Source organism: Pseudaminobacter sp. Soil_N_29 (genome assembly GCF_057656055.1).
Genome location: NZ_JBDGLC010000008.1, coordinates 1 through 111,340 on the forward strand (window position 1 = coordinate 1; position 111,340 = coordinate 111,340).

Sequence of the window (111,340 nt, forward strand, 5' to 3'; positions counted from 1 at the left end):
GCCCGAAACCGCGCCGCTGGTCACGGCCGCCGGCGCCAATGTGCTGGTGGCAGGCTCGGCCGTGTTCAAGGGCGGCAGCTCGGACGCCTATGCCCAAAACATAGCCGCGATAAGGGCGGCTGGTGACGGCGCGTTGAAGTAGCGCCTGTCAGATGAAAATTCGATAGCGGCTCTGGCTGCATCACTGTCGAGGCATGGATTTCCGACCGCTCGCTTCACTCGCTCACGAGGTCGGGAATGACGGACCAGAGGTTGCGGTCTACATCCTTCTGAAGCGCCGGACACAGCGTGGCTTCACACCTCGCCGTCGTCCTCGGGCCGGAGCATGAGCGCAGCGAAATGCGGAGGTTCCGGGGACCCATGCCTCGGACTCTCCGTCGGCAGTCCGGTGCCACAGGCAAGGCGGCGGTTGTGATCGGATAAAAGGCGCGCAGGCCAGCCGCCGTCAGGCGGCCGCCGAAAACACCTTCGCACCCTCGATCCACACGCTCCGCACGTCGAGATCATCGGACAGATGCACGATATTGGCCGCAGATCCCATTATCAGCCGGCCGAGCCTGCCGTCCTGGCCGACGGCCTCGGCCGGATAGAGCGAGGCCATGCGCAGCGCCTCGTCGAGTTCAAGCCCGATGGTCTCATGCATGAAGCGCACGGCCGAGATCATGTCGAGATCGGCGCCGGCCAGCGTTCCGTCTTCCAACGTCAGGCGGCCGTTTTCGCGCCTGATGATACGGCCGTTCAGCGTGAACGACTTCATGTCGGTGCCGATGGTGGCCATGGCGTCGGTGACGAGGAAGATCTTCGCCGGCCCGGTCTTGGCGCGCAGCGCGATCCCCATCGCTGCCGGATGGACATGGATGCCGTCGGCGATCAGGCCTGCATAGAGCGTCTGGCTGTCAATTGCCGCCCCGACCACCCCCGGCTCGCGATTGCCGATCTGGCTCATGGCGTTGAAGAGATGGGTGACCATCGTTGCGCCGGCTTCGGCGAATGACTGCGAGGTGCTGTAATCGGTGTCGGTGTGGCCGAGGCTGACCACCACGTCCGCCTGCTTGAGGCGGCCGACGCGGGTCTGGTCGACGGACTCCGGCGCAATGGTGGTGAGCAGCACCGGCATTTTTTGCCGCGCGGCGGTCAATGCTGTCTCGTCGGCGTCGTTCATCGGCCTGATCAGCGCCGGATCATGCGCGCCCTTGCGAGCGAGCGACAGGTGCGGGCCTTCCAGGTGCAGGCCGAGGAACCCGGGCACCTTTTCCCGCGCGGCATCGGCGCCGGCCGCGACTGCTGCGGCGGTGATCTCGGGCGTGTCGGTGATCAGCGTCGGCAGCAGCGCCGTGGTGCCGAAGCGCGCATGGGCGGCGCAGATGGTGCGGATCGTCTCCACCGACGGCGCGTCGTTGAGCATCACGCCGCCGCCGCCATTGACCTGGAGGTCAACGAAGCCGGGCGCGATCATGCCGCCATCGAGTTCGACCACCTTCATCCCGGCCGGCACGGCGCCGCCGGCCTCGATGCGTTCGACGACGCCGTCGCGCACGACTAGGGCCGAGCGGTTATGCCAGGCCTGGCCGTCGAAGATGCGCGCGCCGGCGATGGCGAAGCTGTCGTTCATAGCGTCTCGGTCACCTTTCGCAGATTTGCCGGCTCGTCGGGGTTGAGGCCGCGATGGCGCGCAAAGGCCTCGACGAAGCCATAGAAGGACACGATCAGCGCCAGCGGATCGGTCAGCGGGTGGCCGGTCGCGACGAAAGGCAGGCGCGTGGCCTTGCCGGCATTGTCCGACGTGATGAATGCCGTCGCGCCCTTGTTGGCGAGGCGGCCGGCGGTATCGACCACGGAGGCCTCGGAAGCGTCGCGCGCCGCCAGCGCCAGCACCGGAAAGCCGGGCCGCACCAGCGCCATCGGCCCGTGCATGACTTCGGCCGCGCTGTAGGCCTCGGCGTGCATGGCGCAGGTTTCCTTGAATTTCAGCGCTGCCTCGCTGGCGAGGGCGACGGATGGGCCGCGCCCGAGAATGAACAGCGAACTGGCGCTGTCCAGAGCGGCTGCCATCTGCATCCAGTCGCAGTCCACCGCCTTGCGGAAATGGCCGGGCAGTTCGGCAAGTGCTGCAAGCAGCGCCTGGTCCTTGGTGCTGTGCGCCATCAGCGCCACCGCCGCCACGGCCGAATTCACGAAGGTCTTGGTCGCCGCCACGCTCTTCTCGACGCCGGCAAGAATGTCGATCGTGTGCTCGCAGGCCCTGGCCAGCGGCGAGTCGGCGGTGTTGGTCAGCGCGATGGTGAGCGAGCCCGCCCTGCGCGCCGCTTCCGCCATCGCCACGATGTCGGGGCTCTTGCCGGATTGCGAGATTGCCACGCAGGCTGAGCCGGAGAGCTTTAGCGGCGCATTGTAGATCGAGGCGACCGACGGGCCGACAGAGGCGACGGCCAGGCCGGCGGTCAGTTCGACGGCGTATTTCAGGAAGGTTGCGGCATGGTCGGAGGAACCGCGCGCAACCGTGACCACGAAGCGCGGGTCGCGCCTGGCAATGTCGCGGCCGGCCTCGGCAAGCGCTGCCCGGGAACCTTCGAGCAGCCGCGCCACCGCATCGGGGATCTCCTCGATCTCGCGGCGCATATGGGTCGTTGCAGTCAAGTCTTGCCTCCGAAGTCTTCGCTAGGGCCCGCCAGCCTGAGTTCGGCGACGAAGTCGTAGGCGTCGCCGCGATAGACGGAGCGGGTGAATTCTATCACCTTGCCGCTGGCAAGGTAGGAAATCCGCTCGATGTGCAGGCAGGCCGAGCCGACGGGCACGTCGAGCAGTTTGGCGTCTGCTGCGCCGACATTGATCGCCGAGATTCGCTGCACGGCTCGCAGCGGGCGATTGCCGGTCTTTTCAAGCGTATTGTAGAGCGAGGAGCCGACGGCGGCAGGGTCGGGCAGGACGGTTAGCGACAGCGAGGCGCGCTCGATCGCCATCGGCGTGTCGTTGGCGATCCGCAGCCGGCTGACGCGCGCCACCATCTCCTTGGCCGAGAGGCCGAGTATCATTATTTCGTCGGGCGAGGGCGGGTAGACGCCCTTGTCGAGCCAGGCGGAACTTGCCGTCATGCCACGCCGGGCCATGTCGTCGGTGAACGAGGTGAGCCGCGACAGCGACTGTTCCACGCGCTCCATGCGCGGCGCCACGAAGGTGCCGGACCCGTGGCGCTGCACGAGGATGCCGCTCTTGACCAGGTCCTGCACGGCCTTGCGCACGGTGACGCGCGAGACGTCGGCCTTGAGCGCGATGTCGCGTTCGGAAGGCAGCGCGTCGCCCGGCCCGATGATGCCGCGCTCGACGGCGTCCTCGATATTCTTCTTCAACTGCAGGTAGAGCGGCGCGCCGCTGCCCCCGGACGCCTTGACGAGCGAGAAGATGCTCTCGGCCGCGTCAGACATGGGCCGGCGCTCCGGCGGTGCCGAACAGTCTTGCAGCCATCGCCACCGCGCCACCCAGCGCGTCCTGCTCCGGCGCGTGCAGCATTTTCTGGTAGCGGGCCGACAGATGCGGCGCGACGAGGGCCGCCAACCCGCCTAGCAGGCACAGTCGCTGGTCGGGCGAGAGCTTCAGCGCGTCCAGCGCCTCCTCGATGTCGCTGACGGCGCGGGAAAGCACCAGCCTGGCCACGGCATCGCCGCGCGCGGCATGGTCAAAGACCATCGGCGCGAAGGTGCCGAAATCGGCAGGCTTGGAAGAGGCTGCGAACTTGACGATCTCGCGCGGGTCGCCGCCGAAGCGCTCCAGAACGGCCTGTGTGAGCGGCGAGGCGGGGTGGATGTCGTCATGGGCAAGCAGCGTTTCCTGCAACAGGTCGCGGCCGATGCGCGCGCCGCCTCCGAGGTCGCCGAGCATGAAGCCCCAGCCGCCGATCGTCTGCATCGCCGCGCCCTTGCGCGACATGAAGATCGAACCGGTGCCGATGATGGCGATGGCGCCGTCATGGTGGCCTAGCGCGCCGTTGAGCGCGATCACCGCATCGCTTTCCACAAGGCTGCGGCGGAAGGGCAGGATATCCAGAATCTGCTGCTTGTAGCCGCCGACATTGGTGCCAGCGAGGCCAAGAACGGCGTCGGTCTGGGCAATGAGTTCGGCGTCGCGCCCGGCATCGACGAAGGCCAGCCGAGCTGCCTCGACGATGTTCTGGCGGGCGCCGTGAAGATCGGTCATGATATTGGCCGGACCGCTCTTGCCGCGGCCGAGGACAGTGCCGGAAGCGGTTGCCAATGCAGCCCTGCAGCTTGTGCCGCCGCCATCTATGCCAAGCACCAGATCCACGTAAGCGCCTCCTTTTGGCGATGATACCAATAAAATACCAATAGCCAAGGGGCTAATTTCCAAAACCGAGCTCGTTGCCGGGAAACCCTTGAATAAGGGGCAATTTAACCGGTTTCGCTCCGGTGACCCGCAAATTCGTTAACGCGGGTGGACAAGTGGTATTTTTTTGGTATGGTTTTTGGACGGGAGGGATTTCAATGGCCGAAGCAGCGCGCAAAAGTGCCGGCAGGCTCGGTATGCAGCCGCCAGCGGCCATGCTTCCTTCCTTTCATGACATCGATAAGCCAGCCCCCCGCATGGGGGCGGCCGGGACCATATCGCTCGAAGTCGCGGGGCCTTCAAGGCATCGCACTACGCTTTCGCACATAGGAGGGGGCTGCAGGCAGATGCCTCACTCCCGTCAATACCGAACCTGAACGGGTCAATAGGGAGAGAAACGACATGAAAACCCAGGCACTGACAGCGCTCTTGATGGCGTCCAGCATTCTCGGCTCGGCGGGCATGGCTTTGGCCGACGACGCCACGCTGACCATCGAAAGCTGGCGCAATGACGACCTGCCGATCTGGCAGGAAAAGCTCATCCCGGCCTTCGAGGCCAAGAACCCCGGCATCAAGGTGGTGTTCTCGCCCTCCGCGCCGACCGAATACAATGCCGCCCTCAACGCCAAGCTGGATGCGGGCTCGGCCGGCGACCTGATCACCTGCCGTCCGTTCGACGCCTCGCTGGAACTCTACAACAAGGGTCACCTTGCCGACCTGACCAGCCTGTCGGGCATGGAGAACTTCTCCGACGTCGCCAGGTCCGCCTGGACCACGGACGATGGCAAGGCCACATTCTGCGTGCCGATGGCGTCGGTCATCCACGGATTCATCTACAACAAGGATGCCTTCGACCAGCTCGGCATCACGCCGCCGGCCACCGAGGCAGAATTCTTCGCAGCCCTCGACAAGATCAAGGAAGACGGCAACTACGTGCCCATGGCCATGGGCACCAAGGACCTCTGGGAAGCCGCCACCATGGGCTACCAGAACATCGGCCCGACCTACTGGAAGGGTGAGGAAGGCCGCCTGGCGCTCATCAAGGGCGAGCAGAAGCTGACCGACCCGCAGTGGGTGGAGCCCTTCGCCACGCTCGCCAAGTGGAAGGACTATCTCGGCGACGGCTTCGAGGCGCAGAGCTATCCGGACAGCCAGAACCTGTTCACGCTCGGCCGCGCTGCCATCTATCCGGCCGGCTCGTGGGAAATCTCGGTGTTCAACACCCAGGCGCAGTTCAAAATGGGTGCCTTCCCGCCGCCGGTGCGCAATGCCGGCGACACCTGCTACATCTCCGACCACAACGACATCGGCATCGGCCTCAATGCCAAGAGCAAGAACGCCGAGGCCGCCAAGACCTTCCTGTCCTGGGTCGCCTCGCCGGAATTCGCCACCATCTACGCCAACGCCCTGCCGGGCTTCTTCAGCCTGAACTCGGCCGCCGTGAAGATGGAAGACCCGCTGGCGCAGGAGTTCGTCTCCTGGCGCGAGAAGTGCAAGCCGACCATCCGCTCGACCTACCAGATTCTGTCGCGCGGCACGCCGAACCTGGAAAACGAGACCTGGGTGGAATCGGCCAACGTCATCAACGGCACGACGACGCCGGAAGACGCGGGCAAGAAGCTGCAGGCAGGCCTCGACAGCTGGTACAAGCCGGCTAACTAAGGCTGCGGCAAGCACCAACCGGGCCGCCACCGGCGGCCCGGCTTTCATTCGGGGGACCCATGGCAGACGACACCGAACGCAGACGGCCGCGACGCTGGCACATCGCCGTTTTCCTGGCGCCGGCGCTGCTCGTCTACACGGCGGTGATGATCCTCCCGCTGTTCGGCACGTTGCAGCTTTCGCTGTTCACGCTCGACGGCCAGTCGCGCGTCTTTGCCGGTCTCGATAATTTCCGCACCCTGTTCCTCGATCCGCGCTGGGCCGCCACCTTCTGGAACGCGCTCTGGAACAATGTCTGGTTCTTCATCATCCATATGCTGGTGCAGAACCCGATCGGCATCGTTCTGGCGGGGCTGCTGTCGAGCCCCAGGCTGCGCTTTTCCGCCTTCTACCGCACCACGATCTTCATCCCGACCATCCTGTCCTTCGTCATCGTCGGTTTCGCGTGGAAACTGATCCTCAGCCCGCTGTGGGGCGTGGCACCCAACCTGCTCGACCTCGTCGGGCTGAAGAGCCTGTTCGTGCCGTGGCTGGGCAAGGAGCAATATGCGCTGACAACGCTCGGCCTGATCTCGGTCTGGCAGTTCGTCGGCATACCGATGATGCTGATCTATGCGGCATTGCTGTCCATTCCCGACGAGGTGATCGAGGCGGCCGAGTGCGACGGCATCACCGGCATGGCGCAGTTCTGGAAGATCAAGCTGCCGCTGATCCTGCCGTCCATCGGTATCATTTCGGTGCTGACCTTCGTCGGCAATTTCAACGCCTTCGACCTGATCTATTCGGCGCAAGGGGCGCTTGCCGGGCCGAACTATTCGACCGACATTCTCGGCACCTTCCTCTACCGCACCTTCTTCGGCTTCCAGCTGCAGATCGGCGATCCCCATATGGGCTCCACCATCGCCTCGATGATGTTCTTCATCATCCTCGCCGGCGTGTGCCTCTATCTCTTCGCTATCCAGACGCGCCTGCGTCGCTACCAGTTCTGAGGAGGTGGAGATGATCGTCATGCGTCCTACCCCCACCCCTAACCCCTCCCCACAAGGGGGAGGGGAATTCTGCTGCACGGCCGTTCGCCACCAGCCGTCACCGGCTTGGGCGGCCATGGCGACGAAATCGTCTCCCTCCCCCCTGTGGGGAGGGGTTAGGGGTGGGGGTATAAGGTCGGCCAAGCGTGTGCCGGAGGGGGGCGCGAATAAGCTTCGCGCGGAGACCGGATTTTCCGGAGGCCACGCATGAGCCGCGCCACCTCGTCTCGTCCCCGCACCATCGCGGCCCATGCCATCCTGCTGGCCTACACGGTCATCGCGCTGTTTCCGGTGGTGGTGATTGTCATCAACTCGTTCAAGTCGCGCAACGCCATCTTCCGGACGCCTCTGGCCGCGCCGACCGCCGAGACATTCGACCTGATCGGCTACAAGACCGTGCTCGCGCAGGGCGACTTCCTGCTCTATTTCCAGAACAGCTTTATCGTCACCGTCGCCTCGCTCTTCCTCGTGCTGCTGTTCGGCGCCATGGCCGCCTTCGCGCTGGCCGAATACCGCTTCAAGGGCAACACGCTGATGGGGCTCTATCTGGCGCTGGGCATCATGATCCCGATCCGGCTTGGCACAGTCGCCATCCTGCAGCTGATGGTGGCAAGCGGTTTGGTCAATACGCTGACGGCACTGATCCTGGTCTACACCGCGCAGGGCCTGCCGCTCTGCGTCTTCATCCTGTCGGAATTCATGAAGCAGGTGTCCGACGACCTGAAGAATGCCGGCCGCATTGACGGGCTTTCCGAATACCGCATCTTCTTCCGCCTAGTGCTGCCGCTGATGCGCCCGGCCATGGCGACGGTGGCGGTGTTCACCATGATCCCGATCTGGAACGACCTGTGGTTCCCGCTGATCCTGGCGCCTTCCGAGCCGACCAAGACCGTCACGCTCGGCGCGCAGCTTTTCATCGGCCAGTATGTCACCAACTGGAACGCGGTGCTGGCAGCGCTCTCGCTGGCGATCCTGCCGGTCCTCGTCCTCTACCTGATCTTCTCGCGGCAGTTGATCCGCGGCATTACCTCCGGAGCCGTCAAATGAGTTCTCCAAATCTGCTGCGCGTCCTTGTCGCCGGTCTCGGCAATATGGGCCGCAGCCACGCGCTGGCCTATCACCGCAATCCGGGCTTCGAGATCGCCTCGCTGGTCAACCGCTCGCAGGTGCAGCTGCCAGAGGAGCTTTCGGGCTATGAAATCCGGCCGTCCTTCATGGAGGCGCTGGCCGAGCTGAAGCCGGACGTCGCCTCGATCAACACCTATTCCGACAGCCATGCCGACTATGCAGTCGCAGCACTTGAGGCCGGCTGCCATGTGTTCGTCGAAAAGCCGCTCGCAACCACCGTTGCCGATGCCGAGCGCGTCGTCGCCGCCGCCAAGGCCAATGGCCGCAAGCTGGTCATCGGCTACATCCTGCGCCACCACCCCTCCTGGGTGCGCCTGATCGCGGAAGCCCGTGATCTCGGCGGGCCCTACGTGTTCCGCATGAACCTGAACCAGCAGTCGAGCGGTCACACCTGGGAGACGCACAAGCAGCTGATGCAGACGACCTCGCCGATCGTCGACTGCGGCGTGCATTATCTCGACGTCATGTGCCAGATCACCGACGCCAGGCCGGTCGAGGTGCGCGGCATGGGCCTCCGCCTGTCCGACGAGGTCGCGCCCGACATGTACAATTACGGCCATCTGCAGGTGCTGTTCGAGGACGGCTCAGTCGGCTGGTATGAGTCCGGCTGGGGGCCGATGATGTCGGAAACCGCCTTCTTCGTGAAGGACGTGATCTCGCCCAATGGCTGCGTCTCCATCGTCATGGACGAGAAGGCGAAGTCGGACGACGTGGATTCCCACACCAAGACCAACATGATCCGCCTGCACCGCGCCGCGACCGGGCCGGACGGCCGCTTCGCCGCGCCGGACGAACACCTGTCCATGACCGGCGAGCCGGGCCATCAGGAGCTGTGCGAGCTGGAGCAGGCCTTCCTGCTGAAAGCCATCCGCGAGGACATCGACCTAACCCGCCACATGAGCGACGCGGTCAAATCGCTCGCCGTCTGCCTCGCCGCGGACGAGAGCGTGCGCACCGGCAAGGCGGTGCGGCTGTGACGCGCGAAAGAGCCGTCTTTTCTATCGGGAGTAGCGCATGGGCTCGCTGAAGATCCAGAACGTCAAGAAATCCTTCGGCAATGTCGATGTGCTGAAGGGCATCGACCTCGAGGTCGAGGACGGCGAATTCGTCGTCTTCGTCGGCCCTTCGGGCTGCGGGAAGTCCACGCTGCTGCGCGTCATTGCCGGACTTGAGGACGCGACCTCGGGCAATGTGCTGATCGACGGCCGCAAGGTCGACGCCGTGCCGCCGGCCGACCGCGGCATCGCCATGGTGTTCCAGACCTATGCGCTCTACCCGCATCTCACCGTGCGCAACAATATGAGCCTGGGCCTCAAGCAGGCGAAGACCCCGTCCGACGAGATCGCGCGGCGCGTGACGACCGCGTCCACCATGCTGTCGCTCGATCCCTATCTGGAGCGCCGGCCGGCGGAACTGTCGGGAGGCCAGCGCCAGCGCGTCGCCATCGGTCGCGCCGTGGTGCGTGAGCCAAAGCTCTTCCTGTTCGACGAGCCACTTTCCAACCTCGACGCCGCGCTGCGCGTCAATACGCGGCTGGAGATCGCCCAGCTGCACCGGCGCCTGTCGGCCACGATGATCTATGTCACGCACGACCAGGTCGAGGCGATGACGCTGGCCGACAAGATCGTGGTGCTGAACGGCGGCCGCATCGAGCAGATCGGCAAGCCGATGGAGCTCTACAATTCGCCGGCAAATGAATTCGTCGCCGGCTTCATCGGCTCGCCCAAGATGAACTTTATCGATGGCGCGCGGCTGAATGAAGCCAGGGCAAAGACGATCGGCGTGCGGCCGGAGCATCTCACCGTGGATGCCAAATCCGGCACCTGGAAGGGCACTGTCGTCCATGCCGAGCATCTCGGCGCCGACACCAATCTCTATCTCGACACCGAGCAGGCTGGCTTGCTCACCGTCCGCATATTCGGCGTCTACGATGCCGAGCCGGGCGCAACGCTCTATGCCACGCCGCACCCGGAAAAGACTTATCGTTTTGGGGCTGACGGCCGGACGCTGGCCGCGTAGCTGCCATCTTCGTCGGATGCTTCAGGAGTGACGCGCAACATCGTCAAGCGTCGCCCCCGGCTATGGCAGGGCTGTCGCGTCTAGAAGTCGACCCCCCACTCCGCCTCGCTTCGCTCGGCACCTCTCCCCCGCTCGACGGGGGGAGAGGAAACGCCGTCCGCAAAGCTGGCTCCCTTCCTCTCCCCTTTTGAGGGGGAGAGGTGCCGAGCGAAGCGAGGCGGAGTGGGGGTATGCGATTGCCCTGCTGTCTACGGGATGCTCGGTATAGGCAATCAGGCGTCGGCCTTCACGTTCTGGCGCTGCGTGCCGAGGCCTTCGATGCCGAGCTCGACGACGTCGCCGGGCTTCAGATAGCGCGGCGGCTTCATGCCCATGCCCACGCCCGGCGGGGTGCCGGTCGAGATGATGTCGCCCGGGTGCAGGCTCATGAACTGGCTGAGGTAGGAGACGAGATATTTCACGCCGTAGACCATGGTGCGCGTCGAGCCGTCCTGCACCTTCTCGCCGTTCACGGTCAGCCACATGGACAGGTTCTGCGGGTCGGCAACCTCGTCCTTGGTCACCAGCCACGGGCCGGTCGGGCCGAAAGTGTCGCAGCTCTTGCCCTTGGTCCACTGGCCGGAGCGTTCGGTCTGGAACGCGCGCTCGGACACGTCGTTGATGACGCAGTAGCCGGCCACGTAGTCGAGCGCCTCGTCTTCGGAGACGTATTTTGCGGTGCGGCCGATGACGACGCCGAGCTCGACCTCCCAGTCGGTCTTCTGCGAACCGCGCGGGATCAGCAGGTCGTCGTCGGGGCCGACGATGGCCGAGGTCGCCTTCATGAAGATGATCGGCTCGGGCGGCACGGTGGCGCCGGTCTCGGCCGCATGGTCGGAATAATTGAGGCCGATGCAGATGAATTTTCCCGTGCCTGACACGCAGGGGCCGATGCGCGGATTGCCATGCACAAGCGGCAGCGTGGCCGGATCGACATGCGACAGCCGCTCGAGTGCGGCCGGGTCGAGCGTCTCGCCGCTCAGATCGGCAATGTTCTGCGACAGGTCGCGGAGCTTGCCCTCCGCATCGATCAGGCCCGGCCGCTCGCGGCCCAGTTCGCCATAGCGCAACAGTTTCACGTCAAGTCTCCCCTCTTATGAAATCGCCTGCGATAGGATTGTTACTTCGGCATGTCCGGCTCTATCGCCCTGTTCTACAAGGCCTGCCGTTGCGATAGCAAGGCGAGATGCCATCCGGGAAAGGTGCAGGCGCTAGCCGTGCGCATTGCCGAGCGAAGCGGCCACCGCCGCCAGCAGCCAGTCGCGGAAGGCGCGGATCTTGGGCACGTTGCGGCGTGCCTCGGGATAGACCAGCCAATAGGCCTTGCCGTCATTGGCGACGAGGTCGAAGGGCTGCACCAGCCGCCCGTCGGCGACCTCGTCGGCAAACAGCGCGCGCGCCAGGATCGCCACGCCGTGGCCGGCCATGGCGGCGCTCGCCTCATAGGCCTGCGCGCCCATGCTGCTGCTTGTGCGCGTGGCCAGCGTGTCGGTCGGCAGGCCGGCAGCGGTGAACCACTCCCGCCACCAATGGTCCTGCGGGTCGAGGATCGGCAGGCGCAGCAGGTCGGCCGGTTCCTTCACGCCTCCTATGCTTGCCGCCAGCCTGGGGCTGAGCATGGGCGTGAAGTCGGGCATGAACAGCCTGTGCGCGGCCAGCCCCGGCCACTCGCCGCTGCCGGAACGGATGGCGACGTCGACATCCTCGCGAGCGAAGTCGATCAGCCGCATCGAGGTGTCGAGACGGACGGCCAGCGATGGATGCTGCATCTGGAAGGCGCCGAGATTGCGGGCCAGCCAGCTGGATCCGAAGGTCAGGATGGTGCTGATGCACAGCACGCCCTCGGCGCCGGAGCGCGCCGCGGCATAGGCGTCGCCGATCAGCGCAAAGGCCTCGGTAAAGGCTGGCGCCAGTCGCTGGCCAAGCTCGGTCAGCGACACCTGGCGCGGCTTGCGCAGGAACAGCGGCGCGCCGACGCGCTCCTCCAGCAGCTTGATCTGGTAGCTCACCGCCGCCTGGGTCATGCCCAGCTCTTCCGCAGCCTTGGTGAAGCTGCCGTGGCGCGCGGCCGCCTCGAAGGCCCGGACTGCGGGAAGGGGAGGAAGCGCGTGCGCCATGATGGATCAATACACCTTATGCATGCCGATCGACGTTCGATTGGAAAGTAACGCCTTTCCGGCGCAGATAGAAGGCCGATACATCAATCGGGAGCGGCCTTTGTGCGAGGCCGAAGGGTGCCGCCATGGTCTGCGCGGATGTGCAATGCATTGGAAGGCCAGCGCCGCGCACGAGCGGCTGGGACAGGTTTTGGTCGGGCTGGCGCCTGGGCAGATGCAGGGGCGTGATCGATGTGAGGAGGCTTCCCGAACATCTGCAGCGCGATATAGGCTATCTCGACGGCAACGACCCCGCCCGGCAACGCGAATAAGGCGCGTGCCTGGCGCCTGACCGGAAATGGCATTCGATTGCGGAACGGCTTCGCAATCGCAAACCCTTTGGCTGCAGCCGCGGCCGGTGTAGCTTACGGCAGCCTGGATCGTCGCGGCCATTGACATCGGCGGCTTCGTCCTCCACCTCAGGCGCAAATGTCTATCGCGAAGAGGCCGCCGGCAATGACCGGATATTTTTCCTCACCCTTTCCCCGTCGCCATTCGGTCGGCGTCGATGTCGGCGGCGTGGTCGTCGGCGGCGGCGCGCCGGTCGTCGTCCAGTCGATGACCAACACCGACACGGCCGACATCGACCAGACGGTGGCGCAGGTGGCAGCCCTTCATCGCGCCGGCTCGGAAATCGTGCGCATCACCGTCGACCGCGACGAGAGCGCGGCCGCCGTGCCGCACATCCGCGAGCGGCTGGAAAGGCTTGGGCTCGACGTGCCGCTGGTGGGCGACTTCCATTATATCGGCCACAAGCTGCTGGCCGATCATCCGGCCTGTGCCGAGGCGCTGGCGAAATATCGCATCAACCCCGGCAATGTCGGCTTCAAGGACAAGAAGGACAAGCAGTTCGCCGACATCGTCGAGATGGCGATCAGGCACGACAAGCCGGTGCGCATCGGCGTCAACTGGGGCTCGCTCGACCAGGAGCTGCTGACCAGGCTGATGGACGACAACCAGGCCAACGGCTCGCCGTTGACCGCGCAGGAGGTCACGCGCGAGGCCATCGTCCAGTCGGCGCTGATCTCGGCCGACCTTGCCGAGGAGATCGGCCTGCCGCGCGACAAGATCATCTTGTCGGCCAAGGTCAGCCAGGTGCAGGACCTGATCGCCGTCTACACCATGCTGGCGTCACGCTCCGACCATGCGCTGCATCTCGGCCTCACCGAGGCCGGCATGGGTAGCAAGGGCATCGTCGCCTCTTCGGCCGCCATGGGCATCCTGCTGCAGCAGGGCATTGGCGACACCATCCGCATCTCGCTGACGCCGGAACCGGGCGGCGACCGCACCCGCGAGGTGCAGGTGGCGCAGGAACTGCTGCAGACCATGGGTTTTCGGCAGTTCATCCCGATCGTGGCGGCGTGCCCCGGCTGTGGCCGCACCACCTCGACCGTGTTCCAGGAACTGGCGCAGAACATCCAGGCCGACATCCGCAAGAACATGCCGGTGTGGCGCGAGAAATACCCGGGCGTCGAGGAACTCAAGATCGCGGTCATGGGCTGCATCGTCAACGGGCCTGGCGAATCCAAGCATGCCGACATCGGCATCTCGCTGCCGGGCACGGGCGAGACGCCAGCCGCCCCGGTCTTCATTGACGGGCGCAAGGCCACCACCCTGCGCGGCCCCGGCATCGCCGAGGAATTCGAGAAGATGGTTGCCGACTATGTCGAACAGCGCTTCGGCAGCGGCGGCAAGCAGGCGGCCGAATAGGCCATGAAGGCCCTCGCCAAAGCGGCAGTGCTGCTTTGTGCGATGCTCTGGAGCAACGCGGCCTGCGCCGACCCGCCGGGCCGCTCGCGGCCCGTCACCATCGGCCGCATCTGCGACCTGATCGAGGCCGAGGCAGATCGCAACGGCGTGCCGCGAGACTTCTTCGCCCGGTTGATCTGGAAGGAAAGCCGCTTCGACGCCAATGCCGTGAGCCCGATGGGGGCCCAAGGCATAGCCCAGTTCATGCCGGGTACGGCCAGGCTGCGTGGCCTGGCAGATCCGTTCGACATCGATCAGGCCGTTCCGGCTTCGGCCAGATATCTGGGTGAACTGAAGCAGAGCTTTGGCAATTTAGGGCTTGCCGCGGCGGCCTACAATGCCGGCGAGAACCGGGTGACGCGCTGGCTCGCCACCGGCGGCTTCCTGCCGCTCGAGACCGAAGGCTATGTGCTCGACATCATGGGCGAGCCGGCCGACACTTTCACCAAGCGCGATTACGCCGGCAGGTTTCCGCCGCTGGACAAGGGCAAGCCTTTTGCGCAGGCGTGTCGTCTGCTGCCAATCATCCGGTCGGCAACCATTCCCATGGCCGCTATCCACATAAAGCCCTGGGGCGTGCAGATAGCCGGCAATTTCCGCCGCGCTGCTGCGGTCAGCCAGTGGCAACGGGTGAAGGGACGGTTTCCGGCACTGCTGAATGCCTATGAACCGGTGGTGAGCCGCGTGCGCACGCCGATAGGGCGAGCGGGCATCTATGCCGTGCGCATCGGCGCCGATAGTCGCGCAGACGCCGACAACATCTGCGGCAAGTTGCACACGGCAGGCGGCTTTTGCGTGGTAATGCGCAACAAATAGCGGGCGCAGCCTAGTCTAGGCCCGGCGCGCCATCTCCGTCGTCTCGCTCAGCCAGGCACCGATCTTGCGCCCGAGCCTGTCCGGGGAAACGGGCTTGGGCAGGTAGTCGTCCATGCCGGCTTCCATGCATTTCTCGCGGTCGCCCTTCAGCGCATGCGCGGTCACCCCGATGATCGGCGTGCGCGTGCCCGTGACAGCCTCGATGTCGCGAATGGCGCGGGTTGCTTCAAATCCGTTCATTTCCGGCATCGACACGTCCATCAGCATCAGGCGCGGCTTGAAGCTGCGATACATCTCCACCGCGGTGCGGCCGTTGGCGGCGATCTTGTAGGACAGGCCGAGCCCGGACAATATCTGGCCGAACACCAGCTGGTTCACTTCATTGTCCTCGGCAACGAGAATGTCGAGCGGCGCGCTGGCGGCCGGGCCGGCGTCGAGTTCGGGCGCGCGCAGCACCGTGAAGGCGGCCGCGGCCGGTTCCTGGCGCGGCAATGCGGACGGAACGGAGAGCACCGGCTCGCGCACGAATTCGGCCTTTCCAGCTTGCACGCGCGCCTTCTGAATGGCGCCGATGACCGTGCCGAGCAGCACCGCCGAGCGCGCTGGCTTGGTCAGATGGGCGGCTATGCCATAGTCGATCACGAGCCGGCCGAAATCGATCTGGTCGACCGAAGTCAGGAGCACGATGGGGATCGCCGCAAGGCGGCTGTCGGCCGACATCGCCTTGGCCACGTCGGCGCCGTTCATGCCGGGCATCTGATAGTCGAGGATGACGCAGTCCACCCGCGCGCCGAGTTGGTAGGCGCGGTCGAGGAACGCCAGACCCACCGCGCCGCTCTCGGCCGCGGCGCAGTCGAAGCCCCAGCTGCGCAGCTGTTCCAGCAGGATCTCGCGATTGACCGGATTGTCGTCGATGACCAGCACCCGTGCGCCGGAGACGTCGGTGGGCACGTTTTCGGAGCTTTCTTCCATGGCGTGTACCGGCAGCGGCACGGTGAACCAGAACACTGACCCGCGGCCGACCTCGCTTTCGATGCCGATCTTGCCGCCCATCAGGTCGACCAGCCGCGCTGCGATGGCGAGCCCCAGCCCGGTGCCCTCGTGGCGGCGCGTCGAGGAGCCGTCGACCTGCGCGAACTTCTCGAACACGGTCTGCAATTTGTCGGCAGGAATGCCGATGCCGGTGTCTTCCACCCGCACCGAGAGCTGAACCGTGTAGTCCCTGGTCTCGCCGGTCACGTCGACAAGCACGTGGCCTTTTTCGGTGAACTTCACCGCATTGCCGAGCATGTTGGTGATGATCTGGCGGAAGCGGCCGACATCGCCGACCACGCAGGCCGGCAGGCGCGGATCGACGCGCACGATCAGCTCCAGGTTCTTTTCGGCCACGCGGGCCGACACCAGCGTCGCGACATCCTCCACCGCCTCGGCGATCTTGAACGGGGCCGGATCGAGGGTGAGCTGGCCGGCATTGATCTTGGAGAAGTCGAGAATGTCGTTGATGATGGTGAGCAGCGCGTTGCCCGACTTAACGATGACGTCGGTAAAGGTCTTCTGCCGCGGCGTCAGTTCGGTGCGCGCGAGCAGTTCGGCCATGCCGAGCACGCCGTTCATCGGCGTGCGGATCTCGTGGCTCATATTGGCCAGGAACTCGGATTTCGCTCGGTCGGCGGCTTCTGCCCGCAGCAACGACTCCTGCGTTTCGGCGAAGGCGCGGCGGATGGCCTTTTCCATGGGGCGGAAGATCCACAGGCCGACGAGCGACAGCACCGCAATCATCAGCACGCTGGAATAGGACAGCAGCCGATTGCCGCGCTGCTCGGCCAGTGCGCGCTCCCGGTCGAGGGCTATGCGAGCGCGCGTCAGCATCGGCTGCACGAACAGGTCGTTCTGGTTGCGGATCTCGCGGTTGCTCCAATCGTCGATCTTGCGCAGGCCAGCGAGCAGGCTGAGGTTGCGCACCATGTCGCGAGACGACCAGAAGAGATCGCCGTTCACCGAAGCGGAGGACAACTCGTCAACGGTCCTGCCCGAAAGCTCGGGGCGTATCGAAGAGAGTGCGGCGGTCAGCCCGTCGATTTGCGCGGCAAGCCGTGCGGCATGTCCATTTGCGGCGTTTGAAAGCTCCTCGCGCGTATCCTCGCGCCAGGCGGCCGAGATGGTGTCGGAGAAGGCGGTGGCATTGTGCAGGTCGCTTGCCAGCGTCACGAGACCGGTGCCGATGCGGTCGATCTCGTTGCGGAAGGCGTTCATGCTGGTCAGCGCATAAAGTATAGCTCCGACGGCCAGCGCGAATATAAGCAAGCCCGACAGATAGCGAATCCGGATCGAACGGATGAACTGCGAATAATCGGGCACGCGCGGCACTCCGAACACGGGTACAAGTTTACCGCGCCGGATTACGCTCGATTTACATTAAAAATTCGTTCAGGCGAGTACTTCACTTCTCGCGTTCGGCGATGAAGCTTGCCGCTTGCTTCAGGAGTGCGGCCCGCTCGCCATAGGGTTCGAGCAGGGCGTGCGCCTGGGCCACGAGGCCGGCAAGCTGCGTGCGTGTCCAGTCGACGCCGTGCAGGGCCGCGAGCGTCGCCTTGCCCGCGGCGGCGTCCTTGCCGGTGGCCTTGCCCATGGTTTCCGCATTGGCGGTCAGGTCGAGCAGGTCGTCGGCAAGCTGGAAGGCAAGGCCGATGGCCGAGCCGAACTCCGCCAGCCGCTCGCGGTCTTCCTCTGCCGCGCCGGCAATGATGGCGCCGGCCTCGCAGGCATAGCGGATCAGCGCCCCGGTCTTCATCGCCTGCAGCCGGATGATGCCCGCCTCGTCGGGGGCACGCCGCTCCGCCTCCAGGTCGAGCGCCTGGCCGCCGGCCATGCCGCCCGGGCCCGCAGCGCGCGCAAGCCCCAGCACCAGGGCCAGCTTGCGCTCGGCCGGCAGCGCAGTTGCCGCGTCGGCGAGTATGTCGAAGGCGTAGGTCAACAGGCTGTCGCCGGCCAGGATGGCGCTGGCCTCGTCGAAGGCGCGATGCACTGTCGGCTGGCCGCGGCGCAGGTCGTCATCGTCCATCGCCGGCAGGTCGTCGTGGATCAGCGAATAGCAGTGCGTGCACTCCAGCGCCGCCGCCACTCGCAGTGCTGCCTCCCCATCGGCCTCGAACAGGGCGGCGCTTTCCAGCACAAGGAAGGGGCGCAGCCGCTTGCCGCCATTCAGCACGCCATGCCGCATCGCCGCCATCAGTGTCGACGGTCTCGCGATCTCGCCCGGCAGCAAGCGCTCGTCCAGCATTTGGCGCAACAGCGCCTCGACAGCCTGGGCCCGGATTGCAAGCTGCGCTTCGAAGGGGAGGTCGTGGGCATCCATCATGGCGGGCAGGGTTTACGACAATCGCCGGCGGGGTCAAGCGGTGTCGCGGCGAATCGCATTCCACGGCATTGGCGCCGTTCAGGCGTTGCGCGGCGCGGCAACCGCCATTATGCCGGGGGCAGGAGTTTTGAGGGGCAGACCTCTTGGATGAACCGGTAACCGATCCCGATGTGCACGAGTTCGCCATTGCAGCGAAGCCAAGAGCGCGCCGCGGCGCCCGGACCTGGATGCGTCGCGTCGTGCGCTTCCTGACCTGCCTTGCGCTGCTGCCCCTGGCGCTGACCCTTTTCTATCTGCTGCCTTTCGTGCACCCGGTCTCGACGCTGATGCTGAAGGACCTGGCGACCCTGTCCGGTTACGAGCGGCAATGGGTGGATATCGAAGACGTCGCGCCGGTGCTCGCCCATTCGGTGATCATGTCGGAAGACGGACAGTTCTGCTCTCATCGCGGCATCGATTGGAGCGAGTTGCGCGCCGTGGTCAACGATGCGCTGGCCGGCGAGGCGACGCGCGGCGCCTCGACCATTCCCATGCAGACGGTCAAGAACCTGTTCCTGTGGAACGACCGGTCGGTCATTCGCAAGGGCCTGGAAGTGCCGCTGGCGGTCTATTTCGACGCGGTGACGCCGAAGCGGCGAATCCTGGAAATCTATCTCAACATCGCCGAGTGGGGCCCCGGCATCTATGGCATCGAGGCAGCCAGCCAATACCATTTCAAGGTTCCGGCAAAGCAGCTCAACGCCCGTCAGGCGGCGCTGCTGGCGGTGACGTTGCCCAACCCGATCGACCGCAACCCGGCAAAGGCGGGCCCCGGCCTGAAGCGGCTTGCCAATGTCATCCAGCGCCGCGCGGCACGTTCCGGCGCCTATGTGCAGTGCCTGGACTAGGGCGCGGAAGCTTCAGGAGCGGCGACTTGAGGCCATAAAAAAAAGATCGTGGCGGGTGCTGGCCTTTTGCGGCACAGCCGTGTATAGCCACGCCCACTAATCTCAGATTTCGGCCCGCGACGTGCGGCCCTTTCGCGAGGGCAATCGGGGTCTTTACGATGGATGGAGCAATTCCATGGCTGTGCCAAAACGAAAAACCTCGCCGTCCAAGCGCGGCATGCGCCGTTCGGCCGATGCGCTGAAGGCCCCGACCTATGTCGAGGACAAGAACTCGGGCGAAATGCGCCGCCCGCACCACATCGACCTGAAGACCGGCATGTATCGCGGCCGCCAGGTCCTGACGCCGAAGGAAGGCTGAGCAGCCTTTCCGACGCTTCGGTTAGAGAAAAGAAAAGGACCGGCCTCGCGCCGGTCCTTTTCTTTTTGGCCATGTTCCAGGCCGCATGGATGTTCCGGCGCGGTTGACGCGCCGGAATTGCTCTTGCCGTGTCAGCCAGCGTCGGCTTCGAAGCCGGCCGCCTCGATGCCGGCGACTGCGGCAAGCTCGTCATTGTCGGAGGTGTCGCCGGTGATGCCTATGGCACCGACCAGCTGACCGGCGGAGCGCACCAGCACGCCGCCCGGCACCGGAACGATCCTGCCGCCGCTGACTCCCGACAGGCCTTCCATGAAGTGCGGGCGCTCCTTGGCCATCGCCTCGATCTTGCGCGAGCCCATGCCGACAGCCAGCGCGCCGTAGGCCTTGCCCGAGGCGATCTCGAAGCGCAGCATGGACGAGCCGTCCTGCTTCTGGAACGCGATCACATGGCCGCCGGCGTCGAGCACAACGACGGAGAGGGGCTTGAGGCCCGCTTCCTTGGCCTTGGCGAAGGCGGCTTCGATGATGTGATTGGCTTTGGCGAGCGAAATCGAGGTCATTGGTCTCTCCGGAATAATCTGGTCACTCGGCCGGCTTCACAGCAGGCGCCCGGACCGGGTTGAAAATTGATTGGCGAAGTCGATATGCGGGCTCGGCAGGATCGGCGTTGCGGCAACGCGCCTGCCGGCAGGCAAAATATGTCCAGAGCTGCTTTGAAGTGCTTCCGGGGCCGGCGCGCGCGGAGCCCAGCGGGGGTCGTTGGTCATCTGAACGGTGAAGACGCCGACGTCCGTCCACTATGCGCGTATTACCCCATCGAATCGATCTTGCGCTGCATGGCGGCTACTTGTTCCTTCAACTCCTGAAGGTCGTCGGCCTTGTCGGAAACATCCTTCTTTTCCTTGTCGGGCGCGGCCGGAGCTGCGGGGGTGCCCTGCGGGAAGGCCGTGAACATGCGCATGGCGTTCTGGAACATTTCCATGTTGCGCCGGGTCTGCTCTTCCAGCGCCTTCATGGGCATCAGCTTCATCACGTCCATGGGGCTGGCGCCCATAGCCGTCTTCATCTGTTCCCTGAACCGCTCCTGCTCCTTGGCGAAAGCAGTCATCGACTGCTCGAGGAAACTCGGCACGATCATCTGCATCTGGTCGCCATAGAAGGCGATCAGCTGGCGCAGGAACGGGATCGGCAGCATGTTCTGCCCGTCCTTGTTCTCCAGCTCGAAAATGATCTGGGTCAGCACCGAATGGGTGATGTCCTCGCCGGTCTTGGCGTCCTGCACGCTGAATTCCTCGCCCTTCTTGACCATCTCGGCGAGGTCCTCGAGGGTCACGTAGGTGCTGGTCCCCGTGTTGTAGAGGCGGCGGTTGGCATATTTCTTGATCACTACCGGATCGTCTTTAGCGGCCATCAACTTCCTCCCCGGGCACCGGCATGCCCTCAAGGCGGCCGGCAACAATTGCGCCGAAAATAAGGATATGCGCAAAGCCGCCGCAATTCAAAGGAGTTTGTGCACTGCGGCATGATTCAGCCGGGAAATGCCGCTATTCTGCGGAATTACGGTTCCCCCGCAGTCTGCCATCTCATTGTGCAGTTGCGATTTCCAGTTTGACTCGGCCTTGGGAACGGGCAAGAAACATCGAGGGAGAGAACCTTGCGGCATGCCAGCCGCGAATCCACTCAGGAGACCAAAATGTCCGGCTCGAATGCAATCGTGATCGCCAGCGCCGCCCGCACGCCCGTTGGCTCCTTCAATGGCGCTTTCGCCAGCATTCCGGCCCACGAGCTTGGCGCCGTGGCCATTCGCGAAGCGCTGGCACGCGCCTCCGTCGAGGGGCAGGAAGTGGACGAGGTCATCCTCGGCCAGGTGCTGCAGGCCGGCCAGGGCCAGAACCCGGCGCGGCAGGCCTCCATCGGAGCCGGCCTGCCCAAGGAAACCACGGCCTGGAGCCTCAACCAGGTTTGCGGATCGGGCCTGCGCTCAATCGCGCTCGGCATGCAGCAGATCGCCACCGGCGACGCCCGGATCATCGTCGCGGGCGGCCAGGAATCCATGTCCATGTCACCGCACTGCCAGCATCTGCGCGCCGGCGTGAAGATGGGCGACTATTCGATGATCGACACCATGATCAGGGACGGGCTTTGGGACGCCTTCAACGGCTACCACATGGGCGTCACCGCCGAGAACGTGGCGCGCCAGTTCCAGATCACCCGCGACGAGCAGGACCAGTTCGCACTGGCGTCGCAGAACAAGGCCGAGGCCGCGCAGAAGGCCGGCAGGTTCAAGGACGAGATCGTCGCCGTGACGGTGAAGGGCCGCAAGGGCGACACCGTCGTCGACCAGGACGAATATATCCGCCACGGCGCGACGCTGGAGGCCATGCAGAAGCTGCGCCCTGCCTTCGACAAGGAAGGCACGGTGACGGCGGGCAACGCCTCCGGCATCAATGACGGTGCTGCCGCCGCGGTGCTGATGTCCGAGGCCGAGGCCGCCCGGCGCGGCATCGCTCCTCTGGCCCGCATCGTCTCCTGGGCCACGGCCGGCGTCGATCCGCAGGTCATGGGAACCGGGCCGATTCCGGCTTCGCGCAGGGCGCTGGAAAAGGCCGGATGGAAGGCCGAGGACCTCGACCTGGTGGAGGCCAACGAGGCCTTCGCGGCGCAGGCCTGCGCGGTCAACAAGGGCATGGGGTGGAACCCGGAAATCGTCAACGTCAATGGCGGCGCCATCGCCATCGGCCACCCCATCGGCGCCTCGGGCGCGCGCATCTTCAACACGCTGGTCTACGAGATGCGCCGGCGCGGCGCCAAGAAGGGGCTCGCCACCCTGTGCATCGGTGGCGGCATGGGCGTCGCCATGTGCGTCGAGGCGCTGTGATGTTGGCGCGGGGCATGGAACGGCGAGGTCGCATGTCCCGTGTTTTCGTGCTTCTCGGCACACTGATGGGGTTTGGCGTGGGCGCGGCTTGTTCTGAGCCGCTCGACACCGAGGCCTTGGCGACGTGCATGTTCGACAACGCCAGTCAAGCCGACAAGGATGTGATAAGGAAGCTGGTGGTTGCGGCTTTGACCGACGATCTGGGGTCTATCAAAGGCCTGATGCTTTTGGTCGCTTCGGGGATCACCCGCATAGCCATGGACCCGTGCAAACTGACCGTAGAGCAATTGGGGCAGCCTGAGATGGTAACCGCGGTCAAGCTCTACAGCGAGAAAGTAGGCCAACAAATGATGGACGAGGCTTTCGCCAAACTGAAATAGAGTCTCACACATAGCGAGGGGAGCATGACCAGAACTGCAATCGTCACTGGTGGGTCGCGCGGCATCGGCGCGGCAATCTCGATCGCGCTGAAGAACGCCGGCTATCACGTGGCCGCCAACTATGCCGGCAATGACGAGGCTGCCGAGAAGTTCCGGGCGGAAACCGGCATCCCGGTCTACAAATGGTCGGTTGCCGACTACGAGGCTTGCGTGGCCGGCATCGGCAAGGTCGAGGCGGACCTCGGCCCCGTGGACATCCTCGTCAACAATGCCGGCATCACCCGCGACGCCATGTTCCACAGGATGACGCGCGAACAGTGGGACGAGGTGCTCGGCACCAATCTCAACGGCGTCTTCAACATGACGCATCCGCTTTGGAGCGGCATGCGCGACCGAAAATTCGGCCGCGTCATCACGATTTCCTCCATCAACGGCCAGAAGGGCCAGGTCGGCCAGGTCAACTATTCCGCCTCCAAGGCCGGCGACATCGGCTTCACCAAGGCGCTGGCGCAGGAGGGCGCGCGGGCCGGCATCACCGTCAATGTCATCTGCCCGGGCTATATCGGGACCGACATGGTGATGGCGGTGCCGGAGAAGGTGCGCGAATCCATCATCGCGCAGATTCCGGTCGGCCGGCTGGGCGAGCCGGAGGAAATCGCGCGCTGCGTGCTGTTCCTTGCCTCGGACGAGGCGGGCTTCATCACCGGATCCACACTGACCGTCAATGGCGGCCAGTACCTGTCCTGAGTTGCCGGGAAGGAGCAAACGGCCTGTCTAGGCCCGCCGCCGCACGGTGGCGGGGTTTTGCGTCGTCGATGGAGAAGCGCGGTTGTGCCAAACTGGGGCGTTCTCGTTAACGGCAGCGCCGAATGGGCGCCTTTGCCTTCACGGAACCTGGGCGGATTAGTCGTACGTCGGCTAGGCCGGCCCAACATGTTGCGGTGAACAAACCGGGAAGCCCGCCGTAGCAGCGATTCGTCGCTGGTTCGTTCTCGTTTCAGGCGCAATGTTAACGGGCCATCCTGCCGGCAAGCTCGCGCCCGTCACAGATTCTTAATCTTGGTTGGCGATTGCTTAAGTGGCGGCTCAGCCTCAGCGGCGATCTCGCCTCCCGGCAGCAAAAGGTTAACGCTGGCGGCAAAAAGGTGAGGATTTCCGCCCCTCGCCCCGCCGCCATTTGGGTCGTCATCCCTGTCAAGGCACAGCATGTGGTGGTGAACAAAGAGGGAAAGCTGGCCGAACAGCGATTCGTCGCCGATTCGTTCCTCCTTTGGACGGAAGGTTAACGTGCGTATCGGTCGGGTCACCCTTCCGGGCAGGAAATGCGACTTTATTCAATGGCTTATCCCTTTCGGTCGCCTCGGGTGGCGAAGCGACAGACCTGTCGGGGGGAATCCGGAGTGCGCAGGATTATAAGAGATTCAGCATATGGGGCTGTCGATTGCCGGCCGGGCTATATCTAGCCGTGAACAAAAGCTGAATCAGTTGGAGTCAGCGATTCGTCGCCGATTCGTTCCAGAGTCGTTCCCGGCCGTTATTCCGCCGAATATTAGGGCTTTCGTTTCTCCTGCCGAACCCCTATCTGTCGGGAAGAGCGACCCGATCATGAGTCCACGCCTGCATAGAGCCGACTGGCCCGCCGCGCCGGGTCTCCGCGAACTGCCGAGCCAGAAAAGGCCGCCTAATTCCTGATGAACGTCCACCCTAAACAGTCTGACCCGCTCGTCCTGACCGGGCGCGACGTGACCGCCGTTCTCGGGCCGACCAACACCGGCAAGACCCATCTGGCGATCGAGCGCATGGTGGCGCATGAGAGCGGCGTCATCGGCCTGCCGCTCAGGCTTCTGGCCCGTGAGGTCTACACCCGCGTCTGCGAAAAGGTTGGCGCGCACAATGTGGCGCTGGTTACCGGCGAAGAAAAGATCATGCCGCCGAGCGCCCGCTATTCGGTCTGCACGGTGGAGGCCATGCCGCGCGAGACCAATGCCGCCTTCGTCGCCATCGACGAGGTGCAGCTTGCCGGCGATCTCGAGCGCGGCCACATCTTCACCGACCGCATCCTGCATCTGCGCGGCCGGCAGGAGACGCTGCTTTTGGGTGCCGCCACCATGCGCGGCATTCTGGAAAGGCTGCTGCGGGGCATTTCGGTGGTCACGCGGCCGCGGCTTTCCCATCTGGCCTATGCCGGCTCCAAGAAGCTCACGCGGCTGCCGCGCCGTTCGGCCATCGTCGCCTTCTCGGCCGACGAGGTCTATGCCATCGCCGAGCTCATCCGCCGCCAGCGGGGCGGAGCCGCCGTGGTGCTGGGCGCGCTTTCGCCCCGCACGCGCAACGCGCAGGTGGCGCTCTACCAGTCGGGCGACGTCGACTATCTGGTGGCAACCGACGCCATCGGCATGGGCCTCAACCTCGACGTCGACCATGTCGCCTTCGCCCAGAACCGCAAGTTCGACGGCTTCCAGTTCCGCGACCTCAATCCCGCGGAATTGGGCCAGATCGCCGGGCGTGCCGGCCGGCACATGCGCGACGGCACCTTCGGCGTCACCGGCCAGGTCGATCCCTTCCCGGAGGAGCTGATCGAGAAGATCGAGGCGCATGATTTCGATCCGGTGAAGGTGCTGCAATGGCGCACCGCCCGGTTCGATTTCGCCAGCATCGATGCCCTGAAGCGCTCCATCGACACCGTTGCCCCCGTAGAAGGGCTGACACGCGCCTTGCCGGCGGTCGATGCGCAGGCGCTGGAACAGCTGTCGCGCGATCCCGACATCACCCGGCGCGCTGGCAGCCGCGATCGCGTCGCGCTGTTGTGGGATGTCTGTGCGCTGCCCGACTACCGCCGCATCGCGCCGGCCCAGCATGCCGATCTTGTCGCCTCCATCTTTTTCGACCTCGCCGACCGCGGCCATGTCGACGAGAATTACATGGCCGAACAGGTGCGCCGTGCCGACAGCACCGACGGCGACATCGACACGCTTTCGCACCGTATTGCCCAGATCCGCACTTGGACCTATGTGTCAAACCGGCCTGGCTGGTTGGCTGATCCGCTACATTGGCAGGAAAAGACGCGGGAAATCGAAGACAGATTGTCGGATGCACTGCATGAACGGTTGACGAAACGCTTTGTAGACCGCAGGACTTCGGTCCTTATGCGCCGCCTTAGAGAAAACACCATGCTAGAAGCCGAAATCAGCTCAACCGGAACCGTCCTCGTCGAAGGCCATCACGTCGGGGAACTGCAAGGGTTCCGCTTCACCGCCGACCAGAGCGCTGGCGGCGAAGACGGCAAGGCCATCAGGGCGGCCGCGCAGAAGGCGCTGGGCGTCGAGTTCGAGGCGCGCGCGGAACGCTTCGCGGCCTGCGCCAATGGCGACCTCGCGCTCGGCTCGGACGGCACGCTGCGCTGGATCGGCGCGCCCATCGGCACGCTGGTGGCGACCGAGGATGCGCTGCGCCCGCGCGTCATCCTGCTGGCCGACGAGCAGCTCACAGGCCCCGCACGCGACAAGGTGGCAGCGCGCGCCGAGCGCTTCGTGAATTTCCAGATCGACACCGCGCTGAAGCCGCTCCTCGACCTGCGCGGCGCCGATCAGCTCACCGGCATCGCGCGTGGCATCGCCTTCCAGCTGGTCGAGAATTTCGGCCTGCTCAACCGGCGCGACATTGCCGAGGAAATGAAGTCGCTCGACCAGGAAGGCCGCGCCAGCCTGCGCCGCCTGGGCGTGCGCTTCGGCGCCTATCATGTCTTCGTCCCGACGCTGCTGAAGCCCGGCCCGGCCGGACTGATCACGCTTCTGTGGGCGCTGAAGAACGACGGCAAGGACACGCCCGGCTTTGGCGACGTGGTGCACGCGCTGGCGGCCGGCCGCACCTCCGTGGTGGTCGACCCGGCGTTCGACAAGACCTTCTACAAGCTCGCCGGCTTCCGCATGCTGGGCCGCCGCGCCGTGCGCGTCGACATCCTTGAGAGGCTGGCGGACCTCATTCGCCCGGCACTGGCCTGGAAGGCGGGCACCGGCGCGCGCCCCGAAGGCGCTTATGATGGCAGCACCTTCCTGGTCACGCCGGCTATGATGTCCATTCTCGGCGCCACCGCCGACGATATGGAAGAAATCCTGAAGGGGCTCGGCTACCGCGCCGATGCCAAGCCGGCTGTCGAAGTCAAGGCGCGGCTGGAAGCGCTGGACGAAGCGGCGCGCCAGGCCGCCGCCGAAGCCGCGGCAAAGGCTGCAGCCGAGCAGGCGCCGGCAGCCATCGAGGGCGAGCCCGTCGAGGCCGAAGCGGCTGTTGCGGAAGCCGCCGTGGAAGCTACGGCAGAGACCGCTGTGGAAGCTCCGGCAGAAGCTCAGGAGCCTGCTGCTGCCGAGGAAGCGCCGGCTGCTGTAGAAGCCGCCGTGGAAGTTTCGACAGAAGCCGAGAAAGCGGCTGCTGCCGAGGAGACCACTTCCGAGGAGGCAACTCCTGCCGCTGCCGCTGCGACGGCTACCGAAGCCGCGGAAGAGCCCAAGCCGGTTCTTCTGTGGCGTCCGGCCCGTTTCGAGCAGCGCCCGCGCCACCGCCAGGACAATCGCCGGCGCGGCGGCCACGCCGATGCACAGGGCGCGCCGGGACAGCGCCAGCAGCAGCGCGGCGACGGCCAGGGCCGCGAGCAGGGCGGCAAGGAGCGGTTCGAGCGCAAGTTCAAGGGCAAGCCAGGCGGCAAGCCCAACGGCGATGGCGGACGTCCCGACCGGCGCGAGGAGCGCGGCGGCAAGGGCGGCTCGCAGGGCAAGCCCGCGTTCCAGGCCAGGGCTCGCGACGAGCGCCCCGCCCGCATCGACCCGGACTCGCCCTTCGCCAAGCTCGCCGCCTTGCGCGACCAACTCAAGAAGTAGGCGCCGGGGCCGATGCCTGCCGAAGGTCGTCAGCGCATCGACAAATGGCTGTTCTTCTCGCGTGCGATAAAGTCGCGCTCGCTGGCGGCCAAGCTCGCCCAGATGGGGCGCGTGCGCATCAATGGCGAGAAGACCAGCCAGGCTGCCGATTCCGTCAAGCCAGGCGACGTGCTGACGATCACGCTCGACCGGCGCATCCTAGTCTACAAGGTCTTGCTGCCCGGCAGCCGGCGCGGCCCGGCCGAGGAGGCGCGGCTGCTTTACGAGGATCTTTCGCCCGCGCCGGCACCGAAGGACCCCGCGCTTCCGGATGCGTTGGTGCCGGTGCGCGACGCTGGCAGCGGGCGCCCGACCAAGCGCGAGCGGCGCCAGATCGACAAGCTGCACGAGCGCTGAGGCCTGACGATTTCGCCGATCGCAGGCGCGTGGAACGTCATTCCAAAACCACCGCGTTCTGCGACATGGCCGCCCTTGCAAGACCTTCGCAAAGCGGTTACCTGACCCCATATAACAGGAGTGGGCCAGAGTCCCGGAGCAGCAGCATGACCTATGTCGTGACCGACAATTGCATCAAGTGCAAATACATGGACTGCGTTGAAGTCTGTCCGGTCGACTGCTTCTATGAAGGCGATAACATGCTCGTCATTCACCCCGACGAGTGCATCGACTGCGGCGTGTGCGAGCCCGAATGCCCGGCCGAAGCGATCAAGCCGGACACCGAGCCCGGACTCGAAAAGTGGCTCGAGATCAACACCGAATACGCCTCGAAGTGGCCGAACATCACCTCCAAGAAGGAGGCTCCGGCAGACGCCAAGGAGTTCGACGGCATGCCGGGCAAGTTCGAGAAGTTTTTCTCGCCGGAGCCCGGCCAGGGCGACTGATTGCCCTTGAGGGCGCTTGCCGCCTGGCGGGCGCGCCCTAGTTTCGAATGCAGTCTGATTGCCCCGCTCCGGCGGGGCCGCGCTGGCACGCGCGGCAAAACCTTGATTCTTTCAACTATTTGTAGTAAGAAGGGGTTGATCATGCCGCTGACACGCTGTCGATTTATGGCGCAACGCCCTAATCACTGAAAGGTGAACACAACTTCGGACCAAGGCGACTTGGGCTGGGACAAACGCATTGCCCGTTTGCCGGCCTCTGGCTTTACCGGAGGGGTGTTTGTCGTCTTGCGGTATCCGCTTTTCGGCCAATTCGGCCGTCCAACAGGTATGTCGGCGTTCCAGCCGGCGTCATAAAAGGAGTTCAGGGCGTATGGGAACCGCAACCGCGCAGAAGAAATCCGCAGGCCGTCATGGCTTCAAGACGGGCGAGTACATCGTCTACCCGGCGCATGGCGTCGGCCAGATCATGGCGATCGACGAGCAGGAAGTCGCGGGCCACAAGCTGGAGCTCTTCGTCATCGACTTCCAGAAGGACAAGATGCGCCTGAAGGTGCCGGTTGCCAAGGCGACCTCCATCGGCATGCGCAAGCTGTCGGAGACGGACTATGTCGAGCGCGCGCTGAAGGTTCTGCAGGGCCGTGCCCGCGTCAAGCGCACCATGTGGTCGCGCCGCGCGCAGGAATATGACGCCAAGATCAATTCGGGCGACCTCATCTCCATCTCGGAAGTTGTGCGCGACCTCTACCGCGCCGAAAACCAGCCGGAGCAGTCCTATTCCGAGCGCCAGCTCTACGAGGCCGCGCTTGACCGCATGGCCCGCGAAATCGCCGCCGTCAACCGCGTCTCGGAAACCGAGGCGGTGCGCATGATCGAGACCAACCTTGCCAAGGGCCCCAAGCGCGGGTCCAAGGCCGAGGCCGACAACGAGGAAGCCGAGCAGGAAGAGGCGGCATAAGCCGCGAAGGCTCGCGCTTCGGCGACATGAAAAAGACCCGGCGGAAACGCCGGGTTTTTTGTTGTGCCTGTGGCGGCGCGCATCGGATCACTCGAAAGCCAAACCAACCAGAGCCGGCGGCGCAAGTTCGGCGGTCCAGACAACCCTTGCCCCTTTGCCGCCTCGGCTTAAAATCCCTCCATCTGCAAGTTGAGGAGGCCTGCCATGGACGAAGATGTGCTGAACATGTCGATCCGCAAGTTTCTCAAGCAGGTCGGCGTCACCTCGCAGCGGGCGATCGAGGCGGTGGTGCGCGACGGCAAGGTCACCGGCGAGCGCCTGCACGTGCGCATGACGCTTACGGCCGAAGGCACGGACCTCAACCACGTTGTGGAAGGCGACATCCGGTTGTCCTGATCCCGTTCAAAATGAGCGGGGCCACGAGGCCTAATCATCGACATTACATAGTCCCGGCCCACCGAGGCATCGGCGTTGCGGAGGCGCATATTCTGCTCTTCGTCGGCAATGGTCGTGAGGGATGGCGGTTTATGCCGCCGTCGCCGGGTAGGTGGCGGGGCGATAGCGGCCACCTGGAAGAGGAAGTCGGAGGGTCGCACGCCGTTTCCGGTCATCGCGCGCCTCGCCATTTTCCACCGACACCTGATCCGAAGGAGCCCGTTTTCGCGGAGGCAACGGGTGCTGCCGACGCCCTCCATCAGGCCGGCGCGCATTGACGCAGGCTATGGAACATTCGTTCGAGATTCACGTTGCAAGGCTTGTAGGGCGGTTCGAGACGGCTGCGACCCTTGCTTGAAGGCACCGGATTACCGCGACCTGGAATTGCGCCAGAGTTTGGGAGCGCAGCATGACCGAAGACAAAGCAAGGCGAACCATGATCCGGGCCGCGATGAAGGCGCCGTATCTCGAGCGCGGCGAGGAGCAGGAGCTCGCCGTCCGTTGGAAGGAGCATCACGACCAGGCCGCGATGCACCGCATCACCACGGCGCATATGCGCCTTGTCATCTCGATGGCGGCGAAATTCCGCTATTTCGGCCTGCCGATGGGCGACCTGATCCAGGAAGGCCATGTCGGGCTTCTGGAAGCGGCTGCGCGCTTCGAGCCCGGCCGCGACGTCCGCTTCTCGACCTATGCGACTTGGTGGATACGCGCCTCCATGCAGGACTATATCCTCAAGAACTGGTCCATCGTGCGCGGTGGCACCAGCTCGGCCCAGAAGGCGTTGTTCTTCAACCTGCGCCGCCTGCGGGCGCGCCTGGCGCGCGGCCAGGATGGCCAGTCCAGCACCGCGCTCTACAAGGAGATTTCCACCGCGCTCGGCGTGTCTGAAGCCGATGTGGCGATGATGGATGCTCGTCTGTCGGGTCCGGACACATCGCTCAACGCGCCGCTGACGGACGATCGCGGCGGCTCCGCCGACCGTATGGACTTTCTGGTGTCTGACGACCCGCTTCCCGACGAGGTGGTTGGCGAGGCGATCGATGTCGAGCGCCGTTCCGACTGGCTGAAGAAGGCGCTAGGCGTGCTCAACGAGCGCGAGCTGCGCATCATCGAGGAACGCCGCCTGCAGGACGAGGGCGCCACGCTGGAGGCGCTGGGCGAGACGCTGGGCATCTCCAAGGAGCGCGTGCGCCAGATCGAGAGTCGCGCTCTGGAAAAGCTGAAGACGGCTTTGGTCAAGGAAAGCCCGGCCTTCCTGTCTGCCTGAGGCACAGCAATCGAGTTTCGCAACCCAAATGAGGCCTCCCGGAAGGGGGCCTTATTTGTCAGTGACGATCTTGACCTTGTCGCCGGCGGAAACGGTCGCACCGGGCGCAAGCCCGTTCAGTACCCGGAACAGGTCGAGCTTGCGCTCGACGCCGACCATGCCGGCGGCAAGGGTTCCGATGGTCTGGCCGGGCTGAACGGTCACGATGCGGATGCGCAGCGGCTTCAGCGCCGCTTTCTCGGCGGCCGTCAGAACCCGGAAACTGCTGCTTACGGTCTGCGACACGGAAGCCAGCGACGTGCTTGCCAGCGGGGCGGCGGTCAGCAGTCGATAGACCTGCTCGCCGGCGCGAATGACGGTGATGCCGAACTGCCAGCCGTCGGCACGCGCGGTGGCCGTGGCCGCCTCGTTGCCGTTGATCGTCTCGGCTCGCACGCTGGCGGCATCCAGCCCGGCCACCCAGCCGCTGCGCAGATAGTCGGTAAGCGGCATCCGGCTGTCGATCGCCACGCCGTCGAAGCGGATTGCCATGTCGCCGGGGCCGGTGGCCGTGACGGCCGCTGCCGAATTGTCGATGACGAAGCCGGCCGGCACCGAGAACGAGATGCCCAGGCGCGGATGCAGGAAGGTGGTGCCACGCACATAGCCTTCCTCCGGCGTGTCGCCATAGAGCATGCCATCTATGCCGGCCAGGAAGGAATCGCGGTCACGCAGTCCGACGCCGTCGGGGCCGACGATGCGCGCATGGCGCTGGGCCAGCTCGACGCGCTGCGGCGTGTTAGGGTGGCTTGCCAGGAAGTCGAGGCTCGGATCGGTCGCGCCGGTGACCGAGCGAAAGTCGCTGTAGGCACCCATGGACTGCAGGAAGCGCCCGGCCGCATAGGGGTCGAAGCCGGCCTGGCCGCTGGCCTTGATGCCGATGGCATCGGCCTCGAGTTCCTGGTTGCGCGAGAACTGGGCAAGCCGGAGCTTGCCGCGAATCAGCGCCGCCTTGGCCGTGGGGCTTTCGCCAAGAACGTCCGTCACCACCTTGGTGGCCAGCACCTCCTCGGCTTCCTTCTGCTGGCGCTGGATGCCGTGGTTGGCGGTCACATGGCCCATCTCATGGGCGATGACGGCGCCGAGCTCGGCCGAATCGTTGGCGAGCGCCAGCAGGCCGCGCGTGACATAGAGATAGCCGCCCGGCAGCGCGAAGGCGTTGACGTTGGGCGAATTGAGAATGGTGATGCGATAGGCTTGGGTCGGGTTGCCCGAAACGGTGGTCAGGTTGCCCACAACCTTGGCGACCATGCGCTCCAGCTTCGGGTCCGAATATTCGCCGCCATAGGTGGCCAGGATGCGCGGATGCTGGCTCCTGGCCAGTTCGGCCATGCGGTCGTTGCGCGAGACATTGTCGACCGTGACGGGATTGTTGGAAGGCTGGAAGCCCGACTCCTTCAGCTCGCTGTTTATCGCCTGGCACCCGGACACCAGCGCCAGCACGGCCACAGCCATACGCGCGCGCAGGCGCGAGCCTGTGGGCGAAAACGTCCATCCGGCGGAGATCAGGCGGGTCGACAGGGAACAGTTCCTTTCGTCGGGCGGGGCAGCAAAGCATCGCAGGCTAACTCAGGACGTAGCCACACTCCTCCTGACAAAACAAGAATCCGGACCGGCCCCTACGGTTCATCTGAATAAAAATTGTGTCCGCTTCCGGGCAACTTCCCGGATTCACGCCACATTGCCGCCCGTTCCGATGTAGTCGCGGAAGGCCCTGGGCCCGCTTTCGTTGAAGAACTCGGCCGCCGTGCCGGCTGCAGCCACGCTTCCCCGCTCGAGAAACAGCAGGTTTCCGCCGATTCGCCTGGCGTCCTCGGGCTGGTGTGTCACGAAGACAACAGTCATGCGCCGTTCCGCATGGACGGACATGACAAGGTCGACCATGTCCTCGCGCAGGGCCGGGCCAAGCGAGGCGAAGGGTTCGTCGAGCAGCAGCACCGGCCGGTCGCGCACAAGCACCCTGGCCAGTGCCACGCGCTGGCGCTCGCCGCCGGAGAGTTCGCGCGGCAGCCGCTTCTCCTTGCCGGCAAGTCCGGTCCGGGCAAGCGCATCAGAAACCGCCGCGCGATCGGCTTCGGTCAGGCGCAGCGCCGGCGAGCGGCCGAGCCCGACATTCTGCTCGACGCTCAGATGCGCGAAGAGGTTGTTTTCCTGGAACACCATCGACACCGGACGGCCCGAGGGCGGGGCGTTGGTGACATCCACGCCGCCCATCAGCACGCGGCCGGATTCCGGCGTTTCGAAGCCGGCGATCAAATTGAGGAAGGTCGACTTGCCGGCGCCGCTGGGGCCCATCACCGAGGTGATGGAGCCGGCCTCGATCGTCGCGTCGAAGCGCATGCGCATGTCCTCATAGGTGAAGGCTACCTCATCCAGCCTGATGTCGAGGCCTCCTGTGCGGGCAGGCGAGGTCATGGCCTGGTTTCCTTTCCAAGGCGGTCGGCCAGCGCCATCAAGGCCAGGCAGATGAGGCCGAGCAGCAGGGCGAGGCCGGCGGCGTCGGCGGTGCGGTAGCTGCCCATGCGGGCAAGCAGCAGGTAAGGCAGGGTCTGCACCTGGTCGCTGCCGAACAGTGCGATGACGCCGAGGTCGCCGAGCGACAGCGCCATGGCGAAGGCAAAGGCGGTGGAGAGCGGGCGGCGCAGGACGGGCCATTCGATCAGGCGCAGGCGGTTCCAGCCGCGGATGCCGAGCTGGGCGCACAGGCGCTCGTGCCGCTCGCTGGCGGCGTCGTGGGCCGGGCGGATGGCGCGCAGCGCAAACGGCATCGCCATCACGGCATTGACCGTCACCACCATCACCGGCGCAAGCGCAAAGACATCGCCGGCGTGGCGAAGGAGCACGAACCAGCCAGCGCCGATGACGATGGGCGGCACCACCAGCACGAAGCCGGCGCCGGTGTCGGTCGCCCGCTCCAGCAGGCTGCGCTCGTCCTTTCCCGTGCGCTGCAGGGCCAGAGCCCGCCGTGCAATGGTCAGCGCCGAGGCCAGCGTCACGCACAGCAGCGCCGAAAGGCCGGCGAGCACAAGGCTGGTGGCCGCCGCCCGGCGAACCGTCGTTTCGCCCACCAGCCGCGCGAGGTCGGCTTCCAGTCCGGACAGCACGGTCGCCAGCATCGGCCCGGCGATGAAGGCGAGTGCCACGGCAATCAGCACGACGTCGAATGCGGTCTCGCCACGGCTTGCAGGAATGTAGCGGCGCGCAGCCACGGAAAGATTGGCGTCCCCGGTTACATTGGCGCCCAGCCGCGCCAGCGCCACCACCACGGCCATGGTGAGCAGGATCTGCAGGGCGGTCAGCGCCACGGCGCGGGCCGGGTCGAAATCGAAGCGCAGCGACTGGTAGATAGCCACCTCCAGCGTGGAGGCGCGCGGGCCCCCGCCCAGCGTCAGCACGATGGTGAAGGAGGTGATGCAGAGCATGAAGACGAGGCCGGCCACGCCCGGCAGGCTGGCGCGCAGCGCCGGCCACTCGATCAGCCGGAAGCCGGCGCGCGCGCCCATGCCAAGCTGGCTCGCCAGCCGCCACTGGTCGGCGGGCACGGTGTTGAGTGCCTCCAGGAAAAGACGGGTCGCCAGCGGCAGGTTGAAGAACATATGCGCGATCAGGATGCCCGAGAGGCCATATATGCCCGGCCAGTCCCCGCCTGAGATCTGGGCCAGCGGGCCGGCGAAATAACCGGCGCGGCCATAGAGCGCGAGTACGCCGAGCGCTGCGACGATTGCCGGCAGCGCCAGCGGCACTGCAAACAGCCTGAGGATCAGGCCACGGCCGGGAAATTCCGGATGCCGCGACAGGGCGCGGGCGACGAAAAGCGCCGGCACCACGGAAAGCAAGGTCGACAGCATCGCCTGCCACAGGGTGAAGCGGGCGACACGGAACAGATAACCGTCGAAGGCGGCAAACGCGCCCGACAGGTCTTCGACGCCCTCGAGCACCAACCCCGCAAAGGCGCCGCCGATGAGCACGGCAATGGCAGCCAGCGCGACAACGCCGGCCACGATGCGCCCATCCCTCCCCCTTGAGGGGAGGGGCCGGCCGCAGGCCGGGGGTGGGGTCGTTGCGGCCGTGCTCGACATCGAATTGGGCATCATACACCCGCCCTCTTCTCTGCTCCGTATTCGAAGTCAGGTCCGCCGAGGCATGGATCCCCGTAACCCTTCGCCCCTTCGGGGCTCCGGGCACGAGGATGACGGGGGGACATTAGGCCATCCGAAACATCGACGATGGTCGGTTCGCGCCGACAGAAAAGAAGGCTCGTCATTCTCGTGTCCTGAGCCATGAGCCGGGAGCGAAGCGATCGGCGAAGCGGCGAAGGATCACGGGAATCCATGCCTCTCCATCTCCCCACCGCCACGCCTCGACCGTTTCTATTGCCCTACTCGCTCATCACGCCCAGCCACTCGTCCACCCATGCCTTGCGGTTGGCGGCGACTTCGTCGGAACCGATGGCAAGCGTCTTGGCCGGCTTGACGAGCTTGTCGAAGGCGGGGTCGAGCGGCTTGTCGGTCTTGCCGGCCGGGAACATCCAGTTGGTCTCGGGGATGGCGTCCTGGAAGCCGGGGCCGGTCATGAATTCCATGAATTTCTTGGCTAGTGGGTTCTTCTCGCCGGTCACGGTGGTGGCCGCCACTTCCACCTGCAGGTAGTGGCCTTCCTCGAAGCTTGCGGCCTGGTACTTGTCGGTCTTCTCCGCCACCATGTGATAGGCGGGCGAGGTGGTGTAGGACAGCACCATTGGCGCCTCGCCCTTGGTGAACAGGCCGTAGGATCCGCTCCAGCCCGGCGTCACCGTCAGCACGCGCTTCTTCAGCTTGGCCCAGGCTTCCGGCGCCTGGTCGCCATAGACCGCCTTGACCCAGAGCAGCAGGCCGAGCCCCGGCGTGGAAGTGCGCGGGTCCTGGATGGCGATCTTCTCGGCCGGGTCTCCGTCCACCAGTTCCTTCAGGCTCTTGGGCGGGTTCTTCAGCGTCTCGGTGCTGTAGATGACGGCGAAGTAGCCGTAGTCGAAGGGCACGAAGGTGTCGTCGCTCCAGCCGCCCGGAACGTTCACCTGGGCAAGGTCGATGCCCGAGGGCGCGAACAGGCCGGTCGCCTTGGCTTCTGCCGTCAGGTTGGTGTCGAGGCCGAGCACGATATCGGCCTTGGTCGAGCTCCCCTCGAGCTTGACGCGGTTGAGCAGTGCGACGCCATCCGCCACCGAGACGAAATCGACTTCGCAGCCGCATTCGGCTTCAAAAGCCTTCTTCACCTGCGGGCCGGGGCCCCATTCGGAGGTGAAGCTTTCATAGGTGTAAACGGTCAGCTTGTCGGCGGTCAGCGCCGGCAGGGCGGCCGTAACGGCCAGGGTCGAGACAAATGAGAAAAGCAGCGTGCGCATCGGCGCCTCCTTCATCCAAAAAATTGAAAGGGAATTGAGGCGTCGGGCGTCCGATGCATCTAATCCCTCCGCCGGTACAAACCGGATCAGGTTCAGCGGGTTGGCCAGGTTTCCCCCTTGCCTCTCAGCCGAATCGCGGAAAATTGCGTTCGGCACCCCGTTAGAGCGTCACGAGACATAGGCCGAAGCGTCCGGGCACGCAAGGCCACGCCTCCTTACTGCCTAAAGACGCGAAACCCGGCCTTCCGTTCCAAGGGCCGCGCGTGATAGAGCGGGCCACCATGAGCCGATTTTTCATCCTGCTCGGCGGCGAGCTTGTTCACACGCCGCGCATTGCCGCCCAGGCGGCGGGAAGTCGCATCATCGCAGCCGATTCCGGCATCCGCCATGCCGAGATGCTTGGCGTGACTCCGGAACTCTGGGTCGGCGACTTCGATTCCGTTCGTGCCGATCTCACCGAACGCTATGTGGGGGTGCCCCGCCGCGTGTTCCCGTCCGAAAAGGCCATGACCGACGGCGAACTGGCGGTGGCCGCCGCGCTTGAAGCGGGGGCCACCTCGCTGGTGCTTGCCGGCGCTTTCGGCGGGCCGCGCTCGGACCACGGCTTCCTGCACCTGGCGCTGGCCATGCGGCTGGCCGAGGCCGGCACAACAGTGCTGCTCACCAGCGGCGCGCAGGAGGGGCACCCGCTTTTGCCCGGAACCACCAGTTTCGACTATGCCGACGGGACGCTGTTTTCGATCCTGGCCTTTTCCGACCTTTCGGGGCTCAGCGAGGCCGGCGCGAAGTGGCCTCTCGACCGTGTCGAGGTGCCGTTCGGCTCCTCGCTCACCCTTTCCAACGAGGTGAAGGGCAGTTTGCGCATCTCGCTCGAACGCGGCCGCGCAATGCTTCTCGCTCACCCCAGTCCCCTACCGGAACACTGAACACGACATGGCGCCTCCGCTTCTCAATCTCGACGGCATCAAACTGACCTTCGGCGGCACCCCGCTGCTCGACGGGGCGGCGCTCTCGGCCTCCGCCGGCGACCGCATCGCGCTGGTCGGCCGCAACGGCTCCGGCAAGTCGACGCTGCTGAAGATCGCGGGCGGCATGGTCGAGCCGCAGGACGGCGAGGTATTCCGCCAGCCCTCGGCCACCATCCGCTACCTGCCGCAGATGCCGGACATGGACGGCTTTGCCACCGTGCGCGCCTATGTCGAGGCCGGCCTCGGTCCGGCCGACGATCCCTACCGCGCCACCTATCTGCTCGAACATCTCGGGCTGACCGGAGACGAGCGTCCGGACGATCTTTCCGGCGGCGAGGCGCGCCGCGCAGCACTTGCGCGCGTCATGGCGCCTGAGCCGGACATCCTGCTGCTGGACGAGCCGACCAACCATCTCGACCTGAAAACCATCGAATGGCTGGAAGACGAGCTTGTCCGCTCCTCCTCGGCGCTGATCGTGATCTCGCACGATCGCCGCTTCCTGGAGCGTGTCTCCAAGGCCACCGTCTGGCTCGATCGCGGCCAGACGAAGCGGCTAGAGAAGGGTTTTGCTCATTTCGAGGAATGGCGCGACACGATCCTGGAGGAAGAAGAGCGCGAGCAGCACAAGCTCGGCCGCCAGATCGTGCGCGAGGAGCACTGGCTGCGCTATGGCGTCACCGCGCGGCGCAAGCGCAACATGCGTCGGCTGGGCGAGCTGCAGGACATGCGCCAGCGCTTTCGCAATCATCGCGGCGCGGAAGGCACGGCCACCATGGTGGCCAGCGATGCGACCGAGTCCGGCAAGCTGGTCATCGAGGCCAAGAACATCTCCAAGAGCTTCGGCGAGCTGACGGTCGTGAAGGATTTTTCTACGCGCATTCAGCGCGGCGACCGCATCGGCCTGGTGGGCCCCAACGGCGCCGGCAAGACGACGCTGCTTAAGATGCTGACCGGCGAGCTTGCGCCCGACACCGGCACGGTGCGGCTGGGCACCAATCTGGAAATCGCCACGCTGGACCAGAAGCGCGAAGCGGTCGACCCGCAGGAGACGCTGGCGCATTATCTCACCGATGGCCGCGGCGAAAGCCTCGTCATCAATGGCGAGCAGCGTCACGTCGTCTCCTACATGAAGGACTTCCTGTTCAAGCCCGAGCAGTCGCGCACGCCGGTGCGGGAGCTTTCGGGCGGCGAGCGGGCGCGGCTGCTGCTGGCGCGGGTGCTGGCGCGGCCGGCCAACCTTCTGGTCCTCGACGAGCCGACCAACGACCTCGACATGGAAACGCTGGAACTGCTGCAGGAACTCGTGGCGGGCTTTCCCGGCACCGTCATCCTCGTCAGCCACGACCGCGACTTCCTCGACCGCACCGTCACGAGCGTGATCGCGCCGGAAGGTGACGGGCGCTGGCTGGAATATGCCGGCGGCTATTCCGACATGCTGGCCCAGCGCGGCGGCACGCGGCTGAACGACCGCCGTGACGCCCGCAAGCAGTCGGCTGAAGCGCCGCGAGCGGAAGCCGCGCCTGCCGCGCCGAAGGCACCCGCGAAGAAGCTGTCGTTCAAGCAGAAATTCGCGCTGGAAAACCTGCCCTCGAAGATGGCGGCCGTGTCTGCCTCCATCGCCGAGCTGGAAAACCACATCGCCGACCCGGCCTTCTACGAGCGCGACCCGAAGGGTTTCCAGAAAACCATCGCCGCCCTCGACAAGGAGCGTGCCACGTTGGTGGCCATGGAGGAGGAGTGGCTGGAACTGGAAATGCTGCGCGAGGAACTGGAGGGGTGAGACATGTCCGACCGCAGGCCGGCGAAAAGCCAACGATTTGGCTTTTCGAATGCCGAACGCCCGGAGCCATAGCGAAGGGCAGGGGCGCGACGTCTGCTCGACCCGGATAAAAAACGGCCCCGCAAGGGGCCGTCTCTCTTTGTCTAGCGCGTCATATCTCAGCCGTTGCTGTTGCCGGCGGCGGCCTGCCAAGCCTTCATCGCCTCGTCGAACACCTTCTGGCCGGGAAGGCCCTTTTCCATGGTGAACAACGCGCGGCGGCCGGATTTGTAGATGATCGGCACGTCGATCCAGCTCTGGCGGCGCAGCAGCGTCATGTTGGCTTCCGTCTCCGGCTTGCCGTCGTTGAGCGCGATGAGGAAGAAGCCGTCGGCGATCTTGGCCGGAATGCCGATCAGCGGGCTGCCGGCTTCCTGCTCGGAACCCTTCATCGACACGCGCAGCACATTCTCGATGCCGCCGCCCTCGAAGCTCGGCGGTGTCAGGAAGATCACCTCGATGATGTGGCTGGCCGGCAGGGTCGCGTCCGCGTTGCGGCGGATGGTCATGCGCAGCTGCAGGTCCTTGCCCGGAATGGTCGCTTCGGCGCGGATGGCCGGCTCCGGCGGCAGGTCGCCACCGGGCGATTCCTGCACGACCGACCAGACGATGTTGCCGGGCTCGGCCGAGCCTTGGGCCACGCTGGTGCGCTCCTCGTAGAAGATCGCGCGCTGGCCGACGGCGACGCCGGGCTGCGCGGCTGGCGCGGCGGGAGCGGTCGTGCCCGTGGGCGCGGGCGCGGTGGCGGTGCCTGCGTCCTGCGGCGGCTGGGTGGCCGCGGCAACGGAAGTGCCTTCGCCGATTGCTGCCGAGCCGCCGGCCGGGCCGGGGTCGATCTCCGTGCCGTCGGCATTCAGCCGCTGCGTGAACTTGGGTTCCGCCCCGGGCTCGCCAGCCGCCTGGGCCGGCTGCGTCGTCTCGGGCTCGCTGCTTGGTGTTGCCGGTTCCGTCTCGGCTGAAGGAGCAGGCGCCGTGGCTTCCTGCCCGGTGGCCTCGGTGTCGGATGACTTGCCGCCGAAAAGAGCGTAGCCGCCGCCTGCGACGACGACCAGCCCGACGGCTGCCGCTGCTGCGATCGTGATCAGCCGGCGTTTGTCGCGTCCGCCTTCCGCCTCCGCCACATCGGCGAATTCATCATCATCGCTTTCATCGCTGACCGGCGGATAAAACCCGCGCTTTGCCGGCTCCGCGCTCTCCGGCTCTGCCGGCGCGGCGCGCTCTGGCATGGCCGGGCGGGGCGGCATGGCGGCCGGCGACGTTTGAGGCCGTGTCTCTGCAGCGGTTGCAGGCTCGGCCTTTGCCGGCCCAGGCAGGGCAACGGCCGGTTGCGCGGCCGCCTCGGTTTTTGGCGCAGCAACCGGTTTGGGTGCCGGTGCTTGGGAGGTCGGCGCCATGGGCTGCGGCCGCGGGCGGGCCTGCTCGGGTTCGTCAAGCGCGGCCTGCGGGCGCGCGGGCTCGAGCGGGACGCTCTTCCGCTGTTCGATCGAGGCGAAGACGCTGTCCAACTCGTCCAGCGGATCGTCGCTGATCTTGGGGCGGGCGTGGTCCGAATAATCCTTCTCGATCGTCGCGATGGCATCTTCCAGCGCACGCTTCTGGCGGTCCACGACGGCTTGCGGCGGCGGCGGGTTGATCGCCGCCAGCTTGGCGTCAATGGTCGCACGGGCCTTGTCGTAGACCTTCTGCCGCAAGGCGGGCGTCGGATCGGTCAACCCGTCCAGCGTCTTCTTCAGAACCGCAACGAAATCTGCCATGCTTCTTTCGACCTGTAGGTTTCCATCCCGGCCGGCTTTGCTCCGGCCGGGAATGGGCGAAAACTAGTCTTGAAACGGATCGGTCACAAGTATGGTGTCGTCCCGCTCGGGGCTGGTCGACAGCAGCGCCACCGGCGCTCCGATCAGTTCCTCGATGTGGCGCACATACTTGACCGCCTGGGCCGGAAGGTCGTTCCAGCTGCGCGCGCCCTTGGTCGTGCCCTTCCAGCCTTCCAGCGTCTCGTAGACCGGCTCCACGCGCGCCTGCGCGCCCTGGCTCGCCGGCAGGTAGTCTATCAGTTCGCCGTCGAGCATGTAGCCGGTGCAGACCTTGATCTCGTCGAGGCCGTCGAGCACGTCAAGCTTGGTGAGCGCGATGCCCTTGATGCCGTTGACGGCGACCGCCTGGCGCACCAGCACCGCGTCGAACCACCCGCAGCGCCGCTTGCGCCCGGTGACCACGCCGAACTCATGGCCCTTGGTGCCGAGGAAGTCGCCGATTTCGTTCTGCTGCTCGGTCGGGAAGGGGCCTTCGCCGACGCGGGTGGTGTAGGCCTTGGTGATGCCGAGCACATAGTCGATGGCGCTTGGCCCCATGCCCGAGCCGGGTGCTGCCTGGCCGGCCACGGTGTTGGAGGAGGTCACGAAGGGATAGGTGCCGTGGTCGATGTCGAGCAGCGTGCCCTGCGCGCCTTCGAACAGGATGCGCTCGCCGGCGCGGCGGCGGTCGTCCAGGATCTTCCAGACCCGGTCCATATAGGGCAGGATCTTGTCGGCGACGGAGGTCAGCTCCTGCATGATCGTCTCATGCGCCACCTCGGCATGGCCCAGCCCGCGCCGCAGCGCATTGTGGTGCGTCAGCAGGCGGTCGACCTTTGCGGGCAATGTGTTCAAGTCTGCCAAATCCATCACGCGAATGGCGCGGCGCCCGACCTTGTCTTCATAGGCGGGGCCGATGCCCCGGCGGGTGGTGCCGATCTTGGTGCCCGAGCTGGAGGCCGCGTCTTCGCGGAATCCATCGAGCTCCCGGTGGAGCGACAGGATAAGCGAGGTGTTTTCGGCTATTTTCAGGCAATCCGGCGTCACTTCCACGCCCTGTTCGCGGAGTTTTTCGGCCTCCGCCACGAAGGCGTGCGGGTCGAAGACCACGCCGTTGCCGATGACGGAGAGCTTGCCGTTGCGCACGATGCCGGAGGGGAGCAGCGAAAGTTTGTAGACCTTGCTGTCGATCACCAGCGTGTGGCCGGCATTGTGGCCGCCCTGGAAGCGCACCACCACATCAGCGCGTTCCGACAGCCAGTCGACGATCTTGCCCTTGCCTTCGTCGCCCCACTGCGAGCCGACGACAACCACATTGGCCATGACTTCATCCCTTCCATGCCGCGCGTGCGGCGCAAACGTATAGAACGACAGGCCTCTATAATGGCAAGAAACCCGGAACGCGACCATTCTTTGGGGTTTCAGGTGCAACAATTTCGTCGCGCCCGGTGTCTTGAGCCCTGCCCATGGAAGATGACGCGTTGTTCAGAACGCCTTGGGCAAGCCTGCCTCCTTGAGGATCGCATTGGCCAGATGTCGGGACTTCAGGAAGGTGACGATCGTGACGCGCTGCCCTGTTCCGGGGTGATGCCAAATCTCGTGATCGCCCTTGCCTTGCCGGAGCAGTTCCCAACCGGCATCCGCCAGCAGCTTTTTCAAGGGCTTCGCAAAATTCTGCATCGATATCGCGACGGTCCAAGTTGCTGGCACGCAAGCTACGATGCGCGATTTTCGCCGGCAACTACTCTGCTGCGATAGGCCCGTTTGCGGTCGAAATTCCGTGTACGACCAGTTCCACTTCGACTTCAGATGGATCTTTCAAATCCAGCAGGGCCGGCAGGATGGCCAGGATACGTTGCCGCAACCCGTCAAGGCTTTCGCTTTCTGTTGCCAATCCCGTCCTGTCTCTCGAAACGGCATACCAGACAGAAGCTTCTGCGTCCCAGCGTGCATCAACGACCAGTTTCATGTTCTGCCTCCGAAGCTGCATGAGCTTAGCAGGAACGCGGCCCAACCGATATGTAATGTGCGACGTGAGTACGGCACTAGCACTTCAGGAAGCGCTCTTTGACCAAGAAAAAAGCGCCGGTTGCCCGGCGCTTTTGCGACGATGCAAGTTCGGCTCGCCTCAGTTGCTGTTGACGTCGAAATGCAGGGGCCTGGCCGAGTCGATCGCGTGGTGCGCGCGCACCTTGGCCAGCACTTCCTCCGGGAACGGCGCGTCAAGATAGAGCAGGGCGATAGCGTTGCCGCCCGGCCGGTCGCGGCCCAGCGCGAAGTTGGCGATGTTGACGCCGTTCTCGCCGCAGACGGTGCCCAGCAGGCCGATGATGCCCGGCGCGTCGGCATTGGTGGTGTAGAGCATGTGCTGCCCCACCTCGGCGTCGAGATTGATGCCCTTGATCTGGATGAAGCGCGGCTTGTGGTCGGAGAAGCAGGTGCCGGCGATCGAGCGGGTCTGCTTCTCGGTCTTGACCGTCAGCTTGATGTAGCCGTCGAACACGCCCGACTTGTCGCGCTTGACCTCGGCGACGATGATACCGCGCTCCTTCACCATGATCGGCGCCGACACCATGTTGACGTCGGCCACCTGCGGGCGGATCAGCCCGGCAAGGGCGGCGCTGATCAGCGCCTTGGTGTTCATGCCGGCGGTCGAGCCGTCGAACAGAATCTCGACCTCCTTGATCGGGTCTTCCGTCACCTGGCCGACAAAAGCGCCGAGCACTTCGGCGAGCTTGACGAACGGCTTCAGCCGCGGCGCTTCCTCGGCCGTGATCGAAGGCATGTTGATGGCGTTGGAGACCGCGCCCTTGATCAGATAGTCCGACATCTGCTCGGCGATCTGCAGCGCGACATTCTCCTGCGCTTCGGTGGTCGAGGCGCCCAGATGCGGGGTGGTGACCACGTTCTCCATGCCGAACAGCGGGCTGTCAGTGGCCGGCTCGACCTCGAACACGTCGATGCCTGCGCCCGCCACCTTGCCGCTCTTCAGCGCGGCGATTAGGTCCTGCTCGACGATCAGGCCACCGCGCGCGCAGTTGATGATGCGCACGCCTTTCTTCATCTTGGCGATGGCGTCGGCGTTGATGATGTGGCGGGTCTTGTCGGTCAGCGGCGTGTGCAGCGTGATGAAGTCGGCGCGCGCGAACAGGTCGTCCAGTTCGACCTTTTCGACCCCAAGCTCGGCGGCGCGGTCCTCCGACAGGAACGGGTCGAAGGCGATGACATGCATTTTCAGGCCCACGCCGCGCGAGGCCACGATGGAACCGATATTGCCGCAACCGATCACGCCCAGCGTCTTGCCGGTGATCTCCACGCCCATGAAGCGGTTCTTCTCCCACTTGCCGGCCTGGGTGGAGGCATTGGCCTCCGGAATCTGGCGGGCCAGCGCGAACATCAGCGCAATCGCATGCTCGGCGGTGGTGATGGAATTGCCGAAGGGCGTGTTCATCACGATGATACCGCGGCGGCTGGCAGCCGGGATGTCGACATTGTCGACACCGATGCCGGCGCGGCCGACGACCTTGAGATTGGTCGCCGCGGCGATCAGCTTTTCGGTGACCTTGGTGGCCGAGCGGATGGCGAGGCCGTCATACTGGCCGATGACTTCGGCGAGCTTTTCCTTGTCCTTGCCGAGGTCGGGCAGATAATCCACCTCGATGCCGCGATCCTTGAAGATCTGGACGGCAGTGGGGGAGAGTTTGTCGGATACGAGTACGCGAGGTGCCATGAAAGGCCTCCATCAGGTGAAATTCAAATCATCGGGGGTGGCGACCGTCCCAACCCGGCCGCCATATGCTTGAAAAGCTCAGGCCGCCTTTGCGAGCGCGGCCTTTTGACTTGCGAACGCCCAGTCGAGCCAGTGCGTCAGCGCTTCGAGGTCGGAAGTCTCGACCGTCGCGCCGGTCCAGATGCGCAGGCCCGAAGGCGCGTCGCGATAGGCGCCGATGTCATAGGCGACGCCTTCCTTGTCCAGCGCCGTCACAATGCCCTTGGCAAAGGCAGCCTGCGCCTCGGCGTCGAGCGCGGTCACTTCCGGATCGGCGATGGTGAGGCAGACCGAGGTGTTCGAGCGCGTGGCCGGGTCGGTCGCCAGATTGGCGAGCCAGGGCGACTTTTCGACAAAGGCGTCGATAACCGCGAAATTGCGGTCGGCGCGGGCAACCAGGGCGTCGAGGCCGCCGATCGACTTGGCCCAGTTGAGCGCGTCGAGATAGTCTTCCACCGCCAGCATGGAGGGGGTGTTGATGGTCTCGCCCTTGAAGATGCCTTCGATCAGCTTGCCGCCCTTGGTCAGGCGGAAGATCTTTGGCAGCGGCCAGGCCGGCTTGTAGGTCTCCAGCCGCTCCACGGCGCGGGGCGACAGGATGAGCATGCCATGCGCGCCTTCGCCGCCCAGCACCTTCTGCCAGGAGAAGGTGACGACGTCGAGCTTGGCGAAATCGAGCTTCTGCGCGAAGGCAGCCGAGGTCGCGTCGCAGATGGTCAGGCCCTGGCGGTCGGCCGGAATGAAATCGGCGTTCGGCACGCGCACGCCGGAGGTGGTGCCGTTCCAGGTGAACACCACGTCGCGGTCGAAATCGACTTTTGTGAAGTCGACGAGTTCGCCATAGGGCGCTTCGAAGGTGCGGACATCCGGCAGCTTCAGTTGCTTGACGACGTCGGTCACCCAGCCCGCGCCAAAGCTTTCCCAGGCGACCATGTCGACGCCGCGGGCGCCGAGCAGCGACCAGAGCGCCATTTCGACTGCGCCGGTGTCGGATGCCGGCACGATGCCGATACGATAGTCGGCCGGAACCTGCAGGACCTCACGCGTCAGGTCGATTGCCTGCTGGAGCTTGGTCTTGCCGATCTTGGCACGGTGGGAGCGGCCGAGGGCCGCGTCTGCGAGAGCTTGGAGGGACCAGCCGGGGCGCTTTGCGCAAGGGCCGGATGAGAAATTGGGATTGGCCGGACGCAAGTCCGGCTTCGGCAGTGTGGTCATGTTGATCCTATCCTTCCAGATAGCACGCCCCTCGTTGGGGAGGGGTGGCCCACGGGCGGAGATATGGCAAAGCGCTGCCGGCCGCAAGGGAAAAACGGATTTGCGACAATGTGCCTTCTGCTTGGCGGGGGGCGGTCTCAACCGGCGTCGGTATCGCCCTAGGGGATCGGCCTAGCTGCCATACCGCCGAAGATGGGCCGGTCCCGGCGGTTTGGCCGACTGTCGCAGGCGCGCGATTTGCTGAAACATGGGGACCTGGCCCTCAGGCAACCATCGGCCGGCGAGATGCTCGGCGCCGCGCGTCCACCCCCCACGAGCGTGTGTGCGCCGAGCCCCTTGCCGCGTCAAAGCCGCGGCTCGCTTACGGCCTACCTCTTTTGGCGATCAGCACTTTTGAGGACTTTCGCCCTGGTCCCGTTCGGCCTCTTACTTGTTCTCCCCTACGTTGACTGCAGTGAGGCTTGGCCGCCAGGTCGAGCCTCACATTTTTTGGCTGCGGGCCGGTGTGCTGAGGCGCAGCTGCCGGGGCGCCGAACGGTGTTGTGATTTGTTGCATGCCGGACGAGGGAATAGGTTTCGTGGAGAGCGAATGCGCTTGGCCAAGGCCCGGGCGATGGCTCTGGTCGGCCCTGTGCCCGCGGCCCGCCTGATGGGAGGTGAAGATGCGCAAATACATCGACTGCCGTGAATTCCCGAGCGAGATGAAGTGCACGGTCCTGATTGCCGCCGACACGGAGGAGGAACTGGTAAACGCGGCTGTGCAGCACGCAGTTGCCGTGCATGGCGAGCACGACACGCCGGATTTCCGGTCCGAAATCAAGAAAGCCATTCACGAGGGCATGCCGAAAGGCTGATGCGACGCCAGCCGGGCCTGGATCGACGGAAGCGATAGCGCGCTTCCGACGGGGATGCGGCAGCGGCGGGCCCTTCGCCGATGTGGTTACCAGAGATCGTAGCGAAGCCCGACCTTAAGCTGGTGAAGGTTGATGCCCTTGTGGACTGGATAGGAATCGAGGTCCTTCACAGCCACGTACTGGGCGTCGGGCGCTGAAAGAAACTGGTAGCCCACATCGATGGAGGTGTTCGGGGTCACCTGGTAGTTGAGCCCTGCACCCAGCGAATAGGCGAAGGACACCTGCTTCTTGTTGTCGAAGATTTCGACACCGCCAAACGGAGTGTCCAGATCGACGTGGAGATCGCGCTTGGTGTAGACGAAGCCCAAGCCTGCGCCGACATAGGGCGTCAGGCCGACGAAGGTGCCCAGATCGACATAGGCATTCGCCATGCCGCTCCAGGCCTGGTTCTTGGCGTTCGCGAGGACGCCGAAAGTGCCATCGTCGTACGCCACGCTGAACTTGTTCTTCGAGAGGAAGGCGAAGTTCAGTTCGCCGCGCAGGAAGTCGTTGAAGTGATAGCCCATGCCGACGCCGCCAAACAGCGCGGTGTTGTCTTCGCTATAGGCGGCGATGGGCAGCACGCCAATGTCGAAATCCTTGAAGGGCTTGTTGAAAGTGTAGCCGAGGTCACCGCGAAGATACCAGCCGGAGCCCACCTCCACGGGAACGTATTCCGGTGCGTTCTCGATCACGATGGGCGGTTCGTAGTCGGCCGCCACCGCCGGCGCCGATTGCCAAAGAACCGCCGCGGCGAGCGACAGGGCGATACGCGATTGCAGGCTCATTGTTGCAAACCCCCGAAATTGGCGCCGGACGAAGAAAAGGCTCCAGTCGCCGTCGAGGGGCATTGTTAACCATAGTGGTTAAGTGGCGGTTAAGGCTAACACCTGGTTAGCGGAATTGTCCGGGCCGCCGTGCGAAGCGCTCGCGCGCAGGAACGGTCATGACGAAAAAGCCGCCCGGCTCGGCCAGGCGGCTTCTGGTAATGGGAGCGAGCCCGTGAGGGCCAGCGCAGTTACTTGTAGACCGGCGCCACCGGTTCCGGCTCGTAGGCCACCACCTCGGGCTCGGCGCAGGCGGTGCGGCCGGGGCCAAACTGGTAGCGCAGGCCGGCCCGCACCTCGTTCACGTTGAAGCCCTTGTCGAAGCCGGGCCCGGCGCCGGGGCCGCCGGCCGAAGAGTCGGCGTATTCGAACATGCGTCCGCCATTGATCCGGGTGAAGCGGTAGCCGGCGTCGAGCTCCAGGTTGCTGTTGAAGCAATAGGAGGCGCCAGCCATCAGCGCATAGGCGAAGCGCCAGTTCTTGGCGCCCTTGTGGCGGTCGTCCACGCCGGGGAACTGGTTCCTCAGGTCGCCCCATTTCACCTGGGCGCCGCCGATGCCCGCGCCGAGATAGGGCGTGACGCGGTTCCACGTGCCCAGATCGACATAGGCGTTGGCCAGAAGCACCAGCGCCGTGTAGGACGAGGTGTCAGTGGAAACGTCGGTGAAGTCGGAGGTCTGGCCAGTGAAATTCGACTTGAACCAGTAGTCGACGGTCAGGTCGGTTCGGAAATAGTCATTGACCTGGTAGCCGACGCCGGCACCAAGCGACATCGCCCCCTTGAGGTTGCCGAAGTCGAAGGATTTCGAGCCAGGCACGGGAACCGGGCCGCAGCCCGAGTTGCAGACGCCATAGGTGATGTAGTCGGCGCCGCGGAATTGCGTCCAGTGGTAGTCCAGATCGCCGCGCAGATACCAGCCGCCGACGGCCACTTGCTGGTAGACCACCTGCGGGGCTTCAACGACCTGCGGCTCATAAAGATCGGCTGCCATGACGGGGGTGGACAGGCCAGTCATGGCCAAGGCGGCGAGAAGCCGCTTGGAAAACTCGTGCATTGTCTCTACCTCTGCGAACCCCGCGCGCAACGCTGAGGCCAGTTGAATTGCGCATGGATAATGCCGAGTAAAGGTTAAGTGCCGCTTAACCACGTTTGCTCACCACGAGTGAGTGTTCGGAAGCTCGAAAAGGGAGAACCGAGGCCATGCCGGTCATCAAGGTGGAAATGTTCAGCGGCCGCACGGTCGAGCAGAAGCGCCAGCTCGTCAAGGCGCTGACCGATAGCTTTGTGGCCGTGTGTGGCGGCAAGCCCCAGTCGATCCACGTCATCATCGAGGACGTGGAAAAGACCAACTGGGGCATCGGCGGCGAACTGGGCTCGGATCTCTATCCCGACCCCCAGCCCGCCGGCAGCAACTGAACGCAGCCGGCCGCGCATTCGGCAGCAGGCCGCTTCGAACTGGTGGAGGGCCTGAAGCACGCCAGCGTAGGCAGCGGACCAGCCGCTAAGCCGCAAATCGCCGGCCGCACCCGAAGAATTGTCAGCTGGGCAAAAACAGCGTATCTGCATGCCGCGCGCGCTCGCGAGCAACCCGGAATTCTTTATCGATGAGGTGACATCGGCGCTCGACCCACTGGCGGCCAAGGGTGTCCGGAAACTTCTGGGCCGCCTGCCGGCGACAGGGGACGACCATCTCTTTAATCACTCGCACGACTTCAGATCGTCCAGGCGATCGCCGTTGACGTCGTGCAAACGAACCGAGGCAGATCCTCCACCGTGCCAAGCGCGACGGAACAACCTTTCGCGCCCTGCAGCGAAGGCAGCTCGCCCCGGTTCGGCAAATCAACACAAACCGCTGCGATAAGCCGCTGCCTGCGCGCTGATCTTCGTCGCAGCAACGACCCCGAGAAACTACGGAGACCCCGATGGCCGAAGCCGCCTACACCTATACCGACACCAAGCTGCTGATCGACGGCGAATGGCGCGACGCCCAGGGCGGCCGCACCATTCCCGTCATGGATCCGGCGACGGGTGACGAGATCGGCACCGTCGCCCATGCCGTGCGCGAAGACCTCGACGCTGCCCTGGCGGCGGCCGAGCGCGGCTTCGCGACCTGGAGCAAGGTGCCGGCGTTCGAGCGGTCGAAGGTGATGCGCAGGGCGGCCGACCTCCTGCGCGCCCGCAAGGACCACATCGCCTGGCTGATGACGCGCGAGCAGGGCAAGCCGCTCGCCGAGGCCGGCGTCGAGATCATGGCCGCTGCCGACATCATCGACTGGTTCGCCGAAGAGGCGCGCCGCACCTACGGCCAGATCGTGCCGGCCCGCGCCGCCAACGTGCGCCAGGTCGTCACCAAGGAGCCGGTCGGCCCGGTTGCCGCCTTCACGCCGTGGAATTTTCCGATCAACCAGGTGGTGCGCAAGCTGTCGGCCGCGCTGGCCACCGGCTGCTCGATCATCGTCAAGGCGCCCGAGGAGACCCCGGCCTCGCCAGCCGAGCTGATCCGCGCCTTCCAGGACGCCGGCGTGCCCGCGGGCGTCATCGGCCTGGTGTTCGGCGTGCCGGCCGATATCTCGGAATATCTCATTCCGCATCCGGTCATCCGCAAGATCTCGTTCACCGGCTCGACGCCGATCGGCAAGCAGCTGGCCGCACTCGCCGGCCTGCACATGAAGCGGGCGACCATGGAACTGGGCGGCCACGCCCCGGCGATCGTGCTCGACGACGCCGATCTCGCCAAGGCGGTCAAGGCCCTGGCGGGCTCGAAGCTGCGCAACGCCGGCCAGGTCTGCATCTCGCCGACCCGCTTCCTGGTCCAGCGCAACGCCTTCGACGGCTTCGTCAATGGCTTTGTCGACACCTTCCGCGCCACCAGGGTCGGCAACGGCCTCGACGCCGACACGCAGATGGGGCCGCTGGCCAACGAGCGACGCATCCCGGCGCTGGAGGCGCTGATCCAGGATGCCGTCGACCGGGGGGCGGAGCTGCGCACCGGCGGCCGCCGGATCGGCAACACCGGCAACTTCTTCGAGCCGACCGTGCTCGCCAACGTGCCGACCGACGCCCGGGTGATGAACGAGGAGCCGTTCGGCCCGCTGGCGATCATCAACCGCATCGACACGTTGGACGAGGCGATCGCCGAGGCCAACCGCCTGCCGTTCGGCCTGGCGGCCTATGGCTTCACCAGCTCGCTCGAGGCCGAGCATCGCCTGTCGACCGAGATCGAGGCCGGCATGACCACCATCAACCACATCGGCCTGTCGCTGCCCGAGGTACCGTTCGGCGGCATCAAGGATTCCGGCTACGGCGTCGAGGGCGGGTCGGAAGCGACCGAAGCCTACCTCATCACGAAGTTCGTGACCGTCAGCGCGAGCTGACGCGGCGGGACGAATCGAAAAGAAAAGCGCGGTAGGCGAGTGCCTGCCGCGCTTTTTCATGTCGGGCGTTCGGGCAAGTGCTTTCTGGCAGGCGGCCCGCATGCGCGACCGCAGCAGCAATCCTTGCCCTCGGCTAAAAATGTGATCAGGCGGCGGTCTTTACGTCGGCGATGACGCCGACGATGTCGTTGACCACGGTTTCGACCAGCTTGGGGTCGTCGCCTTCGGCCATGACGCGAATCAGCGGTTCGGTGCCGGAGGGCCGGATGACCAGACGGCCCGACGTGCCGAGGCGGTTGCGCGCTTCCTCGATCGCTTCCTTGACCGGCGCGGCCTCGAGCGGCTTGCCGCCGGAGAAGCGGACATTCTTCAGCAGCTGCGGCACCGGCTCGAACTTGCGGCACAGTTCGCTCACCGGCTTGTTCTGCCGCTTGATGCAGGCCAGCACCTGCAGGGCCGAGACGAGGCCGTCGCCGGTGGTGGAGAAGTCCGACAGCACGATGTGGCCTGACTGCTCGCCGCCGACATTCAGGCCGTGCGTGCGCATGTGTTCGACCACATAGCGGTCGCCCACCTTGGTGCGGTGAAGCTGCAGGCCGATATTGTCGAGGAAGCGCTCAAGGCCCAAATTGGACATGACGGTGGCCACAACGCCTCCACCGGAAAGCCGGCCGGCGTCGTGCCAGGATTCGGCAATCAGCGCCATGATCTGGTCGCCTTCGATCACCGTGCCGTTCTCGTCCACGATCACCATGCGGTCGGCATCGCCGTCGAGCGCGATGCCGATGTCGGCGCGGACCTCGTGCACCTTCTTGGCCAGGCTGGCCGGATGGGTCGAGCCGCATTCTTCGTTGATATTGAAGCCGTTAGGATCGTCATGAATGGCGATGACCTCGGCTCCGAGTTCCCACAGCGCGGCCGGTGCCACCTTGTAGGCGGCGCCGTTGGCGCAGTCGATGACGATCCTCAGGCCGGCCAGCGACATGGAGCGCGGCAGCGTGCGCTTGGCGAATTCGATGTAGCGGTCGTGCACGCCGTCGATGCGCTTGGCGCGCCCGAGCGCGTCGGCATCGGCCAGGGCAATGTCGATGTTCTGGTCGAGCAGCGCCTCGATGCGCATCTCGATCTCATCCGACAGCTTGTAGCCGTCAGGCCCGAACAGCTTGATGCCATTGTCGAAGTAGGGGTTGTGGGAGGCAGAGATCATCACGCCGATGTCGGCGCGCAGCGAGCGGGCAAGCATGGCCACCGCCGGCGTCGGAACGGGGCCGAGCAGGAAGACGTCCATGCCGGCGGCGCAGAAGCCGGCCACCATCGCGTTCTCGATCATGTAGCCAGACAGGCGCGTGTCCTTGCCCAAGACGACGCGGTGGCGGTGGTTGCCGCGCTGGAAGGAAAGGCCGGCCGCCATCCCTACCTTCATGGCGATTTCGGCCGTCATCGGAAATTTGTTGGCCCGTCCCCGGATTCCGTCCGTGCCGAAATAGCGCCTGCTCATACGCGTACAGTATCCCCAGTCGTGACTCTCGCTCCCGTGGCCGCTTTTGCCATAGGAAGACGGGCGAGATGCATCACATTGTGTGATTCTCTGTTACGAACCTTTCAAAATTCTTTTCGATCAGGCCGGTTTTCCAGCCTTGTTGATCACGCGCCCTGCCGCAGCAGCTGCGAGCAACACCTGCCGCCGCTCCCCATTCCAGACGCGACAGGCCCGCTCCGCTTTCGCCTCCGTCCGCACCGGAACGCAGCAACCCCGTCGCGCATTACTAGGCACTGGCGCCGATGCCGCCGCGAGCTAGCGCGTGCGGAATGTTCGAGGGCGGCAGCAACGGAGAAATGCCATGCTCATCAATCGACTTGTCACCCTGTCCGGCCTCGCGGTGATTGCCTGTTTTATGGCAGCGCCGGCGAGCGCGCTCACCATGAAGGAATGCAGCGCCAAGTACAATGCGGCCAAGCAGGCCGGGACCTTGAACGGCCAAAGCTGGAATCAGTTCCGCAAGGCCCAGTGCGCCGCCGATGCCGGTGCAACGGCGACCGAGCCCGCCAAGCCCGAGAAGAAGTCAGCCAAGACCACCAAGAACGCACCTGCCGCCGGCAAGGGGCTGACCATGAAGGAATGCAGCGTCAGGTATAACGCTGCCAAGGATGCCGGCACGCTTGGCGGCAAGTCCTGGAACCAGTTCCGAAAGGCCGAGTGCGGCGCATCCGCTGCCGAGGATGAGACCGTTCCGAACCTAGGCCAGGCGACCTACAAGGGCGAGCCGGAGAAGCCGACCACCACGGCGCCGCGCGGCGTCAAGTTCCCCAGCGCCGTCGACAGCAAGTTCTCGAACGAAACACCCGGCAAGGCGCGGCTGCACACCTGCCTCGAGCAGTACTACGCCAACAAGGATGCCAATGCGCTGGGCGGCCTGAAGTGGATCCAGAAGGGCGGCGGCTATTACAGCCTCTGCAACGCCAAGCTAAAGGGCTGAAAGCCCGCGAGCGCTCTGATATCGCATGCGGAGAGCGCATCGCCCGATCCGCTGCGCTCCCAAAGAAAAACGCCGCCGGCGGGTGCCAGCGGCGTTCTTCTCTGTTCTTGGCCTGTGAGGCGTCAGCCCTGCGGCTGCGGCTCCATACCGCCTTCGGGCTCCTCGCCGCCCTTCTTGCGGCGGCCGCCGCTGGCGCCGGCCTTCGGCACCGCGGAGCCGCGGCTCGGCGGCGTGTCGTCGCCGAGGTCGCGCGAGGGCTTCTGGCCGGCGATAAGCTGCTTGATCTCGTCGCCGGACAGCGTCTCGTATTCCAGCAGGCCCTCGGCCAGCGCGATCCAGTCCTTCTTCTTCTTGGTCAGGATCTGGCGCGCGGTGGTGTAGGCCTCCTCGATCAGCCGGCGCACTTCGGCGTCGATGATCTGCGCGGTCTCTTCCGAGACGTTCTGCTGGCGGGCCACCGAATGGCCCAGGAACACCTCTTCCTGGTTCTCGCCATAGGCGACCTGACCGAGCTTGTCGGAGAAGCCCCAGCGGGTGACCATGGCGCGCGCCAGCTTGGTGGCCTGGTCGATGTCGGAGGAGGCGCCGGAGGTGATGTTCTCCTTGCCGAACTTGATCTCCTCGGCCACGCGGCCGCCCATCATGATCGCCAGCCGCGAGATCATGTACTTGTAGCTCATCGAGTAGCGGTCGCCTTCCGGCAGCTGCATGACCATGCCCAGCGCACGGCCGCGCGGGATGATGGTCGCCTTGTGCAGCGGGTCGGCGGCCGGCACATTCAGCGCCATTATGGCGTGGCCGGCCTCGTGATAGGCGGTCAGCTCCTTCTCGGCCTGGGTCATGGCCGAGGAGCGGCGCTCCGCGCCCATCATGATCTTGTCCTTGGCGTCTTCGAACTCGGCCATGGTCACCAGGCGCTTGTTGCGCCGCGCGGCCATCAGCGCAGATTCGTTGACCAGGTTGGCAAGGTCGGCGCCCGAGAAGCCGGGCGTGCCGCGCGCGATCACCTTGAGGTCGACGTTCGGCGCCAGCGGCACGTTGCGCACATGCACCTTCAGGATCTTCTCGCGGCCCACGATGTCGGGGTTGGGCACCACGACCTGGCGGTCGAAGCGGCCCGGACGCAGCAGCGCGGGGTCCAGAACGTCGGGGCGGTTGGTGGCGGCGATGAGGATGATGCTCTCATTGGCCTCGAAACCGTCCATCTCGACCAGCAGCTGGTTCAGCGTCTGCTCACGCTCGTCGTTGCCGCCGCCCAGGCCGGCGCCGCGATGGCGGCCGACCGCGTCGATTTCGTCGATGAAGATGATGCAGGGCGCGTTCTTCTTGGCCTGCTCGAACATGTCGCGGACACGGCTTGCACCGACGCCGACGAACATTTCGACGAAGTCCGAACCCGAGATGGTGAAGAAGGGCACGTTGGCTTCGCCGGCCACCGAGCGGGCCAGAAGCGTCTTGCCGGTTCCGGGAGGGCCGACGAGCAGCACGCCGCGCGGGATCTTGCCGCCCAGGCGCTGGAACTTCTGCGGGTCGCGCAGGAACTCGACGATTTCCTCCAGGTCCTGCTTGGCCTCGTCCACGCCGGCAACGTCCTGGAAGGTCACGCGGCCATGCGCCTCGGTCAGAAGCTTGGCCTTGGACTTGCCGAAGCCCATGGCGCGGCCGGAACCCGACTGCATCTGGCGCATGAAGAAGATCCACACGCCGAGGATCAGGATCATAGGCAGCCACGACAGCAGCATGCCGAAGATCGAGCTGGAGCCGTCGTTTTCGGGGCGCGCGGTGATGGTGACGTTCTTGTCCTCAAGCTTCTGCACCAGCGCCGGATCGCTCGGCGAATAGGTCTGGAAACCGCTCGAGCTGTCGGTGTAGGTACCGGAAATCCGGTCGCCGGCAATCGTCACGGTCTTGACGCGCCCTGCGGCTACATCCTTGAGGAAATCCGAATAGGCGACGTCGCTGGAGGCACCCCGCGTCTGCGGCGTCTGGAACAGGTTGAACAGAGCGATCAGCAGGACGGCAATGATCGCCCAGAGCGCAAGATTGCGGTAATTCGGATTCATCGATTTTCCTGTTGTGCCCGAAGCCGGGCACGCATCGTTGATAGCAGCGTCGCACTAACATAGGCACGCCCAAGAGCAATGCCAAGCAGAAGCGCACGGTTCGGTTAAGCCTTAGATGCAGTCCCGGCCAATATTGTGGCGGCTAAAGGTGGATCCGGTGGCATCGTGGCGCCGATCAATGCAGCAAGCGCGCGCGCCGGTGCCAGATCGAAGCTGGGCATGAAATGCGCCCACGGCGCAACAATGGGCAGGGCGCCAATGCCGCCGGTGCCTTCGGCGGAAAGGATCCCCAGGCATTCCTCGCCGCGCCAGAGGGCCGGCTGGGCCGCGGCCGCCGCACGCAGGAGGCTTTCAGGGGCCTCTGCGGCTTGGATTCGCGCCCTCTTGGCCTGCGCCGCGCCCAATGGCGCGACGACAACGCCGGCCGTCGCAACCGCCGCCGACAGCCGGTAGCGGCCATCCCATGTGATTCCTTGTTTCGGCTCCTGCGGAGCAGGCAGGTTGCGGGCCTCGCGGCGCAGGAAGATGCCGGCGCGCCGCGCATCGACCACAGTCCGCGACAATGTGGCGCAAAAGATCTCACTCGCGAGCCGGCGAAAAATTCCTGCCGTGCGTTCCTCGTCGGGCGGGAAGGACGTGCCGCCCGCCGCGGCCAGCAGCATCCGCAGGGCGTAGACGGCCGCTTCGGAATCGGCTGTCGCGAAAGCCGGATCGAGCCGGACAAGGCCGGGGGCGAGGCAAGTGGCGTGGGCGCGGATCAGCCCGGCGGCCTGGTCGCCGAGGCGCTGGCGTTGCCGCGCGGCGGTTTCGGCGAGCGCCAGCGTCTCTGCATATTGCGCCGCATCGCCCCGGCCGAGTGCTGCGCGCAGGCGCGGGCGCTCGAAGGCCTCGTTGACGTTGGTCGGGTCTTCCAGCCAGGTTTCCCCCTGCGCACGCAGGAAATCGCGCAACGCTTCGCGCCGGGCGCCGAGCAGCGGCCGGGCGATCCAGACCGCGCCGCCGAACAGCGTCGCCGGCGCCATGCCGGCAAGCCCACGCGCATCAGGCCGGGCGTCGTGGCGGGCGCGGCGCATCAGCACCGTCTCGGCCTGGTCGTCGGCGGTGTGGCCGGTCAGGATCACATCCGTGCCCTCCAGCGCCGCCGCCTCGGCCAGCAGGCGGTAGCGGGCCTCGCGCGCGGCGGCGGGAATGCCGCTCGTCGGCTTGTCGCCGGTCCAGGTCATGGTGCGATGCGCAATGCCATGGCGGGCCGCAAAGTCCGCGACCTGCGCAGCCTCTGCCGCCGAGCCGGGCCGCAGGCCATGGTCGACCGTCACCGCAACCAGGCGGGTGTCCGGGGCGCTTCGGTCGAGAAAGGATTTTGTCAGGAGAAGAAGAGCGAGCGAATCGCTGCCGCCGGAAACCGCAGCGATCAGCGTGCGGCGGCGGCCGAAGTCGAAGGTCGAAAAAAGCCGCTGCGGGTCGAGTTGCGCCCGTGGCTTCAGCACGCTGCCCGCGCCTGTTCCTGTTTGACGCGATCCTTGAGCGCGCTGGACAGGTTCGGATAGCGCTTGCCGATTTCGCCGAAGGTGGCGCAGGCGACGTCGCGCTGGTTCAGGCCGGCGAGCGAAATGCCGAGCTTGAGCAGCATCTCGGGGGCCTTCTTGGATTTCGGATGGGCCTTGTTTGCGGCCAGGAACACTTCCGCCGCGTCGCGGTACTTCTGCTGGCCAAGCAGGGCCTCGCCGAGCCAGAATTGCGAATCGGCCGCTTTCGGGTCGTTCGGGAAGCGGGCCATGTGGTCGCGAAAACCGGTCTCGGCCGTGCCGTAGTCGCCCGAAAGGATGAACTGGTAGGAATTGCGGTAGAGCTCGTCCGGGTCGTCGGTGGCCGGCAGGGCCGCAACCTCGGTTTCGCCGCTGGTGGGCGCGGCTGCGGCATCGGCGGCGATCTGGTCGCCTATGCTGCCGCCCGTGACGTTGCCGTTGGCGTCGAAGGTGATGGTGCCGAAGCTTTTCGGGGGCGTGCCCGGGGCGGCGCTCGCATCCGCAGCGGTCTGGCTGCTGCCGTGGCTGCCGATACCCCGTTCGGCCTCGCCTGAAGGTGCAGCCGCGACATCGGTCTCGGCCGGGCCGCTAGGTGAGGGCGTCGCGGAGTTCTCCGCGACGCTCTTGTTGGTCTTGCCGGGCGTGGCGTCCGACTTCTTGTTGTTTTCCAGCTCCTGGAAGCGGAACTCGTTGTCTTCCTGCATCTTGCGCAGCTGTTCCTGCATCTGCAGGATCTGGAAGTTGAGTTCCTCCACCGTGCCGTTGAGCGAGCGGATCTGGTCCTCTAGCCCGCCGACGCGGGGGTCAGTGGCCTGTGCAAGCTGGATCGTGGTGGTGGCGCCCTTCGCGGAAGAAAATACGCCCGGAAGCGAAGTGTCGGGCAGCGGAACGGCCAGGTTCGCGCCGGCCGTGGCCGTCGGCTGGGAGCGATCGCTCGCCTGCGCGGGGCCGAAAAGCAGGAAAGCGGCAAGCGTGCCGCTCAGGATCGATCGAAAATACATGTGCCTCTCGTCAATGAAACGGGAAATGCCAATACGCGGGTGTCGCGTGCCGTCTTTTATCAGTGTGCGAGACTTCGGCCAAATTTTGATTGCGGCGCAAGACGAAAAAAGGCGACCGCAAGGGCCGCCTTCTGTGATGCATTGTTGCAACAGCGCTTAGCTGCCGGCGCCGCCCAGCGTGGTCACGGCACGGCGGTTCTGCGACCAGCAAGAGATGTCGTCGCACACGGCCACCGGACGTTCCTTGCCATAGGTGATGGTGCGGATGCGATTGGCCGCGACACCGCGCGAAACGAGGTAGTCGCGGGTGGCGGCGGCGCGGCGGGCACCCAGCGCCAGGTTGTATTCGCGCGTGCCGCGCTCGTCGGCATGGCCTTCGACCACGATCGCGTAGTTGCCGTACTTGTTCAGCCACTGCGCCTGACGGGTCAGGATGCCCTGCGCGTCGGCGCGGATGGAAGTGGAGTCAGTGTCGAAGAAAATGCGGTCGCCGACATTCACGGTGAAGTCCTGGGCCGAGCCCGGGGTGGCCGCGCCCGCACCGCCCAGGCCGAGGTCAGCGGCGCTGTTCGGGGTTTTCTTCGATGCGCAGCCGGCGAGCGCCAGCGACGCCATGAGGGCGATGGTCACGGGGTTGGTTGCAAGTTTCGCGATGCGGCGCATCCCGCCTCTCCTTCGCATTCGAGTGATTTCGTTGATCGACCAGTAACCACGTTGCGGTTAACCGGCGTACAAGAGTTATGGTTAACGTTTGGTTTAGGCCGCCCGTCCGCAGCCATGAGGCCTATGTTCGTGTCTTCCGCACCCTAGGCCGAAATGCGGCGGAAACGCGGCGTTCGGGTGAACGCCGCGCCTCGGAAAGGCAGCTATTCCAGCAGCGGCGACCAGGCCGGGTCGGAGGCGAAGTTCGCCGTCGGCACCGGCTGCTCGTTGCGGCCGGTCAGGTCGATGGAGTAGAGGCGCGCTCCGCCCGAGCCGGCGGCCTCGCGGAAGAACATCAGCACGCGGCCGTTCGGCGCCCAGGTCGGGCCTTCCTGCTGGAAGCCGCTGGTCAGGATGCGCTCGCCCGAGCCGTCGGTGCGCATCACGCCGATCTGGAACTGGCCGCCCGACTGCTTGGTGAAGGCGATCAGGTCGCCGCGCGGCGACCACACCGGCGTGGAGTAGCTGCCCTCGCCGAACGAAATGCGGGTCTGGCCCGAGCCGTCGGCATTCATCACATAGATCTGCGGCCGGCCGCCCCGGTCGGAGGTGAAGACGATCTTCGAGCCATCCGGCGAATAGGAGGGCGAGGTGTCGATGGAGTTGGAGTTGGTCAGGCGCGTGGTGGTGCGGCTGCGCAGATCCATCGAGAAGACGTTGGAATTGCCGTCGTCGCGCAGCAGGCTCATGATCACGCGCTGGCCGTCGGGCGAGAAGCGCGGCGCGAACGTCATGCCGGGGAAGTTGCCCACCAGTTCGCGCTGGCCGGTCTCAATCTGCAGCAGGTAGACCTGCGGCTGGCCGCTTTCGTAGGACATGTAGGTGATTTCCTGGCGCGTCGGCGAGAAGCGCGGCGTCATGGCGATCGAGCGGCCGTCCGACAGGTAGCGCACATTGGCGCCGTCCTGGTCCATGATGGCCAGGCGCCGCTTGCGCTGGGTCTTGGGGCCGGATTCGTCGATGAAGACGATGCGGGTGTCGAAATAGCCCTTCTCGCCGGTCAGCCGCTCATAGATGGCGTCGGCGATGATGTGGGCCACGCGGCGCGAATTGGCCTTGGAGGAGAAGAACTGCTCGCCCGCCAACTGCTGGCCGGCAAACGTGTCCCAGAGGCGGAACTGCGCGCGCAGGCGGCCGTCGGCCTCCTGGGTCACGCGGCCGGTAACCAGCGCCTGCGCGTTGATGACCTTCCAGTCCTCGAAGCGCGGCGCGGCGTCCGGATTGGAGATCTTCTCGATGAAGGCGCGCTTGTCGATCGGCGCAAACAGGCCCGAACGCTTCAGGTCGGCGGCGACGATGCTGGAGATTTCAGCGCCGATGCCGTCGCCCGACAGGAAGTCGGTGATGGCGATGGGCAGGGGCTCGACGTTGCCCTTGTTGACATCGATTTCCACCAGCGCGCGCGCCGGCAGCGTCGCAAAGGTGCTCATGCCGGCGGCCAGCGCCCCCATGAGCATGATCGTTTTGAAGAAATTCTTCATGAAGCTCGGCCTCTTTGGTCCAATTTGCGGATGGTCAGAACATCTCGCTCGGGTCGAAATTGACGATGACGTCCGCCCAGGCGTCGTATTTGTCGGCGGGCAGGTTGTAGGGTGAGCACTTCAGCACTGCGCGGCGCGCCGACTCGGCCGCGGCGCGCTCGACGCCGCTTGAACCGCCGCCGGAAATGACTTCTGCGCCGCCGTCGACTGCGCCGCTGCGGTCCAGCTTGAACTTCACCGACACGCGCAGGTTCTGCGCGTCGAGGGCACCCGCGGGAATGTTCCAGCAGCGCTGGATCTGCCCGCGCAGCGCATCCATCTCGCTCTGCGAGAGCTTGGCGCCGTTGTTGTTGCTCCTGTCGCCGCCCAGCGAAGCTTGCTCGTTCGAGCGCTTGGCGCCGCCGCCGGCCGCCTTCTCCTTGCTGAGAAGAGCGGCGATCTCGTCGGAGTTGAACGACTTCTCGTCCGACTTCTGGGCGGCGGAAGCCGGCTTGGTCGGCTTCTCGGGTTCCTTGCGGTCGGGCGTCTTCGCTGCCGGGGGCTTCTCCGGCTGCGGCTTCGCCGCTGGTGCGGGCGCCGACTTGGGCAGCTGCATGGCCTCGGCGTTGGGGCTTTCCGCGGCGATGGCCTCGGCCACCTGGTCGGGTTTTTCCTCCTGCTTGGGCTGCGGCTGCGGCTCCGCTTCCTTCACCGGCGTCGGCTCCGGCTTCGGCTCGGGCTGTTTCACCGGCTCGGGCTTGGGCTGTTCCACCGGCTTTTGCGTCGGCTCCGGCGAGGGCGGCGGCGCATCGGCCGATTCCACCGGCTTGGGCTTGGCCTCCGGCGTCGGCTTCTTGTCGGTGTCGATATTGTTTTCGCCCACCTTTTCCGCGTCGGGCACGATGTCGGGACGCTTGGTCGGCTTGGGCGCCGGCTTCTCGTTCATCGGCGCCTTCTTGTCGCCCTGCTGGATCTGGGTGATCGACTCGATGGGCACGATGTCGACGGGCAGGGACTCCACGTCCGTCACCTCGAAGGCGCGCGGCGCCGACAGCGTGAACAGGCCCAGCCCCAGCGCCGCAGCATGCAGAACAACCGATGTGGTGAGACCGGTTCTCATGCCCTTACTGGTTGTCCTGTTCCTGCAGGGTCACGAGGCCGAGATTCTTGTAGCCGGCGGCGGAGACGCGCGCCATCACCTTCATGACGGTGCCGTAGTCGGCGGTCTTGTCGCCGCGCACATAGATACGTTCGTCGTAGCCGGTCTTGGAGATCGCCTCCAGCTTGGCCACGATGTCGTCGAGCTCTATCTCGGTTTCCTGCAGATAGATCTGGCCCTGGTCGTTGACCGAGACGGTGATCGGCTGCGTCTCCGAATTCATGGCCTTGGCCTGGGTTTCGGGCAGGTCGATCGGCACGCCGACGGTGAGCAGCGGCGCCGCGACCATGAAGATGATGAGCAGCACCAGCATCACGTCGACGAACGGCGTGACGTTGATTTCGGATATCAGGCCGCCCTTGCCGCGGCCGCGCCTTCTGCCGCGTCCGCCTCGGCTCGATCCGCCTGCGCTTACAGACATTCCCATGATTGCTCGTCCCCTCAGCCCTTGTGGGCGACCTTCTCATCGATTTGGCGCGACAGTATGGCGGAGAACTCGTCGGCGAAGCCTTCCATGCGGGTGGCGAGCTTGCCGGCGTCGGATGAAAGCTTGTTGTAGGCGATGACCGCGGGGATGGCCGCGAGCAGGCCGATGGCGGTGGCCAGAAGCGCTTCCGCGATACCCGGCGCCACCACGGCCAGGTTGGTCGACTTCGAGCCGGCAATCGCCTGGAAGGAGGTCATGATGCCGACCACCGTGCCGAACAGGCCGATGAAGGGCGCGGCCGAGCCGATGGTTGCCAGGAAGCCGAGCTGGCTCTCCATGCGTTCCATCTCGCGGGTCAACGCCAGATCCATGGCCTTGTCGATGCGCGTCTGCAGGCCGAGAGGCGACTTGGCGCCCTTCTCGAAGCTCTTCTTCCATTCGCGCATAGCGGCGACGAAAATCGAGCCCATGCCGATCGTCTTGCGGTCGGAAAGGGTGCGGTAGAGCTCCTCCAGCGACTGACCCGACCAGAAGATCTGCTCGAAGCGGTTCAGCGCGCTGCGCATGCGCCCATAGCTGATGGTCTTGTCGATGACGATGGCCCAGGTCCAGATCGAAGCGCCGAGCAGGCCGAGCATGACCAGCTTCACAACCCAGCCGGCCTGCCAGAACAGCGCCCAGATGGATAGTTGTGCGCCCGGTTCGGCGAGTGCGATGTTTTCCATGTTCAGACAGTCCCTAAAATTTCCGGGCGTGGCTCGCGGCTAGCCCATGCGCATGATCCCATGTGGTCCGTTTGCGAAGCTTCCGGAATGTCCCCAAAATGCGCCGTTCGGGGCCTTTTCAGGGCGAAATTTGGTAAAAGGAAGGCGTCGAAAACACGCAATCTTCACCAGCTTCTTCATGGACTGTTATGGTTAAAGATGAGTTAGGAATAAGGCGGAGTTTCTTGCGCGCCTGTAGTTGACGGGGCTTGCCGGCACGCTGGTCGCAACCATCGGCGGCAATTCTCTTGCGCGCCCTCTGGCATCGGGACGCACCGCGGTTTATATTCCGTGTCGGCGGTCTGCGCCTCTCGGCAGGAGTAACATTTCCCCGGGGCCTTATCGATCCTTAAGGGAGCTGTCCCTGGGAAGACCCGTGGGTTTTCTCATACGGCGCCCACCTACTTTGTAGGTTCCCGGGATCGACTTCTCCACCGGTTGTGTGGATCGTCACTTCCCTTCCAACTCGTCTCTCGGGCAGCCCGATTTCGCGCCGCGTCGCGAAATTGTCGCTGCCGCGATGCTTCCCGAAACTGGTCTTTTCCATCCTGGCGCGGCATAAGGGCGCCAAAGCGGGGCAGGTAAAGCCGTGACGGAACTGAAGGCATTGAAGAAGCAATTGCGCGCCGAGGCGCTGGCCAGGCGCAACGCGCTGCCGGTCGAATGGCGCATCGAGGCATCGCTAGGCATGGTCGAGGCCGCCAAGTCCATTCCCGTAGAGCCGGGCACGATCGTCTCCGGCTTCTGGCCGATACGCTCCGAGGTCGACGTTCGCCCGCTGATGTTTGCCCTGCAGGAGAAGGGCGCGCGGCTCTGCCTGCCGGCAGTCCTCGACAAGACGACCATCGTCTTCCGCGAACTGTTGCGCGGCGCCGAGCTGGTGGAGACCGGGTTCGGCACCGCCGGACCGGGCGAGGACGCGCCGGTCCTCGACCCGGATGTGATGCTTATTCCGCTGGCCGCCTTCGACGCGCGCGGCCACCGCATCGGCTACGGCGCCGGCTATTATGACCGCGCCATCGCCCGCCTGCACGATAAGGGCCTGCAACCGCGCATGATCGGGGTTGCCTTCGACTGCCAGGAGGTGCCGCTGGTGCCGGACGAGCCGCACGACGTGATCATTCCCGAAATCCTTACAGAAAGCGGGTTGCGCCGCTTCGGTTGACCTCTGTAGAAGGGAGCGTCCGGCGGACTGCGACCAGGCAGCGATCGCGCTCGCGTCGGCGACGCTGGCATCGCTCGCAGGATCAGACTTTCATGAGACTACTCTTTCTCGGTGACATGGTCGGCAAGTCCGGCCGCACGGCGGTCTGGGAAAGGCTGCCCGGGCTGATCTCCGACTTCCGGCTCGATTTCGTCATCGTCAACGGCGAGAACGCCGCCGGCGGCTTCGGAATTACCGAGGAGATCTTTCGCGAGACGCTGAATGCCGGCGCCGATGTCGTGACCACCGGCAACCACGTCTGGGACCAGCGAGAGGCGCTGACCTTCGCACCGCGCGAGGATCGCTTCCTGCGCCCGGCCAACTTTCCGAAGGGCACGCCGGGGCGCGGCTCCGGCCTCTACATCGCCAGGAACGGCGCACGCGTGCTGGTTTCCAACATCATGGGCCGCGTCTTCATGCATCCCGAGCTCGACGATCCGTTCCAGGCCGCCGAGCGCGAGCTTGCCGCCTGCCCGCTCGGCGAGCAGGCCGACGCGGTCGTCATCGACTTCCATGCCGAGGCGACCAGCGAGAAGATGTGCTTTGCACATTTCGTAGACGGCCGCGCCAGCCTTGTCGTGGGCACGCACACCCACCAGCCCACCGCCGACCACCAGATCCTCAATGGCGGCACCGCCTATCTGACCGATGCCGGCATGTGCGGCGACTACGATTCCTCGCTCGGCATGGACAAGGAAGAGCCGCTCAACCGCTTCCTGTCCAAGGTGCCCAAGGGCCGCTTCGAGGCTGCAAACGGCCCGGCCACCATCTGTGGCGTTGGTGTCGAGATCTCGGACAGCACCGGTCTTGCCGAAAAGGTCGCGCCACTTCGGCTCGGGGCCCGGCTTGAAGAAACCGTGCCATCTTTCTGGTAGGCGGCGTTGAAGTAGGGCAGGTGCCTACCTACCTCTGCCGGACATTATCCGGACAGGGAACCCACCGCAGATGCCGATCATCGAGTTTCTGGCGCCGCACTTCGCCTTCTTGAGCGAACCGACGGCCTGGGCGGCCCTTGTCACGCTTATCGTGATGGAGGTGGTGCTCGGCATCGACAACCTGATCTTCATCTCGATCCTCACCAACAAGCTGCCGAAGGAACAGCAGTCGCGGGCGCGCCGGCTGGGCATCGGCGCAGCCCTGATCATGCGGCTGCTGCTGCTCGCCACCATCTCCTTCATCGTGCAGCTGACCACGCCGGTCTTGACCGCCTTCGGCCACGCCTTCTCATGGCGCGACATCATCCTGATCGCCGGTGGTCTGTTCCTGGTCTGGAAGGCCACGCGTGAAATCCACCAGGCCGTCGATCCGCACAGCGAAAACGAGCACGACATCGCCAGCGGCACGCTGAAGCTCAGCCTCGGGGCGGCGATTTTCCAGATCCTGCTGCTCGACCTGGTGTTCTCGGTGGACTCCATCATTACCGCCGTGGGCATGACCGACGAGATCGTCATCATGTACATCGCCGTCATCGCTGCCGTGACCGTGATGCTGGTGGCGGCCGATCCGCTGGCCAAGTTCATCGCAGCCAACCCCAGCATCGTCATGCTGGCGCTGGGCTTCCTCCTGATGATCGGCATGACGCTGATCGCCGATGGGATGGGCTTCCACGTGCCCAAGGGCTATATTTATGCAGCGATGGGTTTTTCGGCGCTGGTCGAGGCGCTCAACATGCTGGCGCGGCGGCGCCGCAGCGAAGGTGAGGGCGGCCAGTAGACAAAGTCGCCTTTGCTTGCCGCCGAAAAGCGGTCCGGCTGGACGTTTGGCGGCAATTTATTTATAAGCCGGCCCATTCCAGATAGCCGAATTCAACGACAGCAGGGGTTCCATGGCTGGCCATTCACAATTCAAGAACATCATGCACCGCAAGGGCCGCCAGGATGCGGCGCGGTCCAAGATGTTTTCCAAGCTCGCGCGCGAAATCACGGTTGCGGCCAAGCAGGGCCTGCCTGACCCGGCGATGAACCCGCGCCTCAGGCTGGCGATCCAGAACGCCAAGGCCGAGTCGATGCCGAAAGACAACATCCAGCGGGCCATCAACAAGGCTTCGGGCGGCGACGCCGAGAACTATGAGGAAGTGCGCTACGAGGGCTATGGCCCGGGCGGCATCGCCGTCATCGTCGAGGCGCTGACCGACAACCGCAACCGTTCCGCTTCCAATGTCCGCGCCGCCTTCACCAAGGCCGGCGGGGCGCTCGGCGAAACCGGCTCGGTAGCCTTCATGTGGGACCGCGTCGGCGAGATCGTCTACCCGGCCTCGGCCGGCAGCGCCGACAAGGTGATGGATGCGGCCATCGAGGCAGGTGCGGAAGACGTCCAGTCCGACGAGAACGGCCACACCATCCTCTGCGCCTTCGAGGACCTGGGCGATGTTTCCAAGGCGCTCGAAGCCTCGCTTGGTGAAGCGCAGTCGGTCAAGCCGATCTGGAAGCCGCAGAACAACATCCCGGTGGACGAGGATCGTGCCCAGTCCATCCTCAAGCTCATCGCCACCCTCGAGGACGACGACGACGTGCAGAACGTCTACGCCAATTTCGAGGTCGACGAAGCGACCCTCGCCAAGCTCAGCGCGGCATGACCACGCCTGCGCCGAAGGCCCGCATCGCCATCACCTACTGCACCCAGTGCATGTGGATGCTGCGTGCGGGCTGGCTGGCGCAGGAACTGCTCTCCACCTTCGGCACGGATATCGGCGAGGTGGCGCTGGTGCCGGGCACCGGCGGCATCTTCGAGATTTCGTGTAACGGCGAACTCGTCTGGGAGCGCAAGCGCGACGGCGGCTTCCCGGAAGCCAAGGTGCTCAAGCAGCGCGTTCGCGACATCATCGATCCCGAGCGCGATCTCGGCCATTCGGACCGCAAGGCAACCGACCCGGCCTGAATCCATCTGGATTTCAGTGGCAGGCCCAACCGCATCGCCACAGATAAGCGGCAATCGCCGTCCATTCGATATGCGCCCTGATTTCCAGGCGGCACTTCATCGAGGGAACCGAGCATGACATCGAGACCACGCGTTGCAGTTCTGTTCGGCGGGCGCTCTGCCGAGCATGAGGTTTCCATCCTTTCCGCAAGCAACGTGGTCAAGGCGATCGACGCAGCCAGTTACGAGGTGGTGCCGATCGGCATCGGCCGCGATGGCCGCTGGTTCCTGGCTTCTCTCGGCCCTGACGGCGCATTGCCCCAGGCGGTGCCCGGAAGCGGCACGGAGGTGAGCCTCCTGCCCGGCGGCAAGGGGCGGCTGGTCGCGGTGCCTGACGCTGGTGCACCATTCGAACTGCCGAAGATCGACGTGCTCTTTCCCGTCCTGCACGGGCCCTTCGGCGAGGATGGCACGGTGCAGGGCCTGGCCGAGGTTGCGGACGTGCCTTACGTCGGCTGCGGCGTGGCCGGCTCGGCCAACGCCATGGACAAGGACGCGGCCAAGCGGCTGATGAAGGAGGCCGGGCTGCCTGTGGCGCGTGGCGTGACCGTGCATGCCGGCGAGCGGCCTTCCTTCGAAGCCGTCAAGGCGCAGCTGGGCTTGCCGGTCTTCGTCAAGCCGGCGCGACAGGGCTCTTCGGTGGGCGTGAGCAAGGCCGAGACGGCCGCGCAGCTGCAAGCGGCGCTGGACCAGGCCTTCAGGCACGACCGCAAGGTGCTGATCGAAGAGTTCGTAGCGGGGCGCGAAATCGAGTTCGCCGTGCTCGAGCAGGCCGACGGCGCGCTGATGGTTTCGGTGCCGGGCGAGATCGTGCCGGCCGCGAGCCACGGCTTCTACACCTACGAGGCCAAATATGTCGACGCCGAAGGCGCTGCCCTGCGCATCCCCGCCGAGATGCCGCAGGCGGCGACGCGCGCGCTGCAGGAGATCGCCCGCAAGGCCTTCTTGGCGCTCGGTTGCGAGGGCATGGCGCGTGTCGATTTCTTCGTTCGCGCCGACGGCAGCGCGCTCGTCAACGAGGTCAACACCATCCCCGGCTTCACCAACATCAGCATGTATCCCAAGACGCTCGCCGCCAGCGGAATCGCCTATCCCGACCTCGTCGGCCGGCTGATCGAGCATGCCATGGCGCGCTGGCAGCGGCAGACCGCATGATCCCGAACCAATAAAAAAACCCGCCTCGAAGGCGGGTTTTTTTACAATCTCGGACTCGATGGCGCGGCTTAGATGCCGAGGCCTTCGTAGCGCTTCTTGAACTTCGACAGGCGGCCGCCGCGGTCGAGCAGCGTCTGCTGGCCCCCGGTCCAGGCCGGATGGGTCGACGGATCGATGTCGAGGTTCATCGTGTCGCCTTCCTTGCCCCAGGTCGAGCGCGTCTGGTATTCGGTGCCGTCAGTCATGACGACCTTGATGACGTGGTAGTCGGGATGGATATCGGCCTTCATCGCACTTTTCCTGCTTTTGGGCGCGGTTCGCGGCTTGCGCCTGCGGCGATGCGCCTCTTTTGAAAATTCAAAGCCGCAGCTATTGAGAGGCCGCGGCTTCTAAAACGGTCGGCGTGCCTATACATCAGGCAAATGCGAATCTCAAGGCCGCAGCGGCGGTTTCGCGCCGATGACCGAAAGGACGGACAAGATGGCTGAAACCGGGCGGACTGTGGAAAAGCAAACCCGTCGCTCAATCAAGCCGCTACGCAGCCTCTCTCCCTACCTCACGCGCTATCGCGGCCTCGTGGTGGGCGCCGGCGTGTCGCTGGTCATGGCCGCGGCCACCACGCTGACGCTGCCCATCGCCGTGCGGCGCATGATCGACCACGGCTTCTCCACCTCCGATTCGGGCTTCATCGCCAGCTATTTTTCCATGCTGGTGATCATGGCGGCATTGCTGGCGCTTGCCTCGGCCTGCCGCTACTATTTCGTCATCACGCTGGGCGAGCGGGTGGTGGCCGACATCCGCCGCGATGTCTTTGCCCATGTCACCCGGCTGTCGCCGGCCTTCTTCGACACCGCGCAGTCGGGCGAGATCGTGTCGCGGCTGACCGCCGACACCACCCAGGTGAAGTCGGCCGTCGGTGCCACGGCTTCCGTTGCGCTGCGCAACCTCATTCTCTGCTTCGGCGCCATCGGCATGATGGTGGTCACCAGCCCCAAGCTTTCCGGGCTGGTGCTGGCCGCCATCCCGGTCATCGTGCTGCCGCTGGTGGCCTTCGGCCGCTCGGTGCGCCGCAAGTCGCGCGCCGCCCAGGACACTCTTGCCGACGCCACGGCCTACGCCAGCGAGCAGATCGGCGCCATGCGCATTCTGCAGGCCTTTACCAACGAAAAGCTGGTGACGGGCCGCTTCGCTCGGGCCGTGGATATTTCCTTCGAGGCGGCGCGCTCGTCCATCCTTGCGCGCTCCTTCCTCACCTTCTTTGCCATCTTCACCATTTTCGCCTCCGTGGTGGCGGTGCTGTGGTTCGGCTCGCGCGACGTGCTGTCGGGCTCGATTTCTGCCGGCACGCTCGGCCAGTTCCTGCTCTACTCGGTCTTCGCAGCCGGCGCGCTCGGCGCCCTGTCGGAAGTGTGGGGCGACCTCAGCCAGGCGGCGGGTGCTGCCGAACGGCTCACGGAAATCCTCGCCGAAGAGCCGCAGATCATCGCGCCGGCCACATCCCTGGCATTGCCGGCAAAGGCCGAGGGCCGGGTCGAGTTCCGCGACGTCTCATTCGCCTATCCGGCGCGGCCCGACCGGCCGACTCTGCACAATGTCAGCTTTTCGATCCAGCCGGGCGAGACGGTCGCGATCGTCGGCCCTTCGGGGGCCGGCAAGAGCACCATCTTCTCGCTGATCCTGCGCTTCTACGATCCCCTTTCGGGCTCGGTGCTGATCGACGGCGTGGACGTCTCCAGGGCCGATCCGCAGGCGGTGCGTGGCCGCACGGCAATCGTGCCGCAGGACGTTACCGTGTTCGCCGCCACCGCTGGCGAGAACATCGCCTTCGGCCGGCCCGGCGCCTCACCGGAAGACATCCGGGCGGCGGCGCGCGATGCGCTGGCCGACGAGTTCATCGAAAAGCTCGAGAAAGGCTACGACACGCCTGTCGGCGAGCGCGGCGTCATGCTGTCGGGCGGCCAGCGCCAGCGCGTGGCGATCGCCCGCGCCATCCTGCGCGACGCGCCGATCCTGCTGCTCGATGAAGCCACCTCCGCGCTCGACGCGCAGAGCGAGACGGCGGTGCAGACCGCGCTGGAGCGGCTGATGCAGGGCCGCACCACAATCGTCATCGCTCATCGGCTCGCGACAGTGCTCAAGGCCGACCGCATCCTGGTCATGGATGGCGGTCGCATCGTCGAGGAAGGCACCCACGCCTCGCTGGTGCGCAAGGGCGGCGTCTATGCCGAGCTCGCCCGCCTGCAGTTCGAGACCGGCGCCACCGCCTTCCAGGCGGCGGAGTAGCTATCGCCCCGCCGCATGCCTCCCGGCGGCGCGGCCGGAAAATATGCAGCCGCCAAGGAACGTGCCTTCGAGCGCGTTGTAGCCGTGGTAGCCGCCGCCGCCGAAGCCGGCCACTTCGCCGGCCGCATAAAGGCCGGGGATCGGCTCGCCGGCGGCATCCAGCACCTGCGCGTTGAGATTGGTGTGCAGCCCGCCCAGTGTCTTGCGGGTGAGAATGTTGAGCCGCACCGCGATCAGCGGGCCGTTGGCCGGGTCGAGGATCTTGTGCGGCCTGGCCGTGCGCACCAGACGGTCGCCGAGATAGTTGCGCGCACCGCGAATGGCGGTCACCTGCGCATCCTTCGAGAACGGGTTGTCGATCTCGCGGTCGCGCGCCTCGATCTGGCCACGCAGACGGTCGTGGTCGATCAAGCTTTCGCCCGCCAGCGCGTTCATGCCGGCGACCAGGTCGCGAAGATTGTCGCGAACGACGAAATCCTCGCCATGCTGCTTGAAGGCTTCCACCGGCGGCGGCGCGCCGGCCCCGCGCCGGCTTTTCAGCACCGCGCGCCAACTCTTGGACGTAAAATCCGGGTTTTGCTCGGAGCCCGAAAGCGCGAATTCCTTCTTGACGATTTTTTGGGTGAGCACGAACCAGGAATAGTCGTAGCCGGTGGCCAAAATCGCCTTCAGCGTCGACAGCGTGTCGAAGCCGGGCAGGCAGGGCGCTGCCAGCCGGTTGCCGCGCGCGTCGAACCACAGCGATGACGGCCCGGGCAGGATGCGGATGCCGTGATTGGGCCAGATCGGTGCCCAGTTCTTCACGCCCTCCGTATAGTGCCACATGCGGTCGGCATTGATGACGGCAGCACCGGCGTCCTGCGCAACCGCTACCATGCGGCCGTCGACATGGTGCGGCACGCCGGCCACCATGTTCTGCGGCGGGGGCCCAAGGCGATCCCGCGGCCAGTTCTGCCGCACCAGCTCGAAATTGCCGCCGATGCCGCCGGAGGTGAGCAGCACGGCGCCGGCGCTGAACTCGAATTCGCCCACCACGCCTCGCCCGGACTTTTGGCCGCGCTCCACGGTGGACGGTTCGAGGATTTCGCCGGCAACGCCGGTGATCGTGCCGTTGGTCCTGATCAGTCGGCTGGCCTGATGTCGGAATTTCAGTTCTATCCTTCCTGCCGCCGTGTGTTCGCGCACGCGGCGCAAGAACGGTTCCAGCACGCCCGGACCGGTGCCCCAGGTGATGTGGAAGCGCGGAACGGAATTGCCGTGCCCGGTGGCCAGCGCGCCGCCGCGCTCGGCCCAGCCCACGACCGGAAACCAGCGCATGCCCTGCGCATGGAGCCAGGGGCGCATCTCGCCGGCCGCGAAGTCGATGAAGGCTTCGGCCACCTTGCGCGGCCAATGATCCTCCGGCCGGTCAAACTGCGCCGAGCCCAGCCAGTCCTGCAGCGCAAGCTCGCGGCTGTCCCTGATGCACATGCGCCGCTGTTCGGGACTGTCGACGAAGAACAACCCGCCCAGCGACCAGAAGGCCTGGCCGCCCAGCGAGTTTTCGCCCTCCTGCTCGAGGATAATCACCCGCTTGCCGGCATCCGCCAGCTCGGCCGCCGCCACCAGTCCGGCCAGCCCGCCGCCCACGACGATCGCATCCGCCTGCTCCGCCATCCTTTTGGTCTCCCTCACCTCACGGCCAGTTTCGGCGAAAGGCGGGGGAGATCAAGCAGGAAAATGGGGAGGGCATTTTCGCCGGCCAACGCGCGCAAGGCAGGGGACAATCGCATTGACCGGCCTTGTACCCCCACCCCTAACCCCTCCCCACAAGGGGGAGGGGGACGATCTCGTCATCACGGTCACCAAAAACGGTGGAGGTTGGTGCTGGAGGCTGTCCAACGAAGTTCCCCTCCCCCTTGTGGGGAGGGGTAGGGGTGGGGGTCCTTTCAAATGCGCGGAAACGCCAAGCGCCCGGAGGGTCTTCTTCGTCCCGATCGGGGGATCAAGCCCCGTAGCGCTGCTTGAGATGCTCCGTGAAATACTTCGCGTTCAGCTTCTCGCCGGTCGCGCGCTCAAGCAGTTCCGGCGTCGAATAGCGCGAGGCCTGCGACCAGATGTTGTCGCGCCGCCAGCCGTTCACCGTCTCGAAGTCGCCTCTGGCGATCTCGTCGTCCACCGACGGATGCTGCCGCGTCAGCGCCGCCCATTGCTGCGCCGCCATCATGGCGCCGAGCGTATAGGAGGGGAAATAGCCGAAGGCCGCGCTCGGCCAGTGCACGTCCTGCATCGGGCCGTCGGCCGGGTTGTCGATGGTGGAAAGGCCGAGATAGTCGCGCATCTTGGCGTCCCAGGCTTCCGGCAGGTCGACCGGACTCAGCTTGCCGCTCACCAGCTCCTGCTCCAGCTCGAAGCGCAGGATGACGTGCAGCGGATAGGTCACCTCGTCGGCGTCGACACGGATCAGGCCGGGCTCGACCCGGTGGACATGGGCGAGGATGTTGGCCTTGTTCCAGTGCTCGCCGAGATGTTCTTCCACCAGCGGCAGCCCCCAGTCCCAGAAGGCCGGGTTGCGGCCGAGCTGCTTTTCCACGAACAGGCTCTGGCTCTCGTGCACGGCCATGCCGCGCGCCTTGCCGAGCGGCCAGTGCGACCATTCCTGCGGCAGGTTCTGCTCGTAGAGTGCGTGGCCCGTCTCATGCAGCACGCCCATCAGCGACGACAGGAAATCGGTGGTCTTGTAGCGCGTGGTGATGCGCACGTCGGTCGGCACGCCGCCGCAGAACGGGTGGTGCGATACCGAGAGGCTGCCGCGCGTCAGGTCGAAGCCCACCGCCGCCATCATCGCAAGGCCCAGCTCGCGCTGCCGGTCGATCGGGTAGACGCCGGAAAGGGGTTTGAGCGGCGTTTTGGCCAGCCGCTGCGCCTGCACCTCCAGCGCTTCCGGCACGAAGCCCTTCAGGAAGCGCTTCAACTCGTCGAAAACCGCTGCGATGTCGGCTGCGCGGTTGCCGGGGTCATACTGCTCCATCAGCGCGTCATATGGCTGAAGGCCGAGCGCGTCGGCGCGCATGGCGGCTTCCTCGCGTGTCAGGGCGATCACGCCTTCCAACGCCGGCAGAAAACCCGCCCAGTCGTTCTTGGCGCGCAGGTCGCGCCACAGCTGCTCGCAGCGCATGCGCGCCACCGTCTGCCGCTCGACGAATTCGGAGGGCAGGCAGGTCATGTTGGTGTATTGCCGCTTGAATTCGCGCAGCGCCGACTGTTGGTCGGCGTCCAGCGCCTCGCCTTCGGCAGCGCCGATCCAGTCGGCGATCTCCGGCGCGGTCGCCTGGCGATGGTGCATGCCGGCAATCGCCGCGATCGCCTCTGCGCGCTTCTCGCCGCCGCCCACCGCCATGTGGGTCGCCTCGTCGGCGCCGAGAATGGCCAGCGCGTGTTCCAGCGCCTCAAGTTTGCGGCCGAGCTGGTCGAGTTTTGCGAATGACATGGTGCCTCCGGACTTTCTGGTGGTCGGAGAGGAACACCAACGCGCCGCAGCATGCAAGCCCTTCGCCAACCCGGGGCAGGGCGCCTCAGCGCTCCGTCAGCTTCAGCTCGATGCGGCGGTTGCGCGAGCGCGCCTCGTCGGTGCCGGCCGCATCCAGCGGCTGGTATTCGCCGAAGCCGGCGGCCACCAGCCGGTTGGCCGGCACGCCGTTCTCGATCAGGAATTTCACCACCGAGGTTGCGCGGGCGGACGAAAGCTCCCAGTTGTCGCGATAGCGTCCGGCGCCGGAAAGCGGCCGGTCGTCGGTGTGGCCGTCCACGCGCAGCACCCAGTTGATTTCGGGCGGTATTTCCTTCTGCAGGTCGATGATGGCGTCGGCCAGCTTCTTCATCTCGGTGCGGCCGGCATCGTTGATGACCTCGGAGCCGACCGGGAACAGCACTTCCGACTGGAAGACGAAGCGATCGCCGACGATGCGGATGTTCTCGCGGTCCGACAGGATTTCGCGCAGGCGGCCGAAGAAGTCGGAGCGATAGCGGTTCAGCTCCTGCACCCGCTGCGCCAGCGCCACGTTCAGCCGCTTTCCGAGATCGGCGATCTTGGTGTTGGATTCGCGGTCCTTGGCCTCGGAGGCTTCCAGTGCCTGTTCCAGCGCGCCGATCTGCTTGCGCAGCGCCGCGATCTGCTGGTTGAGCAGTTCGACCTGCGACAGCGCGCGCTGGCTGACCTGGCGCTGCTCGTCGAGTTCGCCGCTTAGCGACCCGATGCGCGCTTCGGCTGCCGCGCCGGCGCCCGAGCCCTGCGCAAGAAGCTGCTCCAGCCGGCTCTTTTCTGATTCCATCGCCGAAAGCGATGCCTGCAGGTTGGCCAGCGAATCCTGCGCGTCCTGGCTGTTGGATTTTTCCAGCGCCAGAAGCTGCGTCAGCTCGTTGATCTGCGAGTTGAGGCGGTTCAGCACCTCGTCCTTCCCGGTAATCTCGCGGCTGAGCAGGAACTGCGCCAGCACGAACACGGAAAGCAGGAACATGATGGCCAGGAGCAGCGTCGACAGCGCGTCGACGAAGCCCGGCCAGTAGTCGATGCGGCGGTCGCTGCGCCGGCGGCTCAGCGCCATGTCAGCTGTGCTCCCTCGTCTTCAAGGCTTCGGCGATCTTTTCCAGCGTCGCCCGCATTGCCTGCTGTTCCTGCGACTGCGCCTCCACCCAGTCGCGCATGATCTGCTGTTCGGAGCGCATGTTCTTGACCAGGCCGGAAATGCCGTCGGCCAGATTGGCCATGGCGGTGGCCACGCGCGGGCTGGAGCCGCCGCCTTCCTGAAGGCTGTGCAACCGCTCGGCCAGCACGCGCAGCTCTTCGGAAGAGCCGGCATGGACGGGCTCGGCCACGGTCTGGATGTCGGAGGAGAGGTCGGTGACCGAGGACAGCCAGTTTTCAAGCTCGGTGTAGAAGCGCGTCTGCGCCCGGCCCGATTGCAGATCGAGGAAGCCCAGCACCAGCGAGCCGGCGAGGCCGAACAGCGATGACGAGAAGGCCGTGCCCATGCCGGCCAACGGCGCGGCAAGGCCGGCCTTCAGCGCATCGAGCACGGCGGCGGTGTCGCCGCTGCCGGGGTCCAGCGACTGGATCGTGTCGCCGATCGAGCCGATCGTGTGCAACAGGCCCCAGAAGGTGCCGAGCAGGCCCAGAAACACCAGAAGCCCGATCAGATAGCGAGAGATGTCGCGGCTTTCGTCGAGGCGCGTGGCGATCGAGTCCAGCATCGTGCGCATCGAGTTGGTCGAGAGCGCGGTTGAGGACGAGCGGCCGAGCAGCGCCTTCATCGGCGCCAGCAGCACCGGCGTCGTGGTTTCCGAGCCGGCCCGGAAGGAGTTCACCCAGCGTACCTCACGAAACAGCCGCGTCACCTGCAGGAACGCCAGCAGGATGCCGATCAGGAGCACGCCCAGGATCAGCCCGTTCAGGCCGGGATTGGTCGCGAAGGCCGATGAAATCTGCCGGGTCAGGATCGCCGCGATGAAGGCGACGATGGCCAGGAACACCAGCATCGACAGGAGGAATACCTGCGGGCTCGACAGCTTGTGCGGGTCGTAGTTCGCCGCCTCGGCAGCTTCTCCCGTTCCGATTTGTCTCAGCAACGCCATGCGCACCCCGATTTTCCGATGGCTGGAGCTTTTCGGGCAGGCCGCGTCTCGCGCGTTCGCCTGCGCTCCAGGTCATCAGTCCTTGTGAACCGCCGGGATGATCGCACCCGCCGGGTCACCCGCCAAACTGCCTGTGACTCTAAACGGAAATGTGACGAAATTGAAAGCCGCTTCCTGCTCCGGGGCGAGGAAAGCGGCATTGCAGGCCTTCGGTCGTGGGCTGCGACGTCTCGAGGGCGGCGTTTCACCGCCATACGGTCGCGCGGACCGCATGTTCTGCCCGCCCGCGCCGCCGCAAGATCAGCGTGTCGTCACCGGCTTCTTCAGCGTCTTCAGCAGCGCGCGGTGGATCGCCTCGTTGCCGGCCACGATGGTGCCGTTGTCCAGCATGTTGCTGCCGCCCTGCTTGTCGGAGACGAAGCCGCCGGCCTCGCGGATCATCAGGATTCCTGCCGCCATGTCCCAGGGGGCCAGCGGCTCTTCCCAGAAGCCGTCGAGGCGACCGGCGGCGACATAGGCAAGGTCGAGGGCGGCGGCACCGATGCGGCGGATGCCCGCCGTCTCGCCCATCACATTGCGCAGCTCGACCAGGAAGTGGCCGTGATGGCCGCGCCCCAGATGCGGAATGCCGGTGCCGACCACCGCATCGGAAAGCTTGGTCCGGCCCGCCACCCTCAGGCGGCGGTCGTTGAGGAAGGCCCCGCCGCCGCGCTCGGCGGTGTAGAGCTCGTCCATCGCCGGATTGTAGATCACGCCCGCGACGATCTGGCCCTGCCGCTCGAGCGCGATGGAAATCGCGAACATCGGCAGGCCGTGCAGGAAGTTGGTGGTGCCGTCCAGCGGATCGATGATCCAGCGATGCTGGTCGTCCTCGCCTTCGACGACGCCGCGCTCCTCCATCAGGAAGGAGTAGCCGGGCCGCGCCCGCGACAACTCGGCGTGGATGATCTCCTCGGCCTTGCGGTCGGCCTGGCTGACATAATCGCCGGGGCCCTTCAGCGAGACCTGCAGGTTCTGCACCTCGCCGAAGTCGCGCGCCAGCGAGCGTCCGGCCTTCATCGCGGCCTGGACCATGACATTGAGAATCGCCGAACGCGCCATTTTTCCAGTCTCCGGCGCCGCGCTTAGTCTGCGCGGCGGATGTAGGTGATTTCGTTGGTGTCCACGATGATACGCTCGCCGGACTCGATGAAGGGCGGCACCAGAACACGAATGCCGTTCTCGAGCACGGCCGGCTTGTAGGACGAAGCGGCCGTCTGACCCTTCACCACCGGGTCGGCTTCCGTGATGGTGAGCGTCACCTGGTCGGGAAGAGCAATGCCGATCGGCTTTTCTTCATAGAGCTCGACGGTCACCATCATGCCGTCCTGCAGGAAGGCGGCGCGCTCGCCAACGAAATCCTTGTTGAGCTCGAGCTGCTCGTAGCTCTCGGTGTCCATGAACACCAGCGATTCGCCCTGCTCGTAGAGGAACGAAAAGTCCTTCTGCTCGAGCCGCACCTTCTCGACCGTCTCGGCCGAGCGGAAGCGCTCGTTGAGCTTGGTGCCGTTGATGAGGTTCTTCAGCTCGACCTGGTTGTAGGCGCCGCCCTTGCCGGGCTTCACGTGGTTGGTCTTGACCGCCACCCAAAGGCCACCGTCATGCTCGATGACGTTGCCGGGACGGATTTCATTGCCGTTGATCTTGGCCATAGGTGCACTGTTCCGGAAGTTTGCCCGCCCGATCGGCGGTTTCGGGGCTTCCAAGACCACAATTTGTGTGGAGAGGCAAGAGACAGGCACAAAAGTGGCGTGCCTGCCGATGCGTTTTCGATGCGATTGCGGCGGCTCGCCGGCCTGTCGATCGCAGTAATCAGCGCAGCCGGTTGGCCCGGTAGAGCGCCTGCTTCAGTTCCTCGTCCGTCAGCCCGTCCAGAAGGTCGTCCATGACCGGGTCGGTCAGCCCGGCGCGCCGCGCCAATATGTACCAGGCTGCCGCGGTGACGGTGTCGGGATCGGTGCCCAACCCGTTCATGTAGAGCTTGGCGAGCCGGTTCTGGGCCGCCACATTGCCGCCGGCGGCAGCACGCAGCATCCAGGAAAAACCGGCCTTTTCCTCGCGGGGGCCGCCGCGCCCGTTCACCATCCAGGTGCCGAGGTCGAGCTGTGCGGTGTCGTAGCCCTGGCGCGCGGCAAGCACCAGCCAGCGCCGGGCCTCGGCGTCATCGTGCTTCTTGCCGCCGACGCCATTGGCGTAGAGTTGAGACATGGCATATTGCGCGTCCGCCAAGCCGGCCTGCGCGGCGCGTTCGTAATAGACGGCGGCTTCCTCGAGCCCCTTGGCGCCTGCGTCGCGCGCCACCAGCATCTGCGCAAAGTTGAACTGCGCCAGCCGGTTGCCCGCTTCGGCCGCCGACTGCATCAGCGCAAAGGCGGCCTTGGGGTCCTTCTTGACGAGGCTGCCGTCGAGCAGCATCAGCGCATATTGGAACTGGGCTTCGGGAACACCCTGCTCGGCGGCCAGCCCGTACCACTTGGCCGCTTCCTTGTTGTTGCGCGCCACGCCCAGCCCGCGCGAGAGGATTTCGGCCACCAGCGTCTGCGCGGCAGCATTTCCGGCTTCCGCGCGCGTCATCGCCAGGTTGTAGGCCGTCTTGTAGAGGCCGCGCTGGAAGGCGCCGTAGGCCGGGTCGGTCTTGGCGCCTCCGAAGCGGTCCTGGTCCGGCTCGCTGCCGGTAGCCTTGCCGCCGAAACGCTGCGGGTCGAACGCGTCCGTAGGCGTCGGCAGCGGCGTCATGTCCTTCGGCGCCGGCGTCGTGGTGGGCAACGTCTTCTGTTCCGCCGGCGCGCCGGCGGTCTCCTGCGCCAGCGCGGCCGACGGGAACGCCGCCAGCATCAGTGCCAGGAAAAGCGTGGGGCGGGAGTATCTCGAAGCTGTCACCATCGGTTCCTCCGCTAATCGGACTCGACGAAGAAGCGCGGCGCGGTTTCGTCGAGCACGGCGTTGGCTTTCTCGATCGCCTGTTTCGGGTCGATGCCATCGCCGAAGACCGCGCTTGACAGCGCCACGAACTCGGCGCCGGTCGCGGCCACCGCTTCCACCGAGGCAATGTCGGAGCCCGCCATCACGATGCAGGGAATTTCGATCATTTCCGCCCACCAGCGCCCGAGCGCCAGGTTGCGGTTGTGCGGCTCGGGCTTGTTATCATAGCCGAAGCGGCCGAAGAACATGTAGTCGGGCCGCGCCTCGCCAAGTTCCAGCGCCTCGTCGCGCGTCTTGGCGCCGCCGGCGCCTACCATCATCTTCGCCTGGTGGCGCTCGATCGCCTCTTCCAGATCCTCCCGCCCGCATTCCAGGTGAATGCCGTCGGCGCCCACCCGCCCGGCAACGCGGGTGTCATCGGCAATTATCACCGCGATGCCCGCGTTCTGCGCCACGGGAACGATGCGCGCGGCAAAGGCCTGGAAAGCGGCTTCGTCGCGGCCGAAAGCCGGCACTATGAGCGAGGCGATGTCGCCGCCGGCTATCGCCTGGCGAAGCCGCGCTTCAAACTGCTCCGGCGTCTCGCCGGCGGGGGCGATCAGCACGATGCGGCAGCGGTTGGGCGTGGTGGCTTCGGTCATCATGGCGTTCCGGTGTTCAGGCCCCATGCAGGGCGATCATGGTTGGATTTTGGCATAATTGAAGACAGGCGGCTTGAACAGCCGGACATCTTGGCCTGCGGCCGTCGCCATTGTTTCAGGCTCTTAACCATTTTTGAGGGTACAAGCCCGAACCCCACCTTCTTATAGCCGTTTCTCCGTCTTAGAGCACAGCCCGAAATGGCATGCATCACCGCCAAGTGCGCTGGCTGTCGGAATTGTAACACGCATAAGGCTTCGTGGCGGCCATGACGACAACAGCACCTTCCAAGCGCGATACCCGCATCGACGTGTTCCGGGCGTTGGCGCTTCTGACGATCTTCGTCAACCACGTGCCGGGCACGATCTACGAGTATCTCACCCACAAGCACTTCGGTTTCTCCGACTCGGCCGAGGCCTTCGTGCTGATCTCGGGCATCGCCATCGGGCTTGCCTATGGCACCAAGTTCAAGCCCGGAAACCGCCTGCTGGTCACGATCAAGGCCTGGCGGCGCGCGGGCGTGCTCTATGTCACCCACATCATGACGACGATGGCGACGCTGGCGATCTTCGCCGGCGCGGCCATCTATTTTGCAAGGCCGGACCTCCTCACGCTGATCAACATCAAGGCCGTGATGGAAGACACGCCGCGCGCCCTGTTCGGCATCGTCACGCTCGGGCACCAGCTCGGCTATAACAACATCCTGTCGATGTATGCCGCGCTGCTCCTGATGATGCCGCTGTTCCTGGTGCTGAGCAATGTCAGCCTGCGGCTGACGGTTGCCGTGTCCGGCCTGATCTGGCTGGCCTGCGGCGTCTACAAGATCGCCCCCGTCAACTACCCGACCGCCGGCTATTGGTTCCTCAACCCGCTGTCCTGGCAGTTCCTGTTCGTCATCGGCTTTGCTGCCATGCTGCACGTCAAGCGCGGCGGCGACATCGCCTTCCGGCCTTGGTTGGCCGGCGCGGCCGCCGCCTATGCGCTGCTGGCGCTCGCCTGGGTGCGCGTGCCGCTCTGGGGCGTGGACATTTCCTTCGGCCTGCCGGCCGTGCTGACCGGCTTCGACAAGACGTTCCTGTCGCTGCCGCGTCTTGCCCACGTGCTGGCGCTCGCCTATCTGGTCGTCGCCATACCGGTGCTGTCGAATCTCGCTCGCACCCGCGCCGACAACCCGCTCGCCATCCTCGGCCGACATTCTTTGCCGATCTTCATCGCCGGCACGGTGCTCGCAATGATCGGCCAGGTCATGAAGACGGTGAGCCCCGGCGGCACGCTCTACGACACGGTGCTGCTTTCAACCGGCATCGCCCTGCAGTTCGCGCTGGCCTACTATCTCGACTGGCTGGCAAAGGCCCGCCGCGGCGCGGACAAGCCGTCGGCGACGACGGAAGCGCCAAGGTCGACCGCGCCGCGCCCGCTCGGCGGCAAGGTGCCGGCCGTGGCGGTCGCCCGCTCGCCGGAGCGTTAGTCCGGCCCAGCCGGCCGCCTGGCAGGTGGGCCGGCCGCTTTGCCGCAGGCGGGCTCAAGCCTGATGACGGCGCCCCATGCTGCCGCTAAAGTCTGCGGAGTTTATCGCTCTCGGGGGTCGTCATGGCCAGCATCTACGACAGCGGGCTAGACCGCAATCCTGCCAACCACCAGCCGCTGACGCCGCTGACCTATCTGGAGCGCGCGGCCGTCACCTATCCCAACCACCTCGCCGTTATCCATGGCGAGCAGCGGCTTAGCTATCGCGACTTCTGGCGCCGTTCGCGCCGGCTCGCCTCGGCACTCGCCAGCCGCGGCATCGGCAAGGGCGACACGGTCACGGTCATGCTCTCCAACACGCCGCCCATGCTGGAAGCGCATTTCGGCGTGCCGATGGTCAAGGCGGTGCTGCATTCGCTCAACACGCGGCTCGACGCCGCCATCATCGCCTTCCAACTCGACCATGCCGAAAGCAGGCTGGTCATCGTAGATCGCGAGTTCTCCGGCGTCATGCGAGAGGCCCTTGCGCTGGCCAGGGTACGGCCGCTGGTCATCGACTACGACGATCCCGACTATCCCGAAGATGCACCTTATCCAAAGGGCGAGCGCATCGGGTCGCTCGACTATGAGGAGTTCGTGTCGTCGGGCGATCCCGACTTCGCGTGGTCGATGCCAGACGACGAGTGGGACGCCATCGCGCTCAACTATACGTCCGGCACCACCGGCAACCCCAAGGGCGTCGTCTACCACCATCGGGGTGCGGCGCTGATGGCCTATTCCAACACCATCCATGCGGGCATGGGCAAGCACCCGGTCTATCTGTGGACGCTGCCGATGTTCCACTGCAATGGCTGGTGTTTCCCATGGACGCTCGCCGTGCAGGCCGGCACCCATGTCTGCCTGCGCTGGGTGCGGGCCAACGCCATCTACGACGCCATCGCCGACCACGGCGTGACGCATCTGTGCGGCGCGCCGATCGTTATGTCGGCGCTGATCAACGCCAGGGACGAGGACAAGCGCGACTTTCTGCAGACCGTCACATTCAACACCGCCGCAGCCCCGCCGCCCGAGGCGGTGCTGGCGGGCATGGCCGACGCCGGCTTCGCCGTCACCCACCTCTACGGCCTGACCGAGACCTATGGTCCCGCCGTGGTCAACGAATGGCATGACGAGTGGGACGCCCTGCCGACGGCGGAGCGGACGGCGAAGAAGGCCCGCCAGGGCGTGCGCTACGCCGCGCTCGAAGGGCTTGCCGTCATGGACCCGGACACGATGCAGCCCACGCCGGCCGACGGCAGCACCATCGGCGAGGTGATGTTCCGCGGCAACATCGTCATGAAGGGCTATCTGAAGAACGCGGCCGCCACCGAAGCGGCCTTCGCCGGCGGCTGGTTCCACTCGGGCGACCTCGGCGTCATGCACCCGGACGGCTACATCCAGCTCAAGGACCGCTCCAAGGACATCATCATCTCCGGCGGCGAGAACATCTCCTCCATCGAGGTGGAGGACGCGCTCTACAAGCATCCGGCGGTGGCGTCCTGCGCCGTGGTTGCCCGGCCCGACGAGAAATGGGGCGAGACGCCCGTGGCCTATGTCGAGCTGAAGCCCGGCCGCAGCGCCAGCGAGGAGGAGATCATCGCCCATTGCCGCACGCTGCTTGCCCGCTTCAAGGTGCCGAAGGCGATCATCTTCGCGGAAATCCCCAAGACCTCGACTGGAAAGATCCAGAAATTCCGGCTGCGGGAGATGGCCAGGACTGACTAGCCCGATGATGTGTCGCCGGGGAGCAGAGTTTTCCGCTCGGCGGCGCCGCGAAGTGTTGCATGCGGCTCTGTTCGGCGAATATTGCCTGTGCTAATTTACGCCCGTGCCGGGGATGATTTCTTCGGGCTATTGGCTGTTTCCCAATTGAGGGAAGCAAAGCGAGAGGGGGTAAATATGCAGGGCGTAGCACGCAATTTCTTCATGCTGGCGATCATCTACGCGGTCTGCGGGATGTTGCTTGGACTGGTCATGTCCATCAGCCAGGATCATACGCAAATGCCGGTGCACGCACACACAATGGTGGCGGGCTGGCTGATGTCGGCGGTGTTTGCCTTCTTCTACCATCTTTTCCCGGCGGCACGCGCCTCGCGGCTTGCGCCGGTGCATTTCTGGCTGACGACCGCCAGCGGCATCGTCCTGCTGGTGGGGCTCTTCTTCCTGCTGGCCGGCAACCCGGCCATCGAGCCGGTGGTGGCGCTGGGCTCGGTCGGCTTCTTCGCCGGCATGCTGCTGTTTGCCTGGATCGCGATACCGGCAACCCGCGCTTACCAGGTCCAGCCTGCTCCGGCAGAATGAGAAGGCGAGGCGTCCCTTTTTGAGACAAACGGGCCGGCAATGCCGGCCCGTTAACCCTCCATTAGGCATTATGGGTGTTAACTGTGGATGTCCAGTGATCTGGATTCTTACCGAGTGGCTGAGCCACTTCGTTTGACGCCTCCCTGTTAACTCCTGAGAGCCGCCTTCCAGCGGCTCTTTTTTTGTCTTCAGGCCGGGGTGCCGGCCGTTAACCTTCCATTAAACATAGGCTTGCGTTCAGGCTCCGGCGGGAGCATTTTCCACACTATTCACACGCAAGGCAGGCGACCGGGGGCGTCCGGATGTGCCACCAGAGCGGTTTGACTGTGGGGCGCAGAGGTTATGAAGAGCGAGCCTTCGATGGAAAGCGGCAAGACGATCAGGCTGGCGGAGCGCCGGGTTTTTTCGCACTCCTTCAAGCCGCTCTACGATGAGGGTATGGGGCTGGTCGAACAGACCGCCGAATATCTCGACGGCCAGGGCCGCATCGATGCCCGCAACCTGTCGCGCCTGGCAGCTACGCTCTATGCAGCCGAGTCGATGCGCCTCACCACGCGGTTGATGCAGGTCGCTTCCTGGCTCCTGCTCCAGCGCGCCGCCAATTCCGGCGAAATGACGCGCGACCAGGTCGCGGCCGAGAAGTCCAAGGTGCGGCTCGACACCGCCTCCGCCCGCGAGGACGCTGCCGGCTGGAGCGAACTGCCAGAGGCCTTCCAGGACCTGATCAACCGCTCGCTCAGCCTGCAGGCGCTGGTGCGGCGCATGGATGACGAGATTTACGGCGACCATTCCGCCTTTACGGCCAGTGCTGCGCTGCGCCGCAGCAATCCGGTCTCCGACCAGATCATGCTGCTCAACACCGCTTTCGCGCGGGGCTAGGGCGAGCTTCCCAGCCGGTATTCCCCGGCGTCGTTTCCGGTTTGTTCACAAAATTCTGGCACATCGCGGCGACGGAGGTACAGTCGTCACATGAACCAGGCGATTCGCATCATCGGTATAGACCCGGGGCTTCGGCGCACCGGCTGGGGCATTGTCGAATCGCTCGGCAATTCGCTGCGATTCGTCGCCGCCGGAACCGTGCGCTCCGACGACAAGGCCACCCTGGCCAGCCGGCTCTGCCAGTTGCATGACGGGCTGGCGGAGGTGCTGCACAGCCAGATGCCGCATGAGGCGGCGGTCGAGATCACCTTCGCCAACAAGGACGCCACCGCCACCATCAAGCTCGGCCAGGCGCGCGGCATCGCCATGCTGGTGCCGGCCCGCGCCGGACTGCCTGTCGCCGAATATGCGCCCAATGCCGTCAAGAAGGCGGTGATCGGCGTCGGTCATGGCGACAAGAAGCAGATCCAGATGATGGTGAAGGTGCTGATGCCCAAGGCCGTCTTCGACGGCGCCGATTCGGCCGACGCGCTCGCCATCGCCATCTGCCATGCCCACCACCGCCAGAGCGTGACCTCGCGCCTTGCCGCGCTGGCCGGCTGATCTTCCGATGTTCTTGACTTGTTCTGGTATCGCGGGTAAGTAATACCGCAGAGGTATTACCATGCGCGTCACCGAAAAAGGCCAGGTCACCATCCCGAAGGAAATTCGCGACCGACTGGGCATCGGCCCCGGCAGCGAGGTCGATTTCGTGGAGCGTGATTCCGTCGTGGTGCTGGAGAAGCGGGCGGCATCGGCCGGGCAGAGGGAGCAGACCTTCGAGGAATGGGCCGCAAGCGTAGCAGGCACTTTCGACACCATGGGGATGGACGGAAAGGCCTATGTCGACTGGCTGCGGGGATCGCGTGAAGATCTCGACCCTCATTGACACCAATGTCCTGATCGACGTGCTCGGCCCGGCGGAGCTGGAAACGCGGCGCTGGTCGCTGGTGGCCCTGAAGCGGGTGCTTGCCGAAGGGCCCGTTGTTTTCAGCGCCATCGTCTGGGCCGAACTGTCAAAACCAACGCTCGGCGAGGAGGCGCTGTCGCGCGCATTTGCCTGGCTGCAGCCTGTACGTGAGGACTTTCCTTTCAATGCCGCTTTCTCGGCCGGTGCCGCCCACACGCTTTATCGCCTCCGTGGCGGAAAGCGGGAAAGAACATTACCCGATTTCCTCATCGGCGCGCACGCGGCTGTTGCAGGCCATCGCCTGCTGACGCGCGATCCGGGCCGCTATCGTTCCTACTTCCCTAGTCTCAACATATTGAGCCCCGAAACCTATCCGCTGGAGAACGACTAGATGATCGGCAAGCTCAAGGGCACGGTGGACGAGATCGCCGACGACCACTGCGTCATTGATGTCCATGGCGTCGGCTATGTCGCCTATTGCTCGTCGCGCACGCTGGCCACCCTGCCGGGGCCGGGCGAGGCGGTGGTGCTGTTCACCGAGACCTATGTGCGCGAGGACATGATCCGCCTCTACGGCTTCCAGACCGCGCTGGAGCGCGAATGGTTCCGCCTGCTGCAGGCCAATGTGCCGGGCGTGGGCGCCAAGGTGGCGCTGGCGGTATTGTCGACGTTGAGCCCGAGCGATCTCGCCAATGCGATCGCGCTGCGCGACATCGCCATGGTCAGCCGCGCGCCGGGCGTGGGCAAGAAGGTGGCTGAGCGTATCGTCACCGAGCTGAAGAACAAGGCGCCTGCCTTCGCAGGCGAAGCTTCCGGCACCATCGGCCTCAAGCAGGAGCTGGGCGAGGGCGTCGCGGCCGCTCCGATCGCCGATGCAGTCTCGGCGCTGGTCAATCTCGGCTATTCGCGCGACATTGCCGCCAATGCCGTCTCAGCGGCGCTGAAGACGGCGGGCGAGGAAGCGGATTCGTCAAAGCTCATTCGCCTCGGCCTGAAGGAGCTGGCGCGGTGAGGCCCGGCTTGCCCGAGCGCTGCCGCCATGCGAGGAGGGGCGCATGAACACCGAAGCCCGTCTCATCTCGGCCGACAAGCGCGGCGAGGACGTCGATTCGACGCTGCGCCCGCAAAGCCTCGACGAATTCGTCGGCCAGGCGGCCGCGCGCGCCAACCTGAAGATCTTCATCGAGGCGGCCAAGGGGCGCGGAGAGGCGCTCGACCATGTGCTGTTCGTCGGCCCGCCCGGGCTGGGCAAGACCACGCTGGCGCAGATCATGGCGCGCGAGCTCGGCGTCAATTTCCGCTCCACCTCCGGCCCGGTCATCGCCAAGGCGGGCGACCTCGCGGCGCTGCTCACCAATCTGGAAGAGCGCGACGTGCTCTTCATCGACGAGATCCATCGCCTCAGCCCGGCGGTGGAAGAAATCCTCTATCCGGCGATGGAGGACTATCAGCTCGACCTCATCATCGGCGAGGGGCCGGCGGCGCGCTCGGTCAAGATCGACCTGGCAAAATTTACGCTGGTCGCGGCCACCACCCGTCTCGGCCTGCTCACCAACCCGCTGCGCGACCGTTTCGGCATCCCGGTCCGGCTCAATTTCTACACCGTCGAGGAGCTGGAGCTGATCGTGCGGCGCGGCGCGCGCATCCTTGGCCTGCCGATGGGCGACGACGGCGCTGTCGAGATCGCGCGGCGCTCGCGCGGCACGCCGCGCATTGCCGGCCGCCTGCTGCGGCGCGTGCGCGACTTCGCCACCGTGGCCGGTGCCGATATCGTCAACCGCAGGATCGCCGACGAGGCATTGTCCCGACTTGAGGTCGACGCGCTCGGGCTCGACCAACTCGACCGTCGCTATCTCTCCATGATTGCGATGAATTTCGGCGGCGGCCCTGTCGGCATCGAAACCATCGCCGCCGGCCTGTCGGAACCGCGCGACGCCATCGAGGACATCATCGAGCCCTATCTGATCCAGCAAGGCTTTATCCAGCGCACGCCGCGCGGGCGCATACTGACGGCGAATGCCTGGAAGCATCTTGGACTGGAGGCGCCAAGGGATGTGGCGCAGCAGCAGATCGGGCTGTTTCAGGAAGAATAGCCACGCAACGCTGTTTTTGCGCGCAAAAAGCGCCTCCCAAAGCGCTTGGGGGGGTGTCTCTAGCGTCCCAGCCCTTTCACCACCTCAAGGACAGCCGGCTCGGCCCTTCGCCCGTCGAACTCGTCGACGACGCCGAACGCGCCGCCATAGCCCCAGATCGCCCAGGCAAAACCGCGGCGCTCGGCCCGCCCGATCATGTCGCGCACATAGGCGGCGCGGTCGTCGGCCGGCATCACATACGGGTTGCCGTATTCCTGGCGGATCATGCCGAACTCGCCGAGGAATATGTTCTCCGGCTTTACGCGATGGACCCGCGCCCATTTTTCCACGGCCCGGAACGGCGCCTCCATGAGCTTCTCCAGTTTCTTCGGCGTATTCATGGTGGCGACCTGCTCGTCCAGATAGGCCAGCATGCCGGCCCGCCGCGTCCATGGCGCTTCGGCCTTGATCGTCTTGCGGATGCGCGCCAGCGTGGCGCGCAACTCCGCAGGTTGCGCACCGTGCAGCGGGAAGGGCAGGCCGGTCACGTAGCGGATGAAGTCGCCCGCCCAGGTGGCGCCCTGATGCGTCAGCAGGAAGGGCTCGTAGGAATGGAAGGTCCAGATGACGTTGTCGTCGGGAACCTTTGCCGGGTCGACGCTCGCCAGCGCCTCTGCACTCGAATAGCAGCCGCCGCTCAGCACAATGGTCAGGCTCGGGGCGGAGGCGCGGGCCGCGGCAAACAACCGCTGCAGTCTGTCGGGCCACAGCCTGGTCCTGCCCGCCTTGCAGTCGATCACGGGTTCGTTCATCGGCTCGAAGGCCACCAGCGCGGGGTCTTCCTTCGCAAGCAGCCGCGCCATCTGCCGCACCAGTTCGACATAGGCGTCAAACAGTTTCGGGTCGCTCATCACTTCGTCCATGCCGATCGCGCGGCTGCTGCCGGCCGGCACCAGGTGCATGTCCACCACCACCTTCAGCCCAGCAGCATTTACCATGCGAACGGACTGCAGCGCCGAGGCGAACAGTTTTTCTCGCAGCGGCAAGGTCCTGTCGGAAAGGAAGGGCGCGGGGTCCACGGGCATGCGCACGAAGTCGAACCCGGTTTGCTTCAACAGCTTGAGGTCGGCGGCCCCTTCGGTCTTGCGCCATTCGGGAAAGGGCAGGATGGCTTTCTCGTCGCCCCAGAGGCTTTCGTCGGGCCATGTGGTCCAGATGTCGAGGTTCATGCCGCGTTTCATGGAAAAGCTGGCTGCCTGCGCCGCCATTCCCGTCGCCGCCATCAACGCCAGCGCCACCAGCATTGCCCTGAGTGCCGCCGCCAGCAATGTCGTCCGGCTCGCCATCTCGTTCCCCCCTCGACGCGGCCAGTTTCGCACGATACCTGTCGGCTTGATAGCGAAAGGAACGCACGATGGACGAGCATGGTGAACGCGAAAGGTTGACGGCAGGCATAGCCGGCGAGCTGACGCCGTTCGGCCACCGCCTCATGGCGCGGGTCTATTATGCCGACACAGATTTCTCCGGCGTCGTCTATCACGCCCGCTACCTGGAGTTCTTCGAGCGCGGCCGCTCCGATTTCCTGCGGCTGGCCGGCGTGCACCACACCGAGCTGGCCGACGGCAAGCATGGCGAAAAGCTGGTCTGGATCGTTCGCCGGATGGAGATCGATTTTCGCGCGCCCGCCCGCATCGATGACATCCTCACTGTCGACACGCGCACGGAAGAGATTTCCGGCGCGCGCATCCGCATGGCGCAGCAGTTGAAGCGCGACGACGAGGTGCTGGTGGAAGCCAAGGTCGAGGCGGCGATCATTGGCGAAAATGGCCGCCCGCGTCGTTTCCCGCGCGAGTGGATCGAAGCCTTCATGCCGCGCGGCTGAGCGGCGGGCGCTACCGGGGCCGGCCTGGCGCCATGGATGCGGGCTCAAAATCCGATCGCGAAAATCGCAGAACGTCGCCGATGCGATCGACCGCCATGTCGGGCGCGGGGTCCAGCGCAAGGTTTGCGGCCTCGGCCGCATAGTGGCCCTGGCGCACGAACACGGTGGTGAGACAGTCGGCGAGCCGGCGCTTCATTGCGGCAAGCAGTTGCGGCTTGTCGTCCAACATCACGTAGCGCCGCGCCGGAAAGTGCCGCAGCACCACGTCCAGCATGCGCTCCTTGTGCAGATACACCAGCACACGGCCGTCCACCGCGTCCCAAAGGCCGGAGCGCCAGATCTTGTGCGGCTGGAACACGATGTCGCCGTCCGAAAGCACGATCGCCCCGCCCATGGAGCGCAGGTGGCGCACCACGGCGAGCGCGTGCGGGTAAAGCCTCTCCGCGAAGGGGTAGTCGAGCAGGAATTGCGACGTCTTGAGCAGGTTCAGCTCGTCCGTGTTGTGAAGCCGAAACGTCTGCAGCGCGCCGAGGTAGTCGGCATAGCCGAGCCTCTCGCGCCGTTCGTCGTAAATGCGCCAATAGCGCTCGCGCTCCTGCCTGCCGAACGCCTGCTCCAGCCGGGCCGTGAGGTCGGCGGCGAAACGGTCGTTGTCGAGCAGCGTGTCGTCGACATCGATCATGAACAGGAATTCGTCGGGGTCCGCCACGGCTGTTCTCGGTTCCTAGGCCTTTCGCACCGAACGCGCGCTGCGGTCGAACGTTCCAAGCGGGATGGACCAGCCGGCGGCAGCGCTTGAGACAGCGGCGATTCCGGTTGCCTGGCAAGCGCGCGGAAGGCATCCTTCCCTCAACAAGAAGGGGAATGCCATGACCGTCACGCATCTGTCGGCCAAGAGCCGCACCAACCTGCCTTACTACGAAGAGCGCGTCGATCTCGCCTGCGCCTTCCGCTGGACCGCCCGGCTCAACATGCACGAGGCCGTCGCCAACCATTTCTCGCTGGCGGTCAACGATGACGGGTCGCAGTTTCTGATGAACCCGAACCAGATGCATTTCTCGCGCATCAAGGCCAGCGACCTGCTGTTGATCGACGCCAACGATCCCGAGACGATGAACCGGCCCGATGCGCCGGACCCGACCGCCTGGGGCCTGCATGGCGCCGTCCACCGCAATTGCCCACATGCGCGCTGCGTGCTGCACGTGCATTCCATCCATGCCACCGTGCTGGCCTCGCTGGCCGATTCCCGGCTGCCGCCCATCGACCAGAACTCGGCGATGTTCTTCAACCGCCATGTCGTCGACGAGCACTATGGCGGGCTGGCCTTCGAGGAGGAGGGCGAGCGCTGCTCCGCGCTGCTGGCCGATCCCAAGGTGCGGGTCATGGTCATGGGCAACCATGGCGTCATGGTCATCGGCAAGACCGTCGCCGAGGCGTTCAACCAGCTCTATTATTTCGAGCGCGCCGCCGAAACCTACATCAAAGCGCTTTGGACCGGCCGGCCGCTGCGCGTGCTTTCCGATGAAATCGCCGAGAAGACCGCCAGTGAGATGGACGACTATCCCGGCCAGGCCGAACGCCATCTGGCCGAGTTGAAGGCGATCCTGGACGAGCAGGAGCCTGCTTACAGGAACTGATGGGGCTTCACGCCGCCCGCGTTCACTCCACGCCGAGGTGGGCCCGCAGCTCCTCCAGGCTTGAGACGTGGATCGCGCCGGGCGGCGTCTCCATTGGCTGCTGCGGCCAGAACAGGGTGCGCATGCCGGCCGCCACGCCGGCGGTCGCGCCGGCATGGCTATCCTCCACCACATAGGTTTCGGCCGGATCGATGCCGGTCAGCCATGCCGCGCGTAGAAAGGCTTCGGGGTCGGGCTTGCCGTTGCGCACGTCGTTGCGGGTCACGCTTTTCAGGCCCGGCCGGTCCACCCCGATCACGCGCAGATTGGCTTCCACGATCAGTCGGTCGGAGTTCGACACCACAGCCAGCGGCACGCCCTGGGCGCGCAGGTCGCGATAGACCTCCACCGCGCCCGCCCGCGGCTTCAGCGTGGCGATGTGCTCCATGTAGTAGACGTATTTGCGCAGGATCCAGTCGTCGAAGGGCAGCTTCAGGCCGAACTCGTCGCGCAGCATCTCGTAGACCGGCACGGCGGCAATGCCCACCACGCGGTCATGCAGGTCGTCCGGCGGGGTGATGCCGAGGCTCTTCAGCACCGTCGTCAGCGCCCGCTCGTGCAGGGGCTCGCTGTCGATCAGCGTTCCGTCCATGTCCCAGTAAACGGCTTTCGGCATCATGCGGAAGATCCTTTCGGGAAGGTCATATCGGGTTTGGCGCTGTAGATAAACCGCGGCCGGGCCACGCAACCGCCGGGGGAAGCCGGAAAGAAAAACCCCGGCGCGCGGGTCGCGGCCGGGGTTCTATGCATGAAAATGCGTGGCCTATCAGGCGGCTTCAGCGACGTCGTCGTTCTTCAGCGCCTCGAGGATGTTCTGCGGCGAGGAGGCGCCGTACGGATCGCTCTCGCAATTGTCGGAGTAGCCCTCTTCCTCGAACCACTTCTCGACCTGGCCGTTGTTGATCACGGCGGCATAGCGCCAGGAGCGCATGCCGAAGCCGAGATTGTCCTTGGCCACCAGCATGCCCATCTTGCGGGTGAATTCGCCCGAGCCGTCGGGAATGAGCTTGACGTTCTCGAGGTTCTGCGACTTGCCCCAGGCGTTCATGACGAAGGCGTCATTGACCGAGATGCAGTAGATCTCGTCGATGCCCTGTTCCTTGAATTCGCCGTACAGCTTCTCGAAGTCCGGAAGCTGGAAGGTCGAGCAGGTCGGCGTGAAGGCGCCCGGCAGCGAGAACAGGATGACGCGCTTGCCGTCGAAGTAGTCGGCCGAGGTCTTGTCTTCCCAGCGGAAGGGGTTCGGGCCGCCGATCGATTCGTCGCGCACGCGCGTGCGGAAGGTAACGGAAGGGACTTTTTTCCCGATCATGAACGCTCTCCTTGTGGTGGGGTGGCCCGCGCCTTGAGCAAGGGGGCCTTGAAACTTCGCGAGGCCGAAAAATAGCGATTGGCCGATTCCTGTCCAGCGCCGACGGCGTGGCATCGAGTCGCGGTCCACAGCCGGCCCGATCTATCGGCCAGAGCCTCCAGGGGCGGTCAAATCCGCCGCGCAGGGGAACCCGTCTGCGGCCCGCTCGTTTGGTTCACGGGGCGGTTTTTCGCAAGAGGATGAACGATGACGACGCGGACACCGCGCGAGATATTCTGGACGACCGGCCTGGCCACGCTCGGATGCGCCCTCATCGCCGGGCAGGCGCCGGCCGCAGAGCGGCTGGAAAACAAGAAGGTGCTGGACTCGATCATCGGCTCCCAGGTTCAGCAGGAGCAGAAGCGTGCCGAAGCCGATCCGGGCCGCATCATCGCGGCGATCGAGAACGCTGCCGGCGCCGCCAGCGAGGTGCGCAAGACCTCAAGCCTGGAAAAGGTGGATATCGTGTTCCTGCTGGATGCCGCCGAAGGCAGGCTGCCGCCGAAGGTCGACGCCAGCGTCAGGCAGCATCAGAAGCAAATCACCGAGCTGCGCCAGGAACTGGAAGGCAACGCCATGCTCTACCACGCCATCGATTCGCATTCCGTCCTGATGCGCGACGTCATCGCGGTCGAATTCGACGGCCACAAGAGCGTGATCATCTACGCCGCCGCGCGGCCTTCGAAATGACGCCGGCTCGCGGCTTCGGGCAGCCGCCCTCGGTCGGCGCTTTCACGACGCCTTGCGGCCGCAGCCTTCGGGGTTGAGCACCCTGCGCGTCGAAGCCGGGTATTTTATCAGCATGGCTGCCGGGCGGATGGGCCTTGGCGTGAAGTTGCCACCGCAATTGGGGCAGACCCCGGCCAACGCGTCGTCGACGCATGAAGCGCAGAAGGTGCATTCGAAGGTGCAGATCAACGCATCCTGCGCGTCAGGCGGCAGGTCCTTGTCGCAGCATTCGCAATTCGGGCGCAGTTCAAGCATCTCAGATCCTTCCCGCATGCGGCCATTTCCCGCTTCAGCAGGATGGCCTGCCTGCTGATCTGCGGCAAGATAAAAGCATCGTCTCAGTCGAGCCGACAGGTCTCCTGCCGATACGGCAAATCAATAAGATAAACACTTGCTTCTTGCTGTCATCTGTCGAAGGCGGGCATGGTTGAAATTGACCGTTGCGAAGCAAGGTCGATGATGCGACGTTCCCACTACAGGCGTCCGCATGTTTGGGAGAGGCGGAATGACAGATCAGCTTGCGAAGGAAATCATCGACAAGATCAAGGACCATGCAGAGATGAATGGCGGCGAGGTAACGGCGGAGACCGAGCTCAACGCATTGGGCATACATTCTCTGGAGCTGACGGAGATAATCTTCGACCTGGAAGAGGCCTACGGCATCGAGATCGAGATGAACACCGTCGAAGCCTGGAGCAACCTGAAGAATGTCGGCGACATGGTCGCCGCCGTGCGCGAACTGATCGGCGCCCAGGCCTGATATGGCCCGTTCCCGCATCGTCATCACCGGGCTCGGCGGCCTGTGCGGTCTCGGAACCAGCGCCCCTGCCATCTGGGAAGCCATGCGTGCTGGACGCTCCGGCATCGGCGAGATCACTACCGCGCCGCTGTACGAACTCAAGGTGCGTGTAGGTGCGGAAATCAGGCAACTGCCCGAACACGGCATCGACAAGAAGCGCCTGGTCACCATGGATCGCTACAGCCTGCTGGCCATCCTGGCTGCCGGCGAAGCCATCGCCCAGGCGGGTGTGAGGGTCGACGAAGGCAATTCAGCGCGCATCGGCGCGGCCATCGGCACCGGCATCTTCGGTGCCGAAACCATCGAGGACAACTATCGCGGCCTGTTCCTGGAAGGGCGCTCGCGCGCCAATGTCTTTGCCGTGCCGCGCATCATGCCCGGCGCACCGGCCGGCCAGGTCAGCATGGCGCATGGGCTGCGCGGCCCCGTCTTCGGCGTCACCTCGGCCTGCGCCTCGTCCAACCACGCCATTGCTCTTGCCGCCGACCAGCTTCGCCTCGGCCGCGCCGATATCATGGTCGCCGGCGGCACCGATGCGCCGCTGGCCTATGGCGTGCTCAAGGGCTGGGAGGCGCTGCGCGCGCTCGCCCGGGAGACCTGCCGGCCGTTCTCGGCCGACCGCGACGGCCTGGTGATCGGCGAGGGTGCGGGGGTGGCGGTGCTTGAAACCTACGAGCATGCGGTCGCGCGCGGCGCCACCATCCTGGCCGAGCTTGCCGGCTCGGGCATGTCGGCCGACGCTTCCGACATCGTCTCCCCCACCGTGGAAGGGCCGGCTGCGGCCATGCAGGCCTGTCTTGCCGAGGCCGGCTTGCGCCCCGAGGAGGTCGACTACGTCAACGCCCACGGCACCGGCACCAAGGCCAATGACGAGATCGAGACGGCGGCGATCCGCCGCGTCTTCGGTGCCCATGCCGACCGGCTTTCGGTGTCTTCCACCAAGTCGATGCACGCCCATTGCATGGGTGCCTCGGGCGGGCTGGAAATGATCGCCTGCGTCATGGCCATCCGCGAGGGGCTGGTGCCGCCAACGGCCAATTTCCGCGAGAAGGATGCCGCCTGCGATCTGGACGTCACGCCCAATGTCGCGCGCTCGCGCGAAGTTCGCGCCGCCATCAGCAACGGCTTTGCCTTCGGCGGCACCAATGCGGTGCTGGCCTTCCGCGCGGTCTGAGGCGAGCTGACGCGGAAAGGGCGACTGCTGCCCCATTGATCGGTCGGGCCCAGAGCCCTACCTGCGTCGGAACGCGTTCATTCTCTTTTCCGCGAGCCGACAAGGACTTTTTGATGTCAGACCTTTCCTCCTTCCCGATCACCACCCGTTGGCCAGCCGCGCATCCCGATAGGCTTCAGCTCTACTCCTATCCCACGCCCAACGGCGTGAAGGTGTCGATCGCACTCGAGGAGATGGGGCTGCCCTACGAGGCACACGCGGTCGACATCGGCAAGGACGAGTCGTGGACGCCGGAATTTCTGTCGCTCAACCCCAACGGCAAGATCCCGGCCATCATCGATCCCGATGGTCCCGGCGGCAAGCCCATCGGCCTGTTCGAATCGGGTGCCATCCTGCTCTATCTCTCCGACAAGACCGGCAAGCTGGTACCGGCCGATCCGGCGCGGCGCTACGAGACGATCCAGTGGGTCTTCTTCCAGATGGCGGGCATCGGGCCGATGTTCGGCCAGCTCGGCTTCTTCCACAAATTCGCCGGCCGCTCCATCGAGGACAAGCGCCCCCTGCAGCGCTACCGCGACGAGTCGAGGCGTCTCCTCGGCGTGCTCGACAAGCGCCTGGAAGGCCGCCAGTGGATCATGGATGACGACTTCACCATCGCCGACGTGTCGCTGCTCGGCTGGGTGCGAAACCTGATCGGCTTCTACGGGGCCCGTGAACTGGTCGAGTTCGACCGCTTCGCCAACGTCGCGGCCTGGCTCGAGCGCGGCCTGGCGCGTCCGGCCGTCAAGCGCGGGCTGGAGATCCCGGCGCGGAGCTGATTCCGGCCTCCGGTCGGCCGAGCGGAGCGGCGGTGAAGGGGGTAGCCGCCTACGCCTCCGTCAGCGTGACGCTCTGCACCACCAGGTCGGCGGGGCGCCGCTTCTGCATCACCCGCTCGATGTTTGGCAGGTCGTTGGAGGCGATCCAGTCGCGCGCCTCCTGGTCCGACTTGCCGTGCTCGCGCCAGCGCTGCATCAGCCGCCGCTCCAGCTCGTTGCGCGGCAGGTCGAGGTAGATGGCATAGTCGAAATAGGGGCCGAGCTGGTTCCATGGCGGCTCGTCGAGCAACAGGTAGTTGCCCTCCACCAGCACGAACTTCACGTCGCTGTCGATGATCGAGGCGCCGGCCCGCGAAAGCTCCATGCCGCGGTCGAACACCGGCACCGCGATCTCAGCCTCCTGCGAGCGGATGCGGTGCAGCAGGGAAACGAAACCGGCATAGTCGAATGTCTCCGGCGCCCCCTTGCGCGAGCGCAAGCCGCGCTTGTGCAGGATCACGTCGTCAAAATGGAACCCGTCCATCTGCACGATGGCGGCGGAACCTACGGGAAACAGGTCGAGGAGATGGTGGGACAGGGTGGATTTGCCCGAGCCGGGTGCCCCGGCAATGGCAATCACAAAGCGCTTGCTCTTGCCGGCGCGCTTGAAGATCGTGGCGGCGATGGTCGCGATCTCGGACATGGGGCCTCCCCTTGCGTTTGCGACAGACCGGGAAAATACCACTTCCCGGGTCGCAACAACAATGCGATCCCCCGGTGCAAGTTCCCGCCCGCGGTCACGCCATACTGGTCACGTCGCTCTTTAAGGGAGCGGAAACCGGATTTGCGATAATTTTACCGAAGCTGTAACGCAGGTCGCGAATGCGGTTCTCGGTCCCGGATCAGGTAGTTTTCTTGCGCGTCGTTTCTTTCCTTCGTCCCGCCTCGCTTGCAAAGGCGGCATGTCTGGCCATCGGCCTTGCCCTCATGGCCGGCTGCACCACCACCAGCACGCTGGGCACTGTCGAGGCGCCTCGGCCGGCGGGCGATTCGGCCCGCCACGCAGCCATGGTGGTCGACGGCAACAACGGAAAGGTGCTCTACCAGGCCAATGCCGAGGCGCAGCGTTATCCCGCATCCCTGACCAAGATGATGACGCTCTACATGACCTTCGAGGCCATCGAGGCCGGCCGCTTGACGAAATCGACGCAAATCCCGGTCTCGGCGCATGCTGCATCGCGCCCACCCACCAAGATCGGCTTCCGGCCGGGCCAGACCATCGACGTGGATACGGCGATCCATGCGCTGGCGGTCAAATCCGCCAACGATGTCGCGGTCGCGCTCGGCGAGGCGCTGGGCGGCACGGAAGAGCGCTTCGCCGAGATGATGACCGCCAAGGCGCGCCAGCTAGGCATGCGCAACACCGTGTTCCGCAACGCTTCCGGCCTGCCGGACGAGCGGCAGACGACAACCGCGCGCGACATGGTGGTGCTGGGGCTGGCGCTGCGCAACCGCTTCCCCCAGCATTACGGCTATTTCGGCGCCCGCTCCTTCGACTTTCGCGGCAAGACGATCCGCGGCCACAACGACCTGATCGGCCGCGTCGAGGGCGTCGACGGCATCAAGACCGGCTATATCCGCGCCTCCGGCTTCAACATAGTCACCTCGGTCAATTCCGAGGGGCGCAAGCTGGTGGTCGTGGTCATGGGGGGCGACACCGCCCGCAGCCGCAATGCCGAGGTCGAGCAACTGATCGAACGCTATCTGCCGCAGGCCAGCCGCGGCCCGGTTCCGGTCGCCGCCCCCGCGGCGGCCACAGCGATGATGGACGATCCCTCCCGCCCGCAGGCGCTGGTGCAGTAGCCAGGCCCGAAGTCCCCTTATGCCGGTGTGCCGGCCTGTGAATTCGCGGCGTCGCCAGCCTCCGGCTCCTTGATGCGGAACCAGGCGACGTAGAGCGCCGGCAGGAACAGCAGCGTGATTGCCGTGCCGGCGATAATGCCGCCCATCATGGCATAGGCCATCGGCCCCCAGAACACCTCGCGGGCGATGGGGATCAGCGCCAGGCTGGCCGCCGCCGCCGTCAGCGCGATTGGCCGCATCCGGTGCTCGGTCGCCTCGATCACCGCCGTCCAGCGGTCGCGGCCCTCGCGCACCAGGTCCTCGATCTGCACGATGAGGATGACCGAGTTGCGGATCAGGATGCCGATCAGCGCCAGCACGCCCAGAATTGCCACGAAGCCGAGCGGCGCGCCGCTGGGCAGCAGCGCCGCCACCACGCCGATCAGCCCCAGCGGCGCCACCGCCACCACCAGGAACAGCCGCTGGAAGCTCTGCAGCTGGATCATCAGGATGGTGGCCATGATGAACAGCATCAGCGGCACCACGGCAATGATCGGCGCCTGGCTCTTGGCGCTTTCCTCTTCCGAGCCGCCGATCGCCACCGCATAGCCGTCGGGCAGCTTGTCGGCGAAGGCCTTCACCGCCGGTGCAAGCTGGCGCGCCAGGGTCGCCGGCAGCGAGTGGTCGGCAATGCCCGCGCGTACGGTGATGGTGGGAATGCGGTCGCGCCGCCAGATCGTCGGCTGCTCCATGTCGTAGCGGAAGTTCGCCACCGCCGCGAGCGGGATCGATTCGCCGGTTCCGGTCGGTATCTGCAGGCTCTGCAGCGTCTCCACCGAACCGCGTTCCATCTCGCGCGAGCGCGCCACCACATTGACGAGATAGGTCGCATCCCGCACCTGGGTGATGGTGCTGCCGCCCACCACGCTGTTCATGGCGCTGGCGATATCCTGCGAGGTGATGCCGAGCTGGCGCGCCTTGTCCTGCAGCACATCCACCTTCAGCACCTGCGCCGGCTCGTTCCAGTCGAAGGTCGGGGGCTGGAGATGCGGATTGTTTCCGATCACGCCGGCGAATGCCAGCGCCAGCGAGCGCAGCGTCTGGATGTCGGGACCGCTGACGCGGTACTGCACCGGCCGGCCCACGGGAGGGCCGAGTTCCAGCAGCTTCACATAGGTGTCGATGCCGACGAATTCCTCGCGCAGCGTCTTCTCGATGGCAGCCCTGACCCTGTCGCGCGCCTCCACGCTCCTGGTCACGATCACGATCTGGCCGAAATAGGGGTTGGCCGGCTGCACGTCGAAGGCCAGCACGAAGCGCACCGCGCCCTGGCCCACATAGGAGCTCCAGTGCTCGATGTCCGGGTTGCCGGCCAGCGCGATCTTCTCGAAGCGAGCGATCTGCGCGTTGGTTTCGGCAATCGAGCTGTTCTGCTGCAGGTTCCAGTCGACGACCAGCTCCGGCCGGTCGGAGGAAGGGAAGAATTGCTGCTGGACGAAGCCCAGCCCCACCAGCGATGCGGCAAACACCACCACCGTGGCGGCGATGGTCAGCCAGCGCCGGCGCACCGAGGCGCGCAGAAGCCGCGAAAAGGCGGTAGCCACGCGACCGGGCCTTTCTTCGTGCTTCTTCATGGTGGCGGGCAGCAGGGTGACGCCCAGCAGCGGCGCGAAAAGCACCGCCACGATCCACGACAGCACCAGCGAAACCGCGATCACGACGAACAGCGTGTAGGTGTATTCGCCGGCGGCACTGCTGTTGAGCCCGATCGGGATGAAGCCCGCCACCGTCACCAGCGTGCCAGTCAGCATCGGGAAGGCGGTGGAGGTGTAGACATAGGTCGCCGCCTTGCGCAGCGAATCCCCCACCTCCAGCCGCGCAACCATCATCTCCACCGCGATCATGGCGTCGTCGACCAGAAGCCCCAGCGCGATGATCAGCGCGCCCAGCGACACACGCTGCAGCGAGATGCCCATATAGGCCATGGTCAGGAAGGTAATGGCCAGCACCAGCGGGATCGAGAACGCCACCACCAGCCCGGCCCGCAGCCCGAGGCTGACGAAGCTGACGATCAGCACGATCGCCACCGCCTCGAACAGGGCGCGGGTGAAGCCGGAAACCGCCTCCTCCACGATCACCGGCTGGTCGGCAACCAGATGGATGCCGACGCCGATCGGCAGATCGGCTGTCACCTTGTCCATCTCCTCGCGCAATGCCTGGCCGAAATCGAGCAGGTTGGCGTTGGGCTTCATGCCGATTGCAAGGCCGATCGCCTCCTGCCCGTTGACCCGGAACAGCGAGGTGGGCGGGTCCGTATAGCCGCGCACGATGGTGGCCACGTCGCTCAGCCGGAAGAAGCGGTCGTTGACGCGCAGGTTGATCGCCTTGAGGCTTTCTTCCGAGGTGAACTGGCCGGTCACGCGCACGCTGATGCGCTCCGGCCCGGCCTGGATCACGCCCGAGGGGGTGATGGCGTTCTGTGCCTGCAGGCTCTGGATGATCGCCTGCTGGTTGAGGCCGAGCGCGGCTATCTCGCGGGTGGAGAACTCCAGGTAGATCGCCTCGTCCTGCGCGCCGATCAGTTCCACCTTGCCGGCATTGGGCACGGTCAGCACGCGCGAGCGCACCATCTCGACATAGTCGCGCAACTGGCGCAGCGTCAGCCCGTCGGCGGTGAAGGCATAGATATTGCCGAAGACGTCGCCGAAGCGGTCGTTGAAGAACGGCCCCTGCACGCCGTCGGGGAACGTTGCGCGTATGTCGTTGATCATGTTGCGCACCCGCACCCAGGTCGGCTCGACGTCGCGGGCCCTGGTGGTGGGCTTCAGGTTGACGAAGATGATCGTCTTGCCGGCGGTGGTGACGCTGCGGGTGAAGTCGAGGCTGTCCAGCTCCTCGAGCTTCTTCTCGATGCGATCGGTGACTTGGCTGATGGTTTCCTCGACCGATGCTCCCGGCCAGTTGGCCTGGATGAGCATGGTCTTGATGGTGAAGGAGGGGTCTTCCTCGCGGCCGAGATGCAGGTAGGAGAAGACGCCGGCCACCACGAAGACCAGCATGAAGTACCAGACCAGCGAGCGGTGGGCCAGCGCCCAGTCGGAGAGGTTGAAGCCCTTCACTGCGACGCTCCCTCCGGTATCCGCACTTTCTGGCCCTCGCTCAGGCTATGCACGCCCGCCGTCACCACGCGGGTGCCGGCGGTCAGGCCGCCGGTCACCACGACACGGTCCTCGATCCTGGCGCCTGCCTCGATCTCGCGCAGCGACACCGTCGAGGATTGCGGGTCGACCACCCAGACGGCGCTCTTGCCGTCCTTTTCCAGTAGCGCCGTCAGCGGCAGCACGATCGATGGTCTAGCACGTGCCGCCAGCCGCGCCGTCGTCGTCGCGCCCAGCCGGAACGCGGCGGGCGGGTCGATCAGGGTCAGGCGCACGCGCCGCGTCCTGGTGGTGCTTTCGGCTAGCGGCGCGATCTCGCGCACCTTGCCTTCCGCGTGGATGGAGGGTTGCGATTGTAGCACCACCTCGAAAGGCGCGCCCACCTGCAATTCGTTGGCCAGCGCCTCCGGAATATCGAATACCGCTTCCCTCAGGTCGGAGCGGGCCACCGTCACCACCATCTGCCCGGCCGAAACGGTCTGGCCCACCTCTGCGCCCACCGCGGTGACGACGCCGTCGAAATCCGAGAACAGGCGCGAGTAGCCGAGCTGCTCCTGCGCCTTGCGAAGGTCGGCGCGGGCGCGTTCCAGGTTGGCCTGGGCGGCGTCGCGGGATTGGCGCGCCGAGTCGTAAACGGCTTGCGAGGTGTTGCCGCTGGCCAGCAGCGCGCGCTGGCGCTCTTCGCTCGCGGCCGCATTGGCCTGCTGCGCCTCGGCGCTGGAAAGGTCGGCGCGGGCAGCCTGAAGCGAGAGCTCAAGCGCCACGGGGTCAAGGGCCGCCAGCGTCTGTCCTTTTTTGACCAGGTCGCCCACCTGGGCGCTGCGTGCCACCAGCCGGCCCAGAATGCGGAAGGAAAGACTGGCGCTGACCTGCGGCTGGATCGTTCCGACAAAGCCCTGGGTCTGGGCAGCGCGCGGCTCGATCAGCATGGAAAGAACCGGGCGCACGATTTCCGGCTGCTGCTCCGGTTCCTTCGAGCAGCCGCCAAGGGCTGCCAGAATGCCTGCGGCAAGGAGGAGGCGAGGGAGCGTCATCGGGCTTGCTCCGCGATCTCCACCGGCTGGCCCGGCCGCAAAAGCTGGGCACCGGCCGTGACCACCTGCTGGCCCTGCTCCAGCCCCTTGTCGATGACGAGGTTGCCGTCGCTGTAGGCACGGATGCCCACCGGCGTCATCGCCACCTGTCGCGTGCCCGGATCGATGAGCCACACCGCCGGCTTGCCGTCGATGGAGGCCAGAGCCTGCCAGGGCAGCATCACCGCCCTGTGCGGGTGCGCCCGTATGGTGCCGGTCACGGCCGCGCCCAGCTGCATGGCGGACGGCGTCCTGGGTATGCCCACCTTCACCCGCACCGCGGCCTGGCTCACCACAGGCGACACTTCGCGCACTTGGCCGGTGGCCTTGATCTCGGGGTTCGAGATCAGGGTGATCGTCACCGGCGGCACTTCCGTGGCGTTGACCACCAGGCTCTCCTGCACGTCGAACACCGCGTCGCGGTCGCCGTCCTCGGCCACGGTGAACACCGTTTGCGCTGCCTGCACCACTTGGCCGGTCTCGACATCGCGTGCGGTGACTATTCCCGCCGCGCCAGCGCGCAGTTCGGTGAAGGAAAGGCTCTCGCGCGCATCGGCGAGCTGGCTTTGCGAGGCCTGGACGGAGGCTTGCGCCGTGCGCAGGCTCTGCTCAGCCTGGTCGTAGTCGCGCCGGGTGGTGAAGCCTTGCGCCAGCAGCGTCTTCTGCCGGTCGAACGCGGCGGTGGCCTGGCGGGCCTGCGCCTGCGCCGCCGTCAGATTGGCCTCGGCGGCCTTGAAGTCCGATTCCTGCGCCTGCGGGTCGAGCCTGGCCAGCACCATGTCCTTCTCGACGTGCTGGCCGACATCCACCAGCCGTTCGGCCACGCGCCCGCCGACCCGAAACGAAAGGTTGTTCAGCGTCTGCGCCGCGATCACGCCGGTCAGCGAGAGGGCGGGGGTATAATCGCTGAACTCGACCGTCTGGGCCCGCACCCTGACCAGTTGCGGCTCCGCCGCCTGTTCCTGCTTCTGGCAGCCGGCGATCAGGACGGTGCAAAGTGCCGCCGCGCAAAGGCCGCTCGGCCTGCGCCAGTGGGCGCCGGCCGGCGAAACCGCATGAGGGGGGCAAGAGCTGGGCGGCAAGGATGCGAGGCTTTCCGGCGAGAAAAGCGCACTGTCCTTCATTGCTTCCCCTCCGCCATCCGTTTCGCGGTGCGGCCCCCCTCCGCAACTCGGCGCGTCCGGAAATCCGAACCGCCGGCAAAAGCTAGCATCTTTGTGTACATGTGCAAGATTGGGCCGCATGGCGCCTGTAGGGCCGTGCCCGCGTTGTCCGCGTCTGCGGGCACATTCTTGACGAGATTGCGCGCCAAACGAACTTTCCGGCCTGCAGTCGCCCAAGCGGCGCCCGAGGCCGCAGTCAGACCGAAGGGTGGACACCAGACGTGACGAAGGGTTTTTTCAAGGGCGCAGCGCTCTGCGCCATCTTGTTTCTTGCCGCGTGCCAGACGGCGCGCACGCCGGGCGAGGGGGGCGTCGCCTCCACTTCGGCCTATGGCTATCTGGCCGAAATCCGAAAGGCCAACGGTCTCGGCAAGCTGGAGGCCGATGCCAGGCTTGAGCGGGCGGCGCTGCAGCAGGCCGGCTACATGGCACGCGCCGGGCGCATGGCTCACACAACCGGCCGGGGCAAGGATTTTGCCGCGCGCATGCGCGACAATGGCGTGGAGGGTGCGGCGGCCGAGAATGTCGCCGTGGGCCGGATGGAGATGGGAAAGCTGTTCGACATGTGGATGAACTCTACGGGCCATCGCCGCAACATGCTCGATCCGCGCTTCAGCCGCTTCGGCCTTGCCTATGTGCGCGCCGGCGACGGCAGCGACCAGAAATACTGGGCGCTGGTGGTCGGCAGATAGCGCCGGCCGCTTCGGTTCCGCTGGAATTGCTCGCCGAAGCGGGCTAATCCCAAGCATCGGCGGTGTCGTGCGGCCAGATCGGCCGCACCCCGCAAATGGCAGGAGCCAAGCGTGGCAAGAGTGTTCGATCCGCCTCCGGCGACCTTTCTCAAGACGGTGGGCGGCGACGATTATCCCGTGCGCCGGGTGTTCTGCATCGGCCGCAACTATGCCGCCCATGCCCGCGAGATGGGCAAGGATCCCGACCGCGAGCCGCCATTCTTCTTCACCAAATGGGCCGAGATGGTGGTGAACGCCGACCCGGCCGACGCCTGCCACATCGCCTATCCGCCCGAGACCTCGAGCTACCATTTCGAGGTCGAGCTCGTCGTGGCTCTCGGCGCCCCGGCCTTCCGCGTCGATCCCGAGGCGGCGCTGACAAAAATCTGGGGCTATGCCGTCGGCCTCGACATGACCCGGCGCGACCTGCAGTCGGCCGCCAAGGACCTCGGTCGCCCGTGGGACGTCGCCAAGAACGTCGAACAGTCCGCGCCAACCGGCCGCCTCGTGCCAGCCGCGCAAGCGGCTGCTGCCGGCTTCGATCCGGCGCGTGGCCGCATCGCGCTATCGGTCGATGGCGCGACGAAACAGGAAGGCGACCTGGCCGAGATGATCTGGCCGGTGGGCGATGTCATCGCGCACATTTCGCGCTTCTACCGGCTGGAAGCAGGCGACCTCATCTTCACCGGCACGCCCGCGGGCGTCGGCGCGGTGGTGCCTGGCAATGGGCTGCGGGGAGAGATCGCCGGCCTGCCGCCGCTTGCCGTCACCATCGGTGAGCCGGCGAGCTGATCCATCAACATCGCTTGGCGCGGCCGCCGATCTGTGATCAGATGATCATAGGGTGCGGAATCGTTGCACCGGTTGCGGCCCTGCCCAGCATAGCCGAGGCCGGGGCGGAGGGTAAAAAATGGCGATGGATTTGGGCTTCGAGCCGGTGGCGAGCCGCATGACCGTGCAGGACGGCGTCTACCAGCAGCTTCGCCATGCGCTGATGATCGGCCGTTTCGACCCGTCGCAGACCCTCACCATCGCCTCGCTGGCCGAGGCCTTCGGCACCAGCAACATGCCGGTGCGCGAGGCGCTGCGCCGGCTGGCGGCGGAAAACGCGCTCGAAATCGCCCCCAACGGCTCGGCCTGCGTGCCGCCCGTCACCCGCGCCCGGCTCGACGACCTGTGCCGCGCGCGCGTGGCCGTCGAGGGCCTTGCCGCCGAGCTTGGCGCCCCACGTCTGACCCCGGCCGACATTGCCACGCTGGAGCAGATCGTGGCCGAGCAGCAGGATATCGGCCGCAACGACAGCATCTACGACCTGATCAGCAAGAACCAGCAGTTCCACTTCATCATCTACCGTGCCTCCGGTTCGGACGTGCTGTTCCAGCTCATCGAAACGCTATGGCTGCGCTTCGGCCCCTATATGCGGCTTCTGTCGCATCACGTCGCGCCTTCCATGAAGGCCGGCACCATGGAGCCTTCCGGCCAGCACCGGGCAGTGATCGACGCCCTCAAGGCGCGCGACTTCGCCCGCGTCCGCGACGCGGTGATCGCCGACATCGAGGCAACGCAGGAAACCCTGCGCGGCATTTGCCCGGAGGGAGCGGATGCAAAATCCGTGGATTTTTCGAGCATTGGCAAGGCGTCCTAGGGCGGCGTCTATTCGCGCTGAACCCGGCAGAAGCGCCGGGTCGCTGTGGCAGCCTTAGCCGGACTGCCGGTTGAGAGTCCGAGACATGGGTCCCCGGAACCTCCGCCCTTCGCTTCGCTCGTGCTCCGGCCCGAGGACGACGGAAGGAGGGCCATGCCCCATTTGGAGGTCCCCGACAGCTCCCGGTCTACCGACAGCGAAAGTTGCGTGCCGGCCATCACCAACTCCGTCATTCCCGACCTCGTGAGCGAGTGAAACGAGCGGAGAGTGTCGGGAATCCATGCCTCGACGCTGCTGCAGCCAGGGGCGTCTCCGAAAGATCGCCACCACGCCTCAATTTGGTTGAGAGTCCGAGGCATGGATCCGCGGAACCTCCGCCCTTCGCTCGCGCTCCGGGACGACGGAGAACGGGAAGGCTGCCGCCGCTCTCCGTTCTGGCCTTGTGAGCGAGGGAGGCGAGCTCTCCCACGAACACCGGACCCGGGTTGTCGGAAAATTGTTCGCCCCGCCTCGTTGATCCCGACCCCGTTTTGTGATCACATGATCACAAGCCGAGGGGGAGAGCATGGCTGGCTATTTTCTTTATCATTCCATCGGGACCTTTCCGGGCAAGGCCGAGGCCATGGCCGCTGCCCTGTCGGCCTTTTCGGAGATCTGGTCGGCCGAGGACGACGGCCAGTGGCCGGCCGCAATGGCCGCGCGGCAGCGTTTCGTCGACACATGGCGCATGCTGATCGACGCGCCCGCGGGCTCGCTGACCACGGCGGAAAACGTCACCACGGCCCTCTACAGCCTCATTGGCGGGCTGCCGAAGGCGCATCTGGAAGGCCGCCGCTTCCTCGTCGCCGGCGACTGCTTTCCGAGCCTGCATTTCCTGCTGGCAAAACTTGCCGAGCGATTCGGTTTCGTGCTCGACACCGTGCCGCTGCGCCCCGGCGAGACCTGGGTGCGTGACGAAGACGTCATCGCACGCTGGCAGGAGGACGTCGGCGTGGCGCTGCTCACCTTCGTCACCTCCACCGCCTCGCACCGCTGCGATGTCGCCCGCCTTGCCGAGCATGGCAGGCGCATGGGCACGCTGGTGGGGGTCGACATCACCCAGGGCGTCGGCGTGGCGCCCTTCACGGTCAGCGCCACCGGCGTCGACTTCGTCGTCTCCTCCTCGCTGAAATGGCTGTGCGGCACGTCCGGCGCCGGCGTCCTGCAGGTGCGGCCCGAACTGCTCGCGACCTGCGAGCCCGAGTTGCGCGGCTGGTTCAGCCAGGAGAATCCATTTTCCTGGGATCTCGACAAATTCGCCTACGCCTCGGATGTCCGCCGCTTCGACCACGGCACGCCGGCGATCCTCGCCAGCGTCGCCTCGCTGCCGGGGCTGGAATGGGTGATGCGCACCGGCGTCGATGCCGTCCGCGCGCGCAATCTGGTGCTCACCGGGCGCATCATCGAGCGCGCGCTGGAAAACGGCTGGTCGGTGGCCTCGCCGATTGACGAGCGGCAGCGCGGCGGCAGCGTCATGCTGGCCTTGCCCGAGGGCGTGGAGGCGGCCCGGGTGGTGTCGGAACTGCGCAGCGAAAAACTCTACTGCGATGCGCGCGGCTCGACCCTCAGGCTTTCGCCCGGCATGGTCACCAGCGACGAGGCGGTCGAGAGGCTGTTGCAGGGCCTTGAACAGAGAATTGGTTTGCGCGGCAGCCGCGCTTCCTAGGGAGGAATTCAGGCATCGCCCGCCTGCAGCGCCCGGTCGACTGGGCGCTGAAAGGGGTGGAAAAAGCGCCACGTGGTGTGGCCGAACAAAAAGGGAGTGAAAATGCTCAAGCGTCTGGGACTAATGGGAATAATGGTGGCGGCCGGCTTTGCCTTCACGGCGCCGACCTTCGCCGACACGATCACGGTCGGCTCCTATCCGGCCAATCCGCCATGGGAATACAAGACCGAGGCCGGCGACTTCGAGGGCTATGAGGTGGACGTCGCCCGCGAGGTCGGCAAGCGTCTGGGCATGGACGTCGAATTCCAGGACATGGGCTTCCAGGCCCTGTTCGCCGGCACCAGCTCGGGCCGCATCGACTTCGCCATCTCGTCGATCTCGATCACCAATGAGCGCCTGCAGAACCAGTCCTTCACGCAGCCCTACTATGACAGCGACGGCACCGTCGTCGGCAAGGCCGATTCCACCGTTGCCTCGCTGGACGACCTGAAGGGCAAGACCATCGGCGTCGTCGCCGCCACCACCGGCGAAGCCTGGGCCAAGGAGAACGCCGAGAAGCTCGGCATCGCCGAGGTCAAGAGCTACGCTTCGCAGCAGGACCTGCTGCTCGAGGTGCAGAACGGCCGCATCGAGGGCGGCGCGGGCGAGCTCGCCGGCTTCCAATATGCCATGACCAAGATCCCGGGCCTGAAGATCCTGGTCCGCATCCCCACCGGCGAGCGCTTCGCCATGATGGCCAAGAAAGACCACCCGCTGGTCGAGAAGGCCAGCGAGGCGATCTCGGCCATGAAGGAAGACGGCACCATGGCCGCGATCCACAAGAAGTGGTTCGAGGCCGATCCGGAAGCCGGCACCAGCACCGTCACGGTCATGCCGCTGCCAAAGGCGGAATGATCCATATCGGAGCGTCGGCGCCATTGCGCCGGCGCTCCTGTCACATCCGCTGCGCTCCCGCCGCCTGGCGGCAGCGAAGGTTCCTCAAGATACGGGCCCGGTCCATGGAACTGATCAACACCTTCTTCAACTGGGACGTCCTGGTCAGGTCCTTCCCGATCCTGCTGCGCGGGCTCGGCAACACCATTCTGCTCGGCTGCGCCAGCATCTTCTTCGGCTGCATCGCCGGCCTGCTCGTCTGCCTGGGCCGGCTCTACGGGCCACGCCCGGTCAGGGCGGCGGCGGTGCTCTATGTCGACATCTTTCGGGCCCTGCCGATCCTGGTGGTGCTGATCCTGATCTATTATGCGCTGCCTTTCGTCGGCATCCGCCTGTCCTCCTTCGCCTCGGCCACGATCGCGCTGTCGATGGTGCTTGCCGCCTTCACGGCCGAAGTTTGCCGCGCCGGCATCGAAAACATTCCTCGCGGCCAGTTCGAGGCGGCGGCAGCCCTTGGCCTGCCTTTCTGGCTGGCGCTGCGCAAGGTGGTGCTGCCGCAGGCGCTGCGCGTCGTCATTCCGCCGCTCACCTCCAACTGCGTCTCGGTCTACAAGGACACCGCGCTCGCCTCGGTCGTGGCCATGCCCGACCTGTTGAAGCAGGCCACCGACGCGCAGGCGCTGATGGCCAATCCCACCCCGCTCATCGGCGCGGCTATCATCTACCTGGCCTTCCTGTGGCCGCTGGTGCGCCTCGTCAGCCACCTCGAGGCTCGGGGTAAGCGGGCCTACGGGCGGGCCTGACCTCTCCATCTCATGCAAAACCCGGCGGCGTCCGCGCCGCGTGACATAACTCGACCCCAGAAAGCATTTCCATGACCCAGCATAGCCCGATCGCGCCCGCCGACGCCGTCTCGTTCCCGGTCGAACAGGCGCGCGCCATGTTCCCGGCGCTGCAGAAGGCCGGCGACTTCATCTTCTTCGACAATGCCGCCGGCGCGCAGATTCCGCAGGGCGTGCTCGAGGCTGTGCAGAACCATCTCGTCGGCCACAACGTCCAGCGCGGCGGCCGCTACGGCCGTAGCGTCAAGGTCGACCAGACCATCGCCGAGGCGCGCGAGAGCGTGGCGGTGCTGATCAACGCCTACAGCCCGGCCGAGATCTGCTTCGGCATGAACGCCACCTCCTTCATCCGCCTGGTCAGCCTCGGCATCGGCCAGATGCTCGGCGAGCGCGACGAGATCATCGTCACCGACATGGACCATGACGCCAACATCGCCACCTGGTTGGCGCTGGAACCGGCCGGCGCCAAATTCGTCTGGTGGCGCATGCGCGAGGACGGCAACCTGCATGTCGATGACCTGCGCCCACTGGTCAACGAACGCACCCGCCTTGTCGCCTGCACGGTGACCGCGCATTCCATCGGCTCCATCGTCGACGTCGCCGCCGTGGCCAAGATCGCCCATGCGGCCGGCGCGGAAGTGTTCCTGGACTGCGTGCATTATGGCCCCCATGGCCTCATCGACGTTCAGGCCTGGGATTGCGACTACCTCGTCTGCTCGGGCTACAAGAATTTTTCGCCGCACATGGGCTTCCTGTGGGGCCGCTTCGAGACGCTGAAGCGCCTGCCCACCTTCCGCGAGGATTTTATCCCGGACGAGCCGCCTTATAAGGTCGAGGCAGGTACCTTCGTCTACGAGAACGTCGCCGGCATGGATGCGGCGGTGAAGTATCTGGAATCGGTCGGCCGCAACTTCGCGCCGTCCAACAACCGCTCGCGCCGTGAGAACATCGTCGCCGGCATGGGTGCCATCCGCACCTATGAGCTCCACCTCGCCCGCGAGATGCTGCGCGTGCTGAAGGACTGCGGCGCGACCATCTACGGCGTCAGCGAAGAAGAGCGCATCGAGCAGCGCGTGCCGACCTTCTGCTTCAACATTGGCAAGCTCTCGCCGCAGATGATTGCGGAGGAAATGTCCGAGATGCAGATCGGCATCCGCGACGGGCATATGTATGCGCCGCGCCTCATGGCCCGCCTCGGCCTCAGCATGGACAGCGGTGCCGTGCGCGTCTCGCTGGTCCACTACAACACGATCGAGGAAATCCACCGCTTCGAGAAGGCGCTGAAGGAACTGATCGCCCGCCATGCCTGAAATGCGTGATCCCGACCCGAAGGGCCGCGTCAGCGAAGAGTTGAAGACTTTTCGGACAAGACCATGCTTTCCAGGAACCAGGCGGGTTTGGCCGGGGCGGGGCACGCCCGGCGCATGAGAAGGGGCGCGGCCTTGTCGGCCGCGCCCCTTCTATTTTCGGCCGGAACTCAGCTCGGGTTTTCCAGCGTGAACATGTCGGTCTTTTCGTCATAGGCGAAGAGCTCGGCATAGCGCGCCCAGCTGGTCACCGCCCGCACCGTGTGCTCGGCATTCTCCTCCGACATGTGGTCCTCCAGCTCGTCGCGGAAGCGGCGGGCCGGCGCCTCGTGGCTTGCCCGTTCGTCGAGCACTCGGCGGATATGCATCGCCAATGGCACATGGGCGGCAAGCTGCTGGGCAAACAGGTGCTTGCGTTCGTCCACCTCGGCCTCGGCAAAGCGCATGCCCGCCGGCGTCAGGCGAATGTCGCCCTCGGCCAGTTCGGCAAAGTGCAGCAGCTGCAGCGTCTCGGCGATCGGGAACAGGTCGTCGATCTCCAGCTGCAGGCTGGCCGCCAGCGGCGGCAGGTCGGCCTTGCCGCGATAGGGCTCGGCGGCCACCGTCTCGATCAGGCCGGAAAGCAGGTTGGTCGAAACACGCGGCAGCACCATGTCGATGCCGGTGCCGGGAAAGGCGCCGTCGCGGGCGGGCTCTGCCGCCGGCTTGCGCGCCGTCATGCGCTCGTAGATGTCCTCCACCAGCGCGCGGAAGGCCGGGTCGAGCCGGTCGCGCGGCTGCGGCAGGTCGATGCGGATCTCGGCCGCCACCCGCCCGGGGTTGGAGGAAAAGATCAGCACGCGGTCGCACATCAGCACCGCTTCCTCGATGTTGTGGGTCACCATCAGGATAGATTCGATCGGCATGCGCCCTTCCGACCACAGGTCGAGCAGGTCGGTGCGCAGCGTCTCGGCCGTCAGCACGTCGAGCGCCGAGAAGGGCTCGTCCATCAGCAGCACCTTGGGGTGCACCACCAGCGCACGGGCAAGGCCGACGCGCTGGCGCATGCCGCCCGACAGCTCCTTGGGATAGGCGCTCTCAAAGCCGTCGAGGCCGATCAGGTCGATCGCCTCCAGTGCGCGCTTGCGGCGCTCGGCGGGCGCCACGCCGCGCGCTTCCAGCCCCAGTTCGACGTTCTGCAGCACCGTCAGCCACGGAAACAGCGCAAAACTCTGGAACACCATGGCGATCCCATCCGGGGTTCCCGAAACCGG

At 65.5% G+C, this 111,340-nt stretch carries 104 protein-coding genes, 1 other RNA gene, 1 pseudogene and 1 riboswitch (1 of these 107 cut by a window edge); of the genes and pseudogenes, 56 read left to right on the forward strand and 50 right to left on the reverse strand.

What is annotated here, in order from left to right; all coding sequences use genetic code 11:
* Positions 1–142: pseudogene (locus AC3A4H_RS17675) on the forward strand (ribulose-phosphate 3-epimerase); the annotation flags it as partial.
* A gap of 303 nt (positions 143–445) precedes the next feature.
* Here the strand turns inward: AC3A4H_RS17675 and nagA are convergent.
* The 4 genes from nagA to AC3A4H_RS17695 are packed head-to-tail and all read right to left on the reverse strand — an operon-like array spanning position 446 to position 4,299.
* Positions 446–1,612, reverse strand: a complete 1,167-nt coding sequence (nagA, locus tag AC3A4H_RS17680) for an N-acetylglucosamine-6-phosphate deacetylase (RefSeq protein WP_487767880.1) — start codon at positions 1,610–1,612, stop codon at positions 446–448.
* Complete coding sequence (locus AC3A4H_RS17685; RefSeq protein ID WP_487768100.1) at positions 1,609–2,619, reverse strand: SIS domain-containing protein; 1,011 nt, start codon at positions 2,617–2,619, stop codon at positions 1,609–1,611. Before AC3A4H_RS17685 ends, nagA begins: the two co-directional genes overlap by 4 nt.
* A 14-nt stretch (positions 2,620–2,633) precedes the next feature.
* Entirely contained in the window at positions 2,634–3,422 is a 789-nt protein-coding gene (locus AC3A4H_RS17690; RefSeq protein WP_487767881.1) for a GntR family transcriptional regulator, read from the reverse strand.
* Complete coding sequence (locus tag AC3A4H_RS17695; RefSeq protein ID WP_487767882.1) at positions 3,415–4,299, reverse strand: glucosamine kinase nucleotide-binding domain-containing protein; 885 nt, start codon at positions 4,297–4,299, stop codon at positions 3,415–3,417. Before AC3A4H_RS17695 ends, AC3A4H_RS17690 begins: the two co-directional genes overlap by 8 nt.
* A gap of 471 nt (positions 4,300–4,770) precedes the next feature.
* Here AC3A4H_RS17695 and AC3A4H_RS17700 point away from each other — a divergent pair, with 471 nt between their 5' ends.
* The 5 genes from AC3A4H_RS17700 (at position 4,771) to AC3A4H_RS17720 (ending at position 10,175) form a co-directional block, all read left to right on the forward strand.
* Entirely contained in the window at positions 4,771–6,000 is a 1,230-nt protein-coding gene (locus AC3A4H_RS17700) for an ABC transporter substrate-binding protein (protein WP_487768101.1), read from the forward strand.
* A 59-nt stretch (positions 6,001–6,059) separates the two neighbouring features.
* Entirely contained in the window at positions 6,060–6,989 is a 930-nt protein-coding gene (locus tag AC3A4H_RS17705; protein WP_487767883.1) for a carbohydrate ABC transporter permease, read from the forward strand.
* A gap of 246 nt (positions 6,990–7,235) precedes the next feature.
* Positions 7,236–8,075 carry a carbohydrate ABC transporter permease gene (locus tag AC3A4H_RS17710; protein WP_487767884.1) on the forward strand — a complete coding sequence of 280 codons (840 nt, stop codon included), beginning with the start codon at positions 7,236–7,238 and terminating at the stop codon, positions 8,073–8,075.
* Positions 8,072–9,133: a Gfo/Idh/MocA family protein gene (locus tag AC3A4H_RS17715; protein WP_487767885.1), complete on the forward strand. Its 1,062-nt coding sequence runs from the start codon at positions 8,072–8,074 to the stop codon at positions 9,131–9,133. Before AC3A4H_RS17710 ends, AC3A4H_RS17715 begins: the two co-directional genes overlap by 4 nt.
* Positions 9,134–9,170: 37 nt before the next feature.
* The gene (locus tag AC3A4H_RS17720) at positions 9,171–10,175 is read left to right on the forward strand and encodes an ABC transporter ATP-binding protein (RefSeq protein ID WP_487767886.1); all 1,005 of its coding nucleotides are present in this window, start codon (positions 9,171–9,173) and stop codon (positions 10,173–10,175) included.
* Between the two features lie 272 nt (positions 10,176–10,447).
* Here AC3A4H_RS17720 and AC3A4H_RS17725 read toward each other — a convergent pair whose 3' ends face one another.
* Both AC3A4H_RS17725 and gcvA read right to left on the reverse strand, forming a co-directional pair.
* Positions 10,448–11,293 carry a fumarylacetoacetate hydrolase family protein gene (locus AC3A4H_RS17725; protein WP_487767887.1) on the reverse strand — a complete coding sequence of 282 codons (846 nt, stop codon included), beginning with the start codon at positions 11,291–11,293 and terminating at the stop codon, positions 10,448–10,450.
* A gap of 132 nt (positions 11,294–11,425) precedes the next feature.
* Positions 11,426–12,331, reverse strand: a complete 906-nt coding sequence (gene gcvA, locus AC3A4H_RS17730) for a transcriptional regulator GcvA (RefSeq protein ID WP_487767888.1) — start codon at positions 12,329–12,331, stop codon at positions 11,426–11,428.
* 495 nt (positions 12,332–12,826) lie between these two features.
* On the opposite strand from gcvA, the gene ispG reads away from it, so the two are divergent.
* Both ispG and AC3A4H_RS17740 read left to right on the forward strand, forming a co-directional pair.
* Positions 12,827–14,080, forward strand: a complete 1,254-nt coding sequence (gene ispG / locus AC3A4H_RS17735; protein ID WP_487767889.1) for a flavodoxin-dependent (E)-4-hydroxy-3-methylbut-2-enyl-diphosphate synthase — start codon at positions 12,827–12,829, stop codon at positions 14,078–14,080.
* 3 nt (positions 14,081–14,083) lie between these two features.
* A complete protein-coding gene (locus AC3A4H_RS17740; RefSeq protein ID WP_487767890.1) occupies positions 14,084–14,935 on the forward strand; it encodes a lytic transglycosylase domain-containing protein in 852 nt (283 codons plus the stop codon).
* 15 nt (positions 14,936–14,950) lie between these two features.
* On the opposite strand, the gene AC3A4H_RS17745 is transcribed toward AC3A4H_RS17740, so the two are convergent.
* Positions 14,951–17,293 (reverse strand): response regulator, encoded by a 2,343-nt coding sequence (locus tag AC3A4H_RS17745; RefSeq protein ID WP_487767891.1) that lies wholly within the window; start codon positions 17,291–17,293, stop codon positions 14,951–14,953.
* Positions 17,294–17,375: 82 nt separating this feature from the next.
* The gene (locus AC3A4H_RS17750) at positions 17,376–18,293 is read right to left on the reverse strand and encodes a polyprenyl synthetase family protein (RefSeq protein ID WP_487767892.1); all 918 of its coding nucleotides are present in this window, start codon (positions 18,291–18,293) and stop codon (positions 17,376–17,378) included.
* Positions 18,294–18,436: 143 nt separating this feature from the next.
* Between AC3A4H_RS17750 and mtgA the strand changes: the two genes are divergently transcribed.
* Together mtgA and rpmF are read left to right on the forward strand one after the other, a co-directional pair.
* Complete coding sequence (gene mtgA, locus AC3A4H_RS17755; protein ID WP_487767893.1) at positions 18,437–19,180, forward strand: monofunctional biosynthetic peptidoglycan transglycosylase; 744 nt, start codon at positions 18,437–18,439, stop codon at positions 19,178–19,180.
* A 175-nt stretch (positions 19,181–19,355) separates the two neighbouring features.
* Entirely contained in the window at positions 19,356–19,538 is a 183-nt protein-coding gene (gene rpmF, locus AC3A4H_RS17760) for a 50S ribosomal protein L32 (RefSeq protein WP_008873867.1), read from the forward strand.
* A 131-nt stretch (positions 19,539–19,669) separates the two neighbouring features.
* Here rpmF and AC3A4H_RS17765 read toward each other — a convergent pair whose 3' ends face one another.
* Together AC3A4H_RS17765 and phaR are read right to left on the reverse strand one after the other, a co-directional pair.
* Positions 19,670–20,098 carry a GlcG/HbpS family heme-binding protein gene (locus AC3A4H_RS17765; protein ID WP_487767894.1) on the reverse strand — a complete coding sequence of 143 codons (429 nt, stop codon included), beginning with the start codon at positions 20,096–20,098 and terminating at the stop codon, positions 19,670–19,672.
* 248 nt (positions 20,099–20,346) lie between these two features.
* Positions 20,347–20,949, reverse strand: a complete 603-nt coding sequence (phaR, locus tag AC3A4H_RS17770) for a polyhydroxyalkanoate synthesis repressor PhaR (protein ID WP_348778916.1) — start codon at positions 20,947–20,949, stop codon at positions 20,347–20,349.
* Between the two features lie 282 nt (positions 20,950–21,231).
* Here phaR and AC3A4H_RS17775 point away from each other — a divergent pair, with 282 nt between their 5' ends.
* From AC3A4H_RS17775 to AC3A4H_RS17815, 9 genes are all read left to right on the forward strand, one after another.
* Positions 21,232–22,416 (forward strand): acetyl-CoA C-acetyltransferase, encoded by a 1,185-nt coding sequence (locus tag AC3A4H_RS17775; RefSeq protein WP_487767895.1) that lies wholly within the window; start codon positions 21,232–21,234, stop codon positions 22,414–22,416.
* A gap of 32 nt (positions 22,417–22,448) precedes the next feature.
* Complete coding sequence (locus AC3A4H_RS17780; RefSeq protein ID WP_487767896.1) at positions 22,449–22,796, forward strand: hypothetical protein; 348 nt, start codon at positions 22,449–22,451, stop codon at positions 22,794–22,796.
* A 24-nt stretch (positions 22,797–22,820) separates the two neighbouring features.
* The gene (phbB, locus tag AC3A4H_RS17785; protein ID WP_487767897.1) at positions 22,821–23,543 is read left to right on the forward strand and encodes an acetoacetyl-CoA reductase; all 723 of its coding nucleotides are present in this window, start codon (positions 22,821–22,823) and stop codon (positions 23,541–23,543) included.
* Positions 23,544–24,487: 944 nt separating this feature from the next.
* Positions 24,488–27,667, forward strand: coding sequence for a helicase-related protein (locus AC3A4H_RS17790; protein WP_487767898.1), 3,180 nt, complete (start codon positions 24,488–24,490; stop codon positions 27,665–27,667).
* A 12-nt stretch (positions 27,668–27,679) separates the two neighbouring features.
* Positions 27,680–28,063: an RNA-binding S4 domain-containing protein gene (locus AC3A4H_RS17795; protein ID WP_487767899.1), complete on the forward strand. Its 384-nt coding sequence runs from the start codon at positions 27,680–27,682 to the stop codon at positions 28,061–28,063.
* A 146-nt stretch (positions 28,064–28,209) separates the two neighbouring features.
* Positions 28,210–28,548, forward strand: coding sequence for a ferredoxin FdxA (gene fdxA / locus AC3A4H_RS17800; protein ID WP_348778923.1), 339 nt, complete (start codon positions 28,210–28,212; stop codon positions 28,546–28,548).
* Positions 28,549–28,918: 370 nt separating this feature from the next.
* On the forward strand, positions 28,919–29,503 hold the full coding sequence (locus AC3A4H_RS17805) for a CarD family transcriptional regulator (protein WP_348778924.1): 585 nt from the start codon (positions 28,919–28,921) through the stop codon (positions 29,501–29,503).
* Between the two features lie 204 nt (positions 29,504–29,707).
* Positions 29,708–29,899 carry a DUF6494 family protein gene (locus AC3A4H_RS17810; RefSeq protein ID WP_487767900.1) on the forward strand — a complete coding sequence of 64 codons (192 nt, stop codon included), beginning with the start codon at positions 29,708–29,710 and terminating at the stop codon, positions 29,897–29,899.
* Between the two features lie 448 nt (positions 29,900–30,347).
* A complete protein-coding gene (locus tag AC3A4H_RS17815; RefSeq protein ID WP_487767901.1) occupies positions 30,348–31,208 on the forward strand; it encodes an RNA polymerase factor sigma-32 in 861 nt (286 codons plus the stop codon).
* Between the two features lie 51 nt (positions 31,209–31,259).
* Here the strand turns inward: AC3A4H_RS17815 and AC3A4H_RS17820 are convergent, their stop codons facing one another.
* The 4 genes from AC3A4H_RS17820 to thiB form a co-directional block, all read right to left on the reverse strand.
* Positions 31,260–32,702, reverse strand: coding sequence for a M48 family metalloprotease (locus tag AC3A4H_RS17820; RefSeq protein WP_487767902.1), 1,443 nt, complete (start codon positions 32,700–32,702; stop codon positions 31,260–31,262).
* A 216-nt stretch (positions 32,703–32,918) separates the two neighbouring features.
* Entirely contained in the window at positions 32,919–33,662 is a 744-nt protein-coding gene (gene thiQ / locus AC3A4H_RS17825; protein ID WP_487767903.1) for a thiamine ABC transporter ATP-binding protein, read from the reverse strand.
* A complete protein-coding gene (thiP, locus tag AC3A4H_RS17830; protein WP_487768102.1) occupies positions 33,659–35,326 on the reverse strand; it encodes a thiamine/thiamine pyrophosphate ABC transporter permease in 1,668 nt (555 codons plus the stop codon). The genes thiQ and thiP overlap by 4 nt, the downstream gene beginning before the upstream one ends.
* 299 nt (positions 35,327–35,625) lie before the next feature.
* Positions 35,626–36,627 (reverse strand): thiamine ABC transporter substrate binding subunit, encoded by a 1,002-nt coding sequence (thiB, locus tag AC3A4H_RS17835; RefSeq protein ID WP_487767904.1) that lies wholly within the window; start codon positions 36,625–36,627, stop codon positions 35,626–35,628.
* Positions 36,628–36,673: 46 nt separating this feature from the next.
* A riboswitch (TPP riboswitch) is annotated at positions 36,674–36,797 on the reverse strand.
* Positions 36,798–36,908: 111 nt separating this feature from the next.
* Here thiB and AC3A4H_RS17840 point away from each other — a divergent pair.
* Both AC3A4H_RS17840 and AC3A4H_RS17845 read left to right on the forward strand, forming a co-directional pair.
* Positions 36,909–37,553: a thiamine diphosphokinase gene (locus AC3A4H_RS17840; RefSeq protein WP_487767905.1), complete on the forward strand. Its 645-nt coding sequence runs from the start codon at positions 36,909–36,911 to the stop codon at positions 37,551–37,553.
* A 7-nt stretch (positions 37,554–37,560) separates the two neighbouring features.
* The gene (locus AC3A4H_RS17845) at positions 37,561–39,375 is read left to right on the forward strand and encodes an ABC-F family ATP-binding cassette domain-containing protein (protein WP_487767906.1); all 1,815 of its coding nucleotides are present in this window, start codon (positions 37,561–37,563) and stop codon (positions 39,373–39,375) included.
* Between the two features lie 158 nt (positions 39,376–39,533).
* Here the strand turns inward: AC3A4H_RS17845 and AC3A4H_RS17850 are convergent, their stop codons facing one another.
* The 6 genes from AC3A4H_RS17850 to AC3A4H_RS17875 all read right to left on the reverse strand — a co-directional run bounded on the left by AC3A4H_RS17850 (position 39,534) and on the right by AC3A4H_RS17875 (position 46,191).
* Positions 39,534–41,168, reverse strand: a complete 1,635-nt coding sequence (locus AC3A4H_RS17850; protein WP_487767907.1) for a hypothetical protein — start codon at positions 41,166–41,168, stop codon at positions 39,534–39,536.
* 63 nt (positions 41,169–41,231) lie between these two features.
* Positions 41,232–42,530 (reverse strand): adenylosuccinate synthase, encoded by a 1,299-nt coding sequence (locus AC3A4H_RS17855; RefSeq protein WP_487767908.1) that lies wholly within the window; start codon positions 42,528–42,530, stop codon positions 41,232–41,234.
* A gap of 162 nt (positions 42,531–42,692) precedes the next feature.
* The gene (locus tag AC3A4H_RS17860) at positions 42,693–42,887 is read right to left on the reverse strand and encodes a type II toxin-antitoxin system HicA family toxin (protein WP_487767909.1); all 195 of its coding nucleotides are present in this window, start codon (positions 42,885–42,887) and stop codon (positions 42,693–42,695) included.
* A 61-nt stretch (positions 42,888–42,948) separates the two neighbouring features.
* On the reverse strand, positions 42,949–43,176 hold the full coding sequence (locus tag AC3A4H_RS17865) for a DUF1902 domain-containing protein (RefSeq protein WP_487767910.1): 228 nt from the start codon (positions 43,174–43,176) through the stop codon (positions 42,949–42,951).
* A 159-nt stretch (positions 43,177–43,335) separates the two neighbouring features.
* The gene (gene serA / locus AC3A4H_RS17870) at positions 43,336–44,937 is read right to left on the reverse strand and encodes a phosphoglycerate dehydrogenase (protein WP_487767911.1); all 1,602 of its coding nucleotides are present in this window, start codon (positions 44,935–44,937) and stop codon (positions 43,336–43,338) included.
* A gap of 78 nt (positions 44,938–45,015) precedes the next feature.
* Positions 45,016–46,191: a phosphoserine transaminase gene (locus tag AC3A4H_RS17875; RefSeq protein ID WP_487767912.1), complete on the reverse strand. Its 1,176-nt coding sequence runs from the start codon at positions 46,189–46,191 to the stop codon at positions 45,016–45,018.
* A gap of 662 nt (positions 46,192–46,853) precedes the next feature.
* Here AC3A4H_RS17875 and AC3A4H_RS17880 point away from each other — a divergent pair.
* Positions 46,854–47,045 (forward strand): DUF1059 domain-containing protein, encoded by a 192-nt coding sequence (locus tag AC3A4H_RS17880; RefSeq protein ID WP_487767913.1) that lies wholly within the window; start codon positions 46,854–46,856, stop codon positions 47,043–47,045.
* A gap of 86 nt (positions 47,046–47,131) precedes the next feature.
* Here AC3A4H_RS17880 and AC3A4H_RS17885 read toward each other — a convergent pair whose 3' ends face one another.
* Together AC3A4H_RS17885 and AC3A4H_RS17890 are read right to left on the reverse strand one after the other, a co-directional pair.
* A complete protein-coding gene (locus AC3A4H_RS17885; RefSeq protein ID WP_487767914.1) occupies positions 47,132–47,872 on the reverse strand; it encodes an outer membrane protein in 741 nt (246 codons plus the stop codon).
* 230 nt (positions 47,873–48,102) lie between these two features.
* Positions 48,103–48,966: an outer membrane protein gene (locus AC3A4H_RS17890; RefSeq protein WP_487767915.1), complete on the reverse strand. Its 864-nt coding sequence runs from the start codon at positions 48,964–48,966 to the stop codon at positions 48,103–48,105.
* A 95-nt stretch (positions 48,967–49,061) separates the two neighbouring features.
* Between AC3A4H_RS17890 and AC3A4H_RS17895 the strand changes: the two genes are divergently transcribed.
* Positions 49,062–49,328 carry a tautomerase family protein gene (locus tag AC3A4H_RS17895; RefSeq protein WP_487767916.1) on the forward strand — a complete coding sequence of 89 codons (267 nt, stop codon included), beginning with the start codon at positions 49,062–49,064 and terminating at the stop codon, positions 49,326–49,328.
* 506 nt (positions 49,329–49,834) lie between these two features.
* Positions 49,835–51,286, forward strand: a complete 1,452-nt coding sequence (locus AC3A4H_RS17900; RefSeq protein WP_487767917.1) for an NAD-dependent succinate-semialdehyde dehydrogenase — start codon at positions 49,835–49,837, stop codon at positions 51,284–51,286.
* Positions 51,287–51,431: 145 nt separating this feature from the next.
* Here AC3A4H_RS17900 and glmM read toward each other — a convergent pair whose 3' ends face one another.
* Positions 51,432–52,784 (reverse strand): phosphoglucosamine mutase, encoded by a 1,353-nt coding sequence (gene glmM, locus AC3A4H_RS17905; RefSeq protein WP_487767918.1) that lies wholly within the window; start codon positions 52,782–52,784, stop codon positions 51,432–51,434.
* Between the two features lie 343 nt (positions 52,785–53,127).
* Between glmM and AC3A4H_RS17910 the strand changes: the two genes are divergently transcribed.
* A complete protein-coding gene (locus AC3A4H_RS17910) occupies positions 53,128–53,763 on the forward strand; it encodes an antifreeze protein (protein ID WP_487767919.1) in 636 nt (211 codons plus the stop codon).
* A 122-nt stretch (positions 53,764–53,885) separates the two neighbouring features.
* Here the strand turns inward: AC3A4H_RS17910 and ftsH are convergent, their stop codons facing one another.
* From ftsH to tolQ, 8 genes are all read right to left on the reverse strand, one after another.
* Positions 53,886–55,826 (reverse strand): ATP-dependent zinc metalloprotease FtsH, encoded by a 1,941-nt coding sequence (ftsH, locus tag AC3A4H_RS17915; protein ID WP_348778946.1) that lies wholly within the window; start codon positions 55,824–55,826, stop codon positions 53,886–53,888.
* A gap of 104 nt (positions 55,827–55,930) precedes the next feature.
* Positions 55,931–57,313, reverse strand: a complete 1,383-nt coding sequence (gene tilS / locus AC3A4H_RS17920; protein ID WP_487767920.1) for a tRNA lysidine(34) synthetase TilS — start codon at positions 57,311–57,313, stop codon at positions 55,931–55,933.
* On the reverse strand, positions 57,307–58,353 hold the full coding sequence (gene ybgF / locus AC3A4H_RS17925; RefSeq protein WP_487767921.1) for a tol-pal system protein YbgF: 1,047 nt from the start codon (positions 58,351–58,353) through the stop codon (positions 57,307–57,309). Before ybgF ends, tilS begins: the two co-directional genes overlap by 7 nt.
* Positions 58,354–58,509: 156 nt before the next feature.
* A complete protein-coding gene (gene pal / locus AC3A4H_RS17930) occupies positions 58,510–59,016 on the reverse strand; it encodes a peptidoglycan-associated lipoprotein Pal (protein WP_487767922.1) in 507 nt (168 codons plus the stop codon).
* A 203-nt stretch (positions 59,017–59,219) separates the two neighbouring features.
* Positions 59,220–60,512 (reverse strand): Tol-Pal system beta propeller repeat protein TolB, encoded by a 1,293-nt coding sequence (gene tolB, locus AC3A4H_RS17935; RefSeq protein ID WP_487768103.1) that lies wholly within the window; start codon positions 60,510–60,512, stop codon positions 59,220–59,222.
* 58 nt (positions 60,513–60,570) lie between these two features.
* Positions 60,571–61,635 (reverse strand): hypothetical protein, encoded by a 1,065-nt coding sequence (locus tag AC3A4H_RS17940; protein ID WP_487767923.1) that lies wholly within the window; start codon positions 61,633–61,635, stop codon positions 60,571–60,573.
* A 4-nt stretch (positions 61,636–61,639) separates the two neighbouring features.
* The gene (gene tolR / locus AC3A4H_RS17945; RefSeq protein WP_487767924.1) at positions 61,640–62,101 is read right to left on the reverse strand and encodes a protein TolR; all 462 of its coding nucleotides are present in this window, start codon (positions 62,099–62,101) and stop codon (positions 61,640–61,642) included.
* A 14-nt stretch (positions 62,102–62,115) separates the two neighbouring features.
* Positions 62,116–62,826: a protein TolQ gene (tolQ, locus tag AC3A4H_RS17950; RefSeq protein WP_348778952.1), complete on the reverse strand. Its 711-nt coding sequence runs from the start codon at positions 62,824–62,826 to the stop codon at positions 62,116–62,118.
* 335 nt (positions 62,827–63,161) lie between these two features.
* Here tolQ and ssrS point away from each other — a divergent pair.
* The 7 genes from ssrS to AC3A4H_RS17985 all read left to right on the forward strand — a co-directional run bounded on the left by ssrS (position 63,162) and on the right by AC3A4H_RS17985 (position 68,140).
* A non-coding RNA gene (gene ssrS, locus AC3A4H_RS17955) (6S RNA) lies at positions 63,162–63,318 on the forward strand.
* A gap of 136 nt (positions 63,319–63,454) precedes the next feature.
* Positions 63,455–64,030, forward strand: a complete 576-nt coding sequence (locus tag AC3A4H_RS17960; RefSeq protein ID WP_487767925.1) for a 5-formyltetrahydrofolate cyclo-ligase — start codon at positions 63,455–63,457, stop codon at positions 64,028–64,030.
* A 92-nt stretch (positions 64,031–64,122) separates the two neighbouring features.
* Complete coding sequence (locus AC3A4H_RS17965; protein WP_348778954.1) at positions 64,123–64,944, forward strand: TIGR00282 family metallophosphoesterase; 822 nt, start codon at positions 64,123–64,125, stop codon at positions 64,942–64,944.
* Positions 64,945–65,014: 70 nt separating this feature from the next.
* A complete protein-coding gene (locus AC3A4H_RS17970; protein ID WP_487767926.1) occupies positions 65,015–65,782 on the forward strand; it encodes a TerC family protein in 768 nt (255 codons plus the stop codon).
* Positions 65,783–65,894: 112 nt separating this feature from the next.
* Positions 65,895–66,644 carry a YebC/PmpR family DNA-binding transcriptional regulator gene (locus tag AC3A4H_RS17975; protein ID WP_348778956.1) on the forward strand — a complete coding sequence of 250 codons (750 nt, stop codon included), beginning with the start codon at positions 65,895–65,897 and terminating at the stop codon, positions 66,642–66,644.
* Positions 66,641–66,946, forward strand: coding sequence for an Rdx family protein (locus AC3A4H_RS17980; protein ID WP_487767927.1), 306 nt, complete (start codon positions 66,641–66,643; stop codon positions 66,944–66,946). The genes AC3A4H_RS17975 and AC3A4H_RS17980 overlap by 4 nt, the downstream gene beginning before the upstream one ends.
* 114 nt (positions 66,947–67,060) lie before the next feature.
* The gene (locus tag AC3A4H_RS17985) at positions 67,061–68,140 is read left to right on the forward strand and encodes a D-alanine--D-alanine ligase family protein (RefSeq protein ID WP_487767928.1); all 1,080 of its coding nucleotides are present in this window, start codon (positions 67,061–67,063) and stop codon (positions 68,138–68,140) included.
* Positions 68,141–68,208: 68 nt separating this feature from the next.
* Here the strand turns inward: AC3A4H_RS17985 and rpmE are convergent, their stop codons facing one another.
* Positions 68,209–68,430, reverse strand: a complete 222-nt coding sequence (gene rpmE, locus AC3A4H_RS17990; RefSeq protein WP_348778959.1) for a 50S ribosomal protein L31 — start codon at positions 68,428–68,430, stop codon at positions 68,209–68,211.
* A 190-nt stretch (positions 68,431–68,620) separates the two neighbouring features.
* Between rpmE and AC3A4H_RS17995 the strand changes: the two genes are divergently transcribed.
* On the forward strand, positions 68,621–70,423 hold the full coding sequence (locus tag AC3A4H_RS17995) for an ABC transporter transmembrane domain-containing protein (RefSeq protein WP_487768104.1): 1,803 nt from the start codon (positions 68,621–68,623) through the stop codon (positions 70,421–70,423).
* Here AC3A4H_RS17995 and AC3A4H_RS18000 read toward each other — a convergent pair whose 3' ends face one another.
* The 8 genes from AC3A4H_RS18000 to AC3A4H_RS18035 all read right to left on the reverse strand — a co-directional run bounded on the left by AC3A4H_RS18000 (position 70,424) and on the right by AC3A4H_RS18035 (position 79,635).
* Positions 70,424–72,079, reverse strand: a complete 1,656-nt coding sequence (locus tag AC3A4H_RS18000; protein WP_487767929.1) for an FAD-binding dehydrogenase — start codon at positions 72,077–72,079, stop codon at positions 70,424–70,426.
* A 328-nt stretch (positions 72,080–72,407) separates the two neighbouring features.
* Positions 72,408–73,892, reverse strand: a complete 1,485-nt coding sequence (locus tag AC3A4H_RS18005; RefSeq protein WP_487767930.1) for a carboxypeptidase M32 — start codon at positions 73,890–73,892, stop codon at positions 72,408–72,410.
* Positions 73,893–73,977: 85 nt separating this feature from the next.
* Complete coding sequence (locus tag AC3A4H_RS18010; RefSeq protein ID WP_348778962.1) at positions 73,978–75,006, reverse strand: peptidoglycan -binding protein; 1,029 nt, start codon at positions 75,004–75,006, stop codon at positions 73,978–73,980.
* A gap of 1 nt (position 75,007) precedes the next feature.
* Positions 75,008–76,033, reverse strand: coding sequence for a MotA/TolQ/ExbB proton channel family protein (locus tag AC3A4H_RS18015; RefSeq protein WP_487767931.1), 1,026 nt, complete (start codon positions 76,031–76,033; stop codon positions 75,008–75,010).
* Positions 76,034–76,333: 300 nt separating this feature from the next.
* A complete protein-coding gene (locus AC3A4H_RS18020; protein ID WP_487767932.1) occupies positions 76,334–77,134 on the reverse strand; it encodes an inositol monophosphatase family protein in 801 nt (266 codons plus the stop codon).
* Positions 77,135–77,157: 23 nt separating this feature from the next.
* Positions 77,158–77,724, reverse strand: coding sequence for an elongation factor P (gene efp / locus AC3A4H_RS18025; protein WP_348778965.1), 567 nt, complete (start codon positions 77,722–77,724; stop codon positions 77,158–77,160).
* Positions 77,725–77,884: 160 nt separating this feature from the next.
* Complete coding sequence (locus AC3A4H_RS18030) at positions 77,885–78,955, reverse strand: SEL1-like repeat protein (RefSeq protein ID WP_487767933.1); 1,071 nt, start codon at positions 78,953–78,955, stop codon at positions 77,885–77,887.
* Between the two features lie 11 nt (positions 78,956–78,966).
* The gene (locus AC3A4H_RS18035; RefSeq protein WP_487768105.1) at positions 78,967–79,635 is read right to left on the reverse strand and encodes a thiamine phosphate synthase; all 669 of its coding nucleotides are present in this window, start codon (positions 79,633–79,635) and stop codon (positions 78,967–78,969) included.
* A 266-nt stretch (positions 79,636–79,901) separates the two neighbouring features.
* On the opposite strand from AC3A4H_RS18035, the gene AC3A4H_RS18040 reads away from it, so the two are divergent.
* The 9 genes from AC3A4H_RS18040 (at position 79,902) to ruvB (ending at position 87,361) form a co-directional block, all read left to right on the forward strand.
* Entirely contained in the window at positions 79,902–81,101 is a 1,200-nt protein-coding gene (locus AC3A4H_RS18040) for an OpgC family protein (protein WP_487767934.1), read from the forward strand.
* A gap of 122 nt (positions 81,102–81,223) precedes the next feature.
* Complete coding sequence (locus AC3A4H_RS18045) at positions 81,224–82,864, forward strand: acyl-CoA synthetase (RefSeq protein WP_487767935.1); 1,641 nt, start codon at positions 81,224–81,226, stop codon at positions 82,862–82,864.
* A gap of 174 nt (positions 82,865–83,038) precedes the next feature.
* Positions 83,039–83,440, forward strand: coding sequence for a hypothetical protein (locus AC3A4H_RS18050; RefSeq protein ID WP_348778969.1), 402 nt, complete (start codon positions 83,039–83,041; stop codon positions 83,438–83,440).
* 342 nt (positions 83,441–83,782) lie between these two features.
* The gene (gene rcdA, locus AC3A4H_RS18055) at positions 83,783–84,319 is read left to right on the forward strand and encodes a protease adaptor protein RcdA (protein ID WP_487767936.1); all 537 of its coding nucleotides are present in this window, start codon (positions 83,783–83,785) and stop codon (positions 84,317–84,319) included.
* 90 nt (positions 84,320–84,409) lie between these two features.
* On the forward strand, positions 84,410–84,922 hold the full coding sequence (gene ruvC / locus AC3A4H_RS18060; protein WP_348778971.1) for a crossover junction endodeoxyribonuclease RuvC: 513 nt from the start codon (positions 84,410–84,412) through the stop codon (positions 84,920–84,922).
* Positions 84,923–84,983: 61 nt separating this feature from the next.
* Complete coding sequence (locus AC3A4H_RS18065; protein ID WP_487767937.1) at positions 84,984–85,247, forward strand: AbrB/MazE/SpoVT family DNA-binding domain-containing protein; 264 nt, start codon at positions 84,984–84,986, stop codon at positions 85,245–85,247.
* Positions 85,225–85,659, forward strand: coding sequence for a type II toxin-antitoxin system VapC family toxin (locus AC3A4H_RS18070; RefSeq protein WP_487767938.1), 435 nt, complete (start codon positions 85,225–85,227; stop codon positions 85,657–85,659). The genes AC3A4H_RS18065 and AC3A4H_RS18070 overlap by 23 nt, the downstream gene beginning before the upstream one ends.
* Positions 85,660–86,280, forward strand: a complete 621-nt coding sequence (gene ruvA / locus AC3A4H_RS18075) for a Holliday junction branch migration protein RuvA (protein WP_348778974.1) — start codon at positions 85,660–85,662, stop codon at positions 86,278–86,280.
* Between the two features lie 43 nt (positions 86,281–86,323).
* Positions 86,324–87,361, forward strand: a complete 1,038-nt coding sequence (ruvB, locus tag AC3A4H_RS18080) for a Holliday junction branch migration DNA helicase RuvB (RefSeq protein WP_487767939.1) — start codon at positions 86,324–86,326, stop codon at positions 87,359–87,361.
* Between the two features lie 59 nt (positions 87,362–87,420).
* Here ruvB and AC3A4H_RS18085 read toward each other — a convergent pair whose 3' ends face one another.
* Complete coding sequence (locus tag AC3A4H_RS18085) at positions 87,421–88,686, reverse strand: glycoside hydrolase family 5 protein (RefSeq protein ID WP_487767940.1); 1,266 nt, start codon at positions 88,684–88,686, stop codon at positions 87,421–87,423.
* A 68-nt stretch (positions 88,687–88,754) separates the two neighbouring features.
* On the opposite strand from AC3A4H_RS18085, the gene ybgC reads away from it, so the two are divergent.
* Entirely contained in the window at positions 88,755–89,222 is a 468-nt protein-coding gene (gene ybgC, locus AC3A4H_RS18090; RefSeq protein ID WP_487767941.1) for a tol-pal system-associated acyl-CoA thioesterase, read from the forward strand.
* A gap of 10 nt (positions 89,223–89,232) precedes the next feature.
* Here the strand turns inward: ybgC and AC3A4H_RS18095 are convergent, their stop codons facing one another.
* A complete protein-coding gene (locus tag AC3A4H_RS18095) occupies positions 89,233–89,931 on the reverse strand; it encodes an HAD family hydrolase (protein ID WP_348778978.1) in 699 nt (232 codons plus the stop codon).
* A 160-nt stretch (positions 89,932–90,091) separates the two neighbouring features.
* On the opposite strand from AC3A4H_RS18095, the gene AC3A4H_RS18100 reads away from it, so the two are divergent.
* Entirely contained in the window at positions 90,092–90,859 is a 768-nt protein-coding gene (locus tag AC3A4H_RS18100) for a class II aldolase and adducin N-terminal domain-containing protein (RefSeq protein WP_487767942.1), read from the forward strand.
* A 22-nt stretch (positions 90,860–90,881) separates the two neighbouring features.
* Here the strand turns inward: AC3A4H_RS18100 and AC3A4H_RS18105 are convergent, their stop codons facing one another.
* Positions 90,882–91,517, reverse strand: coding sequence for an HAD family hydrolase (locus AC3A4H_RS18105; RefSeq protein ID WP_487767943.1), 636 nt, complete (start codon positions 91,515–91,517; stop codon positions 90,882–90,884).
* A gap of 147 nt (positions 91,518–91,664) precedes the next feature.
* Positions 91,665–92,210 (reverse strand): peroxiredoxin, encoded by a 546-nt coding sequence (locus AC3A4H_RS18110; protein ID WP_348778981.1) that lies wholly within the window; start codon positions 92,208–92,210, stop codon positions 91,665–91,667.
* 246 nt (positions 92,211–92,456) lie between these two features.
* Between AC3A4H_RS18110 and AC3A4H_RS18115 the strand changes: the two genes are divergently transcribed.
* On the forward strand, positions 92,457–92,939 hold the full coding sequence (locus AC3A4H_RS18115; protein WP_487767944.1) for a hypothetical protein: 483 nt from the start codon (positions 92,457–92,459) through the stop codon (positions 92,937–92,939).
* A gap of 42 nt (positions 92,940–92,981) precedes the next feature.
* Here AC3A4H_RS18115 and AC3A4H_RS18120 read toward each other — a convergent pair whose 3' ends face one another.
* Positions 92,982–93,233 (reverse strand): DUF1272 domain-containing protein, encoded by a 252-nt coding sequence (locus AC3A4H_RS18120; RefSeq protein WP_487767945.1) that lies wholly within the window; start codon positions 93,231–93,233, stop codon positions 92,982–92,984.
* Positions 93,234–93,483: 250 nt separating this feature from the next.
* Between AC3A4H_RS18120 and AC3A4H_RS18125 the strand changes: the two genes are divergently transcribed.
* The 3 genes from AC3A4H_RS18125 to AC3A4H_RS18135 all read left to right on the forward strand — a co-directional run bounded on the left by AC3A4H_RS18125 (position 93,484) and on the right by AC3A4H_RS18135 (position 95,769).
* Positions 93,484–93,738 (forward strand): acyl carrier protein, encoded by a 255-nt coding sequence (locus AC3A4H_RS18125; RefSeq protein ID WP_487767946.1) that lies wholly within the window; start codon positions 93,484–93,486, stop codon positions 93,736–93,738.
* 1 nt (position 93,739) lies between these two features.
* Entirely contained in the window at positions 93,740–94,951 is a 1,212-nt protein-coding gene (locus tag AC3A4H_RS18130) for a beta-ketoacyl-[acyl-carrier-protein] synthase family protein (RefSeq protein WP_487767947.1), read from the forward strand.
* Between the two features lie 113 nt (positions 94,952–95,064).
* Complete coding sequence (locus AC3A4H_RS18135) at positions 95,065–95,769, forward strand: glutathione S-transferase family protein (RefSeq protein WP_487767948.1); 705 nt, start codon at positions 95,065–95,067, stop codon at positions 95,767–95,769.
* A gap of 49 nt (positions 95,770–95,818) precedes the next feature.
* Here the strand turns inward: AC3A4H_RS18135 and AC3A4H_RS18140 are convergent, their stop codons facing one another.
* Positions 95,819–96,451 carry a nucleoside triphosphate hydrolase gene (locus tag AC3A4H_RS18140; RefSeq protein ID WP_487767949.1) on the reverse strand — a complete coding sequence of 211 codons (633 nt, stop codon included), beginning with the start codon at positions 96,449–96,451 and terminating at the stop codon, positions 95,819–95,821.
* Positions 96,452–96,663: 212 nt separating this feature from the next.
* Here AC3A4H_RS18140 and AC3A4H_RS18145 point away from each other — a divergent pair, with 212 nt between their 5' ends.
* Positions 96,664–97,611: a D-alanyl-D-alanine carboxypeptidase family protein gene (locus AC3A4H_RS18145; protein WP_487767950.1), complete on the forward strand. Its 948-nt coding sequence runs from the start codon at positions 96,664–96,666 to the stop codon at positions 97,609–97,611.
* A 17-nt stretch (positions 97,612–97,628) separates the two neighbouring features.
* On the opposite strand, the gene AC3A4H_RS18150 is transcribed toward AC3A4H_RS18145, so the two are convergent.
* Genes AC3A4H_RS18150 through AC3A4H_RS18160 form a run of 3 tightly spaced genes read right to left on the reverse strand, consistent with a single transcriptional unit; the run spans position 97,629 to position 102,945 of the window.
* On the reverse strand, positions 97,629–100,709 hold the full coding sequence (locus tag AC3A4H_RS18150) for an efflux RND transporter permease subunit (protein ID WP_487767951.1): 3,081 nt from the start codon (positions 100,707–100,709) through the stop codon (positions 97,629–97,631).
* The gene (locus AC3A4H_RS18155; RefSeq protein WP_487767952.1) at positions 100,706–101,782 is read right to left on the reverse strand and encodes an efflux RND transporter periplasmic adaptor subunit; all 1,077 of its coding nucleotides are present in this window, start codon (positions 101,780–101,782) and stop codon (positions 100,706–100,708) included. Before AC3A4H_RS18155 ends, AC3A4H_RS18150 begins: the two co-directional genes overlap by 4 nt.
* Positions 101,779–102,945, reverse strand: coding sequence for an efflux RND transporter periplasmic adaptor subunit (locus AC3A4H_RS18160; protein WP_487767953.1), 1,167 nt, complete (start codon positions 102,943–102,945; stop codon positions 101,779–101,781). The genes AC3A4H_RS18155 and AC3A4H_RS18160 overlap by 4 nt, the downstream gene beginning before the upstream one ends.
* A 260-nt stretch (positions 102,946–103,205) precedes the next feature.
* Between AC3A4H_RS18160 and AC3A4H_RS18165 the strand changes: the two genes are divergently transcribed.
* The 7 genes from AC3A4H_RS18165 to AC3A4H_RS18195 all read left to right on the forward strand — a co-directional run bounded on the left by AC3A4H_RS18165 (position 103,206) and on the right by AC3A4H_RS18195 (position 110,090).
* Positions 103,206–103,676, forward strand: a complete 471-nt coding sequence (locus tag AC3A4H_RS18165; protein WP_487767954.1) for a CAP domain-containing protein — start codon at positions 103,206–103,208, stop codon at positions 103,674–103,676.
* A 111-nt stretch (positions 103,677–103,787) separates the two neighbouring features.
* Positions 103,788–104,507: a fumarylacetoacetate hydrolase family protein gene (locus AC3A4H_RS18170; RefSeq protein WP_487767955.1), complete on the forward strand. Its 720-nt coding sequence runs from the start codon at positions 103,788–103,790 to the stop codon at positions 104,505–104,507.
* Between the two features lie 124 nt (positions 104,508–104,631).
* Positions 104,632–105,360 (forward strand): GntR family transcriptional regulator, encoded by a 729-nt coding sequence (locus AC3A4H_RS18175; protein ID WP_487768106.1) that lies wholly within the window; start codon positions 104,632–104,634, stop codon positions 105,358–105,360.
* Positions 105,361–105,925: 565 nt separating this feature from the next.
* Positions 105,926–107,065 carry an aminotransferase class V-fold PLP-dependent enzyme gene (locus tag AC3A4H_RS18180; RefSeq protein WP_487767956.1) on the forward strand — a complete coding sequence of 380 codons (1,140 nt, stop codon included), beginning with the start codon at positions 105,926–105,928 and terminating at the stop codon, positions 107,063–107,065.
* 102 nt (positions 107,066–107,167) lie between these two features.
* Positions 107,168–107,959: an ABC transporter substrate-binding protein gene (locus tag AC3A4H_RS18185; protein WP_487767957.1), complete on the forward strand. Its 792-nt coding sequence runs from the start codon at positions 107,168–107,170 to the stop codon at positions 107,957–107,959.
* A 104-nt stretch (positions 107,960–108,063) separates the two neighbouring features.
* The gene (locus AC3A4H_RS18190) at positions 108,064–108,741 is read left to right on the forward strand and encodes an amino acid ABC transporter permease (protein ID WP_348778993.1); all 678 of its coding nucleotides are present in this window, start codon (positions 108,064–108,066) and stop codon (positions 108,739–108,741) included.
* Positions 108,742–108,812: 71 nt separating this feature from the next.
* Positions 108,813–110,090 (forward strand): cysteine desulfurase-like protein, encoded by a 1,278-nt coding sequence (locus AC3A4H_RS18195; protein ID WP_487767958.1) that lies wholly within the window; start codon positions 108,813–108,815, stop codon positions 110,088–110,090.
* Between the two features lie 167 nt (positions 110,091–110,257).
* Here the strand turns inward: AC3A4H_RS18195 and AC3A4H_RS18200 are convergent, their stop codons facing one another.
* Positions 110,258–111,340: the 3' portion of an ABC transporter ATP-binding protein gene (locus tag AC3A4H_RS18200; protein ID WP_487767959.1), read on the reverse strand. 237 nt of this gene lie beyond the right edge of the window; 1,083 of the gene's 1,320 nt are visible here — the last part of the coding sequence; the start codon falls outside the window, past its right edge — the gene reads right to left on this strand; it ends in the stop codon at positions 110,258–110,260.

What these genes read in the sequence shown, in the direction of transcription:
- ispG (WP_487767889.1), top strand. Translation starts at nt 12,827, where the DNA reads ATGACCGGATATTTTTCCTCACCCTTTCCCCGTCGCCATTCGGTCGGC.
- AC3A4H_RS18130 (WP_487767947.1), top strand. Translation starts at nt 93,740, where the DNA reads ATGGCCCGTTCCCGCATCGTCATCACCGGGCTCGGCGGCCTGTGCGGT.
- AC3A4H_RS18190 (WP_348778993.1), top strand. Translation starts at nt 108,064, where the DNA reads ATGGAACTGATCAACACCTTCTTCAACTGGGACGTCCTGGTCAGGTCC.
- tolQ (WP_348778952.1), bottom strand. Translation starts at nt 62,826, where the DNA reads ATGGAAAACATCGCACTCGCCGAACCGGGCGCACAACTATCCATCTGG.
- gcvA (WP_487767888.1), bottom strand. Translation starts at nt 12,331, where the DNA reads ATGGCGCACGCGCTTCCTCCCCTTCCCGCAGTCCGGGCCTTCGAGGCG.
- AC3A4H_RS18175 (WP_487768106.1), top strand. Translation starts at nt 104,632, where the DNA reads ATGGATTTGGGCTTCGAGCCGGTGGCGAGCCGCATGACCGTGCAGGAC.
- AC3A4H_RS18035 (WP_487768105.1), bottom strand. Translation starts at nt 79,635, where the DNA reads ATGACCGAAGCCACCACGCCCAACCGCTGCCGCATCGTGCTGATCGCC.
- AC3A4H_RS17975 (WP_348778956.1), top strand. Translation starts at nt 65,895, where the DNA reads ATGGCTGGCCATTCACAATTCAAGAACATCATGCACCGCAAGGGCCGC.
- AC3A4H_RS18195 (WP_487767958.1), top strand. Translation starts at nt 108,813, where the DNA reads ATGACCCAGCATAGCCCGATCGCGCCCGCCGACGCCGTCTCGTTCCCG.
- AC3A4H_RS17845 (WP_487767906.1), top strand. Translation starts at nt 37,561, where the DNA reads ATGGCGCCTCCGCTTCTCAATCTCGACGGCATCAAACTGACCTTCGGC.
- AC3A4H_RS18010 (WP_348778962.1), bottom strand. Translation starts at nt 75,006, where the DNA reads ATGGCGCTGAGCCGCCGGCGCAGCGACCGCCGCATCGACTACTGGCCG.
- AC3A4H_RS17790 (WP_487767898.1), top strand. Translation starts at nt 24,488, where the DNA reads ATGAACGTCCACCCTAAACAGTCTGACCCGCTCGTCCTGACCGGGCGC.
- AC3A4H_RS17805 (WP_348778924.1), top strand. Translation starts at nt 28,919, where the DNA reads ATGGGAACCGCAACCGCGCAGAAGAAATCCGCAGGCCGTCATGGCTTC.
- AC3A4H_RS17685 (WP_487768100.1), bottom strand. Translation starts at nt 2,619, where the DNA reads ATGCGCCGCGAGATCGAGGAGATCCCCGATGCGGTGGCGCGGCTGCTC.
- AC3A4H_RS18045 (WP_487767935.1), top strand. Translation starts at nt 81,224, where the DNA reads ATGGCCAGCATCTACGACAGCGGGCTAGACCGCAATCCTGCCAACCAC.
- AC3A4H_RS18000 (WP_487767929.1), bottom strand. Translation starts at nt 72,079, where the DNA reads ATGGCGGAGCAGGCGGATGCGATCGTCGTGGGCGGCGGGCTGGCCGGA.
- AC3A4H_RS17855 (WP_487767908.1), bottom strand. Translation starts at nt 42,530, where the DNA reads ATGGCCAATGTGGTTGTCGTCGGCTCGCAGTGGGGCGACGAAGGCAAG.
- AC3A4H_RS18015 (WP_487767931.1), bottom strand. Translation starts at nt 76,033, where the DNA reads ATGGCGTTGCTGAGACAAATCGGAACGGGAGAAGCTGCCGAGGCGGCG.
- AC3A4H_RS18005 (WP_487767930.1), bottom strand. Translation starts at nt 73,892, where the DNA reads ATGTCATTCGCAAAACTCGACCAGCTCGGCCGCAAACTTGAGGCGCTG.
- AC3A4H_RS17985 (WP_487767928.1), top strand. Translation starts at nt 67,061, where the DNA reads ATGACATCGAGACCACGCGTTGCAGTTCTGTTCGGCGGGCGCTCTGCC.
- AC3A4H_RS17995 (WP_487768104.1), top strand. Translation starts at nt 68,621, where the DNA reads ATGGCTGAAACCGGGCGGACTGTGGAAAAGCAAACCCGTCGCTCAATC.
- AC3A4H_RS18105 (WP_487767943.1), bottom strand. Translation starts at nt 91,517, where the DNA reads ATGATGCCGAAAGCCGTTTACTGGGACATGGACGGAACGCTGATCGAC.
- serA (WP_487767911.1), bottom strand. Translation starts at nt 44,937, where the DNA reads ATGGCACCTCGCGTACTCGTATCCGACAAACTCTCCCCCACTGCCGTC.
- AC3A4H_RS17970 (WP_487767926.1), top strand. Translation starts at nt 65,015, where the DNA reads ATGCCGATCATCGAGTTTCTGGCGCCGCACTTCGCCTTCTTGAGCGAA.
- AC3A4H_RS17715 (WP_487767885.1), top strand. Translation starts at nt 8,072, where the DNA reads ATGAGTTCTCCAAATCTGCTGCGCGTCCTTGTCGCCGGTCTCGGCAAT.
- AC3A4H_RS17865 (WP_487767910.1), bottom strand. Translation starts at nt 43,176, where the DNA reads ATGAAACTGGTCGTTGATGCACGCTGGGACGCAGAAGCTTCTGTCTGG.
- AC3A4H_RS18185 (WP_487767957.1), top strand. Translation starts at nt 107,168, where the DNA reads ATGCTCAAGCGTCTGGGACTAATGGGAATAATGGTGGCGGCCGGCTTT.
- AC3A4H_RS17840 (WP_487767905.1), top strand. Translation starts at nt 36,909, where the DNA reads ATGAGCCGATTTTTCATCCTGCTCGGCGGCGAGCTTGTTCACACGCCG.
- AC3A4H_RS17850 (WP_487767907.1), bottom strand. Translation starts at nt 41,168, where the DNA reads ATGGCAGATTTCGTTGCGGTTCTGAAGAAGACGCTGGACGGGTTGACC.
- ruvC (WP_348778971.1), top strand. Translation starts at nt 84,410, where the DNA reads ATGAACCAGGCGATTCGCATCATCGGTATAGACCCGGGGCTTCGGCGC.
- AC3A4H_RS17885 (WP_487767914.1), bottom strand. Translation starts at nt 47,872, where the DNA reads ATGAGCCTGCAATCGCGTATCGCCCTGTCGCTCGCCGCGGCGGTTCTT.
- AC3A4H_RS18160 (WP_487767953.1), bottom strand. Translation starts at nt 102,945, where the DNA reads ATGAAGGACAGTGCGCTTTTCTCGCCGGAAAGCCTCGCATCCTTGCCG.
- ybgC (WP_487767941.1), top strand. Translation starts at nt 88,755, where the DNA reads ATGGACGAGCATGGTGAACGCGAAAGGTTGACGGCAGGCATAGCCGGC.
- AC3A4H_RS17900 (WP_487767917.1), top strand. Translation starts at nt 49,835, where the DNA reads ATGGCCGAAGCCGCCTACACCTATACCGACACCAAGCTGCTGATCGAC.
- ruvA (WP_348778974.1), top strand. Translation starts at nt 85,660, where the DNA reads ATGATCGGCAAGCTCAAGGGCACGGTGGACGAGATCGCCGACGACCAC.
- AC3A4H_RS18020 (WP_487767932.1), bottom strand. Translation starts at nt 77,134, where the DNA reads ATGGCGCGTTCGGCGATTCTCAATGTCATGGTCCAGGCCGCGATGAAG.
- glmM (WP_487767918.1), bottom strand. Translation starts at nt 52,784, where the DNA reads ATGAGCAGGCGCTATTTCGGCACGGACGGAATCCGGGGACGGGCCAAC.
- rpmE (WP_348778959.1), bottom strand. Translation starts at nt 68,430, where the DNA reads ATGAAGGCCGATATCCATCCCGACTACCACGTCATCAAGGTCGTCATG.
- AC3A4H_RS17965 (WP_348778954.1), top strand. Translation starts at nt 64,123, where the DNA reads ATGAGACTACTCTTTCTCGGTGACATGGTCGGCAAGTCCGGCCGCACG.
- AC3A4H_RS17705 (WP_487767883.1), top strand. Translation starts at nt 6,060, where the DNA reads ATGGCAGACGACACCGAACGCAGACGGCCGCGACGCTGGCACATCGCC.
- AC3A4H_RS18140 (WP_487767949.1), bottom strand. Translation starts at nt 96,451, where the DNA reads ATGTCCGAGATCGCGACCATCGCCGCCACGATCTTCAAGCGCGCCGGC.
- tolB (WP_487768103.1), bottom strand. Translation starts at nt 60,512, where the DNA reads ATGCTCATGGGGGCGCTGGCCGCCGGCATGAGCACCTTTGCGACGCTG.
- ybgF (WP_487767921.1), bottom strand. Translation starts at nt 58,353, where the DNA reads ATGTATTTTCGATCGATCCTGAGCGGCACGCTTGCCGCTTTCCTGCTT.
- AC3A4H_RS17740 (WP_487767890.1), top strand. Translation starts at nt 14,084, where the DNA reads ATGAAGGCCCTCGCCAAAGCGGCAGTGCTGCTTTGTGCGATGCTCTGG.
- AC3A4H_RS18050 (WP_348778969.1), top strand. Translation starts at nt 83,039, where the DNA reads ATGCAGGGCGTAGCACGCAATTTCTTCATGCTGGCGATCATCTACGCG.
- ftsH (WP_348778946.1), bottom strand. Translation starts at nt 55,826, where the DNA reads ATGAATCCGAATTACCGCAATCTTGCGCTCTGGGCGATCATTGCCGTC.
- AC3A4H_RS17810 (WP_487767900.1), top strand. Translation starts at nt 29,708, where the DNA reads ATGGACGAAGATGTGCTGAACATGTCGATCCGCAAGTTTCTCAAGCAG.
- AC3A4H_RS17750 (WP_487767892.1), bottom strand. Translation starts at nt 18,293, where the DNA reads ATGATGGATGCCCACGACCTCCCCTTCGAAGCGCAGCTTGCAATCCGG.
- AC3A4H_RS18065 (WP_487767937.1), top strand. Translation starts at nt 84,984, where the DNA reads ATGCGCGTCACCGAAAAAGGCCAGGTCACCATCCCGAAGGAAATTCGC.
- thiP (WP_487768102.1), bottom strand. Translation starts at nt 35,326, where the DNA reads ATGTCGAGCACGGCCGCAACGACCCCACCCCCGGCCTGCGGCCGGCCC.
- AC3A4H_RS18110 (WP_348778981.1), bottom strand. Translation starts at nt 92,210, where the DNA reads ATGATCGGGAAAAAAGTCCCTTCCGTTACCTTCCGCACGCGCGTGCGC.
- AC3A4H_RS17820 (WP_487767902.1), bottom strand. Translation starts at nt 32,702, where the DNA reads ATGGCTGTGGCCGTGCTGGCGCTGGTGTCCGGGTGCCAGGCGATAAAC.
- AC3A4H_RS17780 (WP_487767896.1), top strand. Translation starts at nt 22,449, where the DNA reads ATGTCCCGTGTTTTCGTGCTTCTCGGCACACTGATGGGGTTTGGCGTG.
- AC3A4H_RS17710 (WP_487767884.1), top strand. Translation starts at nt 7,236, where the DNA reads ATGAGCCGCGCCACCTCGTCTCGTCCCCGCACCATCGCGGCCCATGCC.
- AC3A4H_RS18180 (WP_487767956.1), top strand. Translation starts at nt 105,926, where the DNA reads ATGGCTGGCTATTTTCTTTATCATTCCATCGGGACCTTTCCGGGCAAG.
- AC3A4H_RS17860 (WP_487767909.1), bottom strand. Translation starts at nt 42,887, where the DNA reads ATGCAGAATTTTGCGAAGCCCTTGAAAAAGCTGCTGGCGGATGCCGGT.
- tolR (WP_487767924.1), bottom strand. Translation starts at nt 62,101, where the DNA reads ATGGGAATGTCTGTAAGCGCAGGCGGATCGAGCCGAGGCGGACGCGGC.
- thiQ (WP_487767903.1), bottom strand. Translation starts at nt 33,662, where the DNA reads ATGACCTCGCCTGCCCGCACAGGAGGCCTCGACATCAGGCTGGATGAG.
- rcdA (WP_487767936.1), top strand. Translation starts at nt 83,783, where the DNA reads ATGAAGAGCGAGCCTTCGATGGAAAGCGGCAAGACGATCAGGCTGGCG.
- AC3A4H_RS18040 (WP_487767934.1), top strand. Translation starts at nt 79,902, where the DNA reads ATGACGACAACAGCACCTTCCAAGCGCGATACCCGCATCGACGTGTTC.
- rpmF (WP_008873867.1), top strand. Translation starts at nt 19,356, where the DNA reads ATGGCTGTGCCAAAACGAAAAACCTCGCCGTCCAAGCGCGGCATGCGC.
- AC3A4H_RS17795 (WP_487767899.1), top strand. Translation starts at nt 27,680, where the DNA reads ATGCCTGCCGAAGGTCGTCAGCGCATCGACAAATGGCTGTTCTTCTCG.
- AC3A4H_RS18115 (WP_487767944.1), top strand. Translation starts at nt 92,457, where the DNA reads ATGACGACGCGGACACCGCGCGAGATATTCTGGACGACCGGCCTGGCC.
- AC3A4H_RS18120 (WP_487767945.1), bottom strand. Translation starts at nt 93,233, where the DNA reads ATGCTTGAACTGCGCCCGAATTGCGAATGCTGCGACAAGGACCTGCCG.
- phaR (WP_348778916.1), bottom strand. Translation starts at nt 20,949, where the DNA reads ATGGCCGCTAAAGACGATCCGGTAGTGATCAAGAAATATGCCAACCGC.
- efp (WP_348778965.1), bottom strand. Translation starts at nt 77,724, where the DNA reads ATGGCCAAGATCAACGGCAATGAAATCCGTCCCGGCAACGTCATCGAG.
- AC3A4H_RS18100 (WP_487767942.1), top strand. Translation starts at nt 90,092, where the DNA reads ATGACCGTCACGCATCTGTCGGCCAAGAGCCGCACCAACCTGCCTTAC.
- AC3A4H_RS18135 (WP_487767948.1), top strand. Translation starts at nt 95,065, where the DNA reads ATGTCAGACCTTTCCTCCTTCCCGATCACCACCCGTTGGCCAGCCGCG.
- AC3A4H_RS17980 (WP_487767927.1), top strand. Translation starts at nt 66,641, where the DNA reads ATGACCACGCCTGCGCCGAAGGCCCGCATCGCCATCACCTACTGCACC.
- AC3A4H_RS17880 (WP_487767913.1), top strand. Translation starts at nt 46,854, where the DNA reads ATGCGCAAATACATCGACTGCCGTGAATTCCCGAGCGAGATGAAGTGC.
- AC3A4H_RS17690 (WP_487767881.1), bottom strand. Translation starts at nt 3,422, where the DNA reads ATGTCTGACGCGGCCGAGAGCATCTTCTCGCTCGTCAAGGCGTCCGGG.
- AC3A4H_RS17910 (WP_487767919.1), top strand. Translation starts at nt 53,128, where the DNA reads ATGCTCATCAATCGACTTGTCACCCTGTCCGGCCTCGCGGTGATTGCC.
- pal (WP_487767922.1), bottom strand. Translation starts at nt 59,016, where the DNA reads ATGCGCCGCATCGCGAAACTTGCAACCAACCCCGTGACCATCGCCCTC.
- AC3A4H_RS18030 (WP_487767933.1), bottom strand. Translation starts at nt 78,955, where the DNA reads ATGGTGACAGCTTCGAGATACTCCCGCCCCACGCTTTTCCTGGCACTG.
- AC3A4H_RS17940 (WP_487767923.1), bottom strand. Translation starts at nt 61,635, where the DNA reads ATGAGAACCGGTCTCACCACATCGGTTGTTCTGCATGCTGCGGCGCTG.
- AC3A4H_RS17765 (WP_487767894.1), bottom strand. Translation starts at nt 20,098, where the DNA reads ATGACCTCGATTTCGCTCGCCAAAGCCAATCACATCATCGAAGCCGCC.
- AC3A4H_RS18125 (WP_487767946.1), top strand. Translation starts at nt 93,484, where the DNA reads ATGACAGATCAGCTTGCGAAGGAAATCATCGACAAGATCAAGGACCAT.
- AC3A4H_RS17875 (WP_487767912.1), bottom strand. Translation starts at nt 46,191, where the DNA reads ATGACCACACTGCCGAAGCCGGACTTGCGTCCGGCCAATCCCAATTTC.
- AC3A4H_RS18155 (WP_487767952.1), bottom strand. Translation starts at nt 101,782, where the DNA reads ATGACGCTCCCTCGCCTCCTCCTTGCCGCAGGCATTCTGGCAGCCCTT.
- phbB (WP_487767897.1), top strand. Translation starts at nt 22,821, where the DNA reads ATGACCAGAACTGCAATCGTCACTGGTGGGTCGCGCGGCATCGGCGCG.
- AC3A4H_RS17720 (WP_487767886.1), top strand. Translation starts at nt 9,171, where the DNA reads ATGGGCTCGCTGAAGATCCAGAACGTCAAGAAATCCTTCGGCAATGTC.
- nagA (WP_487767880.1), bottom strand. Translation starts at nt 1,612, where the DNA reads ATGAACGACAGCTTCGCCATCGCCGGCGCGCGCATCTTCGACGGCCAG.
- AC3A4H_RS18085 (WP_487767940.1), bottom strand. Translation starts at nt 88,686, where the DNA reads ATGGCGAGCCGGACGACATTGCTGGCGGCGGCACTCAGGGCAATGCTG.
- thiB (WP_487767904.1), bottom strand. Translation starts at nt 36,627, where the DNA reads ATGCGCACGCTGCTTTTCTCATTTGTCTCGACCCTGGCCGTTACGGCC.
- AC3A4H_RS17815 (WP_487767901.1), top strand. Translation starts at nt 30,348, where the DNA reads ATGACCGAAGACAAAGCAAGGCGAACCATGATCCGGGCCGCGATGAAG.
- AC3A4H_RS17700 (WP_487768101.1), top strand. Translation starts at nt 4,771, where the DNA reads ATGGCGTCCAGCATTCTCGGCTCGGCGGGCATGGCTTTGGCCGACGAC.
- AC3A4H_RS17775 (WP_487767895.1), top strand. Translation starts at nt 21,232, where the DNA reads ATGTCCGGCTCGAATGCAATCGTGATCGCCAGCGCCGCCCGCACGCCC.
- fdxA (WP_348778923.1), top strand. Translation starts at nt 28,210, where the DNA reads ATGACCTATGTCGTGACCGACAATTGCATCAAGTGCAAATACATGGAC.
- AC3A4H_RS17890 (WP_487767915.1), bottom strand. Translation starts at nt 48,966, where the DNA reads ATGCACGAGTTTTCCAAGCGGCTTCTCGCCGCCTTGGCCATGACTGGC.
- ruvB (WP_487767939.1), top strand. Translation starts at nt 86,324, where the DNA reads ATGAACACCGAAGCCCGTCTCATCTCGGCCGACAAGCGCGGCGAGGAC.